Origin of the sequence: Candidatus Merdisoma sp. HCP28S3_D10 (assembly GCF_052065835.1) — a bacterium.
Classification (GTDB): Bacteria; Bacillota; Clostridia; order Lachnospirales; family Lachnospiraceae; genus Laedolimicola.
The window spans coordinates 1-115,343 of record NZ_JBQHTG010000001.1; the positions used below are offsets into that span (position 1 = coordinate 1).

Annotated in this window: 101 protein-coding genes and 1 pseudogene (1 of these 102 running past the window's edge); 11 read left to right on the forward strand and 91 right to left on the reverse strand. The window is 51.6% G+C overall.

Annotation, left to right across the window (positions count from 1 at the left end; all coding sequences use genetic code 11):
- Positions 1-349: 349 nt before the first annotated feature.
- The 32 genes from ACTNCH_RS00005 to ACTNCH_RS00160 form a co-directional block, all read right to left on the reverse strand.
- A complete protein-coding gene (locus tag ACTNCH_RS00005) occupies positions 350-625 on the reverse strand; it encodes an acylphosphatase (RefSeq protein WP_441016101.1) in 276 nt (91 codons plus the stop codon).
- 16 nt (positions 626-641) lie between these two features.
- A complete protein-coding gene (locus ACTNCH_RS00010) occupies positions 642-2,117 on the reverse strand; it encodes an ATP-binding protein (RefSeq protein WP_441016098.1) in 1,476 nt (491 codons plus the stop codon).
- 3 nt (positions 2,118-2,120) lie between these two features.
- The gene (locus ACTNCH_RS00015; RefSeq protein WP_441016095.1) at positions 2,121-2,798 is read right to left on the reverse strand and encodes a response regulator transcription factor; all 678 of its coding nucleotides are present in this window, start codon (positions 2,796-2,798) and stop codon (positions 2,121-2,123) included.
- Between the two features lie 117 nt (positions 2,799-2,915).
- Positions 2,916-6,095, reverse strand: coding sequence for an AAA family ATPase (locus ACTNCH_RS00020; RefSeq protein WP_441016092.1), 3,180 nt, complete (start codon positions 6,093-6,095; stop codon positions 2,916-2,918).
- A complete protein-coding gene (locus ACTNCH_RS00025; protein ID WP_441016087.1) occupies positions 6,082-7,239 on the reverse strand; it encodes an exonuclease SbcCD subunit D in 1,158 nt (385 codons plus the stop codon). The genes ACTNCH_RS00020 and ACTNCH_RS00025 overlap by 14 nt, the downstream gene beginning before the upstream one ends.
- Positions 7,240-7,467: 228 nt before the next feature.
- Positions 7,468-7,965: a Cys-tRNA(Pro) deacylase gene (gene ybaK, locus ACTNCH_RS00030; RefSeq protein WP_441016084.1), complete on the reverse strand. Its 498-nt coding sequence runs from the start codon at positions 7,963-7,965 to the stop codon at positions 7,468-7,470.
- 35 nt (positions 7,966-8,000) lie between these two features.
- A complete protein-coding gene (locus ACTNCH_RS00035) occupies positions 8,001-8,693 on the reverse strand; it encodes a YoaK family protein (RefSeq protein ID WP_441016081.1) in 693 nt (230 codons plus the stop codon).
- A gap of 23 nt (positions 8,694-8,716) precedes the next feature.
- Entirely contained in the window at positions 8,717-9,277 is a 561-nt protein-coding gene (locus ACTNCH_RS00040; protein WP_441016078.1) for a Fe-S-containing hydro-lyase, read from the reverse strand.
- A gap of 1 nt (position 9,278) precedes the next feature.
- Complete coding sequence (locus tag ACTNCH_RS00045; RefSeq protein WP_441016075.1) at positions 9,279-10,121, reverse strand: fumarate hydratase; 843 nt, start codon at positions 10,119-10,121, stop codon at positions 9,279-9,281.
- Positions 10,122-10,210: 89 nt separating this feature from the next.
- On the reverse strand, positions 10,211-11,374 hold the full coding sequence (locus ACTNCH_RS00050; RefSeq protein ID WP_441016072.1) for a permease: 1,164 nt from the start codon (positions 11,372-11,374) through the stop codon (positions 10,211-10,213).
- Positions 11,375-11,414: 40 nt separating this feature from the next.
- Entirely contained in the window at positions 11,415-13,019 is a 1,605-nt protein-coding gene (locus ACTNCH_RS00055; protein WP_441016069.1) for an FAD-dependent oxidoreductase, read from the reverse strand.
- Positions 13,020-13,033: 14 nt separating this feature from the next.
- Entirely contained in the window at positions 13,034-13,708 is a 675-nt protein-coding gene (locus ACTNCH_RS00060) for a 4Fe-4S dicluster domain-containing protein (RefSeq protein WP_158364891.1), read from the reverse strand.
- A 250-nt stretch (positions 13,709-13,958) separates the two neighbouring features.
- Positions 13,959-14,822, reverse strand: a complete 864-nt coding sequence (locus ACTNCH_RS00065) for an FAD/NAD(P)-binding protein (RefSeq protein WP_158364894.1) — start codon at positions 14,820-14,822, stop codon at positions 13,959-13,961.
- On the reverse strand, positions 14,815-15,867 hold the full coding sequence (locus tag ACTNCH_RS00070; protein ID WP_441016065.1) for a 4Fe-4S dicluster domain-containing protein: 1,053 nt from the start codon (positions 15,865-15,867) through the stop codon (positions 14,815-14,817). Before ACTNCH_RS00070 ends, ACTNCH_RS00065 begins: the two co-directional genes overlap by 8 nt.
- Before the next feature lie 2 nt (positions 15,868-15,869).
- A complete protein-coding gene (locus ACTNCH_RS00075) occupies positions 15,870-16,844 on the reverse strand; it encodes a 4Fe-4S dicluster domain-containing protein (protein ID WP_441016063.1) in 975 nt (324 codons plus the stop codon).
- On the reverse strand, positions 16,832-17,272 hold the full coding sequence (locus ACTNCH_RS00080; protein WP_186872041.1) for a hydrogenase iron-sulfur subunit: 441 nt from the start codon (positions 17,270-17,272) through the stop codon (positions 16,832-16,834). The genes ACTNCH_RS00075 and ACTNCH_RS00080 overlap by 13 nt, the downstream gene beginning before the upstream one ends.
- Entirely contained in the window at positions 17,263-19,248 is a 1,986-nt protein-coding gene (locus tag ACTNCH_RS00085) for a 4Fe-4S binding protein (RefSeq protein ID WP_441016060.1), read from the reverse strand. Before ACTNCH_RS00085 ends, ACTNCH_RS00080 begins: the two co-directional genes overlap by 10 nt.
- Before the next feature lie 17 nt (positions 19,249-19,265).
- Positions 19,266-19,658 (reverse strand): 4Fe-4S dicluster domain-containing protein, encoded by a 393-nt coding sequence (locus tag ACTNCH_RS00090; RefSeq protein WP_158364904.1) that lies wholly within the window; start codon positions 19,656-19,658, stop codon positions 19,266-19,268.
- Positions 19,645-20,469, reverse strand: coding sequence for a CoB--CoM heterodisulfide reductase iron-sulfur subunit B family protein (locus ACTNCH_RS00095; protein ID WP_441016058.1), 825 nt, complete (start codon positions 20,467-20,469; stop codon positions 19,645-19,647). The genes ACTNCH_RS00090 and ACTNCH_RS00095 overlap by 14 nt, the downstream gene beginning before the upstream one ends.
- Positions 20,470-20,774: 305 nt before the next feature.
- The gene (locus tag ACTNCH_RS00100) at positions 20,775-21,734 is read right to left on the reverse strand and encodes an L-lactate dehydrogenase (RefSeq protein ID WP_441016055.1); all 960 of its coding nucleotides are present in this window, start codon (positions 21,732-21,734) and stop codon (positions 20,775-20,777) included.
- Positions 21,735-22,050: 316 nt separating this feature from the next.
- The gene (locus ACTNCH_RS00105) at positions 22,051-22,665 is read right to left on the reverse strand and encodes a V-type ATP synthase subunit D (RefSeq protein WP_441016052.1); all 615 of its coding nucleotides are present in this window, start codon (positions 22,663-22,665) and stop codon (positions 22,051-22,053) included.
- Positions 22,666-22,699: 34 nt separating this feature from the next.
- Entirely contained in the window at positions 22,700-24,079 is a 1,380-nt protein-coding gene (locus tag ACTNCH_RS00110; RefSeq protein ID WP_178039856.1) for a V-type ATP synthase subunit B, read from the reverse strand.
- A 15-nt stretch (positions 24,080-24,094) separates the two neighbouring features.
- Positions 24,095-25,861, reverse strand: a complete 1,767-nt coding sequence (locus ACTNCH_RS00115; protein ID WP_441016048.1) for a V-type ATP synthase subunit A — start codon at positions 25,859-25,861, stop codon at positions 24,095-24,097.
- Positions 25,854-26,441, reverse strand: coding sequence for a V-type ATP synthase subunit E (locus ACTNCH_RS00120; RefSeq protein ID WP_441016045.1), 588 nt, complete (start codon positions 26,439-26,441; stop codon positions 25,854-25,856). The genes ACTNCH_RS00115 and ACTNCH_RS00120 overlap by 8 nt, the downstream gene beginning before the upstream one ends.
- Positions 26,442-26,467: 26 nt before the next feature.
- Positions 26,468-26,776: a V-type ATP synthase subunit F gene (locus tag ACTNCH_RS00125; protein WP_158364922.1), complete on the reverse strand. Its 309-nt coding sequence runs from the start codon at positions 26,774-26,776 to the stop codon at positions 26,468-26,470.
- A 27-nt stretch (positions 26,777-26,803) separates the two neighbouring features.
- Positions 26,804-27,238, reverse strand: coding sequence for an ATP synthase subunit C (locus ACTNCH_RS00130; RefSeq protein WP_441016042.1), 435 nt, complete (start codon positions 27,236-27,238; stop codon positions 26,804-26,806).
- Positions 27,239-27,307: 69 nt separating this feature from the next.
- Entirely contained in the window at positions 27,308-29,236 is a 1,929-nt protein-coding gene (locus ACTNCH_RS00135; protein WP_441016039.1) for a V-type ATP synthase subunit I, read from the reverse strand.
- Positions 29,237-29,259: 23 nt separating this feature from the next.
- Positions 29,260-30,312: a V-type ATPase subunit gene (locus tag ACTNCH_RS00140; RefSeq protein WP_441016036.1), complete on the reverse strand. Its 1,053-nt coding sequence runs from the start codon at positions 30,310-30,312 to the stop codon at positions 29,260-29,262.
- Positions 30,313-30,314: 2 nt separating this feature from the next.
- The gene (locus ACTNCH_RS00145) at positions 30,315-30,635 is read right to left on the reverse strand and encodes an ATPase (protein WP_158364930.1); all 321 of its coding nucleotides are present in this window, start codon (positions 30,633-30,635) and stop codon (positions 30,315-30,317) included.
- Between the two features lie 276 nt (positions 30,636-30,911).
- Positions 30,912-31,088 (reverse strand): 30S ribosomal protein S21, encoded by a 177-nt coding sequence (gene rpsU / locus ACTNCH_RS00150; protein WP_004054229.1) that lies wholly within the window; start codon positions 31,086-31,088, stop codon positions 30,912-30,914.
- A gap of 163 nt (positions 31,089-31,251) precedes the next feature.
- Positions 31,252-32,673 (reverse strand): rhamnulokinase, encoded by a 1,422-nt coding sequence (locus ACTNCH_RS00155; RefSeq protein ID WP_441016031.1) that lies wholly within the window; start codon positions 32,671-32,673, stop codon positions 31,252-31,254.
- 30 nt (positions 32,674-32,703) lie between these two features.
- Complete coding sequence (locus tag ACTNCH_RS00160; protein WP_441016028.1) at positions 32,704-33,468, reverse strand: DeoR/GlpR family DNA-binding transcription regulator; 765 nt, start codon at positions 33,466-33,468, stop codon at positions 32,704-32,706.
- A 132-nt stretch (positions 33,469-33,600) separates the two neighbouring features.
- On the opposite strand from ACTNCH_RS00160, the gene ACTNCH_RS00165 reads away from it, so the two are divergent.
- Positions 33,601-34,065, forward strand: coding sequence for a hypothetical protein (locus ACTNCH_RS00165; protein ID WP_441016025.1), 465 nt, complete (start codon positions 33,601-33,603; stop codon positions 34,063-34,065).
- Here the strand turns inward: ACTNCH_RS00165 and ACTNCH_RS00170 are convergent.
- From ACTNCH_RS00170 to nifJ, 3 genes are all read right to left on the reverse strand, one after another.
- Complete coding sequence (locus ACTNCH_RS00170) at positions 34,057-34,890, reverse strand: nitrilase-related carbon-nitrogen hydrolase (protein WP_441016023.1); 834 nt, start codon at positions 34,888-34,890, stop codon at positions 34,057-34,059. The two genes, ACTNCH_RS00165 and ACTNCH_RS00170, sit on opposite strands and share 9 nt — an antisense overlap.
- Complete coding sequence (locus ACTNCH_RS00175) at positions 34,887-36,236, reverse strand: purine-cytosine permease family protein (RefSeq protein ID WP_441016020.1); 1,350 nt, start codon at positions 36,234-36,236, stop codon at positions 34,887-34,889. Before ACTNCH_RS00175 ends, ACTNCH_RS00170 begins: the two co-directional genes overlap by 4 nt.
- Before the next feature lie 397 nt (positions 36,237-36,633).
- Positions 36,634-40,182 (reverse strand): pyruvate:ferredoxin (flavodoxin) oxidoreductase, encoded by a 3,549-nt coding sequence (gene nifJ, locus ACTNCH_RS00180; RefSeq protein ID WP_441016017.1) that lies wholly within the window; start codon positions 40,180-40,182, stop codon positions 36,634-36,636.
- 326 nt (positions 40,183-40,508) lie between these two features.
- On the opposite strand from nifJ, the gene ACTNCH_RS00185 reads away from it, so the two are divergent.
- Positions 40,509-40,730 carry a hypothetical protein gene (locus tag ACTNCH_RS00185; RefSeq protein ID WP_441016014.1) on the forward strand — a complete coding sequence of 74 codons (222 nt, stop codon included), beginning with the start codon at positions 40,509-40,511 and terminating at the stop codon, positions 40,728-40,730.
- Between the two features lie 78 nt (positions 40,731-40,808).
- On the opposite strand, the gene dnaJ is transcribed toward ACTNCH_RS00185, so the two are convergent.
- The 4 genes from dnaJ to hrcA all read right to left on the reverse strand — a co-directional run bounded on the left by dnaJ (position 40,809) and on the right by hrcA (position 45,717).
- The gene (gene dnaJ, locus ACTNCH_RS00190) at positions 40,809-41,975 is read right to left on the reverse strand and encodes a molecular chaperone DnaJ (RefSeq protein WP_441016011.1); all 1,167 of its coding nucleotides are present in this window, start codon (positions 41,973-41,975) and stop codon (positions 40,809-40,811) included.
- Between the two features lie 163 nt (positions 41,976-42,138).
- Positions 42,139-44,013, reverse strand: coding sequence for a molecular chaperone DnaK (dnaK, locus tag ACTNCH_RS00195; protein WP_441016008.1), 1,875 nt, complete (start codon positions 44,011-44,013; stop codon positions 42,139-42,141).
- A gap of 45 nt (positions 44,014-44,058) precedes the next feature.
- Positions 44,059-44,652: a nucleotide exchange factor GrpE gene (grpE, locus tag ACTNCH_RS00200; RefSeq protein WP_441016147.1), complete on the reverse strand. Its 594-nt coding sequence runs from the start codon at positions 44,650-44,652 to the stop codon at positions 44,059-44,061.
- A gap of 30 nt (positions 44,653-44,682) precedes the next feature.
- Positions 44,683-45,717, reverse strand: coding sequence for a heat-inducible transcriptional repressor HrcA (gene hrcA, locus ACTNCH_RS00205; RefSeq protein WP_441016005.1), 1,035 nt, complete (start codon positions 45,715-45,717; stop codon positions 44,683-44,685).
- A 358-nt stretch (positions 45,718-46,075) separates the two neighbouring features.
- Between hrcA and clpB the strand changes: the two genes are divergently transcribed.
- Positions 46,076-48,664, forward strand: a complete 2,589-nt coding sequence (gene clpB / locus ACTNCH_RS00210) for an ATP-dependent chaperone ClpB (RefSeq protein ID WP_441016002.1) — start codon at positions 46,076-46,078, stop codon at positions 48,662-48,664.
- Positions 48,665-48,721: 57 nt separating this feature from the next.
- Here clpB and ACTNCH_RS00215 read toward each other — a convergent pair whose 3' ends face one another.
- The 11 genes from ACTNCH_RS00215 to gpr all read right to left on the reverse strand — a co-directional run bounded on the left by ACTNCH_RS00215 (position 48,722) and on the right by gpr (position 62,111).
- Positions 48,722-49,252, reverse strand: a complete 531-nt coding sequence (locus ACTNCH_RS00215; RefSeq protein WP_441015999.1) for a phosphatase PAP2 family protein — start codon at positions 49,250-49,252, stop codon at positions 48,722-48,724.
- Between the two features lies 1 nt (position 49,253).
- Positions 49,254-49,484: a hypothetical protein gene (locus ACTNCH_RS00220; RefSeq protein ID WP_441015996.1), complete on the reverse strand. Its 231-nt coding sequence runs from the start codon at positions 49,482-49,484 to the stop codon at positions 49,254-49,256.
- A 22-nt stretch (positions 49,485-49,506) separates the two neighbouring features.
- Positions 49,507-51,411: a hypothetical protein gene (locus ACTNCH_RS00225; RefSeq protein WP_441015993.1), complete on the reverse strand. Its 1,905-nt coding sequence runs from the start codon at positions 51,409-51,411 to the stop codon at positions 49,507-49,509.
- Positions 51,412-51,429: 18 nt separating this feature from the next.
- Positions 51,430-53,223: a cobaltochelatase CobT-related protein gene (locus ACTNCH_RS00230; protein WP_441015990.1), complete on the reverse strand. Its 1,794-nt coding sequence runs from the start codon at positions 53,221-53,223 to the stop codon at positions 51,430-51,432.
- Between the two features lie 10 nt (positions 53,224-53,233).
- A complete protein-coding gene (locus tag ACTNCH_RS00235) occupies positions 53,234-54,148 on the reverse strand; it encodes an AAA family ATPase (protein WP_441015987.1) in 915 nt (304 codons plus the stop codon).
- A gap of 20 nt (positions 54,149-54,168) precedes the next feature.
- Positions 54,169-54,882: an HAD family hydrolase gene (locus ACTNCH_RS00240; RefSeq protein ID WP_441015984.1), complete on the reverse strand. Its 714-nt coding sequence runs from the start codon at positions 54,880-54,882 to the stop codon at positions 54,169-54,171.
- Between the two features lie 26 nt (positions 54,883-54,908).
- Entirely contained in the window at positions 54,909-56,798 is a 1,890-nt protein-coding gene (locus ACTNCH_RS00245; protein ID WP_441015981.1) for a hypothetical protein, read from the reverse strand.
- A complete protein-coding gene (gene hemW, locus ACTNCH_RS00250) occupies positions 56,785-57,912 on the reverse strand; it encodes a radical SAM family heme chaperone HemW (protein WP_441015978.1) in 1,128 nt (375 codons plus the stop codon). The genes ACTNCH_RS00245 and hemW overlap by 14 nt, the downstream gene beginning before the upstream one ends.
- A gap of 13 nt (positions 57,913-57,925) precedes the next feature.
- The gene (gene lepA / locus ACTNCH_RS00255) at positions 57,926-59,740 is read right to left on the reverse strand and encodes a translation elongation factor 4 (RefSeq protein ID WP_441015975.1); all 1,815 of its coding nucleotides are present in this window, start codon (positions 59,738-59,740) and stop codon (positions 57,926-57,928) included.
- 143 nt (positions 59,741-59,883) lie between these two features.
- The gene (locus tag ACTNCH_RS00260) at positions 59,884-61,191 is read right to left on the reverse strand and encodes a stage II sporulation protein P (protein ID WP_441015972.1); all 1,308 of its coding nucleotides are present in this window, start codon (positions 61,189-61,191) and stop codon (positions 59,884-59,886) included.
- A 65-nt stretch (positions 61,192-61,256) separates the two neighbouring features.
- Complete coding sequence (gene gpr, locus ACTNCH_RS00265) at positions 61,257-62,111, reverse strand: GPR endopeptidase (protein WP_441015969.1); 855 nt, start codon at positions 62,109-62,111, stop codon at positions 61,257-61,259.
- 218 nt (positions 62,112-62,329) lie between these two features.
- Between gpr and rpsT the strand changes: the two genes are divergently transcribed.
- Together rpsT and holA are read left to right on the forward strand one after the other, a co-directional pair.
- Positions 62,330-62,593 (forward strand): 30S ribosomal protein S20, encoded by a 264-nt coding sequence (rpsT, locus tag ACTNCH_RS00270; RefSeq protein ID WP_441015966.1) that lies wholly within the window; start codon positions 62,330-62,332, stop codon positions 62,591-62,593.
- 72 nt (positions 62,594-62,665) lie between these two features.
- Positions 62,666-63,646 (forward strand): DNA polymerase III subunit delta, encoded by a 981-nt coding sequence (gene holA / locus ACTNCH_RS00275; RefSeq protein WP_441015963.1) that lies wholly within the window; start codon positions 62,666-62,668, stop codon positions 63,644-63,646.
- On the opposite strand, the gene ACTNCH_RS00280 is transcribed toward holA, so the two are convergent.
- From ACTNCH_RS00280 to argC, 12 genes are all read right to left on the reverse strand, one after another.
- Positions 63,647-65,824 (reverse strand): DNA internalization-related competence protein ComEC/Rec2, encoded by a 2,178-nt coding sequence (locus tag ACTNCH_RS00280; protein ID WP_441015960.1) that lies wholly within the window; start codon positions 65,822-65,824, stop codon positions 63,647-63,649.
- Between the two features lie 3 nt (positions 65,825-65,827).
- On the reverse strand, positions 65,828-66,772 hold the full coding sequence (locus tag ACTNCH_RS00285; RefSeq protein ID WP_441015957.1) for a GerMN domain-containing protein: 945 nt from the start codon (positions 66,770-66,772) through the stop codon (positions 65,828-65,830).
- 15 nt (positions 66,773-66,787) lie between these two features.
- Entirely contained in the window at positions 66,788-68,128 is a 1,341-nt protein-coding gene (locus ACTNCH_RS00290; protein WP_441015954.1) for a sensor histidine kinase, read from the reverse strand.
- A 73-nt stretch (positions 68,129-68,201) separates the two neighbouring features.
- Positions 68,202-68,888, reverse strand: coding sequence for a response regulator transcription factor (locus tag ACTNCH_RS00295; protein ID WP_441015951.1), 687 nt, complete (start codon positions 68,886-68,888; stop codon positions 68,202-68,204).
- 34 nt (positions 68,889-68,922) lie between these two features.
- Entirely contained in the window at positions 68,923-69,498 is a 576-nt protein-coding gene (locus tag ACTNCH_RS00300) for a helix-hairpin-helix domain-containing protein (protein ID WP_441015948.1), read from the reverse strand.
- An 88-nt stretch (positions 69,499-69,586) separates the two neighbouring features.
- Positions 69,587-70,018, reverse strand: coding sequence for a DMT family transporter (locus ACTNCH_RS00305; protein ID WP_441015945.1), 432 nt, complete (start codon positions 70,016-70,018; stop codon positions 69,587-69,589).
- Positions 70,019-70,094: 76 nt separating this feature from the next.
- Positions 70,095-71,360 (reverse strand): sugar ABC transporter substrate-binding protein, encoded by a 1,266-nt coding sequence (locus ACTNCH_RS00310; protein WP_441015942.1) that lies wholly within the window; start codon positions 71,358-71,360, stop codon positions 70,095-70,097.
- A gap of 12 nt (positions 71,361-71,372) precedes the next feature.
- Entirely contained in the window at positions 71,373-72,575 is a 1,203-nt protein-coding gene (locus ACTNCH_RS00315) for an aspartate aminotransferase family protein (protein ID WP_441015939.1), read from the reverse strand.
- Positions 72,562-73,467, reverse strand: coding sequence for an acetylglutamate kinase (gene argB / locus ACTNCH_RS00320; RefSeq protein ID WP_441015936.1), 906 nt, complete (start codon positions 73,465-73,467; stop codon positions 72,562-72,564). Before argB ends, ACTNCH_RS00315 begins: the two co-directional genes overlap by 14 nt.
- A gap of 21 nt (positions 73,468-73,488) precedes the next feature.
- Positions 73,489-74,718, reverse strand: coding sequence for a bifunctional glutamate N-acetyltransferase/amino-acid acetyltransferase ArgJ (argJ, locus tag ACTNCH_RS00325; protein WP_441015933.1), 1,230 nt, complete (start codon positions 74,716-74,718; stop codon positions 73,489-73,491).
- A gap of 27 nt (positions 74,719-74,745) precedes the next feature.
- A complete protein-coding gene (locus ACTNCH_RS00330) occupies positions 74,746-75,192 on the reverse strand; it encodes a GNAT family N-acetyltransferase (protein ID WP_186873871.1) in 447 nt (148 codons plus the stop codon).
- Between the two features lie 17 nt (positions 75,193-75,209).
- The gene (gene argC, locus ACTNCH_RS00335) at positions 75,210-76,250 is read right to left on the reverse strand and encodes an N-acetyl-gamma-glutamyl-phosphate reductase (RefSeq protein WP_441015929.1); all 1,041 of its coding nucleotides are present in this window, start codon (positions 76,248-76,250) and stop codon (positions 75,210-75,212) included.
- 260 nt (positions 76,251-76,510) lie between these two features.
- Here argC and ACTNCH_RS00340 point away from each other — a divergent pair, with 260 nt between their 5' ends.
- Positions 76,511-77,743: an argininosuccinate synthase gene (locus ACTNCH_RS00340; RefSeq protein WP_441015926.1), complete on the forward strand. Its 1,233-nt coding sequence runs from the start codon at positions 76,511-76,513 to the stop codon at positions 77,741-77,743.
- A gap of 70 nt (positions 77,744-77,813) precedes the next feature.
- On the opposite strand, the gene ACTNCH_RS00345 is transcribed toward ACTNCH_RS00340, so the two are convergent.
- From ACTNCH_RS00345 to ACTNCH_RS00420, 16 genes and pseudogenes are all read right to left on the reverse strand, one after another.
- Positions 77,814-78,914, reverse strand: a complete 1,101-nt coding sequence (locus tag ACTNCH_RS00345; protein ID WP_441015923.1) for a Fic family protein — start codon at positions 78,912-78,914, stop codon at positions 77,814-77,816.
- Positions 78,915-79,022: 108 nt separating this feature from the next.
- Positions 79,023-79,559, reverse strand: coding sequence for a hypothetical protein (locus tag ACTNCH_RS00350; protein WP_441015920.1), 537 nt, complete (start codon positions 79,557-79,559; stop codon positions 79,023-79,025).
- 95 nt (positions 79,560-79,654) lie between these two features.
- Positions 79,655-82,297 (reverse strand): ABC transporter permease, encoded by a 2,643-nt coding sequence (locus tag ACTNCH_RS00355; protein WP_441015917.1) that lies wholly within the window; start codon positions 82,295-82,297, stop codon positions 79,655-79,657.
- On the reverse strand, positions 82,297-82,977 hold the full coding sequence (locus ACTNCH_RS00360; RefSeq protein WP_441015914.1) for an ABC transporter ATP-binding protein: 681 nt from the start codon (positions 82,975-82,977) through the stop codon (positions 82,297-82,299). The genes ACTNCH_RS00355 and ACTNCH_RS00360 overlap by 1 nt, the downstream gene beginning before the upstream one ends.
- Before the next feature lie 97 nt (positions 82,978-83,074).
- On the reverse strand, positions 83,075-84,094 hold the full coding sequence (locus ACTNCH_RS00365) for a sensor histidine kinase (protein WP_441015911.1): 1,020 nt from the start codon (positions 84,092-84,094) through the stop codon (positions 83,075-83,077).
- Between the two features lie 11 nt (positions 84,095-84,105).
- Positions 84,106-84,777 carry a response regulator transcription factor gene (locus ACTNCH_RS00370; protein WP_441015908.1) on the reverse strand — a complete coding sequence of 224 codons (672 nt, stop codon included), beginning with the start codon at positions 84,775-84,777 and terminating at the stop codon, positions 84,106-84,108.
- 17 nt (positions 84,778-84,794) lie between these two features.
- On the reverse strand, positions 84,795-85,304 hold the full coding sequence (locus ACTNCH_RS00375) for a Gx transporter family protein (RefSeq protein ID WP_441015905.1): 510 nt from the start codon (positions 85,302-85,304) through the stop codon (positions 84,795-84,797).
- 19 nt (positions 85,305-85,323) lie between these two features.
- Complete coding sequence (locus ACTNCH_RS00380; protein WP_441015902.1) at positions 85,324-85,707, reverse strand: NusG domain II-containing protein; 384 nt, start codon at positions 85,705-85,707, stop codon at positions 85,324-85,326.
- A gap of 134 nt (positions 85,708-85,841) precedes the next feature.
- Positions 85,842-86,630 carry an RnfABCDGE type electron transport complex subunit B gene (locus ACTNCH_RS00385; protein ID WP_441015900.1) on the reverse strand — a complete coding sequence of 263 codons (789 nt, stop codon included), beginning with the start codon at positions 86,628-86,630 and terminating at the stop codon, positions 85,842-85,844.
- 10 nt (positions 86,631-86,640) lie between these two features.
- Positions 86,641-87,222 carry an electron transport complex subunit RsxA gene (rsxA, locus tag ACTNCH_RS00390; RefSeq protein WP_441015897.1) on the reverse strand — a complete coding sequence of 194 codons (582 nt, stop codon included), beginning with the start codon at positions 87,220-87,222 and terminating at the stop codon, positions 86,641-86,643.
- On the reverse strand, positions 87,223-87,900 hold the full coding sequence (rsxE, locus tag ACTNCH_RS00395; RefSeq protein WP_441015894.1) for an electron transport complex subunit RsxE: 678 nt from the start codon (positions 87,898-87,900) through the stop codon (positions 87,223-87,225). It lies immediately after the preceding gene.
- 3 nt (positions 87,901-87,903) lie between these two features.
- Positions 87,904-88,515 (reverse strand): RnfABCDGE type electron transport complex subunit G, encoded by a 612-nt coding sequence (locus ACTNCH_RS00400; RefSeq protein WP_441038312.1) that lies wholly within the window; start codon positions 88,513-88,515, stop codon positions 87,904-87,906.
- Between the two features lie 6 nt (positions 88,516-88,521).
- A pseudogene (locus tag ACTNCH_RS00405) lies at positions 88,522-89,454 on the reverse strand (RnfABCDGE type electron transport complex subunit D); the annotation flags it as partial.
- A complete protein-coding gene (rsxC, locus tag ACTNCH_RS00410) occupies positions 89,451-90,815 on the reverse strand; it encodes an electron transport complex subunit RsxC (protein ID WP_441015891.1) in 1,365 nt (454 codons plus the stop codon). The pseudogene ACTNCH_RS00405 and the gene rsxC, both read right to left, overlap by 4 nt.
- A 309-nt stretch (positions 90,816-91,124) precedes the next feature.
- On the reverse strand, positions 91,125-92,993 hold the full coding sequence (locus ACTNCH_RS00415; RefSeq protein ID WP_441015888.1) for an ABC transporter ATP-binding protein: 1,869 nt from the start codon (positions 92,991-92,993) through the stop codon (positions 91,125-91,127).
- Positions 92,993-94,720, reverse strand: a complete 1,728-nt coding sequence (locus ACTNCH_RS00420; RefSeq protein WP_441015885.1) for an ABC transporter ATP-binding protein — start codon at positions 94,718-94,720, stop codon at positions 92,993-92,995. Before ACTNCH_RS00420 ends, ACTNCH_RS00415 begins: the two co-directional genes overlap by 1 nt.
- 251 nt (positions 94,721-94,971) lie before the next feature.
- Here ACTNCH_RS00420 and ACTNCH_RS00425 point away from each other — a divergent pair, with 251 nt between their 5' ends.
- The gene (locus ACTNCH_RS00425) at positions 94,972-96,795 is read left to right on the forward strand and encodes a Na/Pi cotransporter family protein (RefSeq protein WP_441015882.1); all 1,824 of its coding nucleotides are present in this window, start codon (positions 94,972-94,974) and stop codon (positions 96,793-96,795) included.
- Between the two features lie 65 nt (positions 96,796-96,860).
- Here ACTNCH_RS00425 and ACTNCH_RS00430 read toward each other — a convergent pair whose 3' ends face one another.
- The 3 genes from ACTNCH_RS00430 to ACTNCH_RS00440 all read right to left on the reverse strand — a co-directional run bounded on the left by ACTNCH_RS00430 (position 96,861) and on the right by ACTNCH_RS00440 (position 99,487).
- Positions 96,861-97,094: a hypothetical protein gene (locus ACTNCH_RS00430; protein WP_441015879.1), complete on the reverse strand. Its 234-nt coding sequence runs from the start codon at positions 97,092-97,094 to the stop codon at positions 96,861-96,863.
- Between the two features lie 111 nt (positions 97,095-97,205).
- A complete protein-coding gene (locus ACTNCH_RS00435; protein WP_441015876.1) occupies positions 97,206-98,045 on the reverse strand; it encodes a DegV family protein in 840 nt (279 codons plus the stop codon).
- Between the two features lie 158 nt (positions 98,046-98,203).
- Positions 98,204-99,487, reverse strand: coding sequence for a M18 family aminopeptidase (locus tag ACTNCH_RS00440; RefSeq protein WP_441015873.1), 1,284 nt, complete (start codon positions 99,485-99,487; stop codon positions 98,204-98,206).
- Positions 99,488-99,641: 154 nt separating this feature from the next.
- Between ACTNCH_RS00440 and ACTNCH_RS00445 the strand changes: the two genes are divergently transcribed.
- The gene (locus tag ACTNCH_RS00445; RefSeq protein ID WP_441015870.1) at positions 99,642-100,145 is read left to right on the forward strand and encodes a DUF5721 family protein; all 504 of its coding nucleotides are present in this window, start codon (positions 99,642-99,644) and stop codon (positions 100,143-100,145) included.
- 1 nt (position 100,146) lies between these two features.
- Here ACTNCH_RS00445 and ACTNCH_RS00450 read toward each other — a convergent pair whose 3' ends face one another.
- The 4 genes from ACTNCH_RS00450 to ACTNCH_RS00465 are packed head-to-tail and all read right to left on the reverse strand — an operon-like array spanning position 100,147 to position 103,982.
- Entirely contained in the window at positions 100,147-101,286 is a 1,140-nt protein-coding gene (locus ACTNCH_RS00450; protein WP_441015867.1) for a DHHW family protein, read from the reverse strand.
- A 15-nt stretch (positions 101,287-101,301) separates the two neighbouring features.
- Positions 101,302-102,693, reverse strand: coding sequence for an MBOAT family O-acyltransferase (locus ACTNCH_RS00455; RefSeq protein WP_441015864.1), 1,392 nt, complete (start codon positions 102,691-102,693; stop codon positions 101,302-101,304).
- 21 nt (positions 102,694-102,714) lie between these two features.
- On the reverse strand, positions 102,715-103,200 hold the full coding sequence (locus tag ACTNCH_RS00460) for a DUF4358 domain-containing protein (RefSeq protein WP_441015861.1): 486 nt from the start codon (positions 103,198-103,200) through the stop codon (positions 102,715-102,717).
- A complete protein-coding gene (locus ACTNCH_RS00465; protein WP_441015858.1) occupies positions 103,197-103,982 on the reverse strand; it encodes a GDSL-type esterase/lipase family protein in 786 nt (261 codons plus the stop codon). Before ACTNCH_RS00465 ends, ACTNCH_RS00460 begins: the two co-directional genes overlap by 4 nt.
- A 293-nt stretch (positions 103,983-104,275) precedes the next feature.
- On the opposite strand from ACTNCH_RS00465, the gene htpG reads away from it, so the two are divergent.
- A complete protein-coding gene (htpG, locus tag ACTNCH_RS00470) occupies positions 104,276-106,327 on the forward strand; it encodes a molecular chaperone HtpG (protein WP_441015856.1) in 2,052 nt (683 codons plus the stop codon).
- Between the two features lie 81 nt (positions 106,328-106,408).
- Here the strand turns inward: htpG and xylB are convergent, their stop codons facing one another.
- Entirely contained in the window at positions 106,409-107,896 is a 1,488-nt protein-coding gene (xylB, locus tag ACTNCH_RS00475) for a xylulokinase (RefSeq protein ID WP_441015854.1), read from the reverse strand.
- Positions 107,897-108,077: 181 nt separating this feature from the next.
- On the opposite strand from xylB, the gene ACTNCH_RS00480 reads away from it, so the two are divergent.
- On the forward strand, positions 108,078-109,778 hold the full coding sequence (locus ACTNCH_RS00480) for an ABC transporter ATP-binding protein (protein ID WP_441015852.1): 1,701 nt from the start codon (positions 108,078-108,080) through the stop codon (positions 109,776-109,778).
- Between the two features lie 4 nt (positions 109,779-109,782).
- Positions 109,783-111,513 carry an ABC transporter ATP-binding protein gene (locus ACTNCH_RS00485; protein WP_441015850.1) on the forward strand — a complete coding sequence of 577 codons (1,731 nt, stop codon included), beginning with the start codon at positions 109,783-109,785 and terminating at the stop codon, positions 111,511-111,513.
- 50 nt (positions 111,514-111,563) lie between these two features.
- Here the strand turns inward: ACTNCH_RS00485 and ACTNCH_RS00490 are convergent, their stop codons facing one another.
- The 5 genes from ACTNCH_RS00490 to cytX all read right to left on the reverse strand — a co-directional run.
- Positions 111,564-112,151 carry an HD domain-containing protein gene (locus tag ACTNCH_RS00490; RefSeq protein ID WP_158362958.1) on the reverse strand — a complete coding sequence of 196 codons (588 nt, stop codon included), beginning with the start codon at positions 112,149-112,151 and terminating at the stop codon, positions 111,564-111,566.
- Positions 112,152-112,164: 13 nt separating this feature from the next.
- On the reverse strand, positions 112,165-113,097 hold the full coding sequence (locus ACTNCH_RS00495) for an AEC family transporter (protein ID WP_441015848.1): 933 nt from the start codon (positions 113,095-113,097) through the stop codon (positions 112,165-112,167).
- A 72-nt stretch (positions 113,098-113,169) separates the two neighbouring features.
- Positions 113,170-113,877, reverse strand: coding sequence for a hypothetical protein (locus ACTNCH_RS00500; RefSeq protein ID WP_441015846.1), 708 nt, complete (start codon positions 113,875-113,877; stop codon positions 113,170-113,172).
- An 87-nt stretch (positions 113,878-113,964) separates the two neighbouring features.
- The gene (locus ACTNCH_RS00505; protein WP_441015844.1) at positions 113,965-114,456 is read right to left on the reverse strand and encodes an N-acetyltransferase family protein; all 492 of its coding nucleotides are present in this window, start codon (positions 114,454-114,456) and stop codon (positions 113,965-113,967) included.
- A 211-nt stretch (positions 114,457-114,667) separates the two neighbouring features.
- Positions 114,668-115,343: the 3' portion of a putative hydroxymethylpyrimidine transporter CytX gene (gene cytX / locus ACTNCH_RS00510; protein WP_441015841.1), read on the reverse strand. Its footprint extends 494 nt past the window's final position; 676 of the gene's 1,170 nt are visible here — the last part of the coding sequence; its start codon lies off the right edge, out of view — the gene reads right to left on this strand; it ends in the stop codon at positions 114,668-114,670.

Sequence of the window (115,343 nt, forward strand, 5' to 3'; positions counted from 1 at the left end):
CCCGTATTACTGTTAAAAGGTGTTCGTTCTTATTACTAAGAATCGAACTGTTCTTGAATTCATTCTCTTAGAATTTTCAAGGTTTACACTGTTCAGTTATCAAGGTTCGTTTTGATTTATCGTTGCCGCCTCACCGAAGCGACTTGATTATCTTATCACATTCATTCTCGTTTGTCAAGAACTTTTTTAACTTTTTTTGAAGAAGTTTTTCAAGTTCTTTGCTTCGCTTTGAAGTGAACCGCTGTCCCTCGCGACAGCTTCTATACTTTATCACGGGTGCAAGAGAATGTCAACACCTTTTTTCAAAATTTTTAAAACTTTTTCTTTTTTTTCTACAGTAGCTACAATTTTAGTAGCTAAACCGGGTGCTGAATTTCGTTTCTCCCACTTCCACCGGAAGCTCCTGATATTCTACGCCCTCAATCCGGATATAGGGCTGATTTTTCAGTGTGAGGATCAGCTGGGAAATCAAGGACTCCCGCCCCTGAACCTCCATCTCCACCCGTCCGTCGCTCAGGTTCCGTACCCAGCCGGTGAGCCCCAGGTTTCTGGCATAGTACGCCGCCTGATACCGGAAGCCCACGCCCTGGACACGGCCGGAAAAATAGATATGCTTTCTTACCATAATAAAATCCTTTCCCCTAGGCCTGCGCCCTGGCGTCCAGCTCAAACCAGAATTCCACGCCATTGTCATAATTGCGGACGCCGCATTCCCGGTGCAAGGAATCCATAATCGCCTTGACAATGGACAGACCAATGCCACTGCCGCCATATTCCCGGGTTCTGGCCTTATCCACCTTAAAAAATTTGATCCATACCTTGTCCAGATCCTCCTCCGGAATTGGCTGACCTGTATTAAAGACAGAAACTCTTACCAGCGAATCCTCCCTTTGAATCTTGACCTCAATGACCTTATCAAACTCACAATGATGGATCGCGTTGCTGATATAATTGGTTACGACTTCTTCTATCTTAAATTCATCTGCCCAGACATAGACCGGTTCCTCTTCCTTGAAAATCAGATGAATCTCCTTCTGCTCTATGAGAATTTTCGAGGAATTCAAAACATTCCGGATCAGAGCCACAATATCAAACCGCTCCATGGTAACCACGTCATTGCCAAACTCCAGCTGATTCAGGGACAGCAGATTTTTGACCATGGTATTCATCTTCTGTGCCTCGTCCATGATCACTTCACAGTAAAAGTCCCGACTCTCGGCATCGTCGTTGATACACTCCTTCAGCCCTTCCGCATACCCCTGAATCAGGGCAATGGGCGTCTTCAGCTCATGGGATACATTGGACAGGAATTCTTTGCGCATCTCGTCTATCTGGGTCTTCTGCTCGATATCCCGCTGCAGCTCATTGTTGGCCGTCTTCAGCTCGGAAATGGTTTTCTCCAGATTCTCGGACATTTCATTCATATGCGCTCCCAGCACGCCAATCTCGTTGTCGCTCCCGGAAGTAAACTTCGCGTTGAAATCCAGCTCCGTCATTCTGCGGGAAATATCCGTCAGCTCCAGAATCGGTTCGGAAATCCGCCTGGACAGCCACCAAATCAGGACTGAGCCAAAAACCATGGCCGTCAGCGCCACATAGATAAAAAACTGATTGGAGATCGCCGCGCTGTCCCGGATACTTTCGATCGCGGTCTGCATGATAAAGGGCTCGCCGGAATCCAGGGTTCCTACGATTTCCAGATAATCTGCCTGGGAAACACGGTCTCTGCTCTCCCGTATCGTATAATTTTCTTCTTTGTCTAGCACCGTAGAATTCTTCGTGTCAGCTTCAAAAATATAACCATACAGCTTCCGCTGCAGAATCTGGTAATCCCGGTTGGTCGCCAGCTTGGGCTCGCCGCTGTTATCCATGACAAAGATAGAGATATTGTCCGTATTGCAGATCAGCTCCATGCTTGTCTTAAACTGCTCATCGCCCACCAGACCGCCGCTGACCCCCTGGTTCAGGACCTCATAAGCGCTGACAATCGCTTTTTTCTTCTCCGACATATAGTAATCCTTCAGGAAAAAAGCGTTAATCAGACCAACGCACAGGAAGGCAACTGCCAGAACTGTGATAAAGATACCGGCCATCTGTCGTTTGATCGAATGCTTCATCGCTTATGCCACCTCGAATTTATACCCCATACCCCAGATGGTTTTGATCATGTCTCCTTTATCGCCCAGCTTGCTCCGAAGCTTCTTTACGTGGGTGTCGATGGTCCGGGCGTCCCCGAAATAATCGTAATTCCATACATTGTTCAGAATCTTCTCTCTGGAAAGGGCGATTCCCTGATTTTCCATAAAATAAGTTAAGAGCTCGAACTCCTTAAAGCTCAGATCCAGTTGTCTGCCGTCTACGGTCACAATATGGGCCGCCTTATCCAGAGAAATACCTCCGGCCTCCAGCACCTCCTCTGCTCCCCTGGCCGCTGTCCGGCGAAGAATCGCCTCCACACGGGCCACCAGAATCTTGGGACTGAAGGGCTTGGAAATATATTCGTCCACGCCCAGCTCAAAGCCCTGAAGTTCATCCCGCTCGTCAGATTTGGCTGTCAGCATAATAATCGGCACCTGGGAATAGGCCCGGATCTCCCGGCAGGTCTGCCAGCCGTCCATCTTCGGCATCATCACATCCAGAATCACCAGAGAAATGCCTTCTGTGCCAAAAAAGATATCCAGCGCCTCCGCTCCGTCTCCGGCCTCCAGCACTTCAAAATTCTGTTTTACCAGAAAGTCCCTTACCAGCTTTCGCATTCTGCTCTCATCGTCTACCACCAGAATCTTTATTTTATCCATTACAGCGTCCTCCTGCCCTGCTTCTTCCATAATAGAAATCTGCTTCCATTATCATTGATTTCTGCTTATTATAACAGAAAAATTTGATGGTTTTGTGAAAACAGGAGAAAAACTTTGTTACATACCACTCTCTATGGTTATCTGGCTTCCGTCCCTGAGTTTTTTCACTTTGATCTGCTGTGGAATACTTTCTTTCAGTTCTTCCCTGTGGCTGATAATCCCCACCAGCTTATTCGCTCCGGATAAATGAATCAGTACGCCCAACGCATCTTCCAGCGATTTTCGATCCAATGTTCCAAATCCTTCATCCACAAACAGCGCATCCATTTGAATACCGCCCAGATTGGAAGAAACCGTGTCCGACAGACCCAGAGCAAGGCTCAGGGAAGCCTTAAAGCTCTCACCTCCGGAAAGGTTGCCCACTGGTCTCCGATGCCCGGTATAGTTATCCAACACCTCCAGATCCAGAAAGCTGTTACTCTTCTTCCCGATAGAATCCCTCTGTCTGTACAGCTCATACTGTCCGCCGCTCATAGGAAACAGCCTCCGGTTCGCCGCCGCAATAATTCCATCAAAACCTGCTGCCTGCATATACTGCTCCAGGGTAATCTTGCCGTTGCCCGTAGTCCCTTTTACAAGTGCATACAGCTTTCTGGAAATCTGGTATTCCTTAGACGCTTTCTCAAAAGCGCTTCTCTGGGAAATGATACGGGTCTGTTTTTCAGAATTATTGACTATCCGATTTTCAAGTGTATTCACTGCCTCCTGACATTTCTTTACTGTCTGCTCCTGCAGGGTGCATACTTCCTTCAAGGCAGCCACATCGACCTTCTCCCTGCCTTGCGCATCTTTTTCTGCCTGGGAAAGCTGCTTTTCATTGAGCATCCATGCCTGCTTATAGCTCTGAATCCGAGTTTCCGTCCTCTGAAGATCCGCTTCTGTTGCCACGAACGCAAGGAATTCTTTCACGGTCTGGAACTTCTGCTTCTGCATCATATTGTCAAGCAGACTTTTTGCAGCTGTTTCCTCCTGTTTTTGTATCCCAAAGGCCTTTATGAGGCTCTCTAAAACAGCCTGCAGAGCAGTTACTTCTTCCTCCGTGCGCTGCTTTTCCTCCTGCCTTTGCTGAATCTCCTCTGCGATCTGTTGTGCCTCTTTGACTGCGTCTGTACAGACTTTCTCCGCTTCCTTCCAGGTGGCATAGCGCAGCTCGCTTAAGGATCCCAATAACGTCTTTGTCGCAAGCAGGCTGCTTTCTGTTTCACGCTTTTTGTCCGCCAGAATCTTTATCTCATCTGTCTGTTTTTCTACATTCTCCTGTATCTTCACAAGATCCTTTTCCACCTTTTCCAGTGCCGTACAGTCTGCCTGCAAAATAAGCAGCTGCTTCTGATTTATTTTTCTCTTTTCCAGGAGTGTCTCATTCGCAGTCTGCAGATGTTTCAACAATTCTTCAAGTGATTCCGCTTCCGATAGCTGTTCTGTCCCTGCCCGTTTCAGACATGATATGCTTTCCACCCTCAACTGCTTTTCCAGCTCTTCCAGTGCCGTTTTTTCTTTTTCTGCCTCTGTATTTGCCTGATTCTTCTGCTCCTGAAGCATAGACTCCTGTGTCTCAAATTTTTCAAATTCTTCTTCCGTAACAAACTGCTCCGGAAGCGCGGCCAGTTTCGGATGCTGCAACGAGCCACAGACCGGACACCTCTGTCCTTCTTTCAGGTCTTTCGCCAGAATTCCTGCCCGGCTATTTTCCAGTACCCGTTCTGCCTGCATACGTTTTTCCCTGGCAGCTTCATATTTTTCCCGGATCTCCAGAAATTTCTGCTGTTTCACGGCAAGCTTTTTCTCTCGTGCAGCTCTGTCCGGCATACGTTCCTCCAGGATCACTCGAATACTCTCTGCCCGTTCTGCAAGTTTTTCTTCCTTGTTTTTCTCCTCCTGCAGCTCTGTCGGTCTGGTCTTCAGTTCTTCCCTCGTTGTCTTTAGATTCTGTATTTCTGCTTCCAGATTTTTTTTCGAAGTTTCAAGAGCTGTTTCTTTTTCTTCCAATATCGTCTGGTCTTTTGCCAGCACTGCCATTTTTTCCTTTAACTGCTCTCTTTGCTGATACTTCTGCTTCTCTGCATTAATTTTATCGATCTCTTTCTGTAATTCTTTTGCCCTTTCCCTTTTTTCTTCTGCCTGTCCAAACTGTTCGGCTGCCGTCTTGGCCGTCTCCTTCGCCGTCCGAAGACTCTCTTCCTTGTTTTTGATCTCGGTTTCCGTAGAGCTTACGGTATCTGCTTTAGCCTTCCATGCAGCATACACCGGATACACTTCATGTGTAGCCGTCTTCTGTCTGCCTAACCGTTCTGTGATATCTCTGATCTCCTGCTCTCCGGAAATAAGGTTCTCTCTTTCTCTTTGAAATTTCAAAAATCGATCGATAAATTCATTATTAGTCCGGGCAGTTGCCAGGACTTCCTGTCTGGAACGAAGGTTTTCCTCCTCCATCTGAAGCCGATCTTTTTCCACAAGCAGTGTTTCTTTCTCTGACTGAATCAGACGCTCCAAAAATTCCAACAGCTCTTCCAGATTCCAGACGCTGCCTGATTCTCTGGCCTTATCCTGCAGTTCTGTCAGTTCACCTGACCACCTGTCATCCTCTGCCGCCGAAACATCCCCAAAATATTGAATGATGCTATCCTCTGTCTTCCGCTTGACTGCGTAACTGGCATCCATCCGGTCTTTCAGTTTGTATTCCATATTTTTATAACCATCCGTCATAAAAATGGTTCGGAGGATCTCGGTCCGCTGCTCTGTCTTTGCGTTCAACAGATCCTTAAATTCCCCCTGGGCGATCATGGCAATCTGCTTAAACTGCTTTTCGTCAATATGAAGCAGTTCTTTCACCGCAAGATTCACCTGGGTCAGGCCTTCAATGGGCGCTTTCCCTTCCTCGTATAATACCGCTTTTTCCTTCTCTGTAATGACACCCGTTCCCCTCTGTTTCTTTCTTTCATAGGAAGGCTGCCGCCAGATATGATACTTTTTTCCCTGATGGGAAAAATAAAAATCTACATAACTTTCCTCGGTATCTTTGGCATACTCACTTCTTAAATTCTTCGTATCCCGGTAGGAACCGCTGGTCGTGCCGTACAGGGCAAAGCAGATGGCATCAAAAATCGTTGTCTTACCGGCTCCTGTGTCCCCGGAAATCAGAAACAGCCCTTTTTCTTCAAATTGTGTAAAATCTATTTCCGGCATTGGCCCTGCATAGGGACCAAATGCGCTTAGGATCAGTTTACTCGGTTTCATAGATCACACCTGCCTCCCGTGCCGCCATTTTCATATAGTCCATCTCTTCTTCGCCGATCTCACACTGATACACAAGTCTGTAAAAATCGCTGATCAGCTCGGAAAAGGATTTATTTTCAACGATATGGGAAAGCTCCACCTGTTCCATCTCTCTGGTATGGGAATTATCATAATCGATCTTTACTGTATTCGGATAAATCTGCTGGAAGATTCCCATCACATCCCCTATGATTTCTTCATCGGTAAGAGTCGCATAGATAAAATCTCCTGTCGACTGTACATGTTTTTTATCCAACAATTCCCGGATTGGTCCTTTGATATGGCGCAGATCCCGAAGAGGGTTCAGCGGAATCAGTTCTGCCGATACCTGCCCCTTTTCTCCAAGCGTCATCAGAGGCACAGATTTTACATGATTTGCTTCGCTCAGAGAATATTTCAGAGGCGAGCCCGCATATCGGACCTCCTCTCTCCCCACTCTCTGCGGCAAATGGATATGTCCCAACGCCACATAGTCAAATGCGTCAAAACAGTCATAGCCGATCTTCTCCACCAGCCCTACGTTCTGTGTCCCGGCGCTCTCTGAGCCTGCCAGCGTCGGTTCTTCTGATTTTCCCGTCACAAACTGATGAGCCGCAATCACATTTCTCCGCTTCGGATCCACATCCGCCTGCTCCAGAATTCTGCGCACAGCAGCCTCATAAGAGTCTATCTTCTCATCCGGAAAATAATGCCGCACCTGGGATGCTTTCACAAACGGCAGCAGATACACATCCACTTCTCCCAGTTCATCTTTTATGACATATTTTTCCAGCTTTCCCTTATAAACGGAGCAGATATAAATCTGATTGGCGCGAAATAACTGGCTGCCATAATTCAGTCGATCATCCGAATCATGGTTTCCACTGATCAGGAATGTCTTCGCCCCCGTCTCTGATAAACAGTACAGAAAATAATCCAGCAGGTTGATGGCTGCCTCGCTGGGAATCGTTTTGTCATATACATCTCCAGCAATCAGCACCGCATCCACTGATTTTTCCCGAACTATACCAAGAATCTGATCCAATATATATTTCTGATCCTCGATCAGGTCAAATTCCCCCAGTGATTTGCCCAGGTGAAGATCGCCCAGATGCAAAAATTTCATATGCATTCTCCTTTCTCACTGTAAGGTTACGCTGTCACACTCCAGGTCACAACCCCTTATAAAGCAGGTTTCCCTTTTATAATTAACTGTAAAACACCGGAAAGCGGTTGTCAATCTATGTTACTGTCCAAATCATACACATATTCCGTAAATAAGCCAGTCTGAATAAAAATAAAGGACCTATGAAAACCGAAAGTTTTTCACACGTCCTTTTGTAGAATAAAAATTTTAATTTTGCTCTTCTATGATCACATCCGCAAAGCTTCCGTTCGCCGCCCGCATTAGATCCTCCGGGTTCACCTCCATCTGGGATCCCCGTCGTCCGCCGCTGACCATGATAGCCGGAAACTGTTTCGCGCTTTCGTCCAGAACCACCGGGAACTGCTTCTTCATACCGATACAGGTGCAGCCGCCCCGGACATATCCGGTCAGATCGGTTAGATCCTTTAGGGGCAGCATTTCGATGGATTTCTCATGGACAGCCCTGGCCGCCTTCTTCAGATCCAGTTCTGCCTCGATGGGAATCACGAATACATAGTGCTCCTTGCTCTTCGCCACCGTCACCAGAGTCTTGTATACAATCTCATGGGGCTGACCCAGCATATCCGCTACACTGACGCCGTCATGGAATTCTTCTCCATCGTAAGTATGTACCATATAGGAAATCTTCTTCTGCTCCAGAAGCCGCATGGCATTGGTCTTGATTTCCTTTTCTTTCTTTGCCATTTTTCCATCTCCTTCTTATGCCGCATTTTTGTCCGTTACGATATCTTCGGCTTATCGATAAACATCAGGCCGAAGCTGATGAGCAGCAGCACACAGGATACCCAGATAGCCCGGATTCCGATAGCCGCATGCATGGACATAACGCCGCCAAGTCCCGCGCCCAGGGCAAACAGAAAAATAATGCCGAAATAATAAAGCATCTGTTCTGCCTGGGAGGATTTGTGCTCCCGCACATAGCCGGAGAGCGCCGCAATACCGCTGCGGAGATTGCCGATACACATGGTGCTGGCGTAGGAATAGCCGTTGACCTTTCGGAAGGTCTGTACCTGCATGGCACAGGCAAAGGATACCAGAGCCGTCGCAACCATGTCAAGACTTGTGGGAATGAAGCCCACCACAAATAAAATGATGATTTCCAGAAGCAGGATTCCCTGCCGCCAGTGAAGCCGCTTTGCGTAGCGGAACCGGCCCTGAATCTGCTCGGCCACCCAGACACCTACCGCGAAGGCCAGGATCGGGAACAGATACCGCAGTCCCTCCATCCATTGGCCGCACATGAAATGCTGGCTCATCAGCACCACATTTCCGGTCTGGGCATTGGAAAATACTTCCTCTCTTGTAAAATAGGTATAAGCGTCCTGAAAGCCTCCGGACAGCGCCAGAAAGGCGCTGTTCACGAAGGCTTCGGACATTTGTTTTCCCTGTTCTGTTTCATGAATCAGAGACATCGTAGAAAAACCGTCCTTTCATTCTAGTTCTTTTTACTAGCCAGATAGGCTGCTTTTCCCTCATCATACAGATTTTTTCCCTCGCTGTCAATAATGACTACGAGCGGCATGTCTTCCACATAGAGCTTCCGAAGTGCTTCCGCACCCAGATCCTCATATGCGATCAACTCACATTTTTTGATACACTTCGCCAGAAGAGCCCCCGCTCCTCCGATCGCCCCAAAGTAAACACCGTGATACTTCTTCATGGCTTCCACCACTTCCGGAAGTCTGGCACCCTTTCCAATCATACCTCTCGCGCCCATGCTCATCATGGTCGGCGCGTAAGCGTCCATACGTCCGCTGGTAGTCGGTCCGGCGCTTCCGATGACCTGACCCGGCTTCGCCGGAGTCGGTCCCACATAATAAATTGTAGCGTCTTTGGGATCAAAGGGAAGCTTTTCTCCTCTTGCGAGAGCCTCGCACATCCGCTTATGACCCGCGTCTCTTGAGGTATAGATGGTTCCGGTCAGATACACGCTGTCGCCTGCGTGTAAGGTTTTTGCAAGTTCCTCCGTCAAAGGCAGCTGAATATGTCTTTCCATATTAGATCACCTCCGTCTTGTGGCGTGTTACATGACAGTTGATATTGACTGCACAGGGCATGCCTGCAATATGGGTCGGCATAGTCTCAATATTCAGAGCCAGAGCGGTGGTCTTTCCGCCAAAGCCCTGAGGTCCGATACCAAGCTCATTGATTTTCTCCAGCATCTCTTTTTCCAGATCTGCGTAATAGGGATCTGGATTGGGCTCCTCGGTATTGCGCATCAGGGCTTTCTTTGCCAGCAGCGCGCATTTATCAAAGGTTCCTCCGATACCTACGCCTACTACCATGGGCGGACAGGGATTCGGTCCTGCTGCCTCCACGGTCTCCAGAATAAAGCTCTTGATTCCCTCAATTCCCGCAGAGGGCTTGAACATCCGGATAGCGCTCATATTTTCGCTTCCGAAGCCCTTGGGGCCTACGGTTACTTTGATCTGCTCGCCCGGAACGATCTCCGTATACAGCATAGCCGGCGTATTGTCGCCTGTATTGCCGCGGCGCACCGGATCCTTTACAACGGATTTCCGGAGATATCCCTTGTCATAACCGCGGCGGACGCCCTCGTCTACCGCCTCTCTAAGATCGCCGTCTACGATATGTACGTCCTGACCGATCTCCAGGAATACACAGGCCATACCTGTATCCTGGCAGATGGGTACGTGCTCTTCTCCGGCAATTTCAAAGTTCTCGATAATTTTGTCCAATACCCCCTGGGCTGTCTCCCAGTCCTCACATGCTCTGCAGCGGTGGATAGCTCCCTTGATATCCTCCGGCAGTTCTTCGTTGGCCTTGATACACAGACGTTCTACTACATCTGTAATTTCTGAAGCCTTAATTTCACGCATGATACTTCACCTCCATATAGGTACTATAACACATCCTGATATATAACACAAATTGATAGGTTTTATGTATTGATAGCCTTATCCTATTCTTATAACAGCAGGCTGATAAACTGGCTGGCCAGAACCACCGCCACCAGGGCAATGGGATAGGTAGCCGCGTAAGCGCTGGCCACATCGTCGGTCTCGGTCACACGAATCAGGGTTCCCAGAGCCGGCGTACTGGTCATACCGCCGCAGATAGAGCCCAGGCAGTTAAACAGAGACAAATGCAGGACTTTTACCGCAAAGACGTAACCCAGCAGCATAGGCACCAGCGTCATCAGTGCTCCATACAGGAATAACAGGGCTCCCTGCTCCTTCAGGATCTCCACAAAACCTGCGCCTGCCTGGCTTCCCGCTCCCAGAAGGAACAGGGCAAGACCGAACTCCCGAAGACACTCCAGAACGTGCTTCTCCACCTGTACGCTCAGACGGCCGAAATGGCCGAAATGACCCAGAATCAATCCCGCGATCAGGGGGCCGCCGGAGGTTCCCAGGGCAAATACCGCGCCGCCCGGAAGAGGGATTTCAATTTTCGCCAGAATGATACCGAAGGCAATGGCCAGGGAGAAGGGGAAGAATCCCATACTGTCCGCATAGAATAAATCTTCCTTCTTGGTCTTATGGAACTCCTCCACGTCCACGCCTGCGGCAGCCTCGAACTTCGCCCGCTCTGCTTCCATATCGGTATGCAGAATTTTGGGAACCAGCTGGACAAAAAGCACCACGCCCACAACGCCGAAGGGATACGCAATTCCATAGCCTACAGAGGCTGCGTCAGATCCGGTCGCCTCCAGGGCTGCCGCCAGTCCCGGCGTACTGGTAAGCGCTCCGGTCATCATACCTACGCTGATATCCACCGGAATTCCAAATATCTTAATCACAGCCACACAGGTCATCGCGCCCGCGCCGATAACCAGAGCGCCCAGTAAAATATAGGACGTGGCGTTATTTTTAAAATTCCGGAAAAATTTCGGTCCGGCAATAAAGCCTACCGAAGTTACAAAACAAATCAACCCCAGCTCCCGCACCAGGGAGGGAATCTCTACTCCAAAGTGGCCGAAGACCAGGGCCACCAGCAAAATGCCGGCAGTCCCCAGCTCAAGGCCGCAGATTTTAATACTTCCTACCAGATAACCGATAACGGCAATCAGAAACACCATCATCAGCGTATTCGATAGTACGGACTCCTGAAACCATGTAATAATCCCCATAGCACAACCCCCAATTGCTGTCATATTCTGTCTGCTTCTCTTACTTCGGCATACCGAAGGTATAGTTGGGCAGCAGCATCGGAGAAACCTCGTTTGTATGCAGTCCCGCCTTTTCCAGCTCCTGTGCATAGCTCTTAAGATGATCAAGATTCATCGTTCCCAGCTCTACCTCTTTGCACTTGCGGGCTGCAGCCTTACCTGCGTTGCGGCCAAATACAATAATATCCAGAAGGGAATTGCCCATCAGACGGTTTCTTCCGTGGATACCGCCTACCGCCTCACCTGCTACCAGCAGATTCGGGATTACCTTGGTAAAGCCCTCGCCGCCGATCTCCAGACCGCCGTTCTGATAATGAAGGGTCGGATAGATCAGAATCGGCTGCTTTCTCATATCGATACCGTAGTTCAGGAACATACGAAGCATAGCCGGAATTCTCTTTTCGATGGTACCTTCGCCGTGAATCATCTCAATCATCGGGGTATCCAGCCAGATACCATAGCCGGTCGGCGTGGGAACGCCCTTGCCTCTGGCCGTACACTCCCGGATAATGGAGGCTGCGGACACATCGCGGGTCTCCAGCGGATGCATAAAGGCCTCGCCGTCCACATTGATCAGCATTGCGCCTACGGAACGAACCTTCTCTGTAACCAGCGCGCCGAAGATCTGCGCCGGGTAAGCCGCTCCGGTGGGGTGATACTGAATCGTATCCTGGTACAAAAGCGGCGCTCCCGCACGATAGCCCATCACCAGTCCGTCGGCGGTTGCTCCGTAATGATTGGAGGTTGGGAAGTTCTGATAATGCAGTCTTCCTGCTCCTCCGGTAGCAATGATAACGGTCTTGGCTCTCGCCACCTTGTACTCTCCGGTTTCCATATTCTGGAGGACGGCGCCTGCCACCTGTCCCTTATCATCCTTAATCAGCTCTACGGCTGCAGTGAAATCTACCACCGGAATCTGACGGTTCCATACCTCGTCGCGGAGAACACGCATAATCTCCGCTCCGGAATAATCCTTGCAGGCATGCATTCTCTTTCTGGAGGTTCCGCCGCCGTGTGTGGTAATCATCCGGCCGTCCTTGTCCTTATCAAACATAACACCCAGATCGTTGAGCCACTGGATGGCGTCCGGCGCTTCCATAACCAGACGGCGCAGCAGTTCCGGTCTGGCCGCAAAATGTCCACCGCCGAAGGCGTCCAGATAATGCTGCTGGGGAGAATCGTTTTCCTTATCCGCAGCCTGGATTCCGCCCTCTGCCATCATAGTGTTGGCGTCGCCGATCCGAAGCTTGGTCACCATCATAACATTGGCGCCTGCCTCATGTGCCTCGATCGCTGCGGAAGAACCGGCTCCGCCGCCGCCGATGATCAGAACGTCCACATCGTAATCCACGTTATTCAGATCAATCGGTACATTTAAAATCCGGCTGTTGGAATGGAGCAGGGTGCCAAGCTCATAGGGAGCCTTTTCTCCCTTATTGGGGCCGACCTTGATCTCCTGGAAGCCATCCTCCCGGTAATCCGGATGAAATTCCTTAAGAAGCGCGTCCTTTTCCTCTGCTGTCATTCTTCTGGGCTCCACGCCGATACGCTGTGCTCTTGTGGCCTCTACTTTTTTAATAGATTCCAACATTTCCGCTGTATACATAGTCCGCTCCCCTCCTATTTCTCAATCTCTCGGTTGTTGTACAGTTCCTTCATTTCCTCGATGGGCTTCTGCATAATCTGCTCAATCAGCTCGTCAAAGGCTCCATGATGGATATCCTCCACACGCTGCTCCAGGTGCTCTGCCTTGGGCGCAATGTACTTTCCGGTCAGTCTTCTGGCCAGCACGCCTACCATAGGGTGGGAAATGCCTGCCGGGCAGCGGGAGGTACAGATACCGCAGCCGATACAGTCGAAGGATTCCTCGGCGCATTTCTCAAAATCACCTCTCTGAGCATATGCGATGTACTGCATGACGTTCAGGGACTGGGGACAGCCCTTGGTGCAGGCATTGCAGCCGATACAGCTGTAGATTTCCGGATAGAGATCCATCATCACGCGCTGCTTTACACTGATTTTGTCCATATCGTAGTTCCGCTTATCTGCCGGAAAGAAGGGCAGTGTCGCGATATACATGCCCTCCTGTACCTGTGTCTGACAGGCCAGGCAGGTCTTCAGCTCATTGTTGCCCTTGATTCTGTAAATGGTTGCGCAGGCACCACAGAAGCCGTGGCGGCAGCCGCAGCCGCGTACCAGCTTATAGCCTGCGTATTCCATAGCCGTCATGATGGTAAGCTCAGCGGGTACGGAATACTTTTTTCCATAGAAATATACGTTTACCATTTCCTGCATGTTCTTTTTTCCTTTCTCTCTCTACTCCGCAGTGCCCAGGCTAAGCTGCGCACTGCATGAGTGTTGCTCCGCAGTGCTCAGGCTAAGCCGCGCACTGCATGAGTGTTGCTCCGCAGTGCTCAGGCTCGAAAAAGCTACGCTTTTCCTCGCTTGAGGGCTTCGCCCTATGCAGCTAGGAACCCTCCGTCTGTCTTACGTGCAAGCACGACGCCAGCCGGATGCTTCCTGTCTGCGCACTGCTCATTGCCTATCAATATTCCGGGGGTAATTCATCAATCTCGTCGCAGCGGAATACGGGACCGTCTTTGCAGACGTATTTGGCGCCGATGTTGCAGCGGCCGCATTTACCGATACCGCATTTCATACGAAGCTCCAGGGTGGTGTACACCTGTGTCTTGTTGAAGCCCAGCTCCATCAGGCCCGCCAGTACAAATTTAATCATGATGGGCGGTCCGCAGACCAGTACGGTCTTATTGGTGTCGAAGCCGATTTCTTTCAGATAGGAAGGAACGAAGCCCACATGGCCGTCCCAGCCCTCCTGCTCCCGGTCGATGGTCAGATATACATTGACGCCCGGCGTCTTCATCCAGACTTCCTGAATCTCCTTAAGCTGCACCAGATCGTCCGCGGAACGGGAACCGTAGAGAATATCTACCGTACCATAATTGTCCCGGTTATCCAGCACGTAGTTGATGACAGAGCGAAGGGGCGCAAGACCGATTCCTCCAGCGATAAACAGAAGATTCTGCTTCTTCAGCGCTGTCTCCACCGGAAAAGCATTTCCGTAGGGACCGCGCACGGTAATCTCGTCTCCCACATTCATTCCATGCAGGTAATCTGTCAGGGAGCCGCAGCGCTTAATGCTGAACTCCTGATATTCTTTGTTGGTGGGGGAAGATGTGATAGAGAACATCGCCTCGCCTACACCGGGAACCGATACCATGGCACACTGACCCGGCATATGCTCAAAAAGCTTCTTACCGTCTCTTCCCACTACCCGGAAGGTTTTAACGTCCGGAGTTTCCGTGCGGATATCCGTCACCACGCCAATCATAGGAATCAGCGCGTCTACTCTGATATCATTTGCATGTCCGCCGCAGGTACATTCACTCATTTCCCTCACCTCCCAGTTTCTTGATCACTTTCACAATATGTAAGGATGACGGGCACTTGCTGACGCAGCGGCCGCAGCCTACGCAGGAATACATGCCGTCATTGTTGGCCGGATAATAAACCAGCTTATGCATAAATCTCTGGCGGAAGCGCTGAAGCTGACTGGTACGCATATTGCCGTGGGCCATCATGGTAAAATCGGAATACATGCAGGAATCCCAGCACCGGTAATGCTGAATTCCGGCCTTACCTCCGTCAAAATCACGGATGTCGTAGCACTGGCAGGTGGGGCACACGAAGGTGCAGGTTCCGCAGGCCAGACAGGGCTTATACAGTTCCTCCCACAGCGGGGAATCAAAAAGCTCCATGGTATTTTCTGGTTTGAACCGGGACAAATCCAGGTGGGACAGAGGAAGCTTCTCGATGATGGCGCGAATCGCCGCCTGCTGCTCCTCTACCTTTTTCTCGCCCTCTGCCGCCGCTTCCGTAAAGGAATCTGCCAGGGCTTCTTTTACCTGTGCCGTAAGTGCTTCTCCTTTTTCTGTCAATGATTTCCAGTATAATACATCTCCTACAAACCAGGCTTCCACATCTGCTCCCGGCTCTGCGGCATCCACATCAAAGTTTTTGCAGAAGCAGGTTTCATCCGGTTCTTTGCAGGCCAGGGATACGATGGTGCCATGCTCTCTTCTGGCCGCGTAATAGGTGTCCACCGGATCCGTCAGGAATACCTGATCCAGAACCTTCACAGCCCTCACATCGCAGGCACGCATACCGAATACCACAAAGGGCTGATTCTGAAGCTCTGCCGGGTCGATGCTGACCTTTCCGCCCTCATAACGGCTCTTGTAGAGCACCTCGCTCTGGGGGAAGAAGCAGTCCTTACCGGACTTCACGGTCTTCAGCGTATCGATATCCACCACGGCCTCTTCGGTCCACAATCCGTAATTGGTCTGTCCGGCTTTCTGTACCGGGAGAAATAAGTCTTCCTTTGCACTGATGGCTCTGTAAAGCTCGTTCAGCTTATTCTTCGCTATCTGATACATGCTTAATGTCCCCCTCTCGTCTGTACAATGCCAGGCTCCACGTCATCAAAGGTGAAGTCCGTCAGCGGGCCTCTGGAATCCGTATCGGCTCCCGCCTGATACTCGCCGTAGAAGGTGTCAATGTCCTTGATAAACTTGCGGTTTAAAAGGTGAAGCGGAATGCCCTGGGGACAGACTCTGCTGCACTCGCCGCAGTCGGTACACCGTCCTGCCACATGGAAGGCACGGATAATATGGAACATCTGCTCCTCAAAGGTATCGGCATTCGCCTTCTGATTGCTGTCATACTGGCTGCTGTCAAAGACACATTTGCGGCAGCTGCAGGCCGGACACACATTGCGGCAGGCGTTGCAGCGGATACATTTGGAAAGCTGCTCCTGCCAGAAATGAAAACGCTCCTCCGGACTCATGGCCTCCAGCTTCTCCACTTCCTCGAAGCGGTTGCCCACCGGACCTGCCTCCTCGTCCTCTGCCGCGCCAATCAGCTCGTCGTATACCATGTGCTTCTTACCCTTACATACCTTGCAGCGCTCCAGAAGGGCGTCGGCAAAGGGCAGCTCCTTCTCGCCATAGATGGTCTCAAATTTCAGGGTATCGCCATCGACCGCTACGCGCTCAATACCTTTAATACCAGCCTCCCGGATTTTCTCCGGCTTTAAGGTACCCTTGCAGCCCACGCCGATGATGTAAGCCTTTTCCCGGTCAACCCGGTGCTCCTTGATCAGCTGATTGAAGCTGTAGGTGTCGCAGGGCTTTAAGAATACCAGCGTCCTGCCCTCCAGCTTGGAGGCCTCAATCATATATTTGCTTAAGTTTGCGCCGCAGAACGCGTCGTAAACAAAATCCTGTAATTCCTCTTCCTTATAGAAATAAGCCGGCTCCGGATCGTATCCCATATCGCCCTTTCTCCAGCCCAGAACCTGCGCTACGGTTCCGTCTGCCAGAAGCTCTTTCGCTCTCTCGATTAACCCTTGCATCGCAGATCCTCCAATCTTACATTTTCTCCCAGTTCATGAATTTTAGCTACAAATTCATTCATGGTGGTGGAGAACTTCACGCCCTCAGCCGCAGATACCCACTCTACGCGGGTACGTCCATTTTCCACGCCCAGGTAATCCAGCATGGAGAAAAGCAGTGTCATACGTCTTCTTGCGTAATAGTTTCCTGTGGTGTAATGACAGTCTCCCGGGTGGCAGCCGCAGAGAATCACGCCGTCCGCTCCCCTCTGGAAGGCTCTCAGGATAAACATGGGGTTCACACGGCAGGAGCAGGGCACGCGGATAATCTTTACATCCGCTGGGTAAGCAAGTCGGCTGCTTCCCGCCAGGTCTGCGCCTGCGTAGGAGCACCAGTTGCAGCAGAACGCTACAATCTTCGGTCTAAATTCTGTATTTTCTACCTGCATATCGCATCTACCTCCGCAAGAATTTGTCTGTTTGAGAAGCCCTGCAGATCCATAGCTCCGGACGGGCAGGCAACGGTACATGCTCCGCAGCCCTGACAGAGAGCGCTGTTCACAACGGCTACCCGTCTCGTCTCACGGATACCATGATCATTTACCAGCTGATCCTCGTAGGAAATCGCTCCGTAAGGACATACCTTTTCACAGGTGGAGCAGCCATTACAGAAGATCGGATCTGCCTTGGCTGTACAGGGGTTGGTAACCAGATGATCCTTCGCCAGAAGTCCTATCACCTTTACGGCAGCGGCTCCGGCCTGGGCTACGGTCTCCGGAATATCCTTGGGTCCCTGGCAGACACCGGACAGGAAGATTCCCGCTGTGGGGGACTCCACCGGACGCAGCTTGGCATGGGACTCAGTCAGGAAATTGTTGGTATCAATGCTGGCTGTCAGCATGGTGGCAATCTTTCTCACATCCGGATTCGGCTCAATGGCAGTAGCCAGGACAACCATATCCGTTTCCATCCGAATCTGCCTGTTGTCCAGCAGGTCAGAGGCCTGTACCAGCAGCTTATCGCCCTGGGGCGCTACCTTTCCTACCTGACCCTTGATGTAATGGACTCCATACTCCTCCACTGCCCGACGATAGAACTCGTCGAAGTTCTTGCCCGGAGTACGCACGTCGATGTAGAATACGGTCACATCTACGTCCGGATATTTGTCACGAATCAGCATGGCATGCTTCGCTGTATACATACAGCAAATCTTGGAGCAATAGCTCTTTCCTCTCTTGTCCGCGCAGCGGGAACCCACGCACTGGACAAATACGATGGACTTGGGAGCCTTGTGATCGGACATCCGCTCCAGGTGGCCCTTGGTGGGTCCTGCCGCGTTCATGATACGCTCCAGCTCCAGGGACGTGATGACGTCCGGGCTCTGGTTATACGCATATTCATCGTACTGATCCAGCTTAATGGTATCAAAGCCGGTCGCCACGACGATAGCGCCGTAATCCACGGTAATGATCTCATCCTTCTGCTCGTAATCAATCGCGCTCGCCTGACATACCTTGGCGCAGACGCCGCATTTTCCGGTCTTGAATTTCATACAGTTTTCACGATCAATCACCGGAACATTGGGAATCGCCTGGGCGAAGGGCGTATAGATCGCGCTTCGTGTATTCAGTCCCCGGTTGAATTCATTGGGAGCCTTCTTGGAAGGACACTTCTCCTGGCAGACGCCGCAGCCGGTACACTTGCTCATATCCACGCTTCTGGCTTTTTTCCGGATATCCACATGGAAATCACCTACGAAACCGCTGACCTTCTCTACCTCGCTATATGTATAAATCGTAATCTTCTCATGGGCCGCAGCCTCCACCATTTTCGGAGTCAGGATACAGGCGGAGCAGTCCAGAGTCGGGAAGGTCTTGTCAAGCTGGGACATACGGCCTCCGATACTGGGAGTCTTCTCTACGATATCTACCTCGTAGCCTGCCTCCGCGATATCCAGCGCGGTCTGGATACCTGCGATACCGCCGCCAATCACCAGGGCGCGCTTTACAACCTGGCTGGTGCCCGGCGTCAGAGGCGCGTTCAGCATAACCTTCGCGATGGCCGCCCGGGCCAGGATAATGGCCTTCTCGGTCGCTTCCTCCATATCTTTATGAATCCAGGAGCAATGCTCGCGGATATTGGCAATCTCTACCATGTAGGGATTGATACCGGCCCGCTTTGCCGCCTGGCGAAATGTATTCTCATGCATTCTGGGGGAACAGGAACAGACAACGATACCTGTCAGGTGTTTCTGCTCGATGGCCTCCCGGATTTTCAGCTGTCCTGCTTCAGAACACATATACTGGTAATCTTCCGCGTGAACGACGCCCGGCTCCTTCGCCGCTGCCGCTACCACCCGTCCGATATCTACCGTCGCAGCTATGTTCGTACCGCAATGACAGACAAATACTCCTATTCTCTGCACGTTTTTTCACCTCCTGATTATTTGCTGTATTTGCGGAACGCGCTGGCCAGCAGCTGCTGGGGCAGTTCCTCGTCCAGTAATTCGGGTATCTCGTTGGGGCTTAAATAATTGCCGCCCCGCTGTCTTACTACCATCTGCCGTACCGCCTCAATGAGCTTCGCAGGCTTTACATCTCTGGGACAGCGCTCTACGCAGGCAAAGCAGGAAAGACATTTCCAGATGGTGGTGGAATTTAAAAGGGGCTCTATGTCGCCATTCTCCACATAAGAAACAAACTGATGGGGACGGATATCCATCTCCTCATAAGCGGGACAGGTCGCGGAGCATTTTCCGCATTTCATACATTTCCGGGTGTTGACGCCGCTCATCTCCCGAAGTCTATCGGCCTTCGCCATATCAGCCTTCTGCATCTTCTGCTCCTCCTTCCGCATTTTTCTCAGGAATCAGGCCAAGAGCCTCTGCCAGAAGCTCCGTCAGATACGTAACCGGAAGCTTTTTCGCGCTTCCACTGGTTCTCAGGTTATAGAGACACAGAGGACAGGCGGTAATCAGTTCTTCCGCTCCGTGATCTGCCGCGGATTCCATGACCCGGTCTACCATCGTACCGGCCAGGGGCTTGTCCTTCAGGGACACATAACCGCCGCAGCACTCGTTCCGGTAGGGATACACCACCGGCTCAGCGCCCAGGGCCCGGATAAAGTCTTCGATAATGGTCGGATTCTCCGGATCGTCAAAGGCCATGATATCACTGGGGCGAAGCAGCATACAGCCATAATACGCGCCGATTTTCCGTCCGGTCAAGGGATGTGTCACCTTTTCCCGGATGGTATCAAAACCGATGTGGTCACGGAGAACCTCCAGATAATGAAGGACCTTTGTCTCTCCTTCATAGGGCTCTGCCAGGTTCAGATAATTGTTGGCTCTGGTACGGATATCTTCCACATTCTGCATATCGTCGTTGACACGCTTGATTACGTGATGACAGGCAGAACAGAGCGTTACCAGATCCTGTCCCTTCTCCTTTGCGTCGTTCAGGGCGCGGACTGCGGACAGCTTTGTGGCGATCTCATCGGACGCCAGCGGATAGACAGCTCCACAGCACTGCCATTCCTCGATTTCCCGTAAGGAAAAGCCCAGCGCTTCTGCTGACATTCTGGCGTATCGGTCCAGGTCCTGCGCCTTGTTCTTCAACGTGCAGCCCGGATAGTAGCTGTACACCATTTGACTACCTCCTTTTGTTTTTTCGTATGTTGGTGTGTAAGTTGTCTTTTTGACAATTTTCTATCAATCTTAGTTATTATACTACACTGTTAAACCATTAACAACCCCCCAATCCGGATTTTATGTTAGTTTTTGAAGTTTTTTTGGTGGATATGTTGCATTTTCATGTTAACTTCACATTTTTTCCTGTTAATTCCGACTTAAATCGTCGGATTTTTTGCAAAATCTCCCCATCCTCTTTGTTGCCGGAATGTTAAATAAAAAACAGAGTGGAAATTTCCACTCTGTTTTATCGGTTTGATTCTTTAGTCCTCTTTCATAACGTCATCGATGAAGTTTCTCAGAACCTCTGCAGAATGCTCTACCTGCTCCCGCTCCTTGTCTGTCAGGGTAATCTTGATTGCCTTGGCAATTCCGTCTGCGTTGACTACGCAGGGGATACTGATACAGGAGCCTTCCAGCTCTTCTCCGTACTCCTTACCCAGCACGTGTGCCACCGGAAGTACGGTATTCTGATTCTTGAGAATGGATTCCACAATCCGGAAGGTGGACATGGCGATTCCGTCGAAGGTCGCGCCCTTCAGGGAGATAACGTCCGCGCCGCCGGTCTTTGCCTTCAGTGCGATAGCCTCCTTTACTTCCTCCTTCTCCTTCGGATCCTCCGGCAGGAAATGGTCGATGGTCTCGCCCGCTACGTTGACACTGCTCCAGATCGGCACCTGGCTGTCTCCGTGCTCGCCCAGGATATAGCCCTGAATATCACGGATATCTACGTTCGCACGCTGGCTTAAGAGATAACGGAAACGCGCGGTGTCCAGAGAGGTTCCGGTTCCGATAACCCGCTCCGGGGACAGGCCTGTCTCCTTCTGAATCAGATAGGTGTTCACGTCTACCGGATTGGATACTACGATAATCAGCGGATTCTTTGCATACTTCATGATATTCTTCGCAATGCTTCTTGCCACTCCGGTATTTACCTTCGCAAGCTCCAGACGGGTCTGGCCCGGCTTCCGGGGAACACCCGCTGTAACAATGATAATCTTGGCGTCCGCGCACTCCTCATATCCGCCCTGACGAACGCGTACCTGGCTGTAGAAAGCGGTTCCGTGTGAGATATCCAGGGCTGCACCCTTCGCACGATCTTCGTTTACGTCTACCAGAACGATTTCTCCTACCTGTGCCCGCAGCATCAAGGTATAGCAGATAGTCTCGCCTACATTTCCAGCTCCAATTACTACGATCTTATTTGATGTTTCATTTGCCATACTGTTACCTCACTCTTTCTCGTCTCGTCCCAACGTTATTTTTTTCACAATATTGATATTTTTTTATCAACCGATTGCATTATATCACGTACAATCCGGTTATGCAAGAGGTAAATATCATTTTTGTACTTCTTTCTGTACAATTTTTTCGTAGAATTAACAAATCCTTAACGATAATTCCGGCCGAGTGCGCATCTTTATGAAAAGAATATGCATTTTTGCAAACAAAAACAGTGCCGACTTCCTTCTCACCGGAGAATTCTGTCAGCACTGCTCTTTTGTTAATTCATAGCTTATTTCTTTACAAATGCTTTCTTTACGAATGCATTCTTTTAATAACCTTCAGTCTCGTGAACTCCTCACGCTCCTTCTCCTCCAGGGCGTTGGAAATGTCTTTCGTCAGCGCCTCGTAGCGGGGAATGGTGATATTCTTCAAAGCGTTGGCACGCTTCTGGGCCTTCTTGATATTGGCCGCCAGCTGGTAGGCGGAATTCTCTACCGCGGACAGCTTGATGGTCAGATCCTTTACCTTTTCAAAAGAAACTCTGGCGATATCCAGAGATTCCTTCGTGCTGTAGAAGGCGTAGGCCGGCGCACGGGTAGCCCCGTCGTAGCGGACCAGCGGAATCTCGGTACCCATGATACTTCGGGTCTTGACCTCTACCGTATCCTCCACGGGTACGTTCCGGGCCACATCGGCTACGGCATTGATACCCAGCTCCATGTTGGCCTTCTGGAGAGCTGCATAGGCTGTGGTAAAGGTTGTGCGGATCTCGTCCTGGATATCCTTGGCCTGATCCACCAGTCCCATCAGCTCCCGGATCAGAATGTTCCGCTTCTTGTCCATCAGCTCATAGCCCTGCTTTGCCAGCTTCAGGGAGTTCTTCGCGCGTATGAGGTTGCCTTTTGTAGGAACTGCATTGTTATCCATACAGCTTCCTCCTTCTTAAAAAACTCGGTTTACATTATTCTGCCGGCTTATAATATTTATCAAGAATCTTGGTATCCACACGGTCCAGTTCCTCTCTCGGCAGCATGCCGAGAAGCTCCCAGCCGATGTTCAGCGTCTCTTCGATGGTACGGTTTTCCTCCGGACCCTGGCCTACAAAACGGGCCTCAAAGGCCTTACCGAACTGCAGGTACTTCTTATCAATCGGAGACAGCTCGTCCTCACCGATAACGGAAGCCAGCGCTCTCGCGTCTCCCACCTTCGCGTAGGAGGAGAACAGCTGGTTCGCCAGATCCTGATGATCCTCTCTGGTATAGCCCGCTCCGATACCGTCCTTCATCAGACGGGACAGGGAGGGCAGTACGCTGATAGGCGGATAAACTGCCTGTCCGTGAAGCTCACGATCCAGTACAATCTGACCCTCGGTAATATATCCGGTCAGGTCCGGAATGGGATGGGTGATATCGTCGTTGGGCATGGTCAGAATCGGGATCTGTGTCACGGAACCATTGACGCCCTCTACGATACCGGCACGCTCATAGATGGTGGCCAGCTCACTGTATAAGTATCCCGGATAACCCTTTCTGGAGGGAATCTCGCCCTTGGAGGAGGAAACCTCACGCATAGCCTCCGCAAAGGAGGTCATATCGGTCAGGATAACCAGGATATGCATATTGCACTCAAAGGCAAGATACTCGGCTGCGGTCAGAGCCACACGGGGTGTAATCAGACGCTCTACAACCGGGTCATTTGCCAGATTCATAAACATGGTAACGTGCTCGGAGGCTCCGCTCTCGTCGAAGGCACGGCGGAAGAAATCCGCTACGTCGTGCTTCACGCCCATGGCCGCAAATACGATACCGAACTGCTCGTCCGAATCGTCACCCAGGGAAGCCTGCTTTACCAGCTGTGCCGCCAGCTGATCATGGGGCAGACCGTTGCCGGAGAAAATCGGCAGCTTCTGTCCTCGAATCAGGGTGGTCAGACCGTCGATCGCGGAAAATCCGGTACGGATATAGTTACGCGGATACTCGCGGGTAACCGGGTTTAAAGGCTGTCCGTTTACATTCCGGTGAATGTCGGATACGATCTCGCCCAGGCCGTCGATGGGCTGTCCGATACCGTTGAAGGTACGGCCCAGGATCTCCGGGGAAAGGGCAATCTCCATGGGATGGCCGGTCAGCTTGGTGTGGGTATTGCGAAGGGACATATTATCGGTTCCGCCGAATACCTGGATCACCGCCTTATCCTTATAGCATTCGATGATACGGCCCAGCTCTTTTTTATTGCCATCCACCGTAATCTCTACGATCTCCTCGTAGGACGCGTTCTGGACGCCTTCCAGGGCAATCAGAGGGCCGTTTATTTCACTTAAGCCTAAATATTCAATTGACATTTTCTCTTCCTCCCCTTACGCGTTCTTTTCCAGTACGCGATCGTAGAACTCATCGATCGCTTTCTTATAATCGGCAAACAGCTCCAGATGATCGTTGGGCACATCGTATTTGATGGCAATGACCTTCTCGAAGATATTTTCACGCTTCAGCACGGACATAGGCATGCCCTGTGTAATCAGCGCCTTGGATCTGTCGTAGAGATAGAGTATGGTCTCCATCATTTTCATCTGCTTTTCCATCGGTACACAGGTATCATCCGGATGGAAGGCATTCTGCTGCAGAAATCCCAGACGGACAACTCTGGAAATCTCCAGAACCAGCTTCTGGTCATCCGGAAGCACGTCGCTTCCGATCAGCTTTACAATCTCCATCAGGCTGCTCTCCTGGTTCAAGATTACCATCAGACGGTTTCTGCAGTCCATGAAGTTCTTTGCCACATGATCCTTATACCAGGGCGCCAGATCGGACACATACTCACTGTAGCTACTGAGCCAGTGGATAGCCGGGAAATGACGGGCATAAGCCAGGGACTTATCCAGTCCCCAGAAGCAGCGGACAAAACGCTTGGTGTTCTGTGTAACCGGCTCGGAGAAGTCGCCGCCCTGCGGGGATACGGCTCCGATGATGGATACGCTTCCTTCTGTTCCATTTAAGTTCAGCATCATGCCGGCACGCTCATAGAACGCAGACAGACGGGATGCCAGGTATGCCGGGAAGCCTTCCTCCGCAGGCATTTCCTCCAGACGTCCGGACAGCTCACGCAGAGCCTCAGCCCAACGGGAAGTGGAGTCTGCCATGATCGCTACGTCGTAGCCCATGTCTCTGTAATACTCTGCCAGGGTAACACCTGTGTAAATACTAGCCTCACGGGCTGCCACCGGCATATTGGAGGTATTGGCGATCAGCGTGGTACGCTCCATCAGGGGGTTGCCTGTCTTCGGGTCAACCAGCTTGGAAAAATCCTCCAGTACCTGTGTCATCTCATTGCCACGCTCGCCGCAGCCGATATAGATGATGATATCCGCGTCGGACCATTTTGCGATCTGATGCTGCGTCATGGTCTTACCGGTTCCGAATCCGCCGGGAATCGCTGCGGTACCGCCCTTGGCGATTGGGAACAGGGTATCCAGGATACGCTGTCCGGTAACCAGCGGCTTGGAAGCCGGGTAACGCTTAGTGGTCGGTCTCGGCACACGGATAGGCCATTTCTGCATCATGGTCAGTTCCTTCTCGGTACCGTCGTCCAGCTGCAGAACCGCAATGGTATCGCAGATGGTATACTGGCCATCCGGCATTACCTTTGTCAGTACGCCGGAGAGATTCGGAGGAACCATAACCTTATGAACGATTGCCTTTGTCTCCGGTACCTCACAGATGATGGAGCCGCCGCTGACGCGGTCACCCGCCTTTACGATCATATGAGCGTCCCAGAGTTTCTCCTTATCCAGAGAATCTACGACGGTACCGCGGCTGATATACGCGCCGCCGATTTTCGCGATCTCACTTAAAGGACGTTCAATACCGTCGAAAATATTATGCAGGATTCCGGGAGCCAGGTATACGGAGATAGCGTCTCCGGTAGCCTCTACGATTTCACCCGGTTTGATTCCGGTGGTCTCCTCGAATACCTGAATGGTTGTTCTGTCTTTATCCAGACCGATGACCTCGCCTACCAGTTTTTCCTTGCCTACATAGACCATCTCGGCCATCTTAAAGCCGGTGTTGCCTTTGATGTATACAACAGGGCCGTTGATTCCATAGATAACGCCTGTTCTATTCATGGTGTGCTCCTCCTTTTAACTGGAAGCTTTCCTTCGCCCCTGCCAGCTTGCTCTCAAAGGAATTATCGATGAGGATATTCCGGCCCGGCAGTACGGCGCGTGTTCCGCCCATAAAGGAGTATTCGCTGACCGTCACCGGCGCTCCTACTTCTGACTCGATGCTGTATTTCTTCTGCGCATCGGACGGGTCAATATATAAAATCACTTCGTCTCCGCCTGCAAACTCCCTTGCCTCGCGCAGCTGTTTCACCAGCATCTGATGATATTCCCTGGTCTCCGCAAAGTTTGCCAGCAGATCCTTTACCTCTACAAAAAGCTTTTCCTTCAGTTCATCCTGCTTTTTGCTTAAGGTTCTCTTGATTTCAATCTGTTCCTCGGAGAACTGCTTGTTGTTTTCACGGACCAGACGGTCTGTCTCGGTCTTAATTTCAAGCTCCTCCTGACGACGCTTTTTCTCCTGATGCTCCTGAAAAATCTTTTCCATGGCATCTGTATACTCGCGGATCATGACGTCGCTTTTATGTCTCGCCTCTTCCATGGCGTAAGTCGTAAAATGCTGCAGTTTTTCTTCTGTCGTCATTGCGCTCACCTTCCTTCCTGTTCACTCTAAAGCTTGACTCCGATGGCTTCGTTCACATAGGAGGTAATGAAATTCTCTCCTCTTGTAGTGCCATGGCGGTCCGGAATTTCAATGAGAAGCGGAAGGCTGTGCCCCTGACGCGCTTCGTTGACAACCTCGGGAAATTCGCGGCCAAACTTCTCCGTCAGAATTACTACAGCCACATCCTTGTCAGCCATCACACGGTTCAGCTCTGCCCTCAGCTCCTCTTTTTCGTGGACAACGGCGCCCTCGACGCCTGCCAGGCGCATGCCTGTGCAGGTATCGATATTGTCGCTTATCAAATACATCTTCATATGGATTCCGCCTTTCGGGTCAGGGATTTACAGCTTACCAAGAATCATGAAGGAGATGATCAGACCATACAGAGCGATACCTTCGGCCATTGCTACGAAAATCATGGACTTACCGAAGATGCTCTGATCCTCGCTGATTGCGCCCAGCGCCGCGCTTGCGGAAGACGCTACGGCAATACCGGAACCGATACCGGAAAGGCTGGTAGCCAGCGCTGCTGCGATATATCCCAGACCTGTGGACATGCCTGCTGCGGTTTCTGCCGCGGTCTCTGCTGCGTGTACATCTCCGCCGTATGCCAGAACGGCTGCCAGAGCCAGAGTACCGAAGAAGAAGAAGCAGTTGCATCCAAGGCTTCTCTTATAACGACTGCGGGAGGGCTGTCCCAGGAAATATGCCCCGAACGGAACCATAATGCTTAATACAAGAGCTGTAACCAGTAATACTTTCACTAACATAGACATTTTAATTTCCTCCTTTTAATACCTTTTGTAATAATTTTATATAAATTTAAATTATTGCTTCTGTATCTCTTATTTCTCTTTCAGCTTATAGGGCTTAAACGCATGTCCGGTTCCCTTGTAGAAACGGCTGAACAGCTCGTAGTACTCCAGACGCAGAACCTGGATACCTACGATCAGGCCCTCCATGGCGCATACAAAGGTGTTGCCCAGTACGATAACCAGCCAGTTTCCGGTGGCTCCGTTTTCGAAGCCCGCCAGCATCAGCACAACCTCCATCATAGCCGCGTGGCTGACTGCGAACGCGCCGATACGGACAAAGGACAGGGTGTTGGAGAAGAAGCTTAAGAGCACCTCAAACATCTCGAAGAAGGTCAGCACCAGATACATGGCTATGCCGCCATCCAGCTCTGCTTTCTTCTTTTCCATCCAAGCGGTCAGCGGCTCCTTGAAGGCCATAGCCAGAAGCGGAAGTCCCAGAACCAGCACCATGATAACAGTAGCCGGAAGCGCGTGTCCGCTCATAAAGAGAATCAGGCTTGCTACTACGAAGCCGTAGAAGATAAAACCTGCCACACCGTTGGTATCGAACCAGGTGCCCTCGATATCATGATTCCGGACTGCCACGATAATATGCAGAATCATAGCCGTCAGAATCAGGAACATACCGAATACAATGGCTACCACAAAAACGGTGTTCATCTGTCCCACCACCGGAAGCGTCATCATGGCTTCCTTGGGCTTCAGCCAGCGTGCGGGAATCACATCCTCGAAACCGAAGAAGCTGCCGTACATAAAGCCGAAGAAAGTGGAGAAGATACCGGCGCTGCCGATAATCGCCGCCAGATCCATGCCTTTCTTCTTATAGAGGAAGAAGCCGCCCAGCAGCAGTACCAGGCCCTGTCCCACATCACCGAACATAGCACCGAAGATAAAGGCATAGGTGATGGCCACGAACATGGTCGGATCCATCTCATTGTAGGCCGGAAGGCCATACATCTTTACATACATCTCAAAGGGACGGAAAATCTTGTGGTTATGAAGCTTCGTAGGCGGTGTACTGAAGATGTTGTCATGGTCATCCTCTACCACCACGAAGGTCTGCTCATCTTCCTCGATTTCTTTCTGGAAGGCGTCGGCCTGATCTTCCGGCATCCATCCGCAGAGGATATAGAACACATTGTCCTTCTCCCGGGTCAGCGCCGCGAATTTCCGGATATCGAAGCTTGCGGAACGCTTTTTCAGGTAAGCGCTTGCCCCTGCCAGTTCGTCGATACGGTCTGCTACCACGGAAGAAATCTTATCATCCATGGCTGAAAGCTTCTTATCCAGCTCTGCCAGTTCCTTTTTCAGCTCCTCATACGCCTCGGTTGCGGTACCCTCGTACTCGTCCGGAATGAAGATGTGCTCAAAATGCATGGACGCATACACCGCGTCAATCTTATCTGCCAGAGAAGCCGGTACAAAATAAACTCCGTAAACATACTCCTCATCGCTGCGGCATTTATAGAAAATCGTATCCAGTGTATCGTATACGTAGCGGTCGAACTTATCGAAGTACTCCTTGGAAATCCGTCCGAACCGGTACTTTTCATAATGGAAATTCAGCAGGCTGTGGACATCAAACTCCAATCCCTGGAAAGGCTCAATGCTGTCCATGGAAGCCTTGCATTTTTCCCGCTTCGCGGTAAGCTCCGCCTTCTGATCCTTCAGATCGGTCAGGTTCTTTTCCGCGTCCCTTAAAATCTGCTCCGCCTTCTCTACTGTCATATCGGGGAATTCCCGATCTGTGTGCAGATCTGCCGGGAGATATTCTGACGCCTGACGCAAGATTTCCTCGTAAGGATTCTTGTCCGTGTAGGCTCTCAGATTCTGTACTGTCTTAAGCTCTGTCAGGGCGTGCTCCAGCTGGATCTCGTACTTGGAAAGATACCGACCGGCCATGCGCTCAATATCATTCCTCGGCCCTGTGATGCTTAAGAACTTCATCTTTACAATCACTTTGCTGCTACCTCCTCTTACTGTTAGCTTTTAGTCTTCGACCGTTCCACATATCTCATGGTTTCCGCGGCGGGAAGTCCGTAGCGGACGCCTTCCAGAACGGTAGTCAGCCTGTCCAGTTCCTGCTCCTTATCGTACAGGTAGCCGGTAATCACCGCCAGAGAATACGGATTGGCACGTTTTTCTTCCGTGTAAATCTTACGCAGGAATCTGTCATATACCGTCTCCAGCTCCTGGCTGTCCAGTTTTAGAAACCTTCTGCCGTAATAGGTCTTCTGGATTGCTTCTTCCAAAGCCCTGTTGTCTGCCGCCGATACCATAGCGCGGATATCGCTGTCATGAAGCTTGTAAGTCACCGGAATCAGAAGGGCGTAGGTGGAAGCCTCCGACATCTGATAGTATTTCTTTGCCCGGTAAATCCACATCATATTCAGCAGGTCAATCTGACTTCCCAGGCTTCTGGCCAGAAGTGCCTGGGTCTTCCCCTTGGTCAGCTTGCTGTTCTGTTTCCATATGGTGGAAAAATAATACAGATCCAGCGTCATTTCATAATCGAAGAGACCCATGTTTTCTGCATGATCCAGCTTCTCCAGCACCTTATAGTAATCCGTGCCCTTCAGCGCTTCCAGAATCTCCGGAACCGTCTCCGCCTCAGCCAGCCTGTCCAGCGGCACATCCGTGTAACGCTGTATCATCCCCCGAAGCTCTTTCTCCTCTGCGGTACGATCCCCATGGTTGAACACTCTTCGGAATGCCCGCTTGATAATCGCAATCTCAAATTTACAGAAATAAAGCTTCAAAATCTTTTTCTGATCCTTATCACAGAAACGATAGATCTTAGAGAAATCATAGTAAAGCGTACCGACCAGCAATTTCTCAATCTGCCCCCGGTGAAGCTCTGTCTCGTCATATCCCCTAAACAAGGCTCCATAGGCCGGAATCTTTTTCAAATAGGCCACCGCCTGCGGAACACTCTCCATAGCTGCCAGCTTCTCAAAATCAGAATGCGTCAGAAGCCTGCTGTCCATGGCCCGTATCTTTGTGGCAACGGCACTGTATTTCATCAGCTCGCCCATGCCTATTCTCCTATCATCTTATTGAAAATCGCAGTCGCCAGCTTCTCATGGTTCTGGTTGTACTCCGCCTCCATGTCTGCCAGCACCCGGTCCGTCTCCTGCTTCATTTTCAAAAGCTCGTTCTCCGCCGAAAGGTTCAGCTTCTCATTCAATGTCTTCAGCTTTTCCTGGGTCTGCGCGTCAATCTCCTTATCAAAGGCCTGTGTCTTCGCCTCATACTCAGCCGCGATCTGCTTCTTCTGCTCTGCAGCCTTCTTCTCCAGCGCTACCGCCGCGCTCTCGATCTCAGAAAGCCTGCCCAGCACTGCTTCCATCTGCTCCATGCAAATCCCTCCTGTCTCGTCATAGTCTTTGAATCACGATTATACTATACTCTTTTCTGGGGAAAAGCTATAGCAAAATCCACCTAAATTGTATCTATTTCCGTTGGCATTTTCTACAAATTTATGTATAAATTTCTATACTTTCGGCATTTTGACGCATTGGAAAACGCCTCTTTTTGACTGCTTTCGGATAATGATACATTTTACACACTTGTGTGTAATTTCCCCTGTTAGAGAAAAAATTCCCCGACTTACGTCGAGGAATTTCATGCACAATTAGTTGTATTTACGCTTTCTAGCCGCTTCAGATTTTTTCTTACGTCTTACGCTGGGCTTCTCGTAATGCTCTCTCTTACGAATTTCCTGCTGAATGCCTGCCTTTGCACAGTTTCTTTTAAAACGACGCAGAGCGCTATCTAAAGTCTCGTTCTCTTTTACGATTACATTTGACATAGTTTCACACCTAACCTCCCTCCAGTTGTGTATTGTGCATGAGACAACTGTCTGGGTATTTTACCTTTGATTTGCAAAGGTATCCTTGCACACATAAGATTATAGTGGCTAATCGGTGTTCTGTCAATACTTTTTTCACCGTAACCGGTAAATTAAAGCCAAATTAAGGCTCGTAAATCTTCACCTCAAAGGAATCCCGGATAATCTGACGTCCCGCCTGCACATCCTTGATTTCTCCCATGGCCACCAGCTGTACAATGCTGTTGCCCAGAACCGATCCTTCTACCGGTCCCGCCATAACGCGCTTGCCTGTTTTCTTCGCGGTCAGCTCGCAGAGAAGCTGATCCTGGATGCCGCCGCCCACCATGTTGATACAGGAAACGGTCTTTCCGGTGATCTCCTCCATATACTTGACAGACTTGCGGTACTCCTCGGTCAGGCCGTTGTAGATAGCCATGGCCATTTCGCCCAGTCCCTCCGGGGTTCCCTGTCCGGTCTCCTCACAGTAACCGACGATCTCCTTCATCATATTCAGCGGCGCTGTAAACCGCGGATCCTTCGGATTGATACTGAAGTCCTGACGCTTGGCTGCCCGCGCCTCACGGATAATATCCGGGAAGCCTACCTCTCCCTCGAACTCGCACCAGTTCCGGCGCAGATTCTGCATAATCCACAGACCATTGATATTCTTCAGGAACTGAATCTTGCCATCGATGCTGCCCTCGTTGGTGTAGTTATATTTATAGGAAGCTTCATTTAAAATCGGCTCATCCAGAACCATACCAAGCAGGGACCAGGTACCACAGCTTAAGAAGGCCGCGTCGTCGGACTCCAGAGGCGCGCCCGCTACTGCGGACGCCGTATCATGGCTGCCTACCGCAATGACCTTCACATCCTTAAGACCGGTCTCCTCCTCCACTTCCGGAAGCAGTCCGCCGATGATAGTGCCGGGCATTACGATGTCGCCAAACATTTCTTTGTTCAGCCCCAGCTTTTCAATCAAATCATAATCCCACTCCCGCTTTCTGGCATCCAGAAGCTGGGAAGTGCTTGCGAAGGTATACTCTGTATACATGATACCGGTCAGGAAATAACCAAACAGCTCCGGCATAAAGAGAATCCGCTTTGCGTTGTCCAGAATCACCGGACGCATCTTCTTCTCCGCATATAACTGGAAGATGGAATTGAAATACATAAACTCAATTCCGGTACGGTTGTAAAGCTCCTCCAACGGAATAATCTTCCCGATCTCGTCAATGACGCCGTCCGTACGGGAATCCCGGTAATTCACCGGGTTGCCGATGAGGTTTCCGTCCTTGTCAAAAAGGCCGTAGTCCACGCCCCAGGTATCAATCGCCAGAGACTGAATCGGCACCTTCTTAGCCGCCGCTTTTTTCAGGCCCTGCTTCAGTTCATGGTAGAGACCGAACAGATCCCAGTAAATATGTCCCCCTACACGTACCTCATGATTCGGAAAACGATGCAGCTCCTCCAGCGTGAGCTTTCCGTCCTCCAGCTTGCAGAGCACCATACGTCCGCTGGATGCTCCAAAATCAAAGGCCAGGTTATAAATTTTCTCTCCCATAAGTAATTCCTTCCCTTCTTTTTATGTGTTTTATCCCTGTGTGACCAGACGAACCCCCTGTTCCTCCAGAAACGCCAGCCATTCCCCTGACGGCTTCCGGTCGGTCACAATCACATCCCCTTTTTTCAGCATCATGGATTTCACAAAGGAAACCCGGTCAAACTTACTGCTGTCCACAGCCAGAATCGCCGTGTCAGCGCAGCCGTACATGGCAATCTTGATATCGCTGTCCAGCTCGTTGGAGTCTGTCATGCCCTCCTTCATATCGATTCCCTTGCAGGAAAAGATCGCTTTGTCCACATGATAGCCGTTCAGAACCTTCTGGGCCGCATTTCCCACCAGGGAAAGGGAGCTTTCATTTAAATTGCCTCCGGTGGAAATTACCTGGATGCCCTCGTGACCGGCCAGCTCAATCAGTACTTCCACGGAGTTGGTAATAACCGTAAGCTTCTTCATTTCCTTCAGTTCCTTGGCAATCATCAGGGAGGTGGACGACGCATCCAACATAATCCGATCGCCTTCCTCCACCAGGCCTGCCACCAGTCCGGCAATCACCTGTTTTTCGTCCCGGTTGGTTTTCTCCCGGATCCGCAGGGGCATATCCACATTTTTATTCTTATTCAGGACGGCTCCTCCGTAAGTTCTCTTTACGAAGCCCTCGCTTTCCAGCTTTTCCAGATCCCGGCGAATGGTCTCGTCTGTCACATCATAGTGTTTGCTCAATTCGGAAACGAGAACCCGCTGTTCCTTCTGAAGAATTGCAAGGATTTCATTTTTGCGTTCGATTGCAAGCATTTTTTCTCCTCCCTCTGTAAATTTTTTCCTGTTTTATTCTATTTTATCTCATTTGAATTTATTATACCATGTTTTTCTTGGTTTTTATAGTAGTTTTTCTTGGTTTTTAGTTGAAAATATTACAAACTCAACATGATAGTTTTAAAAAAACCGATGGCAGAAAATCTGCACATCGGTTTTTTATCTTCTTTAAAGTCTGCTGTAACCGAAGGTATTGACTATGGCATCTACCTTCTCCTGCTTCTGGCACAGGGGGCAGTCACGGAAGCTGTAGGTCTGATAATCCGGCATATCCTTCCGTGTAAAAATGGCGTTGACCGGAATGGAATGTGCCTTATCTACCGCGCTGAAAATCGCGTTGATGGCGCTGATTTTGCCGCCGTAATACTCGATACACTCGATACTCTGATTCAGGGTTTTTCCGGTGGTGGCTGTAGCCAGCAGCCTCGCTGCCGCCTGGGCTTCATTCTGGCGCGCCTTCAGTGTGGTCAGGTCAATGTAATAATTGATGTGGGAATGTTTTCACTATTTCCTGTTACGCAAAATGCGACCGGGCTTTTGACGACCCGATCGCATTATTATTTTTTCTTAGTATAATTTTGACAGGAGCTCATAGGTTTCCGGACGACGATCCCGTAAATACACTACTTCATTTTCACGATATCTCGCCACATCCTCCAAATCAAAGGTAGCTACCAGCAATGCCTCTTCATTTACCGGGGCCTCTGCCACAAGTTTTCCTCTCGGATTATAAATTTTGTTATTTCCGAACATTTCTCCGGTCTTATCCTCGCCTTCCAGTCCAACGCGGTTAAGTCCGCCTACAAAACAGCCATTTTCCAGGGATCTGGTAGCAAAATAGATATCCCACATATCCTTATCCCTGATGGGGAAAGCACTGGGACAGAGAATCAGTTCTGCGCCCTTTAACGTAAGGATTCTGGAAACCTCCGGAAAACCTCCATCGTAGCAAATCATAAATCCGACTTTTCCAAAGTCCATGTCGAACACCGGATACTCGCTTCCCGCACGGAACCAGAAGCGCTCTCCTGCCCAGAGATGTGTTTTATTGTAGGTTCCCATCAGGGAGCCGTCTTTACTGATTACAATCATTCCATTGTACAGAACTCCCGGCATGTCACTTTTCAACACAATAGGAGCCGCAATATACATTCCATATTCTTTTGCCTTGGCACTCAGAAGCTGGAAGGTTTCTCCTTCCGGTTCTTCAGCCATATCCAGATACTTTTCTCCTATCAGCTCCGGGCTATAGCCTGTGGAACACAACTCCGGGAAACAGATCAAATCTACTTTTTTCTCCGCTGCCTCTTTCACATAGTCCAGCATCTTCTCCAGATTCGCCTTTTTATTCATCAGCTCACAGTCCATCTGGACAAGTCCCACTGTTACATTTCTACTCATGCTTTTCCCTTTCCGATCTTGCCGATCAATACCACTACCACTACAGAAACAAACATTGCCACAAGCGCCGTCGGAACCACATTGGACAGCTTCACCATAAAGGGTACGCCGAAGCCAACCGGAGCCTCATTCATACAGAGACCAACCAGGCAGCCGGCAATTGCGCCAATTCCTGTATCAACCTTGAAATCCGGAATCTCGTTCATTTTCTCATAACTGTACTTATCCGCATTCTTCAGGATATAAAAGTCAGCCAGCATAGCGCCTGAAATCGGCGGAATCAATACGCAGAGCAGATTCAGGAAGGGAACCAGCCAGTCAATCATTCCCAGAGCTCCCAGAATGGTTGCGAAGATACCGCAGAGAGCTGTAACAATCCAACGGGGCAGCTTCAGAAGGCCATGAAACGTATTGGTCAGACCAAGAGTTGACTGATACAGGTTATTATCGTTGGTTGTCCATGTGGCAATGATAATGATAAGCGCCGCAACATAGCCAAAGCCAAGAATGTTAATCATAATGTCTGTAATATCATTGGTCTGAAACGCACAGGCAAAGATTGCGCCACAGATAACAACAACCGGATATCCCAACGTAAATCCCAGTGTCACACCAATGCTTGAATCCTTCACTGTTTTGGAATATCTGGTAAAGTCCTGTACAATCGATACACCTACGATGAAGCTGCCGACCATCAGCGAAACAGCCGTAGCGAAGGACATCTTGGTTGTCGGAGCAGCACTCAGAATCTCTCCTGCCGGAACCATTACAAAGGTCTTGACCACACCGAACAGAATCAGTGCAAACAGAAGAGGAACACCTATCTGGGAAAGCATTTTAATTCCTTTGTATCCGACAATCGCGGTAATCATCATCAGGATTCCGCCTACGATAATGCAGAACGTGGTATTTACTTCCACTCCTGCCGCTAATCTGAACACACTGGAAATGCTGCTTCCGAAAAAAGTACACTGATAACCAAACCATCCCATATTACACAGTGCAACAATAATTCCGAATACCATTGCGCCATATTTTCCAAAGGTGAAACGGGAAGAGACCGTAGAAGAAAGACCGCTCTTTATTCCGATAGCTCCGCAAAGCGCTCCAATAATAGTCAGAATCACACCACCAATTAATACAGCTGCCACCGTAGGCCAGAAGCCCAGACCCAGAGCAATCTGTCCGCCCAGTGTAAACGCCGTCAGGCAGAAACCAACGCCCAGCCACACAAACACCTGTGATTTCCACGTATTTTTCTTGTCATCAGGAACCGGACTAAATTCATAGTCGTTGAAAACTTCCGTGGATTCTGCTGTACCTAACACATTTTTGTCATTCGTCATTACTGTACCTCCTGTTATGTCTCATTTATTTCGAAATATATTCAAGATTTCGAAAAGAGCATTCAACTCTTGCCCCCTTAATATAGCACTGCAGTCTTTTCATGTCAATGCTCCCCACGCACCCAAAAGTTCTTGTTTTTTTGTGCACTATGCATATTGTTTGTTGTTTAGAAACGATAATCTATACATTTTGACAGAGCTTATTCATTTTATAAAATTCTTTAATCGTCATTTTCACAAAATAGGTTTCACCTATTCACAACCTCTCCCCTTCATTCCTGAGAGGTGGTGTTTTCTTTTGTGTCTGTAATAAAAAATCCGGCAGAAATACGGTTTCCCGTATCTCTGCCGGATTCTTATTTATCCCGTTATGCTTTTTGGCATGTCGACGAAAGGATTACTCCTCTGTCTTCTTCGGAGCGTACAGCTCGCCCAGGCTCTTCAGATACTCGTATCTTGCCTTAGCGTTCTCCTCAGCCTCAGCGAACAGCTTCTCTGCTCTCTCCGGGTTAGCACGCATCAGGGAGTTGTAACGAACCTCTCCGTTCAGGAACTCCTTGTAGTCGCCTGTCGGCTCCTTGCTGTCCAGAGTGAACGCGCTCTTGCCCTCAGCCGGAGCTGCCGGGTTGAAGCGGAAGCAGTGCCAGTAACCAGCCTTAACAGCCAGCTCTTCCTCTGTCTGAGCCTTGCTCATGCCCTTCTTGATACCATGGTTGATACACGGAGCGTAAGCGATGATCAGGGACGGTCCCGGATATGCCTCTGCCTCTGCGATTGCCTTTACACACTGGTTGTAATCAGCACCCATAGCGATAGAAGCAACATATACATAGCCGTAGCTCATAGCGATGGAAGCCATATCTTTCTTCTTAACATCCTTACCGCCTGCTGCGAACTGTGCGATAGCACCGGTCTGAGTAGACTTGGATGCCTGTCCGCCTGTATTGGAGTAAACCTCGGTATCGAATACCATGATGTTGATATCCTTGCCGCTTGCAAGTACATGGTCAACACCGCCGAAGCCGATATCGTATGCCCAGCCGTCACCACCGAAGATCCACTGAGACTTCTTAGCCAGGAAGTCCTTATCCTTCAGGATCTCCTGAGCTGCGTCACATCCGCATGCCTCCAGAGCAGCTACCAGCTTGTCTGTAGCAGTTCCGTTGGTTGCGCCTACGCCGTAGGTATCCAGCCACTCCTGAGCAGCAGCCTTCACGTCATCGTTTGCTGTCTCCATGAGAGCCTCAACCTTAGCCTTCAGTCCGCCTCTGACAGCGTTCTGAGCCAGGCTCATACCATAACCGAACTCAGCAGCATCCTCGAACAGAGAGTTGGACCATGCAGGACCCTGACCCTTCTGGTTTACGGTGTACGGTGTGGACGGTGAGGAGTTACCCCAGATAGAGGAGCATCCTGTTGCGTTTGCGATGTACATTCTGTCGCCGAACAGCTGTGTGATCAGCTTTGCGTACGGAGTCTCGCCGCAGCCTGCGCATGCGCCTGAGAACTCGAGCAGCGGAGTCTTGAACTGGCTTCCCTTTACAGTAGCCTCTTTAAACTTCGCGATAACATCTGTCTTCTCCGGCAGAGTAACTGCGTAATCAAAGTTCTTCTGCTCTGCAGCATTTGCCTCCATGTTCTCCATTGCAAGTGCCTTAGCACCCTTCTTGCCCGGGCAGACATTTACACAGGAACCGCAGCCTGTACAGTCAAGTGCGGATACTACCATAGAGAACTTGTAATCTGCCATACCGGTCATCGGAACCATCTTCATTCCTTCCGGAGCAGCAGCTGCCTCAGCCTCTGTCAGGGCTACCGGACGGATAACTGCATGCGGGCAGACATAGGAACAACGGTTACACTGGATACAGTTCTCCGCATTCCATACCGGGATATCTACTGCGATACCACGCTTCTCGTAAGCAGAGGAACCGCTCGGGGTTGTACCGTCTACGTAATCCTTGAATGCGGATACCGGAAGAGAGTTACCCTCCTGTGCGTTAACCTTTGCCTGAATATCATTTACAAAGTTTACAACGTCGCCACGGCCGTTCTCTGCATGTGTGAAGTCCAGTCCCTCGTCAGCTGCGTTCTTCCAGCTCTCCGGAACGGTAATCTCAACAACCTGCTTAGCGCCTGCGTCGATAGCGTCGTAGTTCATCTGAACGATGGCGTCACCCTTTCTGCCATAGGTAGCCTTTGCAGCAGCCTTCATCAGCTCGATAGCCTGCTCCTCCGGAATGATGTTCGCCAGCTTGAAGAATGCAGACTGCAGAACGGTGTTGATACGTCCGCCCAGTCCGATCTCCTTACCAATCTTGATACCGTCGATCACATAGAACTTGATGTTGTGGTTAGCGATGAAGCTCTTAACCTGTCCCGGCAGATGCTTCTCGATGCCTTCCATATCCCACGGGCAGTTCAGCAGGAAGGTACCGCCGTCTACCAGCTCCTGTACCATGTTGTACTTACGTACATAGGACGGGTTATGGCATGCTACGAAGTTTGCCTTGTGAATCAGGTAGGTAGACTTAATCGGGCTCTTACCGAAACGGAGGTGAGACATAGTAACACCGCCGGACTTCTTGGAGTCATAATCGAAGTAAGCCTGTGCGTACATATCTGTATTGTCGCCGATGATCTTGATGGAGTTCTTGTTAGCGCCTACGGTACCGTCTGCGCCCAGTCCCCAGAACTTGCAGTTGATGGTTCCTGCCGGAGTCGTTACCAGCGGAGCGCCTGTCTCAAGAGAAAGTCCGGTAACATCATCTACAATACCGATGGTGAACTTCTGCTTGCTATCATTCTTGTATACAGCAACAATCTGTGCCGGTGTGGTATCCTTGGATCCCAGTCCGTAACGGCCTGTGAATACCGGTGTATCGTTGAACTTGGTTCCCTTCAGAGCTGCTACTACATCCAGGTACAGCGGCTCGCCAAGAGCTCCCGGCTCCTTGGTTCTGTCAAGAACGGTAATCTTCTTTACGCTCTCCGGAATAGCTGCTACCAGTGCCTCTGCGCTGAACGGACGGTACAGACGTACCTTTACAACGCCGACCTTCTCGCCTGCTGCTACCAGATAGTCGATGGTCTCTTCGATGGTATCGCATACAGAACCCATAGCTACGATAACGTGCTCTGCGTCTGCTGCTCCGTAGTAGTTGAACAGCTTGTAGTCTGTTCCGATCTTCTCATTTACTTTATCCATGTACTCCTGCACGATAGCCGGCATAGCATCGTAGTAGGGGTTACATGCCTCTCTTGCCTGGAAGAAGATATCCGGGTTCTGTGCAGAACCTCTCTGGCAGGGATGGTTCGGGTTCAGGGCATTCTTTCTGAACGCGTCGATGGCATCCATGTCAACCATATCCTTCAGATCCTCGTAATCCCATGTCTCGATCTTCTGGATCTCATGAGATGTACGGAAACCGTCGAAGAAGTTGATGAACGGAATCTTACCCTTGATAGCTGCGCAGTGTGCAACCGGAGTCAGGTCCATAACTTCCTGTACGCTGGACTCGCAAAGCATTGCAACACCGGTCTGACGACAGGCATATACGTCGGAATGATCTCCGAAGATAGACAGTGCGTGGCTTGCAAGCGCACGTGCGGATACGTTGAATACGCCCGGAAGCTGCTCGCCTGCTACTTTATAAAGGTTCGGGATCATCAGAAGAAGTCCCTGGGATGCTGTGAAGGTAGTGGTCAGAGCACCTGCTGCCAGAGATCCGTGAACAGCGCCTGCTGCTCCAGCCTCAGACTGCATCTCGGTAACCTGTACGGTCTGTCCGAAGATGTTGGTTCTTCCCTGTGTAGCCCACTCGTCGGTAGCTTCTGCCATAACAGATGACGGTGTAATCGGATAGATAGCTGCAACATCAGAATATGCATAAGATACATGAGCTGCTGCATGGTTTCCATCCATGGTCTTCATTTTTCTAGCCATTGATATTTCCTCCTTATTTTTTCAGCCCTGGCAAGGCATTTTTGATATCTTCATACATAGTTGATTGTAACATATCGGCTCCGGATTGTCTATTTGAATGTTGTATTTTTTGATGTACATTTGCGGTTTCTGTGTATTTTTGTTGTACAATGTCACGGGACTTTTAAAAAGCTGTATGCCCTTTCTTCTGACTCTTTCTGTTTCTTTTATTTTTTCCAATATTTTCCTTGATTTGTATTGATTTGTATGTTATTGTGACAATAACACGCAGCATACAAAGTCTGAAATGAATGCTGTACATCATCAATGGAAGGAGGAATTCCGGAATGACAGAGGACTATTACTCCCTCATCTATGATAAGGCGCATTCCTACGGAATTGCAGAGGGGAAGGCGGAATGTATTCTGGAAACCCTGTCAGATTACGGACAGGTGCCCCTGCGCATCCGGGAGCAGATTCTTGGGCAGCAAAACGCCCTGCAACTGAACCGCTGGTTTTCCCTGGCCCGGCAGGTCCGGTCCGTAGACGCCTTTATCAACCGGATGTAAGTGAATTCAACTGTGCGTAAGCGCAAAAAATGGGGCCGCATTCTTTTGCAGCCCCGTTTTTGCGCAGCGGACCGTACCCTACTCGTCCAGTGCTTCCTTCATTTTATCGAAAAAGCCCTTTTTCCCTTTTCCCGGCTTCTCCGGATTTTTACCATTTACAATATCATCATAAGCGCGCAGCGCCTCTTTTGCATCCTTACTCAGATCCGTCGGCACCTGAACCACCAGCGTTACATAGTGGTCGCCGCGGGTGCTCTTATTCCGCAGGGACGGAACGCCCTTACCCTTCAGACGCACTCTGGTATCCGTCTGGGTACCGGCCTTCACATCGTATTCCACTTCGCCGTCCACGGTCTTGATCCGTACCGTTCCGCCCAGAGCCGCCGTTGCAAAGCTAATGGGGGCTGTGGAATAGATATTCATGTCCTGACGCTGGAAAATCGGGTGGCGCGCCACGATTACTTCTACCAGCAGATCGCCTCTGGGGCCGCCGTTGACGCCCGGTTCTCCCCTTCCTCTCAGGCGGATGCTCTGTCCGTTATCGATACCGGCCGGTATCGATACGGAAATCTTCTTCTTGCTGGCAATGTAACCGGTTCCGTAGCAGTCCGGGCACTTTTCCTTGATGATTTTTCCTGTTCCGTTACAATCCGGACAGGGACGTACATTCTGCACCATTCCGAACATGGACTGCTGGGTGTAAACCACCTGGCCCTTGCCGCCGCATTTCGGACAGGTAACCGGCGAGGTACCCGGCTTCGCTCCGGTTCCGTGACAGCTGGTACACTCATCCTTCAAGGTCAGCTCAATCTCCTTCTCACAGCCGAAAACTGCTTCCTCAAAGGTGACGCGCACCTGGGTGCGAAGGTTTGCCCCCTGCATAGGCCCGTTGTTGGCGCGTCTGCCGCGGCCGCCTCCAAAGAGATCACCAAAGATATCCCCGAAGATATCTCCCATATCCGCTCCGTTGAAATCAAAACCGCCGAAGCCGCCTGCACCGCCGCCTGCGCCTCCCTCAAAGGCCGCATGGCCAAACTGATCATACTGGCGTCTCTTATCCGGATCACTTAAAACTGCATAAGCCTCGGAAGCCTCTTTGAATTTCACTTCTGCTTCTTTGTCGCCGGGGTTCATATCCGGGTGGTATTTTTTCGCCAGCTGACGGTATGCTTTTTTAATGGTCGCGTCATCGGCGTTCTTATCTACGCCCAGAACCTCGTAGTAATCTCTTTTCTGCTCTGCCATCTCTTCTATCTTCCTTTTTCTGATTTTTCTGCGCAAAATCCAAGGAAAGCAGCCGGAATCTGCTGCCCTCCTTGGACATCTGTGTTTATCTGTTTATTTGGAAACAGGTCTGTTGTAAAATATAACGCACATCATTTTCCGTGTCAAGACCTGTTCTTACGGCTTAGACCTCTCTGTAATCGCCGTCTACCACGTCGTCAGAAGCACCTGCTCCGGCACCGGTACCTGCGCCCATATCCGGGCCTGCCTGGCCTGCCGCACCCTGTGCTGCCTGTGCCTGCTCATATACCTTTGCAAATACCTTCTGTGCCGCGTTCATCAGCTTTTCCTTGCCATTCTTCAGCTCATCTAAGTCTGCGTCAGAAATATCAGTCTGATCCTTGGTTCTCTCCAGAACTGCCTTCAGGGAAGTAAGCTCTGCCTCTACTGCGGACTTGTCGGCCGGATCAACCTGTGCGCCAACCTCTTCCAGTGCCTTCTCGGTCTGGAATACCATGGAGTCCGCGTCGTTTCTCGCGTCAATGGCTTCCTTACGCTTCTTATCCTGAGCCTCGAACTCAGCAGCTTCCTTCACTGCCTTGTCGATGTCGCTGTCAGACATATTGGAGCCTGCGGTAATGGTGATATGCTGCTCCTTGCCGGTACCCAGATCCTTTGCGGATACATTTACGATACCGTTTGCGTCGATATCGAAGGTAACCTCAATCTGCGGAACACCACGTCTTGCGGGCGGGATTCCATCCAGACGGAACTGGCCGAGAGACTTGTTGTCCTTCGCGAACTGACGCTCACCCTGTACTACGTTGATATCTACGGCTGTCTGGTTGTCAGCTGCGGTAGAGAAGATCTGGCTCTTCTTGGTCGGGATGGTTGTGTTACGCTCAATCAGACGGGTTGCGATACCGCCCATGGTCTCGATGGACAGAGACAGCGGAGTAACATCCAGAAGAAGGATATCGCCTGCGCCTGCGTCGCCTGCCAGCTTACCACCCTGAATGGAAGCACCGATAGCTACGCACTCATCCGGATTCAGAGATTTGCTGGGCTCATGGCCGGTCAGCTGTTTTACCTTATCCTGTACAGCCGGAATACGTGTGGAACCGCCTACCAGCAGTACCTTACCAAGCTCGGAAGCTGTAATGCCTGCATCCTTCAGCGCTGCCTGAACCGGTCCTGTGGTACGCTCTACCAGATCATGGGTCAGCTCGTCGAATTTTGCTCTTGTCAGGTTCATATCGAAATGCTTCGGTCCCTCAGCGGTTGCTGTGATGAACGGAAGGTTGATGTTGGTTGTGGTTGCGCTGGAAAGCTCCTTCTTCGCCTTCTCTGCGGCCTCTTTCAGTCTCTGCATAGCCATCTTGTCACCGGACAGGTCTACACCCTCGGTGCGCTTGAACTCTGCAAGCATGTAATCTACAATCTTCTTATCGAAGTCGTCGCCGCCCAAACGGTTGTCGCCTGCGGTAGCCAGAACCTCGATAACGCCGTCACCGATCTCGATGATAGATACATCAAAGGTACCGCCGCCCAGGTCGTATACCATGATCTTCTGCTCTTTCTCATTGTCCAGGCCGTATGCCAGCGCTGCTGCGGTCGGCTCATTGATGATACGCTTTACGTCCAGACCCGCAATCTTACCTGCGTCCTTGGTTGCCTGTCTCTGTGCGTCGTTGAAGTATGCCGGTACGGTAATAACTGCCTCGGTAACCTTCTCGCCCAGATAGTTCTCTGCGTCTGCTTTCAACTTCTGCAGAATCATAGCGGAAATCTCCTGCGGAGTATACTGCTTTCCGTCAATGTCTACCTTGTAGTTGGTACCCATCTCTCTCTTAATAGAGGAAATGGTTTTCTCGGAGTTGGTAACTGCCTGACGCTTTGCCGGCTCGCCTACCAGTCTCTCGCCTGTCTTTGTAAATGCTACTACAGACGGTGTGGTTCTTGCTCCCTCTGTATTTGCTACTACTACGGGCTTTCCGCCCTCCATAACTGCTACGCAGCTGTTTGTTGTTCCTAAGTCGATACCAATAATCTTGCTCATAATAGAGACCTCCTCAATTTATTCTGATTGTAAAATGTTAATTTCTTAGTTCGCTACTTTTACCATGCTGTGACGGATAACGGTATCCTTGTACATATAACCCTTCAAGAATTCCTCGGCTACTACATTTTCACCCAACTCCTCGTCCTCCACATGCATCACTGCGTTGTGGTAATTCGGGTCGAATTCCTCACCCACCGCTTCAATGGGTTCAACACCCAGATCCGTCAGTGTAGTCATCAGCTGGTTGTATATCTTATCCATACCTACGATGACCGGATTTTCCTTCTGATCCTCGGGTACAGATGCAAGACCGCGTTCAAAGTTGTCTACCACCGGAAGGATTTTCTCAATCACATCTCTGGCTCCCACTTCATACATATGGGACTTTTCCTTCTCGGTTCTCTTCCGGAAGTTATCGAATTCTGCCATCTGGCGCTTGACACGATCCTCCAGCTCTTCGATCTTCTCTTCCATCTTGTCTTTTTTCTTTTTCTTCTTCAGCATCTCGGACTCCTCTCCGGATTCTGTTTCTTCCGGTTTCTCACCGCCGGTGCTTTCTTGTTCTTCGGAAGCTTCTTCTGCTTTTACAGTTTCTTCTTCCTTCGCTTCCTCATTCTGAAGCTCTTCTTTCTTCATTTCCTGTTCCACGGGTGTCGGCCCCTTTCTTTATTCCTTATTCTTATTATAGATTTCATCCAGCTGCTCGGTCAGGGTCTTCAGCGTCTTCAATACGTTTTCGTAATCCATCCGCTTGGGACCGATGATTCCGATGGTTCCCTGCAGACCCTCGCCCAACTCATAGGTGGCTGTCACCACGCTGCAGTCCTTCATGGACTGAATCGGCGTCTCCTGCCCGATGTACACCTGAATGCCCTTGTGGTCTTCATTTTCCAGTGTCTGTGTCACCAGATCGGTCAACTGCTGTTTTTCCTCAAAGGCGTTTATCAGTTCACTGGCCTTTCCGTTATCGGATAGCTCCGGATACCGGAAGATGTTGGTCGCTCCGGAGGTATATATCTCAACCTCGTCCTCCGAGTGGATAACCTCTGCCACCGCGTCAATGACGCTTCCCACCAGCTCGCTGTAAATGCCCGCCTCCTCCTTCAGGTTCTGTATCATGGCCAGATTGATTTCTTCTATGGATAAGCCATTCAGTACACTGTTCAGCAGGATATTCAGCTTCAGCACCGTTTCCTGGTCAAGCTCCTCCGTCACGTCAATCACCTTGTTGCGGACGATGTTGCCTTCTATCATAATCACCGCCAGAATCTGAGTGGCTGTGACCTTGGAGAGCTGGATAAATTTCAGCTTGTTCCTGTGATAGGTGGGCGCCGATACCATGGTGGCATAATTGGTATTGGCAGCCAGGACCTTCACGACCTGCTTCAATACCTGCTCCATTTTGTCGGTCCGCTCTATCATCAGATCCTTGAGCTCCTGTACTTCGTGGTTTTTTTCTTCCATGATATGGTCTACGTATAAGCGGTAGCCCTTATCGGAAGGAATTCGTCCTGCCGAGGTATGGGGCTGTACGATGTAGCCCATCTCTTCCAGGTCTGACATTTCGTTCCGTATGGTGGCGGAACTTAGATTTATATCTGAGTATTTGGAAATGGTTCTGGAACCTACCGGCTCGCCGGTCTCCATGTAGTTCCGGATGATGGCTTGCAGTATCTTCTGTTTTCTTTCGTCCAGCTCCATTTCATTCACCTCTTTGTTTTTACCTATTAGCACTCGGCCCTCTTGAGTGCTAACATTAAGATAGCACTCCCCTTGGGGTTTGTCAAGCGGGTTTATAGTTTTTTTAGAAATCTTTTTTTGCAAGAATTTTTTTCTTCCTTTCTATATAAGTAGTCTGACACTTTATAGATTTTTTATAAATTATTTTCAAAAAAGTACTTGACCTTTTCTTCGGACGGTGCTATAAATGGGTACAGAAAAAGAAAAAGGCCCTGTATCAGATATCTGTATGTATATTTGATGCCGGGACTTTCTTTTTTATATAAAAAACTTAGAAAACAATTTCTTTACCTATTATAAAGAAAGGGGAGTCAGATTTATGAACATCAGCAAATTTACACAGAAATCCATTCAAGCTGTAAACGACCTGGAAAAGCTGGCTTACGAATACGGCAATCAGGAGATTGAACAGGAACATCTTCTGATGAGTCTGCTCCGGCAGGAGGACAGTCTGATCCTGAAGCTTGTCGCTAAGATGGGCATCGACCAGAACCTGTTTCTGAACGGTGTGGAACAGACCTTAAATAAGAGAGTCAAGGTCTCCGGCGGACAGCCCTACGTGGGACAGTATTTGAATAAGGTACTGATCAGCGCCGAAGATGTGGCTAAACAGATGGGTGACGAATACGTTTCCGTAGAGCACCTGTTTCTGGCCATGTTAAATGATCCCAGCCCTTCCATGAAGGAGCTGTTCCGGGAGTACGGCATTACCAAGGATCGTTTCCTGCAGGCGCTGTCCTCTGTGCGGGGCAACCAGCGGGTGACCAGCGATAATCCGGAAGCTACCTATGATACTTTAAGCAAATATGGTTCTGACCTGGTGGAAAAAGCCCGGGATCAGAAGCTGGATCCGGTCATCGGCCGTGACGCGGAGATCCGGAATGTGATCCGTATCCTGTCCCGTAAGACCAAGAATAACCCGGTGCTCATCGGTGAACCCGGCGTCGGCAAGACCGCCGTTGTAGAGGGTCTGGCACAGCGTATCGTGCGGGGCGACGTACCAGAGGGTCTGAAGGACAAAAAGGTATTTTCCCTGGATATGGGCGCTCTGGTAGCCGGAGCCAAGTACCGCGGCGAGTTTGAGGAACGTCTGAAGGCTGTTCTGGAGGAAGTACGGAAAAGCGAGGGCAAAATTATCCTCTTTATCGACGAGCTGCACCTGATTGTAGGCGCAGGTAAGACAGACGGAGCCATGGACGCCGGCAATATGCTCAAACCCATGCTGGCCAGAGGCGAGCTCCACTGTATCGGAGCTACCACCCTGGACGAGTATCGTCAGTACATTGAAAAGGATCCGGCCCTGGAGCGTCGTTTCCAGCCGGTTATGGTAGATGAGCCCACCGTAGAGGATACCATTTCCATTCTGCGTGGCTTAAAGGAGCGCTACGAGGTATTCCATGGTGTGAAGATTACCGACGCCGCCCTGGTGGCAGCCGCTACCCTCTCCAACCGTTATATCTCCGACCGTTTCCTGCCGGACAAGGCCATTGACCTGGTGGACGAGGCCTGTGCTCTGATTAAGACGGAGCTGGATTCCATGCCGACCGAGCTTGACGAGCTGCGACGTAAGATTATGCAGCTGGAGATTGAGGAGGCAGCTCTGAAAAAGGAGACCGACCACTTAAGCCAGGAACGCCTGGAGCACTTACAGAAAGAGCTTGCGGAGCTGCGTGATCAGTTCAACAGCCAGAAGGCCCAGTGGGACAATGAGAAAAATTCCGTAGAGCGTCTGCAGAAGCTCCGTGAGGAGATTGAGGATATCAATAAGCAGATTCAGACGGCGCAGCAGAATTATGACCTGAATAAGGCCGCCGAATTACAGTACGGCAGGCTGCCTGCCCTGCAAAAGGAGCTTTCTGAGGAAGAAGAAAAGATCAGCCAAAAGGATCTGTCACTGGTTCACGAATCCGTAACGGAGGACGAAATCTCCCGTATCGTTTCCCGCTGGACCGGTATTCCGGTAGCCAAGCTGACCGAGAGCGAGCGGAATAAGACCCTGCACCTGGACGACGAGTTGCATAAGCGTGTCATCGGCCAGGACGAGGCGGTCACGCTGGTATCCGAGGCGATTATCCGTTCTAAGGCCGGTATCAAGGATCCGACCAAGCCCATCGGTTCGTTCCTGTTCCTGGGACCCACCGGTGTAGGTAAGACGGAGCTTGCCAAGGCGCTGGCAGCCAGCCTGTTCGACGATGAGTCCAACATGGTGCGGATCGATATGAGTGAGTACATGGAGAAATATTCCGTGTCCCGTCTCATCGGAGCTCCTCCCGGATATGTAGGCTACGACGAAGGCGGTCAGCTGACCGAGGCTGTACGGAGAAAGCCCTATTCGGTTGTCCTGTTTGACGAGATTGAAAAAGCCCATCCGGACGTATTCAACGTACTCTTACAGGTACTGGACGACGGACGTATCACTGATTCCCAGGGAAGAACCGTGGACTTCAAGAACACGATTCTGATTATGACCTCCAATATCGGCTCCTCCTATCTGCTGGACGGTATTGACGAAAACGGCAATATCAAGCCGGAGGCCCAGAATCTGGTTATGAACGACCTGCGTGCTCATTTCCGTCCGGAGTTCCTGAACCGTCTGGACGAAACCATTCTCTTTAAACCGCTGACCAAGGGCAATATCACACGAATCATCGATCTGCTGCTTAGTGAGCTGAACGAACGTCTGGCTGACCGGGAGCTTTCTCTGGATCTGACCGACGCCGCAAAGGCATTCATTGCCGACCACGGCTTTGATCCGGTCTACGGCGCCCGTCCGCTGAAGCGTTATATGCAGAAGCACGTGGAAACATTAGCTGCCAAACTGATCTTAGGCGGCGAGATTTCTACAGGAGCAACCATTGTCATCGATGTGGAAGGCGATGCGCTCACCGCAAAAGTAAAAGAACCGTAAAAGAAAAGAGCTGAGGCATAGATTTGATATGTCTCAGCTCTTTTTATGTCCGTTTTCCTACCGGAACTTCAATCCCGTCAGCTTCCAGGCCACAAAGCCCGTAAGACAGCCCACAATTACACCGCCCAGCACGTCTGTCGGGAAATGTACGCCCAGATAAATCCGGGAAAACCCAATAACCGAAGCCACCAGTATCGCCGGAACGCCAATGCTGTGGGGCATGCCCAGGAACATAACCGAGGCCACTGCGAAGGCTGCGCCTGTATGTCCCGAAGGGAAGGAATAATCGGCCGGCTCCCGCACCAGAAGGATCAGATCCTCTAACAGATGATAGGGACGCACTCTCGCCACCCAGTTCTTCAGAAGCAGATTGACCGTCAGAAATTCCAGAATCATAGAGACAGTAGCCGCTTCCCCCACTCTTCGCCAGCGGGGCTCTAAAAGCAGAGCCAGGCAGGCCGCTATAGACAGAAAACCTGCGTTTTCCAGAGAGGTAATGCACCACATGATTCTGTTCTGCAGCGGTCCACGAATGCTGTTCTGCAAAAACATCATAAACCGGTATTCCCATTCAAAAAATTTTTCCATCTTAAATCTCCGTAAAGGTGTATCGCTGCAAAAGCCCGGAGGTATTCACATGATAAACGACAGTTCCATCTGCCAGGTCTTCCCGCTCAAAGGTAAAATCCCGGTCTTTTTCATGACGTTTTCTTACATATTCTTCCAGGTCTGCAATGGGCGTCTCCTCGATAAAGACGTCCCGCATCTGATTATTGGCACATTCATTGAAAATCTCGTGAACAACCTCGTACTCTTTCATTTCTGACAACCTCTCTTTCGCTTTAATACGGCGGCCTGATATTCGGAATGCAGTAAAACGCAAAAGAATACAGGGATAACAGCGCCGTAGCCGCCAGCACCAGCTGGAACCATTTTTTCTGTGAAACCTCCGGCTTCAGAGCCGCGGCATGGGCGGCAAAAATCAGCACCGGGACCATGTAACGACCCTGGGCCTGATAATCGATAAACCAGGCGTTGTAGACCAGAAGCCCGTAGGAGACAAACGCCGAGAAGAACAGAAGCCCAAGCTTCACCTTCCGCTCTCCGTGACCCTTTTCCCGGATCACGGCCCCACAGCAGCCGACGAGATAAATCACATACAGCCCGCCCATCAGCAGCACATACCAGTCGGGACTCGGAAACTGGAGGCTTCCATAGGTTCCCACGAAGGAACGGAAGGTCGTCTTGTGAAGTCCCATATGAAACAGCAGCTCGGAAAGGGTAACGCCCTTGCCATAGAGATTGAAGGCCGAGCTCTGCTCCGAAGGCGGGGACGCCGGATTCAGCTTCGGAATCGCAATCTGCTCCTGCAGCTCCACCAGAACCCGGTGACGATGGATTCCATAATGTAAAAGCTCCGGAATATACCGGATTCCCAGGAACATCAGAGCAAAGCCCGCTACCCACAGATAGCTGATAAACCGCTTTTTCCTTTCCTCCACAGGCGCTGTGAAAAGATCCACCAGCAGCATACAGAAGACGTAGATGGCAAACACATAGAAGTTCTGTTTGGCCATAAAAATATTGGAAAAGAGGAAGCCAAGAAGCAGAATTCTCCACCAGTCCGCCTTTTTCACTCCGCGGCTACAAAGCTTCTGCAGCATACTGTCCGGCCTTGCCACCTGGTACAGCACCAGCGCCCCGACTGCGTAATCCATAGCGTCGGAGGTACAATAGGTATAGAGATACCAGATCTGCGGCGTCAGGAACATGACGGCCAGCAGCCAGCGATTCTTCTTCAGATTGCAGAAAATCAGGTAAAAGAGGCCTGCCGCCATCAAGACGCTAAACAGACGGACCGCGTGCTCAAAGGTAAAGAGCCTTGCAATCTGTGCCGCCAGGATATAAAAGAGATTCAGCTCCGTAAGACGCGCGGTACCGAATACGGAATAGGCTGCCATTTCCAGTTCTCTGGCATCCGGAATCTTCCAATGGGTAATATAATACTGCACCGAATAGACAGCCTCCGATTCATCCGGATTCACCATATCCGATCCCACAAAAGCTCCGGTCAGGATCAGGGCCAGCGCTGCAAGCCCTGCCAGATAAAACAGCGTGTCCACGACCAGGAAAAATCGTTCTCCTCTCTTTTTCCAGATTTGCCGCATATAGAATTCTGCCGCAGCCCAGAGCGCCAGAAGCAGGGGAAGCAGATAAAAGATTCCCGTGTGGGCATAGCGCCCTGCGATCTCCCGGTAAAAGCTCCGGAAAGTCTCTGTGGTCAGAAGCTGGGAATCCTCTCCGGTAATATAAAGTCCCAGGGAGCCCGTATCCGTTTCGTACATCTCCACCTGTTCATTGGGGGTAAACGAAGCGAAAAGCCTTTCCCCCGACAGCTCTCCCGCATAAAATCCGTTGATAAAAAACGCGATGTCCTTAATCCGAATCTCATCGTCCAGGTTGTAATCGATGGGATCCAGCCGCTTCAGGGTCTTCCCGTCCCGCCACCGGATATCCCAGAAAAAGAACCGGGCCTCCCCCGTCTTCCTGTCCGCGTTTTTTACACTGTTCACGCCCAGATTTTCCGTCGGGGAAGCAAATATCTTACAGTGATGGCCCGCCGTGTAATCTTCTTTTTCAAAATCCACACGTAACTCCGTAAGCACCAGGGGCGGATGCAGAAGAAAGCCTGCCAGCACCAGAAGCAGCGCCAATGGCTTCCACCATTTTTTCAGCCACATTTTCATATAAAACTCCTCGCCTTTTTACTGTGCCGTATCGTCCAACTGCCGTTTCAGATAGATTCCTACCACACTGGAAAAATTCATAATATTACGGATATAAGCAAAATCCTTACCGAAAATCCGCCGTTCTGCCTGTAAATCCTGTTCCTCTCCGGCAAAGACGCCCAGCACGGAGATTCCCTCCGCCCGCACTTTTCTCACCTCGGAAGCTGTATCCCGCACTGCGTAATCTCCCGCATAGGGCATGGGATTCTTACTGTTCGGACGGTTCACGATAATATCATTGGGCCGTCCGTCGCTTAAGACAATCAGAACCTTATTCTCCTCCGGACGATCCCGCAGGCTTGCCGCTGCCGCCCGGATAGCCAGACCGTCCCGGTTATTGGAGGAGGCGTGGAATTCAAAAATCCGCTTGTTGGCCTCTTTGGGATCGTCGTAGTCCCGGTATCTCTGCATGACCGTGTAATCCCAGAAGGTACAAAAGCCCATGACCCGGTGGGGGATCTGCACATTACTCAGAGCCTCACTGATAATATAGCCCTGCAGGGCCACCAGGCTCTGGCGGCTTCTCTGGGAGCCGGAGGCGTCGATGAGCACATGCACCACAAACTCGGAGCTATCCTTTTTCAAAACCCGTTCAAAAAGCTTCTTATCCCGGCTCCGTCCAAGCTTCCAGAGACGGGAGGGCACGATATCGCCATACTCGCTGCGCACCGTTTCCCGCTCGCTCCGGGCCACCAGGGCACGGCGCAGGGTATCAGTCAACAGTTCGATATTTCTCCGGGCCACACGGGTGTGATGGCCGTATTCCCGGAGGTTTTCACTCTTTGCCCGTCTTGCGTACTCCGACTGGTAATTTCTCTTTACCATATTGGAAAGGATTCCATCGGTAAAATACAGGCTGCAGTCCGCATGGGCGCCGCGGCAGATGCTGCGGTTCAGTCTGGCCTGCTCGCCCTCGCTCAGATAGGATCTGCCATAGTTCAGCTCCATGTAGGAATACATCTTGGCTGCCGCCTCTGCGTCCACCAGCACGCGCTTCATGCGGCTTTCCCGCTTTTCCTCCTGCTCTGTAGGCACTTCCCCGGTCTGGGTTACCGCCTGATTCACCTGATTCAGTACCTGGGTCAGCTCCTCTTCCTTCGCTTCCTCCTCCAGATAATCCTTCCAGCTGAATTCCTTCAGCTCCTCCATGGTCACAGCCAGCACCTTCGCCAGATCTCCATGATTCTTTTCAAAATAAGGATCCACTAACCAGTTGTAAAGCTTATCGGTCACCCGGATAATCTCCATGGTATCATAGGTATCCTCAAGCTCTGCCAGAAGATCCAGCACCTGCCGCATCCGGGCCTGCTCATGGCTCACCGATCCCCGGACCGCCTGCTGCATCATACAGATCTTAATCTGTCCCAGATAATAGGAGGCCAGTCTGGTGAAATCGTATTCCAGCAGATCGGAAAAGGCCTTCTTCCGGATCTCCTGCACACCCTTACGCTCCGCGCTGATTTTTCTGTACACCGCGCTGTCCACCGCAAGCTGGGCCACATTCGTCAGCGCCTGCTCGTCCGCTCCGTAATACAGCTTCTTCACCAGATACAGGCCGAAGGCGTTCCGGTCAAAATACCGGGAAAAGGCACCCTGCTTCACCGCGTCATAGAGGGACACCCAGGGCGAACGGGCAAAGGAGACCGTATCCAGCTTGATATTCTCCCCATAGTTCCCGCTGACCGTCCAGTACAGATTCCGGATACGGTTCTCTATCTCATACTGATTTTCATCAAAATAATCCTCACTGAGGGTTTCCTGTTCCTTCATTCTGCCTCACTTAAAATAATTCGCTGCCGGTCCATTCCTCCGGAATCCGGGTCATAACGATATCGCCGACAATCTCCTTCTCAAAGATGTCGAAACTCTTATTGGTAATTCCCATGGTAACGGCCGCTCTGGGGGTAAGCCCGCAGCGCACTGTCTTCATGGCTCCGATCATACCGCGCAGATCCAGCGGCTTTGTGGATATCTCGCTGTTCTGGGCCTTGGTCTGCAGATCGAGGAAGAGTCCGGCAAAGGCCCGGATTCCTTCTTCCTTCGCGTCCGGGAAATTGGCCCGCAGAATCAGAAGCAGGGTTTCCTCGGTCAGAGCCGGCATATCAATCACCAGGAATCGGGATACCAGTGCCTCGTTCAGCTCCCTGGTTCCCGCGTAGCCGTAGTTCATGGTTCCGATAAAACGGGTGGCCGGATGGAGCTCGATCTTGTCGTAACCCGGCACGTCGATGAGACGGCGGTAATCCAGCGTCGCGTGAAGCACGGAAACCGCGTCATTTTTCGCCATGTTGATCTCATCAAAGACGCCGAAGCCGCCGTTCTCGGCGCACTGGCATACGGGTCCCTTGCGAAGCCGCACCTCGTTGTCCACAAAGGTATCCGTTCCGATCAGAGAGCTACTGTCTGTATTCACATTAAAAGAGATGTTGTAGGAGGGGCGGCCAAAAACCCAGGCCAGATTTTCCGCCAGGATATTCTTTCCCGTAGCCTTGGAACCGGAAAGCAGCACATTTTCCCCCTGCAGGAGGGCCGCTATGGCCATCTCCAGAATCTCTTTTCCATAAAACGGAACCGGCGGCTTCGCCACCCGGTTTTTTACCGACTCTTCGACCGGGTACTTCTCCCGGAATTTCTCCACCTCGCGGATCAGCAGCGGATTTACCTTCTGTTCTTCCAGATATTCTAATTCTTTCATCATTTCATCCTTATTTTTTATTATCCCAGTTCCTTAATATAGGGAACCAGCTCGTCAAAATGCCGGATCACTTTGTATTCCCCGGGCTGCAGCGACGGATTTTCCGGCAAAGGTCTTTCCTTGGCCCGGTACCACACCGGATGCATACCGGCTGCTCCCGGCCCTGCCACATCCTTTTTAAAAGTATCGCCTACAAAAACCAGTTCCTCCGGGCTGCAGCCTGCTTTTTCGATACAGAGCGCCATAAATTCCGGATGGGGCTTCTCATGGCCCGCCTCCTGGCTGGTTACAATGTGATCCACATAGGGTGCAAAGCCCAGACGCTCCAGCTTTTTGTACTGCATGGTAACCGTCATATCGGTACCGATCCCGATATGGACGCCCATGTCACGCAGGGCACGAACGGCCTCAATACTTCCCGGTTCTGCCTCTGAAGCCTCTAAAAGGCCTCCCCAATATAAGTGATACAACTTTTCCACATGGGGAAAAATCGGTTTTCCCCAATTTTCCATCATGTTCTGTAAACGGATCGTGCGGCTGTGAATGGTCGCATTGTCCGTTCCCAGCTTCTTCTTGGCTTCCTCATACAATCTCTTATATTCCGCCATAAATTCCTCCGGACCAATACCAAGCTCTTTCTTCGCATAGGCAGTCATCCGCGCCACACCTTCCGCATTTCCTCTTTCATAATCATAAAGCGTACCGTCAATATCAAATATCACTTCTTTTATCAATCTTAAGCTCCTCCTCTTGTATCTGCTCACATAGCCCAGAGCTGGGGAACGCCTGTGGCAAAGGAATAAAGCCCCAGCAGCGCTGTCGCGCAAATCACCAGCTGATACCATTTTTTCTCTGTAACCTTTCCTCCCAGGGAAAGACCATGGGCCATGAAAATCAGGACTGGCAGCATATAACGTCCCTGGGGTTGAAAATCCAGAATATAACCGTTATAAAAAACCAGAAGCAGGGAAATGAGCGCCGGTATGTGAAGCAACAGTCCCTGCCGCTTTTCCGTCCGGCTTCCATTCCTTCGGACGCCGTACCCTGTCACCAGATATAATACCACATAAAGGGCACCCATGACCAGATAATATCGACCGGGCGTCTGAATTTTCATGCCTCCATAGACTCCGGTAAAGGAACGGAACAGGCTGCCGAATAATCCATAGTTCATCAGGAAGTCCCAAAAAGAGATTCCCTGGGCGTGCATCTGGAAATACCATTCCCAACCAGCCTGATCCAGGGCCGGATTCAGACTGTCTACCGCGCGTTCCACCATGATTTCCCGCATGATTTCACTTTTCTGAAGGCCATAATGCAGGAAATCAAAGCCCAGCCGCACCGCCAGGAACGCGCCGGATACCGATACCAGAAGCAGGTATTTCCGGGACAGCTCCCTTCGCTGCTCCCGCTCTGCCTCCAGCAAGGGTACCAGAAGCATCAGGAAGGCGTAAATCAGAATCACGTCATAATTTGCCTTAGCAGTCATCACATGGGCAAACAGAAGCCCCAGAAGCAGACAGCGTCCTGTATTTTTCCGGCTCCGGCCAGGCGCAAACAGCCGGTGCAGCATACTTTCCGGAAACGTAAGCTGGTACAACACCAGCACCGACACCAGATAATCCAGGGCGTCGGAGGTTCCATAGGAATAGAGGTACCAGACCTGGGGCGTCAGAAAGACAGCCGCCGTCAGCCATCTGCAGGAACGAAGCTTTGAAAGCGCAAAAGCAAACAAAAGAAATCCCAGGCACAGGCCAAAGAAGCGCTCCCGGTTCGGCACCGAAACCAACCGGGCCAGCTTGCCCGCATAGAGATAATAGGGGGTCTTCTCCGTAAGTCTGGTAGTTCCGTAGGTACCGATGGTAGGCGCCACCGCCTCATCGCGCACGTCCGGCGGCAGCGTATGCTCTTCATAAAACCGTACCGCGTCCCGGGTCTCCCACTCATCCGGATTCAGCTTGTGATCCCCGTAAAAGGAGGTCAACGTCATCAGCGTCAGGGCGCCGACTGCCACCAGAAGCAGGCAGACGTCCGCAGCGTCCAGCCATCGTTTCTCCGGATCTGACTTTCCAAGCCTTCCATAGCCTGCAACCAGACCATAAACCACCGCGCCGAATATACCCAGAAATAAAATTCCCAACCGGGCACTCTGTCTGGCCGCAGCCGCGTACCGCTGACAAAAGGCTTCCCGGGGAAGCAGCTGGGAATCCGCGCCTGTAATCCGAAGCTCCAGCACTCCGTCGCTGTTTTCCACAGCCTCGGCCTGGTCATTCAGTGTAAAATAAGACAGGATTTCCTCTCCGTTCAGTACGAAACCCTTCCTGCCGTTGTAGCTGACCTCTATACTCTGAATCCGGACGTGCTCATCATATTCTGCATCGATGGGATCGATACGCCTAAGATAGCTTCCCTTCCTGTAAATCGGATCCAGAAAGTATACCCGGCTCTTATCCTTCCGTCCATAGGTGGTCCGGAGTCCGGAAAAGGGAATCGTAGTATCGCTCCGCGAGGTCAGTATTTTCAAATCATCTGCCTTTGTATAATCCCTGTCCGCAAAATTCACCTGTACCTTTGTCAGTACCAGCGGCGGCATAAGCAAAAACAGCGCCAGAAGCGCCAGAAGCACAGTCAGCGCCCTATGGTTTTTCATCCAGCAAAAACTCCGATAACACATAATTACTGATGTCGATCCCCCTGTCTGTCAGACGGAGACGGTTTTCAGACTGCCAAAGCAGTCCCTCCTCCGTCAAGGTCTTTATCTTTTTTCCGTAAATACTACGGATCGTATCGTTCAGAACGATACCTTTCATTTTCCGCAGCCCCAGAAACATGGTTTCCTCCAGCGCGTCCTTTGCGCTTAAGGGCTCTATGCTTTCATAGGAAAAATGTCCTTTCAGATATTCCTGTAAATCCGTACTGTTTTTATAGCGCACTTCTTTCAGAAGAGAGGCAGCGCCGATCCCGAAGCCCTTATAATCTGTCCGCTCCCAGTAGGACAGGTTGTGGCGGCATTCGTAACCGGGCTTTGCGTAATTGGAAATCTCATAGCGTTCATAGCCCTTTTCCCGCAGAAACGCCCTGGTATCCTCGTACATCAGCCGATCCAGATCCTCTCCCGGAAGCTCAGCCTCACAGGAGCCGCCCTCCCGATACTTCTCATAAAAAGGGGTGCCCTCCTCAATGATCAGGCTGTAGGCAGAGATATGCTCCGGATTCAGATCCGTCACCTTTTCCAGGGTGGTCTTCCAGCCCTCCCGGGTCTGCCCGGGCAGGGCGGACATGAGATCCACATTGACATTGGAAAAGCCCAGCTCCCGTACTCCTTCATAATTTTCCCGAAACTCTTCCCAGGTATGAATCCGTCCCAGCGCGCGAAGCTCCCGGTTGTCCGCCGACTGAAGCCCGATGCTTAAGCGGTTGATTCCCGCCCTTTTATAGGCTTCCAGTTTTTTCCTGTCCAGGGTTCCCGGATTGCATTCCACTGTTATCTCCGCGTCAGAACGCAAAAGGAGCTGCCGGGAAATCTCATCGAGAATCCCTGCCAGTTCATCTCCTGCCAAAAGAGAGGGAGTGCCGCCTCCGAAAAAGACGGTCGCGCCCTCATAGCTTCCGTCCAGCTCCCCGGCTGATCGGATCTCTTCCTTAAGCGCCCGCACATAGGCGCCTCTGGTTTCCGCGTCCGCCGGCGCGGACAGGAAATCACAGTAAGCACATTTGCGCACACAGAAGGGAATATGGATATAGATTCCAAGCTTTTTTTTCATGTTCATTTCCCGTTTATTTATCGTCCAGCTTAAGCACGCTCATGAAGGCCTTCTGGGGAATCTCCACGTTGCCCACCTGGCGCATCCGCTTCTTTCCTTCCTTCTGCTTTTCCAAAAGCTTCTTCTTCCGGCTGATATCGCCGCCGTAGCACTTGGCCAGAACGTCCTTACGCATAGCCCGGACAGTCTCGCGGGCGATCACCTTGCCGCCGATAGCTGCCTGGATCGGAATCTCAAACAAATGTCTCGGGATCTCGTCCTTCAGCTTCTCGCACATCTTCCGTCCACGCTCGTAGGCGGTACTGCTGTGTACGATAAAGGACAGGGCGTCCACCTCTTCCTTATTGATCAGGATATCCAGCTTCACCAGATCCGCCGTCTCGTAGCCCTTCATCTCGTAGTCAAAGGATGCGTAGCCCCTGGAACGGGATTTGAGCGCGTCGAAGAAATCATAAATAATCTCATTCAGCGGAAGCTCGTATTTTAAGAGAGCACGGGTCTCCTCCATGTATTCCATACCCAGGTATACGCCCCGGCGTTCCTGGCATAGCTCCATGATGGAGCCGATAAACTCTGTGGTTACCATGATTTCCGCGCTGACGAAGGGCTCCTCCATGTGCTCAATCTCCGCCGGATCCGGCAGGTTGGAGGGATTGGTCAGATCCAGTACCTCCCCGTTGGTCTTGTAGACCTTATAGATAACGCCCGGAGCCGTCGTCACCAGATCCAAGTTGTATTCCCGCTCCAGACGCTCCTGGATAATCTCCAGGTGTAACAGTCCCAGGAAGCCGCAGCGGAAGCCAAAGCCTAAGGCAATCGAGGTCTCCGGCTCAAACTGCAGAGAAGCGTCATTGAGCTGCAGCTTCTCCAGAGCGTCCCGAAGATCCGGATACTTGGCCCCGTCTGCCGGATACAGGCCGCAGTATACCATAGGCAATACCTTCTTATAGCCGGGCAGGGGAGCGTCACAGGGCTTGTCCCGGTCTGTAATGGTATCGCCCACCCGGGTATCCCGGACGTTCTTAATGCTGGCCGTGATGTAGCCTACCATACCGGCGGACAGCTCGTCGCAGGGAATAAACTGGCCTGCGCCAAAATATCCCACCTCTACGACCTCCTCCTCGGCTCCGGTAGCCATCATGCGGATCATCGTTCCCTTCTTCACCGTACCTTCTTTGATCCGGCAGAAAATGATAACGCCCTTATAGGAGTCATAGACAGAGTCAAAAATCAGAGCCTTCAGGGGCGCCTCCGGATCTCCGGTGGGAGCTGGAATTTTCTGTACGATGGCCTCCAGCACCTGATCCACATTCAGACCGGTCTTGGCGGATATCTGGGGTGCGTCCTGGGCTTCGAGGCCGATCACGTCCTCGATCTCGTCAATGACACGCTGCGGCTCCGCGCTGGGCAGATCGATTTTATTGATCACCGGAATCACGTCCAGATCATGATCCAGCGCCAGATATACATTGGCCAGCGTCTGGGCCTCGATACCCTGGGCCGCATCTACCACCAGAATCGCGCCGTCGCAGGCCGCCAGGCTCCGGGACACTTCATAATTGAAGTCCACGTGGCCCGGCGTATCGATCAGGTTAAAAATGTACTCCTCGCCGTTCTGGGCTTTATATACCGTACGGACAGTCTGGGCCTTGATGGTGATACCCCGCTCCCGCTCCAGGTCCATATTGTCCAACACCTGGGACTGCATCTCCCGGCTGGTCAGAAGGCCGGTCTGCTCAATAATCCGGTCCGCCAGGGTGGATTTACCGTGGTCGATATGCGCAATGATACAGAAATTGCGGATCTTGCTCTGGTCAAATGACGTCATATAATAATTCCTCCGTTTATTCAGATTAAACCTCAAAAAGCGGGTGCGTCTATCTCGCCCGCTCGTGCTTTTCTCTTTTGTTCCATCAAATGTTACCACATTTTCCATCTATATGACAACCAGAACTTCTTTCTTTTCACAATTTAATCCCCCAGTACCCGGTGCAGCACGTCTGCCAGGGGCTCCATGGCGTTTTTCATTTCCTCCAGGGTATTGGTCTGGGCCCCGGCTTCCACAAGCAGGGACTTGGGTCTTAAGTGCAGGTTATAACGTAAGCCCTTCAGGTAGATCTTCCGGCTGACCCCGGGATAGTAGGCTTCACAGGCCAGCTTCAGCTGCAGGGACAGAGCCAGATTTTCCCCTATATAGGGATTATAGAGATAGGAAATGGGACCGTTCCGCCTGCTGTAGCTCAGTCCGTTGAAAAACATAAACTGGGCTGTGGGCTTTCCATTTACCTCTGTCACCAGCCGCGTCCCGTCTGCTACGCCGTCCCGGTGGAGATCCAGCAGCACCTCGATACTGGGATATTCTTCCAGAATATGCTTTACGTCCTCCGCAGCCAGGGTATACGCCCGGTTCCGGTCCAGCTCTCCGTCTCTATAATCATAGACATTCGTATTATGTATAACATTGTAGCCGTAACGATCCCGAAGAAGCTCCGTAAGCCGCTCCCCCACACCCACAATCGTCGTGGAGGCGTCCCCCTCCACCGAATCCACAAAGCCTTCCTGGGAATGGGTATGGTAAATGAGAATCTGGGGCGCGCTGTTATCCTGCCTGAGGGTCATGTCCATGGACAATAGCCGTTCCCCGTCCAGCAGATCACCGCTGATATCGGTATTATTTTCTATGATATAGAAGTTATTTTTCAGGAAATCAAAATCCGCCAGCTCCTCGTCGCTGTATTCCCGACCTGTGGGCATGCTTTCCGCTCCTTCTGTTTCTTCTGGAGTTCCTTCCGCATCCTCCTCCAGGGGCATCCGGTTTTCCTCCTCTGTCTGCTCTGCCAATGGAAAGGCCTCCCCTGTCTGCTGATCAATCTCATTTTCGTCCCGGACTCCGCCCTTAATCAGGATCTCATAGGCAGCCGTACTCTCTATCTCCGTGGCGTAGGGCTGCTGCCCGGCCAGACAGGCGTAAAGGGGATAGACGCCCACCGCCCGCCGAAGCAGCCATTCGCCCGGACTTTCTGCTTCCCTCTTCCCATCTCCTGCTGCATAAACCAGCCCCGGATAGAGGGTCTCCACAGACGCCCGCCGGATATCGGTCTCCGTCTCCAGAAGCAGAGATTTCCAGAGAAAGGAGAGCTTCTTCAGGGGTCTTAGCCGGATGCTGCTGCCCAGAATATAGAAGCCCATGACGCCCATCAGGATCCAGACGCCTATATTCCCCATGAGCCGGAAATTCTTTTTTCGTTTCCATTTTCGTTTCCATGCAATTTGCGCCACACCTGAACTTCCTCCCCGATCCTTCGCTTCTTTCCTTATCTTATTCCCGGGGCTGTCCGGGTATGTCAGGAGAGAGCCAGATTCAGCGCCTCGGAAATGGTGTAGCTCAGCCGCCGCACCATCTCGTCCACATTTTTCGGCGTCACAAACATTCCGTTCAGTCCCGGCGGTACGGCGTCCCGATCCCCGGTGGCGTCATAGACGATGGTAGCCGCGTCCACCACTGTAGGTACGCCGATCGCCAGCACCGGAACCCCCACGGTCTCCTTCGACAGGCTGTTCCGATGGTTTCCCACGCCGGACCCCGGCTGGATCCCCGCGTCCGAAAGCTGAATGGTCCGGTTCAGCCGCCGGCTGCTGCGGGCTGCCAGCGCATCAATAACTACTAACTGATCCGGCTTTGTCTCCGCCACGATTCCCCGGACCACCTCCAGGGTCTCCATGCCCGTCTGGGCCATCACCCCCGGTACAATCGCGCTGATCCGATGTACCCGGTCTCTGCCAAAGGCAGCTTTTCCGTATTCCCGTACCACATGGCGGGTGATCCGAAGCTGGCTGACTGCCTCCGGTCCCAGGGCGTCCGGGGTCACCTCCCGGTTTCCTAAGCCTACCACCAGTATGGACTTCTCTTCCCTGACGTCCAGAAGCTTTTGAAGATACCCGGCCAACTTCCCAGACACCTCCCGGTGATAATCCTCGTCCGGATCGGAAAGCCGGGGAGCCTCCAGGGTAATATAGGTGCCCACCGGCTTTCCCATGGCCTTCGCCCCATTTTCTGTCTGAATCCGGACCACCGTCACCCGGATATCCCGCTGCTCGTCGTAGACCTCCTCCAGGGCCACGCCCCGCACCTCTACGTCCTCCTCAAACCGTTCCCTGGCCTCCAGCGCCAGATCGGTCCGCACCTGAAACTCTGCCATACTCTGCCTCCTGTCTCTGTTTTGCCCTTTCTTATCCGGCATTCTAAATTTCTCTTATATTTTTTTTATTTTTCGCTATTTTTTCAAAAATATGTATTGACAGAACTCTATTCCTGTCCTAAAATATATGAGTATGTTTTGTAAAGACGTCCGTGTCCGGCTTTTACGGAACATGTAAAAATAAGCTTATTTTAAAACATGGTTTGGAGGTGTACGGATTGGCTAACATTAAATCTGCAAAGAAAAGAATTCAGGTTGCCGAGACAAGAACAGCTAGAAATAAGGCTATCAAGTCTGAGGTTAAGACCGCTATCAAGAAAGTAGACGCTGCAGTTGCTGCAAAGGACGCTGAGGCTGCAAAGGCTAGCTTAAAGGCTGCTATCGCTACCATCAGCAAGGCTACTTCCAAGGGAGTTTACCACAAGAACACAACTTCCCGCAAGATTTCCCGTCTGACCAAGGCTGTAAACAGCATCGCTTAATTGAGATAGACGAAACAAAAAGAGACCCATTCCGTCATTTGGGTCTCTTTTTTTCTTTATGAGGTATTCTTTATGAAAATGCTGGCTGAAGATATCAAAAACGGAAATTTCAAGACTGCCTACCTGCTCTGCGGCGAGGAGGCCTACCTGCGCAACCAGTATAAAAACCGGCTGATTCAGGCCCTCTGTGATCCCACAGACACCATGAATTTCTCCCGCTTTGAGGGAAAAAATATCCTCCCGGCAGAGATCATCAGTCTGGCGGACACCCTGCCTTTTTTTGCGGAACGGCGGCTGATTCTCATCGAGGACAGCGGCTTTTTCAAGAACAAATGCGACGAGCTGGCGGACTATCTGCCCTCCATGCCCGATACCACCTGCATCCTGTTCGTGGAAACCGAGGTTGACAAACGGAACCGCCTCTATAAGGCCGTCCAGAAGCAGGGACGAATCACCGAGTTCCAGACCCAGGACGAGCGCACCCTGATGAAATGGATTCTGGGCATTCTCAAAAAGGAAGACCGAAAGATCACCGAGGCCACCCTGCAACTTTTTCTGGATCGCACCGGCACCGATATGGAAAACATCGCCATGGAGCTGGACAAACTGCTCTCCTACACAGCAGGACGCGACGTGATTACTTCCCAGGATGTAAATGACATCTGTACCGTACAGACCACCGGACAGGTTTTCGAGATGATCCGCGCCCTGGCTGAAAAGAATCAGAAGAAGGCACTGGATCTCTACTATGATCTGCTGGCTCTGAAGGAGCCGCCCATGCGGATTCTCTTTCTCATCGCCCGCCAGTTCAACCAGCTTCTCCTGGTCAAAAGTCTGGCTGCCAGAGGCTACGACAGAGCTGCCATCGCCTCCCGGGCAAAAATCGCCCCCTTTGTGGCCGGGCGCTGTATGACCCAGGCCAAGAGCTTCTCCACTGAGCAGTTAAAAAAGGCGGTACAGGACTGCGTGGAAGCCGAGGAGGCCGTAAAAACAGGACAAATCAGCGATACGCTGAGCGTAGAGCTGCTGATTCTGAAATACAGCAGAGCCTAATCAGAGGAAGCTTCGAATCCAAAGCTTCTTTCCGTCACTTTTTATCCGGATAGCCCCGCACCGGTCGGTTCGCCATACCTTACTGCCTATGGCCTCCAGCCGCTCCAGGGTCCCCCGATGGGGATGCCCGTAGGAATTATCCCTTCCGCAGGAAATCAGGGTAATCTTAGGCCGGACCTTCTGAAGCCACGCCTCACTTCCAGAGGTGGCGGATCCGTGATGGCCGGCCTTTAGAATGGTAAAGGATCCTATATCCTGCTCTTTCTCCAGAATCATTTGTTCCCCCTCTTCCCCCAGATCGCCGGTCAGGATCGCCGAAAAGCTTCCCTCTCGCAGCGCCAGCGTCACGGAAGCCTCGTTGACGTCCGTACCGCTCTCTGCCTCCGACGGGTGAAGACAGGTCAGCACCGCTGCCGTATCCGAAAGAACGGCTCCCTGTCCGATTCTCCGCACCGATACCTTCCGCTTCCGGGCCATTTCCGCCAGCCGCTGCCCCTTTTCCTCCTCGAGAGATCGTCCCGACAAAAGCAGCGTTTTTATCTGAATCTCCCCCGGATCTCCCGTCCTTTCCAACAGCTCCTTTATCCCCGAGATATGATCCTCGTCTGTGTGTGTAATCACCACATAATCCAGTTTTCCCACCCCCTCTGCTTTCAGAAAGGGCGCTATCCGGTAGGCTCCCACCTTCGATACACTGGTACTTCCACCGTCGATCAGCAGCGTCGTCCCTGCCCCGGTCCGCAGAAAAATTCCATCTCCCTGCCCCACATCCAACATCACCAGAGTAAGTTCTCCCTGTATCCGAAGGGTCAACAGAAGCACCAGCGCCGCCAGCACCACCCCGCTTCCTGCCTGCCGAAGCCGCCGGGGCTTCTCTCCTTCCGCTTTTTTCCGGTACTGCCAGAACAGAAAGCCGGTCAGTCCCAGGTAATAGAGCGCCATCTGCCAGAACCCGGGTTGTCCACAGAGATATACCGCGCCCGGAAGCTTCAGGGACACCATCCCCAGTCTCTCATAAAGCTCCAGAACCTGTACGCAGACAAAGGCCGGAAGCCACGTCAGAGCCGGGAACACGAAGCTTACCGCCAACGTCAGGATCCCGGTGAGCATGACGACCGTCATCAACGGAATCACCACCAGATTCAGCAGAATCCCGTACACCGGAAGCTCACTGTAAAAATATTCCAGAATCGGAAGCGTCATAAGCTGGATAGACAGGCTGAGCAACAAGGGCTCCGTCATTTTGGCCAGAAGCTTTGCTTCCGGTAAGAAAAGCGCCTTCAAAACCGGGAACAGCAGACCCACGCCCAGCACCGCCCCGAAGGAAAGAAGAAAGGAAGCGCTTCTCACATACAGCGGCTGACCGAGAAGCAATCCTATGGCTCCAAGGGCCAGGGCTGTGAGCATATCGTAGCTTTTGCCCAGCATGGTTCCCACCATGAGCAGGGCAAACATCAACACGGCCCGTCCCGTGGATACGCCCATTCCCGTCAGTCCTCCGTAGAACAGCACCAGGAGCAGGGACGCTGTTCCGGACAGATAGAGATCCGCGCCTGTTTTCCGCAAAATCCGGTAGAGGCTCATGCCAAAGAGGGAGACATGCAGGCCGGAGATGGCCAGCAGATGGGAGATACCGCTTTTCTGGTACAGACTTTTGGTTTCCGCCTCCAGATCCTCCTTATTTCCCAGCAGCATAGCCTCTACCACTCCACTTTTTTCATCCGGAAAGCACTGACGGACGCGGTGGCTTAGAGCCTCCTGTATTTCATAGAGCAGCTGGGGCAGCGGCCGCACCCCGGATTGGATTACCTCTGCTTTCTTTGCGTAGCATAACGCTATGATTCCCTTTGTCTGATAATAGAGCCTGGCGTCAAACTGTCCCGGATTGGTGGGACGCTCCGGCTCCTGTATTTTAAAATTGTCGTCGATTCGTAGGATATTGCCGATAGAAAGATGTGTTTCGGCTTCGAAGGATACCCGGATGATCCCGGTATCCGAAAAATTGGTGTGTGTGAGCCAGACGGCTGTCCCGCCCGGTTCTATCCGGCTGACTGTGCCGGTGAGAACCGAGAGATCTTCTGCCCCTTCCGGCGGATCCTTCATCCACAGCTCTGCCGGAAGGCACAAAAGTATCAGGGCCAGAAACAGTGCCGCCAGGCACAAGGGCCGTTTGATCAATTTTTATTTTTCCTCTTCTATGATGTCCAGATTCCGTTCATAGATGGTATCCAGCCGCATACTCTCCCTATAGACCAGATCCGTCTCTCCATTTACCAGAATCTGTACCTTACTGATTCCCGACACCTCTGTCAGGGAATCTACGATGGAATAGATGGTAACTGCCTCTGTCACATTGTATCCCTGCTCCAGGAAGCCCTCGTTTAAGTTTACATAACAAGTTCCGTCCTTGGTTGAGATACTTAAGATCTTAGTACCGGCAGGCAGGGTCGGATAATCCGTATCCGCAGACACCGGTCCCCGGATCAGGCTCTCCACCACCAGCTTTTCCACAGAGATATTGCTGCTTCCGGTCACATTGACCTTTTCCCTCACCAGCTTATCTCCGGCTTTGTTGGCAAAATACAGTGTCAGCGTTGTAACCTTTTCCTCGTTGATGGCCTCTCCGGTATTCTCCACGAAGCTGTCCGCGTTCATCTGTCCCACCAGGTTATCCCCGGAATCCATCAGCGGATTGTCGCCAATCAGGAAAGACACATACTCCACATCCGGAATCTGGCACAGCGTCCGCACCAGGGCGGACCGGCAGAGAATCTCCCGAATGGGATTCATCTCCTGATAACCCGGATCAAAATGCAGGCTCAGCTGTCCCTGGTCCAAATCATAGGAGGTCACAAAAACATTATCCGTCAATACTGCCTCCAGATCACTGTCCTTCGGAGCCTCCTTCAGCTTTTCAAGCAGTTCTTCGATCAGCGCTTCCGTATCCTTTGCCTTTGGCTGATAGCTCACGGTACTCACGGACGTCTCGTCCTGGTTCAGATAATAAATCTGATAACCGGAGGTATTGGCCTTTGCTTCCTTTTTCTGCTTTCCGCAGCCTCCCAGGATCGCCAGAAGGGTCAGAAGTCCCAGAAGCAGCAGTAAAGCTCTCTTTTTTCTTTTCATCTCGCACTCCCGTTCTCAGGCTATATAATTCAGCGGAATCCGTACCGAAAAGGTAGTTCCGGTTCCCAGCTCGCTGGATACCTTGATGGCTCCCTTGTGTACCAGCACCGCGCTCTTGGCGATTGCCAGGCCAAGGCCGGTTCCGTCGATCTCGCTGGAATGGGATTTGTCCACCCGGTAAAACCGCTCAAAGATATAATCCAGGGATTCCTCCGGAATTCCCTGGCCAGAGTCTATCACCTTCACGTAGAAGAACTTGTGATCCGCGTCCAGAGATACATGAACCCAACCATTTTCTTTGTTATACTTGATGGCGTTCTCCACCAGGTTGGTGAAGGCCAGGGTCAGGCGGCCCTCGTCCACCTCTGCCGTTACCGGCCGGAAGCTTTCCAGTACCACCTCGATGTTCTTTTTCGCTGCAATGGGCCGGAGTCGCTTCAGAATCAGCTCCAGCAGATCGTTGATATCCACCGGCTCAATATTCAGGCTGGCTGCCTTTTTATCCATCTTCACCAGAGACAGCAGATCTGTAATAATCTTATTTTCCCGCTCGATCTCCTCGGCAATATCGCCCATAAACTCTTTATAAAGTTCATTGGGCACCTCTTCCTGGGTCAGCAGGGAATCTGCCAGCACCTTCATGGAGGTCAGCGGAGTCTTCAATTCATGGGATACGTTGGATACGAATTCCTGACGGGACTCGTCCAGCACCCGCATTTGAGTCACGATTTTATTGAACTCCTCGGAAATCTGCGCCGTCTCCGCATAGGTCCGCACCTTCAGATCCTCGTTGGAATGGCCGCTAGAAATCTCACGAAGTCCTGCAATGATCCGCTGAATGGGCCGTACCAGAAGTCGGGACAAAAGGATCGCAAGCACCGTCACCAGGATGCCGTATACCAGCGTAAAGATCCAGGCGTTGCCTGTCAGGGCATCCAGACTGTCCCAGATACTGTCGGTGGATACGCTGACCAGCAGTACCCCCTCAACCTTCGGGGAATCCCCGGAACGGATCGGAATCGTCATCTCGATAAACCGCTTTTCTGACAGCTGGTTGATGGTTTCTCCCCGGAAGCAGCGCATAACTTCTCCGGACACCACGTACTTATTTTCAATCAGACCATAGGTATCACGAATCACACGGAAATCCTGATCGATGATAATGATCCGTCCGTCATAGAGGCTGGCCAGCTGGGTCAGCTCCCCGTCGATGAGATCAATGGAGGGATCCTCCATATAGCTGCTGGTCAGAAGCTGGTTGGATAAAATCTTACACTGGTTCTGGACTTCCGTGCTCCGGGCAGAGATGGCCCGATCCTGATAGCTCTTCAGGATACTGGCCGACATGAGAATCATCGGAAGCCAGCCTACCGCCAGAAGCGCCAGCAGAAGCCGGAATTTGAAGCTTTTAAAATATGTAACGATTACTTTATGCCTGGAAGTAATAACCTACACCCCACTTCGTATGAACGTATTTGGGCTCGCTGGGATTGCTCTCGATCTTCTCCCGGAGCCGCCGGATATGTACATCCACGGTCCGCACATCTCCCGGATACTCGTAGCCCCAGACCGTATTCAACAGATTTTCCCGGCTGTATACCTTGCCCGGGTTCAGCGCCATCAGCTCCAGCAGGTCGAATTCCTTGGCGGTCAGATTGATCTCCCGGCCGCTGATAAAGAGACGGCGGCCCTCCAGATCCAGCTTCAGATCCGCAGCCTCCACCACCTTGCCCTTTTTCTCCTTTTCGGTACCGCCCACCCTGCGCATAATCGCCTTCATGCGGGCCTTGATCTCCAGAATGTTGAAGGGCTTTGTGATATAATCGTCCGCGCCGTACTCCAGGCCTAAGATCTTGTCCATATCATCGCCCTTTGCAGTCAGCATGATAATCGGCATATTGGAAAATTCCCGGATCTGCTGGCAGACCTGAAAGCCGTCCAGCTTCGGAAGCATTACATCCAGAAGCACGATATCGTACTCTCCGGCTCTGGCATATTCCAGCGCTTCCTCTCCGTCATAGGCGCAGTCCACCTCCATGTCGTCCTGCTCCAGACTGAACCGGAGTCCCTTTACAATTAATTTTTCATCGTCGACCACTAATACTTTTTTTCCCATGCTTCCCGCCTCGTTATCTTTCTATTGCTCTTTCTTACACTGTTATCTGATCTCTGATTTTATGAAAAACGCCTTCCTTGATTCCCGGAATCTTCATCAGATCCTCCGGCTTTCCAAAGCCGCCCTTTGTCTCCCGGTAGCGGATAATCTCCTTCGCCTTGGAGGCTCCGATTCCCGAAAGGGTCATAAGCTCCTCTTCTGTGGCCCGGTTTAAGTTCACCAGTCCCGCCGCTCCCGTTTTCCCAGCCTCGGTAAGCACTTCCGCCTCTTCCAGAGACGGCACCTCGATCTTCTGTCCGTCAGAAAGTGTCTCCGCCAGGTTCAGGTAGGTGTCCGCCGCTTCCTCTGTCATGCCTCCGGCTGCCTCTATGGCGTCGGTGATCCGGCTGCCCTCCGAAAGCTCATAGACGCCCGGACAATTCACGCTCCCGCAGACATACACCCAGACTGAGCGCTTGGTATCTTTACTTTTTTCTGTTTGTTCTATTTGTTCTGTTCCGGCCTCTGCCGGAAGCTCCTCTGTCCCGCTGTTGTAGAAGACTGCCTCCGTTTTCCCACAACCTGTGAGTAGCAGCAGTAACAGAACGATAATCCCATGCCGATATCTCATATTTCCCGCCTTTCCTGAAACGCGGGACCCCTCCGATACCAGACTATCTCCATTTTAGCCGAGATCCAGGCAGAATACAAGTCATTTTTTACTCCCAACGGAAAATGACGACGCCCACAATGGCCACTGCCATTCCCAGCATTTTCCGCCAGGAAAAATCCGCCCGTTCCACGCCAAAAATGCCCAAAAGCTCTATCAGATAAGCCACCAGAAGCTGGGAGATAACAATCAGCATGACCGCCTTTGCAGGCCCCAGGCTGTCCATACTCCGGATCACCGTAAAGGTAATAAAGGCCCCAATGACACCGCCCAGTAGCATATACCGGGGCGTGACCTCGAATACCGTCAGCATATTTTTCCGGTCGGTCAGCGCCCAGGCCAAAAAACAGGTAACCAGCGCGGTCAGCTGCACCCAGGCAGCCGATATCCACATACTGCTGACCTTTGTCACCTCCGTATTGAACACTCCCTGGATACTCATCAGCGCCCCGGACAGCAGGGCAATAAAAAATCCAATCATGGTAAGACTTCCCTCCATTTTTGTAATCGGATTTAGTCTTACCCTGATTGGATCAGCTTATACATGCTTTTTCGCTCTATTCTGTGGCCTGAAGCTGGCACATGATTTTCCGGGTTACGGCTTCCACCTCCGTATCCACGTCGTTGCCCTTCCAGATATTCGCGAAGGCGATTTCCATTTCAATCCAGTAATTGCTTAAATCTGTAAGTTTCGGAACCTCTACGGAATTCTCGTACTGGTCAAGCAGAACAGAGATCTCCGGGTTCTCGTACTGGACGCCCAGACGCACCGGCATTTTGTTGGACAGGGCGTACAACTCCTCAGCCTTATCATAAGTCAGGAAACGGGCAAATTTCTTCGCCGTATCCCGCTCCCGGGAGTAGGCGTTGACCACCACTGAGTTGGTAACGGACAGTCCCTTGGTGGGCAGCTCGGCCGTCAGGTTCGGTACCTGGGCGATCCCGTAGAAATCCCCCTGGTCTGCCGCGTCCAATCTGGCTATGGCATCGGTCTTGGCTATGGTATAGACGGTCTTGCCGTCGATGAACTCCTGCAGCACACGATCTGTGGTGACCTCGTCCGCGTCAATGGCAAAGAAGGCGTTCAGGCTCTGGTAATAGGCCAGGCAGTCCTTCACCTCCTCCGCGTCCAGCTCCACCTGGGCCGGATCGTCTCCGGTCTCGCCGCCCAGATTCACATAGTTGGAGATGAAGAAGAAGTTGGAGAAAATATCCGCCACGTTCCATTTAAAGATATTTTCTACCTTTTCCGTGGCCTCGCTGGCCTCGTAATTGTCCGCGTAATCCAGAATCTCATCGATGGAGGACGGCGCGCTGTCCACGTAATTCTTATTGTACAGAAGACAGCAGGTTTCAAAATAAAAGGGATAGGCCATCAGCTTTCCGCCGCAGGTGGCCGCGTCGATGGCCTTCGCCGGGAAATCCTTTGAAAGCTCCCGCTCCGTGAAGCTGTCATTTTCCACCGTCAGACCCGCCAGGCGCGCCTTCTCCAGCAGCTCGCTGGAGGTGATAAAGAGATCCGGGCCGCCCAGATCCGAGATACTGGCTGTATTGATATGCTCGATATAATCCACCGCCGTCACCAGCTTCAGGGTTACGTTCACGCCGTACTGCTCCTGAAAGTCCGCCGCGGCCCCTACCAGATAGCTGTTCAGCTTCTCATCGGTGTACCACAGGGTCAGGTCCTTCTGCTCCGCTTCCTGCCCGGCGTCTTCCGCCTCCTTCTGCTTCTGATGATAAGAAAATGCCACCTGGCCCATCTGCGCGAATATCAGCAGCACCACCAGGATCGCAATCGCTCTGCGGTAAATCGTATGTCTCATGTGTGTAAAATCCTAACCTTTCGTCAAAGCCCTCTCAAGCTTCTCAACCATTTCATCTACATGGTCTTCTGTGATGACAAGAGGCGGAACCAGACGCAGCACGTCGCTTCCGGCCGTAATCACAAGGAGACCCTCATCCATAGATTTTAACACAACTTCTCCCACAGGTCTACCCTGAATCACAAGTCCCTGCATCAGACCTTTTCCTCTGCGGGCCGCAATGCAGTCATACTGCTCCACCAGGGCGTCCAGCTTTTTCTCAAGATAAGCGCCGACCTTCTGAGCATGCTCTACGATGTTGTCCTGCTCAAAGATATCCAGCACCTTTGACACAGCCGCGCAGACAAAGGGATTGCCGCCGTAGGTGGTGCCGTGATCTCCAGGTACCAGGGAGCTGGAAGCTGCTTTTTCATTCAGCACAAAGGCCCCCACCGGAACGCCACAGCCCAACGCCTTGGCGCAGGTCATGATATCGGGCTGCACGCCGTACTCCTGCCAGGCAAACAGATGTCCGCTGCGTCCCATGCCGCACTGGATCTCGTCCAGAATCAGCAGCGCGTCATGCTCCTCGCAGAGGGCCTTCACGCCCTTTAAGAATTCCTCTGTGGCCGGATAGATACCGCCCTCTCCCTGGATCGTCTCCAGAATCACCGCGCAGGTGCGGTCATTAAACTTAGCCTTTACGCTCTCCAGATCGTTGTAATCCGCAAAGCGAATCCCGCCGATCAGCGGACGGAAGGGAATCTGGTATTTTTCATTTCCGGTGACGGAAAGGGCTCCCATGCTCCGTCCATGGAAGGAATGGTTCATGGCAATGATCTCGTGATCGTTTCTGCCGTCCTTAAGCCATGCATATTTGCGTGCCGCCTTCAGGGCTCCCTCGATGGCCTCGGTGCCGCTGTTGGTGAAAAATACGCGGCTCATGCCGCTCATGCGCACCAGCTTCTCTGCCGCCTCTGCCGCCGGCTCATTGTAATAGAGATTGGAGGTATGCAAAAGCTTATCCACCTGGGCCTTCAGGGCTTCGTCATAGCCGGGGTAATGATAGCCCAGGGCCTGTACGGCGATCCCTGCGGCAAAATCCAGGTACTGCTTTCCCTCTGTGTCATAGAGATACACGCCCTCTCCGTGATCCAGCACAATCTGATAGCGGTTATAGGTATGGAGCACGCTCTCCTCTGCTTCTTTGATAATCGCCTCTTTATTTTCCTTCATAATACTGTTCCTCTCCCTCGCCCAGAATGGCGGTTCCGATTCCTTTGTTGGTAAAGATTTCCAAAAGCAGGCAGTGGGCCATGCGGCCGTCCAGGATATGCACCCGGGATACCCCGTTTTCAACCGCGTCAATGCAGTTCTGGAGCTTCGGAAGCATTCCGCCGCCGATATTGCCGTTTGCCATCAGCTGCCGGGCCTCTTTTACATGAAGCTCGGAAATCAGGGTCTTCGGATCCTCAGGATCCCTGCGGACGCCCTCGATATCAGTCAGAAAGGCCAGCTTCTCCGCATGGACCGCCCGGGCAATGGCGCAGGCCGCGTCGTCCGCGTTGATGTTATAGGTATTGAAATCCTTATCCAGGCCCACCGGGCACACGATGGGCAGGAAATCCTTCTCCAGCAGATCGTAAAGAAGCTGGGGATCTACCTCCGTTATCTCACCTACAAAGCCGATGTCCTCGCCCTTGGAGTATTTCTTCTCCACCTTCAGAAGGCCGCCGTCCTTGCCGCTGATGCTCACTGCCTTGACGCCAAGCTCCTCCACCAGCTGCACCAGACTTTTTCCAACTTTTCCCAGTACCATTTCCGCGATTTCCATGGTTTCCTGATCCGTAACCCGCAGGCCGTTGATGAATTTGGGTTCCATGCCGACCTTGCCCACCCAGCGGCTGATCTCCTTGCCGCCGCCGTGTACGATGATGGGCTTAAAGCCTACCAGCTTCAGCAGGGTCACGTCCTGAATGACGCTCCGCTTCAGGTTCTCGTCTACCATGGCGCTTCCGCCGTATTTCACTACGATAATCTTCCGGTTAAACCGCTGGATATAGGGAAGGGCCTCAATGAGGACCTTGGCTTTCTCCAGGTAGGTGTTCATCTCTTCTTCTCTGCTCATAATCTTCTACTCCTCTGTATCTTAAGAACGGTAATCCGCGTTGATCTTCACATAATCATAGGTCAGATCGCAGCCCCACGCGGTGGCTGTGGCGTCGCCCATCTTCACGTCCGCAATGGCGGTAACCTCCGGCTCGGAGAGGATCTTCGTGGCCTCCTCCTCGCTGTAATTCACTGCCACACCATTTTCAATAATCCGAAGCTTTCCGGCCGCGCTCTCGAAAAACAGATCCACCTTCTCCGGATCAAACTGCGCCCCGGAATATCCCATGGCACACAGGATACGGCCCCAGTTGGCGTCATGACCGTAGATGGCCGCCTTAACCAGACTGGAGGTAACTACGGACTTGCTTAAGATCACGGCCTGCTCCTTACTCTCGGCTCCTACGATTTTTACCTCGAACAGTGCCGTCGCGCCCTCGCCGTCACCGGCCATCTTTTTCGCAAGCCAAGTGTTGACTGTATTCAGTGCCTTTGCAAATGCTTTGTAATCCTCGTTTTCTTCCGTAATCTCCGGGTTCTCTGCCATGCCGTTGGCCAGCACCAGCAGGGTGTCGTTGGTGGAAGTGTCCCCGTCCACGGAAATCATGTTGAAGGTATCTTTTACGTCTGCGCTCACGCATTTCTGCAGCATTTCTTTGGAAATGTTCGCGTCGGTGGTCACGAAGGCCAGCATGGTACACATATTCGGGTGAATCATGCCGGAGCCCTTGCACATACCGCCTACGGTTACCGTCTTACCGCCCAGCTCCACCTGTACCGCAATTTCTTTATTCATAGTATCCGTGGTCATAATGGCTTTGGAGGCTGCGGTTCCATGCTCCGGGCTGCTTCCCTTTGCTTCTTTTAAAAGGCTGATTCCCTTTTTCAGCCGATCCATGGGCAGCTGCATGCCGATAACGCCGGTGGAAGCCACCAGAACGGCGTTTTCCGGAACGCCCAGAACCTTTGCCGCTTCCTCCGCGGTCTCCTTACAGTAGCCCATGCCCTCCTCTCCGGTGCAGGCGTTGGCAATACCGGAGTTTACGATGACTGCCTGGGCATAGGGAGACTCCTTTACAATCTTCTGATCCCATTTCACCGGGGCCGCCTTGACCAGGTTGGTGGTGAAGGTGCCCGCCGCATGGCAGGGTTTTTCGCTGTATACCAGAGCCATATCATTGCGTCCCTGGTATTTGATGGCTGCCGCCGCTGCCGCTGCCTCAAAGCCCTTTGCCGCTGTGACGCCGCCTTTGATTTCTGTGATTTTCATAATACTCCTCCCCTTCCGTTATGAAGTCTATTCATTAAACGCTTCTATGTTTTCTTTATTCAAAACAAAATCATAATAATTCAGATCGAGACGCTGCGTCCAGCCGATACGGTTCCAGAAGGCGTTGCCGATATCGTTCTGGGTAAAGGCAATCAGGGATACCTTGCTGATCTGTTCTTCTTTTAAGGCGTTCATGGCAAAGACTACCATAGCCTTGCCAATCCCCTTCATCCGGTAATCCCGGTGGACGCAGACATGGTAGAGACAGCCCCGGCGCCCGTCGTGGCCGCAGAGAATACTGCCTACCACCTTTCCGTCCTCGATGGCCACCACACTGGTGGTGGGATTCCGTTTTAAAAACCGCTCCACGCCCACTCTGGAATCATCAATGCTCCGGATCGCAAAGCCCTTAATGGTCATCCAGAGGGCGTAGACGCCGTCATAATCGTCAATGGTCATTGTTCGGATCGTCATATTTTTGTACCTCGCCGTTATGGGAACATGGGAACGAGCTCCAGGCCCTCGCTCTCTTTTTGTCCGAACATCAGGTTCATATTCTGAACCGCCTGTCCTGCCGCGCCCTTCACCAGATTGTCCATGGCTCCCATCATAATTACACGCTTTGTTCTCGGATCAATCTTGAAGTTCACGTCCACATAGTTGCTGCCCTCCGCCCATTTGGTCTGGGGGCATACGTCCCGCTCCAGCACACGGACAAATTTCTCGCCTGCGTAATATTTGTCATAGGCTGCTTTTGCTTCCTCATAGGAAATGTCCTTTTTCAGGGACGCATAGGCTGTAATCAGAATTCCCCGGTTCATGGGAACCAGATGGGGCGTAAAATTCAGCAGCACCGGTTCTCCCGCCGCATAGGAAAGCTGCTCCTCAATCTCCGGCGTATGGCGGTGATTTGCCACGCCGTAGGCCTTGATATTCTCATTGACCTCGCAATACAGATTGTCCACCTTGGCGCTCCTGCCCGCGCCGGAAGTTCCGGACTTGGCGTCGATGATAATGGTGTTCGGATCGATCAGCCCTTCCTTTAAAAGCGGATAGATGGAAAGGGTGCTGCAGGTGGGGTAGCAGCCCGGATTGGCCACCAGCCGCGCCTTCTTTACCGCTTCCCGGTTGATCTCACAGAGTCCGTAGACGGCCTCCGGGATAAACTGGGGCGTCGGGTGCTGGATCTTGTACCATGCTTCATAAGTCGCCACGTCTTTAATCCGGAAATCCGCGCTTAAGTCTATGATTTTTACCTTGGAAAGAATCTCCTCATTTACCAGAGAGGCGCACAGGCCCTGGGGCGTCGCTGTAAAAATCACGTCTACCTGGTCTGCCAGCGCTTCCATATTATCATCCATGCATTTGTCGTCTACAATCTGAAACATATTCTGATAGACTTCCGCGTACTTCTTATCTATGTAGCTTCGGGAGCCGTACCATTTAATCTCTACATTCTTATGTCCCATGAGAATGCGGACCAGCTCGCCGCCTGCGTATCCGGTTGCTCCGATAATTCCTGCTCTAATCATACTCTTGCCCTCTCTTTTTTTCTAATACAATTTTTAACATTTTAATCCTGTTGCGTTCTTATTGCAAGTGTTTTTCTCATTGTATGCATTTTTATACACTCGTTTCTGCATATACTATCATTTTTATGCATAATAATCAAGTATTTTTTATTTTTATTCACAAAAATGCATTTTCCCTCTTGCATATTCCATATAAATGATGTATATTAGGTGTCAGTGAACGCAGAATTGCATTAAAAACACTGAGGAGGATAATTAATATGAAAGACAAAGTTGTACTTGCCTATTCCGGCGGACTGGATACCACAGCCATTATTCCGTGGCTGAAGGAGCATTTTGATTACGACGTAGTCTGCTGCTGTATCGACTGCGGCCAGGGAAATGAGCTGGACGGACTGGACGAGCGTGCGAAGCTGTCCGGCGCTTCCAAGCTGTATATTGAAGATCTGGTAGATGATTTCGCGGAAAATTATATCATGCCCTGTGTAAAGGCTGACGCTGTATATGAGAACAAATACCTGCTGGGTACTTCCATGGCCCGCCCGGCTATCGCCAAGAAGCTGGTAGAGATTGCCCGGAAGGAAAACGCTGTCGCTATCTGCCACGGCGCTACCGGAAAGGGAAATGACCAGATCCGTTTCGAGCTTGGTATCAAGGCTCTGGCTCCGGATCTGAAGATCATTGCTCCCTGGCGTATGACCGATATCTGGACTATGCAGTCCCGTGAAGATGAGATCGCCTACTGTGAGAAGCATGGCATTCACCTTCCCTTCGCGACCGATTCCAGCTACAGCCGTGACCGGAACCTGTGGCATATCAGCCATGAGGGACTGGAGCTTGAGGATCCGGCCAATGAGCCGAACTACGAGCATCTGCTGGTTCTGGGCACTACCCCGGAGAAGGCTCCGGATGAGCCGGAATATGTGACCATGACCTTTGAGAAGGGCGTTCCCACCTCTGTAAACGGCAAGCAGATGAAGGTAGCCGACGTTATCCGTACCCTGAACGCCCTGGGCGGAAAGCATGGTATCGGTATCGTTGACATCGTGGAGAACCGTGTGGTTGGCATGAAGTCCCGCGGTGTATATGAGACCCCGGGCGGAACCATTCTGATGGAAGCTCACCGTCAGCTGGAGGAGCTGGTTCTGGACCGCGCCACCATGGAGACTAAGAAGGATATGGCCAACAAGTTCTCCCAGATCGTTTACGAAGGAAAATGGTTTACGCCTCTGCGTGAGGCCATTCAGGCATTCATGGAGGTTACTCAGGAATATGTCACCGGCGAAGTGAAGTTCAAACTCTACAAGGGCAACATCCTCAAGGCCGGCACCACATCTCCCTACTCCCTGTACAATGAGTCCCTGGCTTCCTTCACCACCGGCGACATGTACGATCACCACGACGCAGACGGATTCATCACACTCTTTGGCCTGCCGCTGAAGGTACGTGCCATGAAGCTGGCTGAGGTGGAGAAGAATAAGAACAATAACTAAGTTTCAGAAGGATAACAGAAGAAAAGGGCTCCCGCGTCGGTGACGCGGAGGCCCTTTCTCCTCCTGCCAGCTATTTAAGCGCACTTCTTAATACTTTTTCGTTTTTTCTGGTAAATTCACTCAATTTATAAGATCTGATTCTTTCATTTACTAAAACAGGTACTACGAATCCATTCTTAGCCAAAACAGTCAGTCGGTTTATTACTGTTTTATTTGTTACACCTATTTCTTTACTTACCTCTATTGGTGTAAATTCTGCTTTATGCCTTTCCATTAAAAGTAATAATAATTCTTTTTCTCTTCCCTTTAAAAAAGAAAGACTTCCTTCAATATCATCCTTATTGGAATTTTCCTGTAATTCACATACCTTACTTGAATAAAGTAAAACCATCCTCAGGAAATAATGAATCCAAATTTCCGGATGCGGCGGATTATCCCTTCCGGAATAATACAATGCAGGCAATCCCATCTGTATAGACTCATAATACTCATCGATGTCATATGCAAAATACTCTTCCAGCGAGCCAATTCCATTAAACCCATAACCGTTTCGATCCAATATATAACCTGATAATAACCGTGCCGTTCTGCCATTCCCATCTTCGAAAGGATGGATCGTCACAATCTGATAATGAACAACCGCAGCCACAATAAGTGGATGATCCTCTGTTGTGTTTACATACTCCACTAATTCATCCAGTAGTCCCGGAATATCACAATATTCAGGCGGAATATAATCTGGATTTCCACTTTTAGAATCGTAGACTGCAAACAGAACGCCGGGAGGCATTGGCCCTCTAAGACCTATCTTTTCTTTTGAAGCCCCTTTTTCCACAAGTTTTTGCACATCTAAGATAAGCTTTTTTGAAAACTTTTCCTTTTTTTGCAGCTTCTCTTCTAATAAATTTAACGCAAGAAAATAATTGCGCACTTCCTGCTCTGGTTTTAAATAATGCTTTCTTTCATCACTTTCTATTACTTCATCAACCTGTTTTTCTGTTAAAGGATTTCCCTCAATTTTATTAGATGCATAGGAACTTTTCTTTTTTGAATTTTTACGAAGCTTATTTGCCACTGTTTTAGATAATTTTACAGAGGAAACATGGTATCGATTCTTTTCTATTTCCGAAATATATTTTAATATTTCATTTGTTAATGTAACCTGAATCATAATAATCTACTTCCTTTCCACTAATATTATATCCGGAAGCACTTATTTTTTCCATTATTTTTTCACTATTTTTACACTAATTTTCACTATTTTTACAGTATTCCCATCTCATTCCCTTTTCCACGTCCATACCTCACTACTGCCACATAGCTTCCAGACGTCTGCGCCCAGGTTATCGGTTACTTCTGTGAAAATAGCCTTTGCCTGTTCTTCTGTTTCCGCCGGATAGACCAGAAGGGCGTTCGTTTCGGATCTTGGAAAGCCTGCAAGAAAATAGTCCAAATCTATCTCTGTGATCACAAAGCCGGTGGGATTCTGATTGATCAAATAGGTGTCGTCATCTTCAAAAGAGCCGCCCAGATTCGCTATCGTTTCTCCGTCAATGAGGATATTGCCGGTCATATTATCCTGATTTTTTCGGAATTTCGGAAAACGGTACTGATATTTCCAGATCTGCGTTTCCACCTCTACAGGCATACTACCCTCCGGCTGTTTTCCTGTAAACAGCCAGCCGGTTTCTGTCGATTCCTTTTCTGTTTTTTTCGGGTAATAATAACTTTTTACCGCATATTCCGCAGCTGCAATAACACCGAGAAGTACAGCAGCTCCGATCAGAACTCGGAATTTTACCACTTTTCCACCCATCGCCGTTTTCCTCCTTCCTTTCCTTCTTTTATGACACAGAAATTTTTCTGATTTGTCCAACTTTTTTAAATTTATATTCTTTTTTCAGAATTTTTCTATAAGCTCTCCTGACGGATCCGATCTATCAGGTTTTCCTTCCCCATTCTGCTGCGGGCATACAGCATTGAGGAAAATACCACCAGGAACACGCTGACAATCACAATCACGATACTGGAAACCGGAATCACAAAGCTAGTATCCATGCTTCCCGCAGCGACCCGGTAAATGGCCCAGGTCACCAGCACTGACACGGGCAGTCCATAAAGGAGCGCCCGGACGCCGTACAATAGACACTCATAGCTCAGCATCCGATTCATTTCCCCGGGCGTCATTCCCACAGAGGACAGCACCGCGAATTCCCTTCGCCGCAGCAAAAAGGCGGTGGAAATCGTGTTAAAGACATTGGCTGCCGCAATCAGGGAAATCAGAATAATAAAACCATAGGCGAAAATGTCCACGGTCAGCAGCACATTTCTCCTGCTCTGAACCTCCCGGGTCACGTCATTCACATAATAGTACTCTCCCGGGTTCGCAGAGCTCTGCTCCAACAGCTTCTCTGCCGCCTCCGCCACCTCCTGATGCTTCCCGCTCTTCAGATAAATACAGTTCCGAGGCAGGCAGTCCCCCGCTCTGTCCCCAAGCAGCGACCAAAGCTGGCTTTCCGACACAATGATACCGGGAGAAGTCTGCCCTGCCATACAATTCATGGGACTCTGTTCCACTGAAACCGCCAGGTATCCCTTTCCCATAATCTTGTCGGCTTCCTGCTCCACATACGTGTCAGACGCCTTTTTTGCCTCGTTTAAGGCTTTGTAATCTGTAAATGTCAGGGAAATAGGTTCTCCCTCCTTCAGAACCTCTGCCTTTTCATAACGCCCCGTCCCGCCGTTATAGCCGGTTATTTCATTTATAACGACCAACGGCACCATTCCTTCCTTTGTCTCCGGAACCGGTATTCCCTCCGCCAGAAGCCAGGTTTCATAATCCGTATCTGACAGTACCAGAACTCTGCTCTGGAGATGAAGATATCCCTCCCCGTCTGTCTCCGCTTCCGGACACAACGCCCGGAATTCTTCCGGAAGCTGCTCCGGCTTCGCCAGGATCTCCGGATAGCATTCCCGGACACACAGGGCGCTTTCCACGCCGTCAAGCTTCTCTATCCGCTGCTGAAGCTCCGAATCCCGAACGCCGTATACGGACAAGTCATACGCAGGAATATCATTCACACCTAAAGCACTTTTCTTTATATAGTAGGAAAAAGAGCTGGCTGACACAAATAAGACGATACTGATAGACAGCGACAGCACCGTGGTCCGGTATTTCCGCCGTTCCCTGGCAAAATGCCGTCCCGCAAGCAAGGCAGGAAAGCCAAACAGTCTTTTGCCGGAACGCCCTTTCCTTCGCCAGCCTTCCTGCTCCCGCCCGGGCAGCCGGATATCCCGGGACAACCGGATAGCCTCCATAGGGGAAAGCTTCGCCGCCCGTCCCGCCGGAAGCCAGGCGGAAATCAATACGGTAATGAGAGCCACAGCTGCCGCAAGCACAATCGCAGGCCAGGACACGTGGAGTCCCATGGCTATCTTACCGGAATACAGATACCGGAAGGAGCCGGAGGTCACCCGCAAAGTCACGCCGATCCCTCCAATGCCTGCCAGAATTCCCAGGGGAATTCCGATACCGCTTAACAGCAGCGCTTCCCGGAACACCATGCCCCGAAGCTGCCGGGGCGTAGCCCCTATGGAAGCCAGGAGTCCAAACTGCTTTGTCCGGTCACTGACGGAAATGGCAAAGGAATTGTATACCAGGGAGATACCTCCCGTCATAATCAGAAGAATCAATATCGCAGACATTCCGTACAGGAATTGCAGATACGCCTGATTGGTAGAAATCCCCTGCATACGCAGAAGCTGGCTGTTGTAGATAACCCCGTAATCTCCCAGATAACGGCTGGCAAATTCATAGACATCTCTGCCCTTTCGAAGCCGGAAAAAGCTGTTGTACAGGCTGTCCGGCGCCGGATCCGTATCTTTTCCGGTAAAGCACAGGAATGCGGCGCTGCTGTAGTCCGCTTCTTCCCCATAGCCGACCACCGTATAGGTACGGGTCTCCCGCTTCTCCCAGGTTTCTGCCAGTTCACCTCGTTCTTCGTACCGGTATACAGGCGGGTTGATCTCACTGAGCCGCTCGCCCTCCAGAAACCGGTCTCCCAGCTCCAGCGTAATGGTATCACCGATTTCCCAGGCTTTCTCGCCCAGCGTCTCCATCGTACTCTTTAGAGAGGACGGCAGCAGAATCTCCCCCGCATGCTTTGGCAGCCGCCCCTCCTCCACCGTAACCGGTACCATTTCCGTAAAGGCTTCGTCCACTCCCACCACATGATAATAGGGTCTGGCGTCTGTATCATCTGTCCCCTTCAGATGGGAAGCCGCGTAGCCCAGATCCTGCCAGGTCACCTGGGCTTCTACCTGGCTTAAACTCTCCAGCTCCTCTACCTTGTCCGCCGGAATCTGAATCGCCTCTCCATGCCAGTTTTCCTCCTCTGCAATGATATTGGCAATCAGGTACTGGCGCAGGCTGGAAATAAAGGTTGTCACAGCTGTCAGCATAGCTGCAGCCAGCACAATTCCCACAATCGTAACTGCCGTCCGGGTCCGGTTGGCCTTCAGTGTCTTCCCGGTCAGTCTGGTCCATACGTTCATCAGCGGATCACCTCATCTCTGATAATCCTTCCATCTTCGATGGAGATTACGCGATCGGCCTGCAGGGCCAGATTTTCATCATGGGTAATCATAACCAGGGTCTGTCCGTACTTTTTATTGGAAAGCTTCAGAAGCTCCATAACCTCCTGGCTGTTCCTGGAATCCAGATTGCCGGTGGGCTCATCAGCCAGAATGATAGCCGGAGCGTTCATCAGGGCTCTCCCGATGGAAACCCTCTGCTGCTGTCCCCCGGAAAGCTGATTGGGAAGACAGTGCTTCCGATCCTCCAGGCCCAGCAGGGCCAGAAGCTCACCTACCCGCTCCTGCCCTGCTTTTCTGCCGTCCATTTCTATGGGCAGCGTGATATTTTCCACCACGTCCAGTACCGGAATCAGGTTGTAAAACTGGTAGATAAGCCCTACCTCTCTTCTTCGGAAAATGGCAAGCTGCTCCTCCTTCTGGCTGTAGATATCCGTGCCGTCCAGCCAGACCTTGCCCGAGGTAGGCCGGTCCACGCCTCCAAGGACATGGAGCAGGGTAGATTTTCCGGATCCGGAGGGGCCGATAATCGCCACAAATTCTCCCCGCTGGATATAAAGGGATACGTCATCCAGCGCCCGCACCTCATTTTCACCGGAACCGTATACTTTGGTCAGATGTTCTGCTTTTAAAACTTCCATCGTCTTTCCTCCTCTCTTATACGGTTCAGTATATCGTCCTTCCATGACAGGGCCGTGACTTTCCGGTGACAGATCTGTCACTCTGGCCTGCGGCATTTTATACGACGCTCTTATAAAAACGAAGGATAAATCTGGCGCCTCCCTCCTTGCGGTTCTCCGCCTTTATGGAACCGTTCTGCCGCCGGATAATCATGCGGGCCAGGGCCAGCCCGATACCGATTCCCGAACCAAAGGAACCCTTTCCTTTATAAAAACGCTCAAAAAGATGTGGTAAATCCTCCGGATCAATCCCCGGTCCATTATCCTCCAGAATCAGTTCCGTATAGAGACTGTTTTCAGAGGCCAGAAGCCATAGCCTGCCGCCCGGCCCCGCATGCTCCATACAGTTTTTTACAATATTGCTGACTGCTTCACAGCTCCAGGCAAAGTCCCCGGTAAACGCCGCCCCTTCCTGGATTTTACAGGTCACCTGCTGTTCCCGCAGCTCCATGGGAATGGCAAAGGGCTTCAGAGCCGCCTCCATAAGAGCGGACACCTGCACCTGTTCCTGCCGGAACACGGCAGTTCCCGCGTCGATCCGGGAGATCTTCAGCAGCGCCTCCACCAGCCAGCGAATCCGCTCCTGAAGCTGTCCGGCCTCATAGAGAAGCTTTCTTTTCTCCCCGGGGTCCGTCTCCTGTCCCAGGCGGGCCAGCACCAGATTCAGGGAGGTAAGGGGCGTGCGGAGCTGATGGGAGATGTCTGCCAGTGAATCGCTCAGATAGCGCTTCTCTGCCTGAAGCCTGTCCGTCTGGCCACTCAGGACTGCCAGAAGCTTGGACAGCTCGTTAGACAAAACCGCCAGCTCTCCTTCCCTGTAGCGTTCAAATTCCAGATTCCGTTCTCCATGGAGCATCCGGTCCGTATCTTCCGCCAGCTGCCGAAGTCTCCGGTAGCGGCGAAGCGTAAAGGTAAGCCAGAGCCCAAGCAGAAGGAGACAGCCTCCCACCGGGACGAAAAGGCTCCAGGCAATACCGGTCCGTTCCATAAGAAAAAAGCCTGCCGCTGCAGATATGGCAGCGACGCAGGCTGATAGAATGACAACTCTTTTCAATTCCTTATCCCGCAGATACTCCATGGCTTCTCCTCCTATTCTCCCAGCCGGTAGCCCAGTCCCCGGACGGTACGTATGATGGCGGGATTCTGGGGATCCGCTTCTATCTTTTCCCGCAGCCGTTTGATATAAACCGTCAGGGTGTTGTCATTGACAAACTCTCCGGCCGCGTCCCAGATTTCCTCCAGAAGCTGTCCTCTTGTCAACACCATTCCCCTGTGATTCAGAAAATATAACAGCAGACGGTATTCCAGCGCGGAAAGGCAGCAGTCCGCGCCTCTCCTGGTTACCGTTCCCTTCACCGTATCCACTTGAAGCTCTCCCAGTTCTACCAGGGCCTGGGTCCTGCCGCAGCGGCGCAGTACGCTTCGGATCCGGGAAATCAGCTCTCTTGGACGGAAGGGCTTACTGATATAATCCTCAGCGCCCAGATCCAGTCCCGTCACCACGCTGAATTCATCTCCGGAGGCCGTCAGGAAAATCACCGGCGTGTCCGATACGGCCTTTACCGCAGAGCACACGGAAAATCCGTTGCCATTTTCCAGGGACACGTCCAGAAGCAGCAGGTCAAAGCTTTCCCGCTCCATCGCCTCCATTGCCTCCTTCTGGCCTTTTTCTGCCCGCACCGAGAAGCCCTCCGCCTTCAGTACTGCGCTTAAATTTTCAATAATAGCCGCATCGTCTTCCACCAGCAGAATCCGTGTCATGACAAACCTCCCCGGAATCATTTTACTTTTACAATCTTTTCCAATCGTTTCAGCACCAGCTGGGCGCACAGGCCCGTAAAGGCTCCCGCCACACAGCCGACTGTCATCAGAAAGGGCAGGTAAAACAGCATTCCCTTCCCGGCGATAAGCACGGCCACCAGCATCTGCCCCACGTTATGAAGGACGGCGCCCAGAACGCTGGCCAGCCAGATGGCGCGGCCGCTTACCAGATGGCACAGAAACAGCATTCCTGCCAGGCAGAGCAGGCTTCCGGCCAAACTATAGAGAAAGGTCATCATACTGCCGCCGAACAGAGAGCCGAGGAAAATACGGACCAGTACCACCAGCAGCACCTCGCCGGGCCGGTAGCGGTAGACCGCATACACCGTTACAATATTGGCCAGCCCCAGCTTCGCCCCCGGAATCGGCACCAGCACGGGAAGCTGCAGCTCCACCACATAGAGAATCAGGGCTGACGCAGTCAGAAGCGCCAGCTCTGTGAGTTTTCCGGTTGTCATTTTCATCATACTTTTTATCCTTTTGCCGTTAGTTTGCCACCGCGTCCAGCCCGGAAGCTGCCTCCGTATCCGCGTACCGGATGCTCAGATGATTGGGCAGACATACGATGGGCGCAGAGCTTAGCCAGTCCATACGGACACAGATCTGATCGGGACAATCCGCGGCTTTCACACGGATTCTGTGATCCCGGATCTCGATTTCATTGGTTCTGCCCTCGTAGGTAACGGTAAAGATCTGATCCTCTGCCTGCTCCAAATCCAGTGTATCCAGAATCTCCCCGTCCTGCAGAATTTCCACCCGGCGTCCGTGGCTGCGGGTCAGGTTCCAAATGCTTCCGCCGATACCAGCCAGAAGAATCAGGGCGCAGATGACAGCCACCATCCCGGTTGCTTTTTTCTTCTTTTCCGTCATAAAAGAAACTTCCACCTTTTCCTTTTACAGTTAGTTTCATCTTATCACAGAGTTTCTCCCCTGCCTAGACTTAATCTCCTATAGAGCGAAAAAAGGGCTGGCGCACCCCTGCGTCAGCCCCCTTCCTGTATGTTCTACTTCATTTCAATCGCCTTCACCGGACACTTCTCCGCGCATTTGCCGCAGCCCACACACTTGCTGTAGTCCACATGGGCCAGGTTACCGTCTACGGTAATGGCCTCATGCTCGCACTGCTTCGCACAGATACCGCAGCCCAGACAGCCTGCGGTGCAGGCCTTCTTTACTGCCGGTCCCCGGTCGCGGCTTGCGCAGCGCACCGCTATCTTCTTATCCGCCGGTACCAGCTCAATGAGCCCCTTGGGACAGGCCTTCGCGCATTTTCCACAGCCGGCGCACTTGCTTTCATCTACGATGGCTACGCCGTTTTCCACATGGATAGCGTCAAACTTGCAGGCTTCCACACAGGATCCGAAGCCCAGACAGCCGTAATCGCATTCCCAGACAGAAATTCCTGACAGGACAGCCGCCCGGCAGTCGTGGATTCCCACATAGTTGCACCGTACAGAGGTTTTGTCACAGGTTCCCGCGCAGTGCACGTAAGCAACCTTACGCTCTGCAGCCTCTGCCTGCACACCCATGATATCGCCGATTTTCTTCACTGCTTCCGCATTACAGACCGGACAGGCGTTGACCGGAGCCTTGCCCTCCACGATGGCTGCCGCTACCGCGTCGCAGCCCGCGTAACCGCAGGCGCCGCAGTTGTTGCCCGGAAGGCTTTCTCTTACAAGACCTACGCGCTCGTCGGTCTCCACTGCGAACTTCTTACTGACTGCCACCAGAGCTACGCCGATCAGAAGTCCGATTACGCCTACTACCAATGTCGCTATAATAACTTCCTGCATATTCTCCTCCTTATGACAGCGCCAGACCGCCGAAGCCCATGAACGCAATCGCCATCAGCGCCGCGCAAATCAGCACGATGGGCGCGCCCTTTACGGCAGCGGGCAGAGCCTCCTCGTCGATACGGCTCCGGATACCTGCCAGCAGGACGATGGCAATGGTATAACCCACTGCCGTACCGAAGCCTGCCAGTACGCTCTCTACAAAATTGTACTCATTCTGCACATTGGTCAGGGCTACGCCCAGAACCGCGCAGTTGGTGGTAATCAGCGGCAGGTAGATTCCCAGCGCCTTGTAAAGGGGCGGGGAGGTTTTCTTCGTAAACATCTCCACCATCTGTACCAGAGCCGCGATAACCAGAATAAAGACGATGGTTTTCAGATAATCCAGATTCAGCGGCGTCAGTACAAAGGTGTACAGAAGATTCGCTACCGCGGAGGCTACCGTAATGACAAAGATAACCGCCGCGCCCAGACTGAAGGACGTTTTAATATATCTGGATACGCCCAGGAAGGAACAGATTCCCAGGAACTGGCTTAATACCACGTTGTTGACCAGCGCCGTTGTAATGATAATCAGAATTAATGATTTCATTTAATTCTGCGCCTCCTTTCCTTCTTCCTTTGCGTGCGCGCAGGTGGCGCAGCATCCGTCGCAGCCCTGCACCATGGCGTTCGCCCGGTTCTTAACCTTCAGAGCGTTCAGGATAATAACCAGAACCGCCAGAACCAGAAACGCGCCGGGCGCTTTGATAAAGATAGCTACGGGCTTATAGGCAGCGGGCATTACCTGGGCGCCGAATACGGTGCCGGCTCCCAGAAGCTCCCGGATAAAACCGATGGCAAACAGGGAAACGGTAAAGCCAAGACCCATGCCCAGTCCGTCCATGGCGGACAGAAGAGGCGGATTCTTGGAGGCGTACGCCTCCGCGCGGCCCAGGATAATACAGTTTACTACAATCAGGGGAATGTAGATTCCCAGAGCATCGTAGATGGTCGGCACATAGGCCTCCATCAGAAGCTCCACCACCGTAACCAGCGAGGCTACGATGACAATGTATGCCGGCAGGCGGACGTCATCGGGAATCACCTTCCGCAGTGCGGAAATGACCAGATTGGACATCACCAGTACCACCAGCGTGGACACACCCATTCCGAATCCATTGATAGCCGAGGTGGTAACTGCCAGTGTAGGGCACATGCCAAGCATCAGAACCAGAGTGGGATTTTCTTTTACTACACCGTTATAGATGCGTTCTGTACAAGGTTTCATCGCTTAATTCCCTCCCTGCTGTATCTCATTTTCAAAGAAGTCTACCGCCGCGTTCACTGCGTTCACTACAGCACTGGAGGAAATGGTTGCTCCGGATACGCCGTTAATCTCGCCGGGCGCAGCTGCTCCTCCGGCTTTAAACAGGGTAAACCTGTCGGTCTTCACACCGTTAAACTGCCCTTTGAAGGCGTCCTCTGTCACCAGAGAGCCCAGACCGGCAGTCTCGTTCATAACCGTAAAGGAAATTCCGGTTACGGTTCCGTCCGTAGACAAGCCCACAGACATGGTGATCTCACCGTCCATACCGTCCTTACTGGTGGCGCTGATCACGTAGCCGGCCACTTTACCGGATCCGTCTTTTCCTACAATCGCTTCATTGATATAGGCCTTACCAAAATCCGTTCCGTATACTTCCCCGTTCAGGGCCGTTACCTTTTCCGTAATCGCCTCGTCATAGGTAAAGTCCTGTGCCTCCGGGCATACCTCCCGGTAGGACGCAGCCTTTGCCGCCAGCTTCTGCTCCGCAATCCGACTCTCCGTCAGCTTGTATACACCGCTTAAGGCCACGCCCGCAATCAGGGTAATGGCGCACAGGGCGATGGCTGCGGTCGGCAGCTTTCTGCCGCCTTCCTTTCTCTTCCGGTAGCCAAAGGGAACCGGAATGGAAATCTCGTCAATCAGCGGAACAAACATATTGGAAATGATGATGGCATAGCTGACGGAATCCGCAGAGCTTCCATATACACGGAACACTGCCGCCAGAATACCAAGCAGCACGCCATAAATCAGCTGTCCGCCAGAGGCCAGCGGGCTGGTAACCGGATCGGTTGCCATAAAGAAGGCTCCCATCACAATACCGCCGCCTGCCAGCTGCAGAAGCAGATAAGGCACATCCAGGCCATGTCCGCCGAACAGAGCCAGGAACGCGGTAAAGGACGCCAGCACAGACACCGGGATCTCCCAGGTGATGCCGCCTACCAGAAGAAGGTAGATACCGCCAATCAGAAGGCCTGCGGCAGAGCAGCCGATGACGCCGTTATTCAGACCCAGAAAGGTCTGCAGCAGATCCACCGCGTTGCCTGCCGCCGCGTCTGCCAGCGGGGTAGCGCTGCTGACGCCGTCTACCGTATAGGTGGACATGACGCTTGCAAAGGAAATCAGCAGAAAACAGCGTCCGGACAGAGCCGGGTTCATAAAGTTATGTCCAAGTCCACCGAAGCAGCACTTGGTAAAAAGAATCGCAAATACGCTTCCCAAAACCGGAATATAAAGGGGCACGCCGTTAGGCAGACAGAGCGCCAGAAGAAGTCCTGTGACAATGGCGCTGCAGTCCTTCACGGTGTTGGGCCGTTTCGCTGCCTTGTCAAATAAAAATTCTGTCAGGACCGCTGCCAGAATGGCAACCAGAATGGTCACCAGCGCGGAACTTCCAAAATGATAGACGCCCATGGCTGTAGCCGGTAAAAGCGCCAGAATCACGTCGCCCATGACCCGGCTGGTGGTCAGACGGCTCCGTGCATGGGGGCTGGAGGATACATTCATCAGTTTACTCATTTCTTTGCACCTCCCTGCTGGGCCTGCGCGGCTCTCTTCCTGTTCATAATCTCAGCCTTCGTCTCCTTGAAGGTCTGCATCAGAGGCTGCTTGGCCGGGCAGACAAAGGTACAGGATCCGCAGGCGATACACTCCAGGCCGTACAGCTTCTTTTCATAACGGACGTAGCGCTTTCTCTTGGCCGCATCCATCATTTCCTGGGGGGACAGTCCCAGAGGACAGACTCTGGCACAGCGTCCGCAGCGCAGACATGACGTCGCCTGCCGCTCTGCCAGTGCCACCGGATCCTCGCCCAGCACGGTCAGCGCATTGTTGTTCTTGCAGATGGGAACCTCCAGATCTGCCAGCGCCATTCCCATCATGGGGCCGCCGCTTAAGTATTTCTGCGCTTCTTTTCCTTCCTGTATGCCGCCTGCGGCCTCCAGGACCTCTGCCATGTTGGTTCCGATTTTTACAATCAGGTTGCAGGGCTCCTTCACCACGTCGCCGGATACCGTAAAGCCACGCTCCATCAGCGGTGTGGACTTGCATACAGCCTGGTAAATGGCATAAATGGTCGCCACGTTATCCACCACGCAGCCTGCGTCGGCCGGGAGCATACCCAGCTTCAGATCGATCCCTGCGATCACCTGGATAATGGAACGCTCGCCGCCCTGGGGGTACTTGCATTTCGCAGCATGAACCTTCAGCCTGTCATCGCCTGCGCAGGCCTTTTTCAGCGCCGCGATGGCTTCCGGTTTATTTTCCTCAATCAGAAAGACACCCTCTGCCGCCGGGAACAGCTGAAGCAGAATTCTCATGCCCTCTGCCAGCTCCATGCTTTTTGTGCGCATCAGCTGGTCGTCACAGGTGATGTAGGGCTCGCACTCCGCGCCGTTGGCGATGACATAACGAATCTCGTCCGCGTTCTTCGGAGCAAGCTTTACGTGAACCGGGAAACCGGCTCCTCCCATTCCTACAATTCCTGCTTTTTTGATACTTTCGAGAATTTCTTCTTTACCGAGCGTCTTGTAATCGCGCTCAGCGCCGATGCCCTCTGCAGGTGTATACTGTCCGTCGTTCTCGATCACGACAGACATCACCTTGGCACCGGATGCTGTTCTTCTGTTCTCAACAGCTTTTACCGTACCGGAGCAGGAGCTGACAATATTAGCTGATACGAAGCCGTCCGCTTCGCCGATCAGCTGTCCCGCCAGCACCGTATCGCCCTTTTTCACCAGCGGCTTCGCCGGCTTGCCAATATGCTGGCTCATGGGAAATACCAGCTCGCCCTGGGGAAGATATGTACGGTAAGACGCATCCTTGGCGTACCGTTTTCCATCGTCGGGATGCACGCCGCCTTTAAATGTCTTCTTGAACATAAGCTTTTTCCTTCCTTCATGCTTTTGTAGCATTGTCTCATATTCACTTTATCACACTTATTATTGGGATACAACTTTAGATAAAAAATAGACAATCTTCGAACAATTTCGAGAATTTTTTGACAATATTGTTAAATTTATGTCGATAGACTCGTATTTACGATCACTTTATTCTATCGCAGAATCGAGCTGTATTCCAGTATTTTTTTCAATACAATCCAGATTTTCCGAACAAAAACAGGATTTTCGTCCTCCATGTACTCCAGATTTCGGAAATCCTGTTTGTATACCATTTATCTTTCTTCCAGTTTATTCCAGCTCAAATTGACCGGTATATAACTGATAGTACCGTCCTTTTTCCGCAAGCAGCGCCTCATGGTCGCCTCGTTCAATGATTTCGCCCTTTTCCAGCACCATAATGGCCCTGGCATTGCGGACCGTGGACAGCCGGTGGGCGATGACGAATACGGTTCGGCCCTCCATAATGGCGTCCATGCCCTTTTCAATCAGCCGCTCCGTTCTCGTGTCAATGGAGCTGGTAGCCTCGTCGAGAATCAGGACCGGAGGCTTCGCGATAGCCGCCCGGGCAATGGCGATAAGCTGCCGCTGGCCCTGGGACAGATTGCTGCCGTCGCTGTAGAGCATGGTATCGTAGCCGTCGGGCAGACGGCGGATAAAGGAATCCGCGTTGGCAATCCGGGCCGCCTCCCGGACCTCTTCGTCTGTGGCGTCCAATTTTCCGTAGCGGATATTGTCGGCGATGGTCCCGGTGAACAGATGGGTCTCCTGAATCACCATGGCCAGGGAATGACGCAGATCGTCTTTCCGAATCCGACGGATGTTGATGCCGTCGTAGGTGATCGTTCCGGACTCTATCTCATAGAACCGGTTCACCAGGTTGATGATCGTCGTCTTTCCTGCTCCCGTACTGCCCACAAAGGCGATTTTCTGGCCGGGCTTCGCGTACAGGGAGATTCCGTTTAAAATGTGCTTTTCCGGCACATAGCCGAAGACCACGTTGTCAAATTTCACCTCACCCTTCAGTTTCCGAAGCTCCGGTTTTCCGCCCGAAACTACCGCCGGAAGCTTCCAGGCAAACTGTCCGGTGCGCTCTTCCGTTTCTTTTAATCTTCCATTTTCTTCCACTACATTGCAGAGGGTCACGTCGCCCTCGTCTGTCTCGGGCTTTGCCTCCATCAGGTCGAAGATCCGCTCCGCTCCGGCCAGGGCAGTCAGAATCTGGTTGATCTGGGCCGTAAACTGGTTCATGGGTAATGCGCTCTGGCGCACAAACACCAGATAGGAGGACAGGCTTCCGATATCCAGCAGGCCGTTCAGGGTGAAAATGCCGCCCACACAGGCCGACACCGCGTAATTCAGATAGGAAAGGCTGACCACCGTGGGCACCTGCATGCCCGTGTAGGTCAGGGCATCCGTGGATTCCCTGCGGAACTTCTCATTGAGACCGCAGAAGATATCAAAATTGATTTTCTCATGGTTGAAGATTTTCTCCACCTTCTGGCCCGCCATCATTTCCTCCGCGAAGCCGCCTATCCTGCCAAGCTCCGCCTGCTGCCGCTGGTAATATTTCCGGCTCCGCTTGCTGTTGATCCGGATAAAGACGCCCATGGCAATCAGGAACACCAGGACAATCAGGGACAGTCTTACGCTTAAGACCATCATCATCACAAGGGTTCCCGTAAGGGTCAGAAAGCTCTGGATCGCCATGGCAAAGCTATTGTTCATAGCCTCCTGCACCGTATCCACGTCATTGGTAAAACGGCTCATCAGTTCTCCATGGGTGTGGGCGTCGAAATAGCCGAGGGGCAGGGTCTGCACATGGGCAAAAAGGTCGCTTCGAATCTCCTGTACCACGGTCTGGGCCGACTTGATCATGAGCTGGTTATAAGCCAGGGTCGCAAGGGCGCCCACAAGATACATCAGGCCCATGGCCGCCACCGCGCCTGCCAGCCCCTTCATATCGCCGGGCATGATAAAACGATTAATCACCGGCTTTAAGAGATAGGTCCCCAGGACGCTGGCCCCGGTGCTGACGCACACCAGAAAGCCCACCAGCAAAAACATCCATTTGTGGAGGCCCATATAATGAAGCAGATGCTTCAGGGTATTCTTCGTATTCTTGGGCCGCTTATAGCCCACATAACTGTACTTCGCCATTAAAGCTCCACTCCTTCCTTCTGGGATTCGTAAATCTGCTGATAGATCTCGCTGCGGGCCAGAAGCTCCTCGTGGGTACCGATGTCGCTGACCCGGCCATCGTCCAGAATGATAATCTGATCCGCGTGCCGGACAGAGGAAATTCGCTGACCGATGATGATTTTCGTCATATCGGGCAGGGACTGTGCCAGCCGTTCCCGGATCTTCGCCTCCGTAGCCGTATCCACAGCACTGGTGGAATCGTCGAGAATCAGAATCTTTGGCTTTTTTAAGAGCGCCCGGGCAATACAGATCCGCTGTTTCTGACCGCCGGACACGTTGACGCCGCCCTGCCCCATGTCGGTCTCATATCCATCGGGCAGCCGCTCCAGCACCTCGTCCACGCAGGCAATCCGGCAGGCCTCTCTGATCTCCTCCATGGAAGCGTCCTCCTTTCCCCAACGCAGGTTATTAAGAAGGCTTCCGGAAAACAGGATGTTTTTCTGCAGTACCACAGCGATAGCGTCCCGCAGGTGTGCCATGGGATACTCCCGCACCGGAATCCCGTCCACCTTCACTACGCCCTCCGTCGCGTCATAGAGTCTCGGAATCAGCTGTACCAGCGTGGACTTGGCGGCGCCGGTCTGGCCGATGATACCTACCGTCTGGCCCGCTTCTATATGGAAGGAAATATCAGAAAGCACATACTCCTTCGCTTCCTTTTTATATTTGAACCACACATGAGCGAACTCTACGCTGCCGTGCTTCACTTCGATATCCCGCGCGTTCTCATCGGTTAGATCCACCTTCTCGTCGATCACCTCAAGGATTCGCGCGCCGGAAGCCATGGAACGGGTCAGCAGAAGAAATACGTTGGAAATCATCATCAGAGAATTCAGGATTTGCAGTACATAGCTCAAAAACCCGGTCAGCTCTCCCACTTTCATCTGACCGCTCTGAATCAGCCGTCCGCCAAACAGCAGAATCCCCAAAATCGTTCCATACATGACAAACTGCATGGCCGGCATGTTAAGAGCAGCTAACCGGAAGGCCGTCTCCGATTCCTCCCGCAGCTTCCGGTTGCCCTCCTCAAACTTGGCAATCTCATAATCTCCCCGGACACAGGCCTTGACAATCCGCACTGCCGTAAGGTTTTCCTGAATAATCCGATTTACTGTATCGATCGCTTTCTGCATGTTCGAATACAGCGGGCGCACCTTCATGGTGATGACAAACAATGCCGCTGCCAGAACCGGAAGCGCCACAAAAAATACCAGCGCCAGCCTGTGATTAATGGAAAAGGCCACACCGGTAGCTGCCACCAGCATCAGCGGTCCTCTACAGAAGGGCCGCATGCCCATGGATACTGCGTTCTGGATATTGGTCACATCACTGGTAAGCCTGGTAACCAGGGAAGCAGAACGGAAATGATCGATATTTGAAAAAGAATAGCTTTGCAGCTTCTCATATTCCGCCTTCCGAAGCTCCGCGCCCAGCCCCTGACCGGCCAGCGCAGCGAAGCGGGCGCTTCCCACACCCAGCACCAGGGCTATCAGAGCAAAGAGCACCATCTGCAGTCCCTTCCCATAGATATAGCTGCGGTCGCCGCCCGCCACGCCCACATCGATGAGCTCCGCCATAATGAGCGGTACCATCAGTTCACAGAGCCCCTCTGCTACAATACAGACCATGGCCATTCCCGCGTATTTTTTATATTGTTTCATATAGGAAAACAAGCGTATCAGCATCTTAGATCTACCTCCAAAGCTTCTAACATAAAAGCCCTCCAGGGCCGTTATGGGATTTATGGTATGCTGAAATTCGGGGTTTGTCAAGAATCCGCCTTTGCTTTCTTCGACAGATCGCCCGTAACCTCCCCCTGTTTTTGTAAATTTTACATTGAATTTTCATAAAATTACAGTAAAGGGATTGTAAAACAGGCGTAAATTATCATATAATAAAAGTGTTCGTGTAAAAAACACATAGGAGAAAAAATCATATGAATGGAATAACAATTATCCTGACCCTGTTGAGCGGAGTGGCTCTATTCCTTTTCGGTATGTCCATGATGGGAGACGGACTGAAAAGAGTGGCAGGAAATAAGCTGGAGCTGGTGCTTTACAAACTCACCAGTACACCCTTAAAAGGAATTCTTCTGGGAACTGCCGTAACGGCTATCATCCAGTCCTCTTCCGCTACCACCGTTATGGTAGTCGGTTTCGTAAACTCCGGTATGATGAAGGTTGCCCAGGCAATCGGTATCATCATGGGAGCCAATATCGGTACCAGTGTAACAGGCTGGATTCTCTGTCTGTCCTACATCGACGGCTCCAGTGGCATTGCGCAGCTTCTGTCCACAGCTACCATTTCCGCGGTTGTGGCTATCATCGGTATCATCTTCAAGATGTTTATCAAGAAGACTACTTATAAAAATGTAGGAGATATCATGCTGGGCTTTTCCATTCTGATGGTGGGAATGCAGACCATGAGCGGCGCAGTTTCTCCCCTGAAGGAAAACGCCCGCTTCATCAACCTGTTGACTACCTTTGAGAATCCTTTCATGGGTATTCTGGTGGGTATTGCCTTTACGGCAGTCCTGCAGAGTGCTTCTGCTTCCGTCGGTATCCTGCAGGCTCTGTCCATGACCGGCAGCATCAGCTTTGCGGCAGCTCTCCCGATCACCATGGGTATCGGCGTCGGCGCGGCATGTCCGGTACTTCTCTCTTCCATCGGAACCAATAAGAACGGTAAGCGTACCGCTCTCATTTACCTTCTGAACGACCTGTTCGGTATGGTATTCTGGTCCATCGTATTCTACACGGTCAATGCTTTCGTGCATTTCCCGTTCATGGATATGACCATGCGGCCTGTGACCATCGCGCTTATGAACTCCGTATTCCGTATGGCGACGATTCTGGTGCTGGTACCCTTTATCCACACCATCGAGAAATTCGTGTTCTGGCTCATTAAGGATGATCCCGAGGATCTGGAAGATCAGGCAGACTTCGATCTTCTGGAGGAACGTTTCCTGGCTTACCCGGCCCTGGCTATCACCCAGAGCCATACGGCTATGAACGGCATGGCAAAGAAAGCCCGGAAGAACCTGAACCGCTCCTTCGCCCTGCTGAAGGATTTCTCCCAGGAGAAATACAACAAGATTCAGGAAAAAGAGAATCTCATCGACAAATACGAGGACAAGCTGGGAACCTACCTGATGCAGCTGACCGGCCAGCCTATGAATAGTAGCCAGACCCAGCAGGTTTCCGAATTTCTGCATACCTTAAGCGATTTCGAGCGTCTGGGAGACCATGCGGTCAATATTTCCAAGGTTGCTATGGAGCTGGCAGAAAAGAAGATCAACTTCTCCGAGTCCGCCCAGTATGAAATCAGCGTATTGAGCGCTTCTATCCGGGAAATCACAGACCTGACGGTAGACGCCTTCTGTACCGACTCTCTGGAGATGGCAAAAAAGGTAGAGCCCCTGCGCGAGCTCATCGGCATGCTCTGTAACGAGCTGAAGAACCGTCACATTACCCGTCTTCGGGAGGGCAAATGTGAATTCCAGCAGGGCTTCGCATTCAACGACCTGCTGACCAACCTGGAGCGTATCGCAGCGCACTGCTCCAACGTGGCTGTAGCCATGATTGAGACCAACAGCTCTGAGTTCGACACCCACGAATACATCAAGAGCGTCCGTCATATGCGGGACGAGGCTTATCAAGAGTGTTTCAACGCCTACGCTGAGAAATACAATATTGCAGCCCCGGAAAAGCTCGAAAAGAAAGAATCCAAAGTAAAAAAAGAGGAAAAGACCTCCAAATAACGGAGGTCTGACGCAATACAAAGGGCCGTGTATCGTAGCAGATACACGGCCCCTTCTCGTTTCTTTTACTGCTGTAAGGTGCTTACATATTCATCGATGGCTGTGGTGGTAATCGCCACATCGGAGGTGTCCGGTCTGTTGGCGCTGTCATAGATGGAATAACCCAGCCAGCATACCAGAGCCAGCGCAACCAGGCCTGCGCAAAGCTTTACAAGAAACTTTTCCCGCTTTTCCTTCGCTATCATCTGCTTCCGGTTGGCTTTCTGCTCTTTGTAACGATCTACTTTTTCCTGACTCATAATCTCGATTTCCTCTCTCGCTTTTTCACGAAATCCGGCCGGACTTCGTTCTGCTATTTTTTATTATAGCATAACTTTGTGAAAAAGCTATGAAAAAATTATTCTTTTTCCTTACGCCACCACAATAATGCCGCCGTCGCTGGCATAGAGGCTGCTGACTCCGGCTGTATCCAGAATCAGGAAATCCTTCACAGAAATCCGTTTTGCAATCTCTTCTTTCACAAACTGCGCCCGCTCGGGACAATTGCAGTGGGAAATCGCCACAATCTTCTCTGCCGGATTCTTTATCTCCTCTGCCACGTAATAGGCCATACGCTTCAGCGCCCGGTTCACGCCCCTGGCCTGATCCTTCTGGCAGATGGTTCCCTGAGGGGTAGCTCCCATAACCGGCTTGATATTCAGGGCATTTGCCACAAAAGCCTTCAGATTGCTCAGGCGGCCGTTCTTCCGGAGCGTCTCCAAAGATTCCAGTACAAAATACGTATTCTGCTCCGCAATGTACGCGTCCACGGTGGCAATCACGTCCTCAAAGCTCATGCCGACCTTTTCACAGGCTTCAATCTTCAGAGCAATCAGTGTCTCTCCGACGGAGGCAGAACGGGAATTAAAGATATGGATTTTCTTTTCCCCGTATTCCTCCTCATACAGCTTCTTGCCCAGCTCTGCGCTGTTATAGGATCCGCTCAGCTCTGCGGAAAGCGTCACCGCGTATACGTGATCCGCGTCACAGGTGTAGGCTTCCATGTACCGGTGCGGAGACGGACAGGAGGACTTGGGACAATTGGGGCTGGCAGCCACTCTTTTCAGAAAGTCTGCCTGATCAAAGGTCTCATCGTCCACAATCAGATGTCCGTCAATATCCAGGGTCAGCGGCACACGTTCAAAGTGCCCGTCCTTCTTATAGCTTTCCGGCAGCTCCCCGCAGCTGTCCATGACAATCTTATAACTCATAACGTTCCCATTCCTCCACTGTCTCTATTTTCGACCGCTCAACATCTTCACGGTTTCCATACAAAATCTCATGATCTTTAAATCATTTTATGTAGTTTTAAATACTACATTACATATTAGCACAACGCTATGAGCTTTTCAATACTTTTTCTTACAAACTACGAGATACTGTAAAATCCCTGGATAAGCTGTCTTAAACTCTCCTGATCCGCGGTTCCCATCAGCTCCCGACCGGAATGCATGGCCAGCAGCGGAACGCCGATATCCACGGTCCGGATAGGCAAAACAGAGGAAGCGATGGAGCCCAGAGTACTGCCGCCTGCGATGTCGGAGCGGTTTACGAATTTCTGATAGGAAATTCCCCTGCTCTCGCAGATCTGCTGCACGATAGCCACTGCCTCGCTGTCAGTAGCATAGGACTGCGTGCAGGCTTCCTTGATGCAGACGCCCTTTCCCAGCACATTCTGATTGGTGGGATCATGCTTGTCCGTATGATTGGGATGGATTCCGTGGGCCACATCTACGGAAAGCAGCATGCTGTCTCCATAGGTCTCCAGGAACTCTGCCCGGTTTTCCGTAAGGGATAAAAGAATTTTCTCCAGTACTGTGGACAGGAGGGTCGATCCCGCTCCCTGCTTGGTGCGGCTTCCAATCTCCTCATGGTCGAAATAAGCAGCTACATTGATTCCACGCTCCCTGCCTCCTTCTATCATGGCTGTGGTAATGGCCTGGACACTGGTCAGGTTATCCAGACGGGGCGAAGAGATAAATTCCTCCGCAAGACCCAGATAATCTCCGGTGTCGGTGTTGTAAAGACCCAGCTCGTACTCCAGGATATCCTCTCTGTCTACCTGAAGCTGCTCTGCCAGTCGGGTCAGAAACTCCTCAGAATCCTCCAGACCAAAGACCGGAAGCATATCCGTCTGCCGGTTCAGCTCCACGCCCTTGTTGACCTCCCGGTTCATGTGGATCGCCAGGTTTGGAATCGTAAGAAACGGCTTTTTAAAATCCACCAGGCACATCCGGGGGTGGAAGACGTCGTCGCTTCGCAGCGCCACCCGTCCGGAAGCCGAGAGCGGTCTGTCCAGCCAGGTATTTAAAATAGCGCCTCCATAGATCTCCACGTTAAGCTGCCGATAGCCTGCCTTCTTTACCTCCGACGCAGGCTTGATCCGCAGCCCCGGAAAGTCCGTATGGGCCGCCGCAATGCGGAATCCGTCGCCGTTCCGGTAATCCTTTCCTATGGTAAATGCCAGCAGACTGGAGCCGTGATGGGGCAGATAATATCTGCCTCCCTTTTCCAGTTTCCAGTTTTCTCCCAGTTCTACCTTCTGAAACCCTGCCTTCTGAAGCTGTCGTTCCACACTGGCCGTCACATGAAAGGGTGACGTCCCCTCTTCCGTCAGCTGCAACAGCTTTTCCGCATCATCTATCTGATTCATTCCCCTAAGTCCTCCTTTGTATTTACACGGATTTATCTCTCCTGTTATTTTTAAGTATACCCGATCTTTCCCCGGCTGTGAACCACATTTTTATTGAAGAACCCGCCTTTTCTGTGTATACTGGAATCAGACTAAAATTTACGGGAGGTTTTCTATGATTTCTTTTCAGATGGAGGACGTAAAGGCTTTCATGAACCGGCTTTTACTTTCCCGGACCTTCGATGCGTTCCATGTGGTGGAGGGCAGTATCATCACCTACAGCACCTTCCATTTCGACGGACATCTGCATCCGGACTATTATACAAAAGAAGAACAGGAAGCCCTGGGGCTTTCTGCGCGCCGTTTCGCGCGCTGGCAGGAATTAAAACCCTTCTGCCTGGAGCTTATCAAGGGGAAACGGACGCCTCTTGGCTTTCGCTTTACCTTCCAGCTCTCACCGGAAAATACGGAAAAATTATTAAACCAGACCGCTTCCCCCTTTTCTGTGGGAGATGTAAACGGTCTGGCCTTAAATATCCGCTATGAGGACGGTAACATCATCTGTACTACCGCCCTGTCTTTAAATCTCTTTACCATGGATAAATCTCTGGAGCACGCCTGGGATCAGATGGTCCAGCGCTTCTTCCTCACGCAGGATCTGGCCTTTCACCTGCTGTAGCCTATTCCAGTACATAGTGCAGCACATCGTCCTCCAGAAAGGTATTCAGGTTGTACAGAAACAGTACATCCGTAAAACCATACTGCTTCATCAGCTTCTCTGCACTGTCATAATAATATCTGGGATCCACCAGCACGATTTCTTCAAAGTCACCAGTCAGGAAGGGAACGAAGCAGTTGGCGTAGGAATCCTTTATAAGAAGCAGCTTCTGTCCGGTAGAAGCCATGGTCCGGATCTCCGTCAGCGGATGATTGCCGTTTAAAAACATTCCATACTTGTCCCTGGTTTTCAGCTTCTCTGCCGCGTACAGAGAGGCTGATTTTGTCTGCTCCTGCACGTAGGTGACCACCAGTTCCTCTTTCTGATCCGGCCAGTACACTTCTATGGTATCATCCGGTACCCGGTATCCGCTCCGGGCGGCCAGGGTTCCCTGAAAGCTGTCCGACACCGGGTACAGCTTCTTTTCCTCTCCGTTTTCTGCGCCCGGAAGTCCCATCTGTCCGGCTGCGCTCTGGTATGCGTACCGCGCCCCCAGGGTCGTCCAGTGATGATCCGTCCGGTAATAGAGGGATTCCTCCCGGTGCTCCCGCAGCATTTCGTACAGCGGGATTTCTATCACCGGATTTTCCTTTTTCTCAAGATAGCTTCGGATATTCTCCAGCTGTTCCGCCTGATCCGCCACCGGTGCGTACGCCGGAAGCTTCTCCCTCTGTACCGACGCCGCATCCGGCACCAGCATCAGATAGCATTTCACGCCCGTCTGTTTCCGGCAAAAAGCGCCTATGGCGTCCAGATTTTCCCAGACATTTTCCGAAAGCTTCAACGGTTCCTCCAGAAGCTGTCCCTCGCCCAGATAGACATCCCCGGATTTATTTTTCCCGAGCAGACGATCCGCTGCTGTCTGCAGCCCGATCCACTCTCTGCGGAAAATAAACTGATCCGTCTGATATTTTTCAAAGTTCCCCATAAAACGGCCGTCTGCCAGATCCGCCCAGCTAAAGACCGGCTTCTGCTGCAGCATCCGGTTCTCTGTATCGGAAAATGCCGTATCCTTATGAAAATAATTGGCTGCGGTAAACCCGGCCAGCAATACTGCAAAGCCCAGTCCCAGCAATTGATTCATACGTCTTCTGTCTCTCATACGCAAATCCATCCTTTAAAATCGGAAATACAGAAACGGATTGTAGGTATCCCGGATAAGATAGGCCACCGCCAGTAAAAACAGCGCCAAATATCCGGCCAGGATCAGTCCGTCCCACCACTCATTTTTCTCCAGCTTTCTTAAGAGCCCAAAGGGAAGCGGCGTAGAAAAAAGCACCGCCAGAAGGAAGAGAACGAGACCGGTCGTCAGATAATAAAGTCCCGCCGTATCCACCGCGCCTACCGCGCCCTGTCCGAACATCACCGCCAGATACTGTCCTGCCGCGGACAGATTCGGACGGAAGAAAAATACCCAGCCAACCATGACCAGGAACAGGGTATAGAGATGTCCCAGAAGTGGCAATTTTTCTATCTTTCCTTTTAATACATATTTTTCAAAAATCAGCAAAATTCCGTAATACAGGCCCCAGACCACAAAATTCCAGCTTGCTCCGTGCCAGAGTCCCGTACAGAACCAGACCACCAGCAGGTTGAAGATATGCCGCCCGGTGGTTACCCGGTTACCGCCCAGCGGAATATAGACGTATTCCCGGAACCAGGAGCTCAGGGAAATATGCCATCGCCGCCAGAAATCCGTAATGCTTTTAGCGCAATAAGGATAATTGAAATTGGGCCGGAAATCGAAGCCCAGCATTTTCCCGAGGCCAATGGCCATATCCGAATAACCGCTGAAATCAAAATAAATCTGAAGGGTATAGGCAAGAACTCCCAGCCAGGCTGAAAGCACGGACAGGGAGGATAATCCTGTGAGCTCCTGATACATCATGCCCAGGTTGTTGGCCAGGAGCACCTTCTTAGAAAGCCCCGCCACAAAATACCGGACGCCGATTCCAAACTTATTCCAGGACATGTTCCGCTGCTGAAGCTGGGCGTCCACGTCCGCGTACTGAACGATGGGGCCCGCCACCAGCTGGGGAAACATGGAGATGTAGAGGCCGAAGGAAATCAGGTTGGTCTGCCGTCTGGCCTTTCCCCGATACACATCCGCCAGATAGGAAATAGACTGGAAGGTGTAAAAGGACAGACCAATCGGCAGGCTAAAGCTCAGATCCGGAAGCTGCAGGGCGAACCAGTGATACAGATTCTCCGCCAGGAATCCGTAGTATTTGAAAAATCCCAGAATCAGAAGATTCACCAGAATCCCCAGGGTCAGGCTTCCCCTTCCCTGTTTTCCCTTCTCCCGCTGCCTGGCAATGTCCAGACCCATCACATAATTCCATAGGATGCTGTAGACCATCAGGCCGATATAGACCGGCTCTCCCCAGGCATAGAAAATGAGGCTCGCAGCCAGCAACACCAGATTCCGGAGTCTTACAGGCGCCAGATAATACACCGCCAGCACCGGCGGCAGAAACGCAAATAAAAATACAATACTGCTGAAAACCATAGTATGCTCCTAAATTCTCGTCTAGTCTGTCCGAAACAAATCCTTCCGGTAGGCCTTTTTAATCCCGGCAGCCTGATCGGATACGGCGAACAGCACATAGACGCCATCGCTTCGAAGAACGCTCTGATTCAGAAGCTGCACCTGTTCCGGACCATAGCCCTCAAAGTTTTTTATCTGGGTGGCCTTCCGCTCTCGGGCAGCCTCCAGCACCTGTTCCGCCTGGCTTTCCGAGCTGCATTCCACCAGCAGAAGCTCCTCTACGGACATATTGTCCTGGGCTGTATACAGGATCCAGTGAACTAGTTCCCCGCCGTTCAGTCCGTAGAACCGCCGCAGCAGCTGCGCGTTTTCCTGATTTAACCCCGATACCTCCGCGGCAGCTTCCACATCTGCCTGCAGCTTCCCGAAATCCACCTGTCTGGCGGTTCCCTTTACCGCCAGAGAGCCGCCCCAAATCAGGAGCACCAGCAGCAATAGCTTTGCCAGCTGTAATATCCTGTCTCTCATAAGCCTGCCGCCTCCTCCATATGCGCGAGCCAGAGCGGATAGGGCGCACTTTTCAGATGCACCGCATCCTTCTGATACCAGTCCTCATGTCCGACCAGCAGCTGACTGTTGTCGATGTAGGTCAGCTTCCATTTTATACACATCTGTTTCAATGCCTGATTAAAGGTATCCACATCTGCCAGCGCCTGCTTTTTTTCTACCGCCTCCGGCAGCACGGGCAGAATGCCGTTGATGTAGATGGGCAGATCCGGATCCGCCTCCCGGATTTCCTGCAGCCGTTCTTCGTAACGCCGGATAAAAAGCCCGCTGTCTCCCCGACAGTATTCCAGATCGTTTAAACCGATAGACAGGAACAAAACCTTCGGCGTCAAATCCAGAGCCTTTCGGATCTCTTTCCCCGCGGTATCCGTCCGAAGCCCCCGCAGTGCCACAATGGAATCCGCGTCGAGAATCTGGTAATCCAGAAAGCCGGTCGCCACCGAATCCCCTACCAGAACCGCGCCCTCAAAGCGCTCCACCACCGAGCCTTTGTCTGCCGTTCCCGCTTCGGTCTCCTGTTCCGCCGTTTCCTTTGCCGCCAGCTTCGCCTCTATTGCTTTTACATTTTCCTTTTCCTGCGCCTCAATCCAGGACACCGCAGGGTACTCTTCCGTTTTCTTCCCGCTCCCTGTCTGTCCGCTGTATATCAAAATACCGCCTGCCGCCATTACCAGCAGCAGCGTATAAATTCCCCTTATCCTTTGCCGGTGCATTCTTCTTTTCCGTCTCTTTCTTCCTGCCATCTGCCGCATCGTCTCCGTCTGTTTTCTATATAAAATGTTACCTGTTTAAAATTTTATTTATGTATCACAGATATTTTTTTCTTTCTATAGATAGACGGATAACGACGTCATTTAGTTTCATCTTTTTTATTATAACATACCCACCTTCTCTCTGTTTATAGATTTTTAAGAAAGTTTATAAATTTTTGTTAGCACTCACATTGTAAGAGTGCTAATTTTCTATTGACTTTTCAAATCCGCGGCGGTACAATATCTATCAGTATGAAACATCATTATAAAAGGAGTGAATTGCAATGGCAAATACACATGGAAGCCTTTCCATTAACAGTGAAAATATTTTCCCGATTATCAAAAAGTGGCTCTATTCCGACCACGATATCTTTTTCCGCGAGCTGATTTCCAACGGCTGCGACGCTATCACGAAGCTCAAAAAGCTTTCCTTGATTGGCGAATACACCTATCCGGAGGGACATAAGGACAGCGTCCGCGTGGTGGTTAACCCGGAGGAGAAAACACTGAAATTCATCGATACCGGACTGGGCATGACGGCAGACGAGGTCGAAGAATACATCAACCAGATCGCCTTTTCCGGCGCGGCTGATTTCCTGGAGAAATACAAGGACAAGGCCAACGACGATCAGATCATCGGTCATTTCGGACTGGGCTTTTACTCTGCCTTCATGGTAGCGGACGAGGTTCATATCGATACCCTTTCCTATCAGGAGGGCGCAAAGCCGGTTCACTGGGAATGTGACGGCGGCACCGAGTACGATATGTCCGAAGGAACCCGCACAGAGATCGGTACAGAGATTACCCTGTTCCTCAATGAGGACTGCCTGGAGTTCGCCAATGAATACCGCGCCCGGGAGGTTATCAGTAAGTACTGCTCCTTCATGCCTGTAGAGATTTTCCTGGAGAAGGCAAATGCGGAACAGGAATACGAAACCATCGACGAGTCCGAGTTACGCGAAGACGACGTGGTGGTAGAGCATATCCATGAGGACGCCAAGACGGAGGAGATCGAAAAAGAGGACGGCACCAAGGAGACCAAAGAGGTATCCCCGGCCCGGGATCGGGTCAAGATCAACAAGCGTCCCGTTTCCTTAAGCGATATCCACCCGCTGTGGACCAAGCACCCCAATGAGTGCTCTGACGAGGAATACAAGGCCTTTTACCGCAAGGTGTTCCAGGATTATAAGGAGCCTCTGTTCTGGATTCACCTGAACATGGATTATCCCTTTAACCTGAAGGGTATCCTGTACTTCCCGAAGATCAATACGGAGTATGATTCCATCGAGGGAACCATCAAGCTGTACAACAACCAGGTATTTATCGCAGATAATATCAAGGAAGTCATTCCGGAATTCCTGATGCTCTTAAAGGGCGTCATCGACTGCCCGGATCTGCCGCTGAACGTATCCCGAAGCGCCCTGCAGAACGACGGCTTTGTAAAGAAGATTTCCGATTACATCTCCAAGAAGGTAGCAGACAAGCTCACCGGTATGTGCAAGACCGATCGGGAAACCTACGAGAAATACTGGGACGACATCAGCCCGTTTATCAAATTCGGCTGCCTGAAGGATGAGAAATTCTGTGACAAGATGAGCGATTATATCCTGTTCAAGGATCTGGACGGCAGGTATCAGACTCTGAAGGATCTGGTTCCGGAGGAGGAAGCCGCTGATGTGGACGTGGTGGAAAACCCGGACGACAAGCAGGCGGATACTGAGGAGAAGGAGCCGGAAAAGACGACCATCTTCTATGTAACCGACGAGGTACAGCAGAGCCAGTATATCAATCTCTTCCGCGAGGAAGGCAAGAACGCCGTCATCCTGAAGCACAACATCGACGCTCCCTTCATTTCCCATCTGGAAATGAAGAATGACAAGATCAAGTTCCAGCGGATCGACGCGGACCTGACCGAAGACTTTGTAGAGGCTACAGACGAGGCAGAGCTGAAGGAGTCCACCGATTCCCTGACTGAAATCTTCCGAAAGGCTCTCGGCAATGACAAGCTGGACGTGAAGGTAGAGAAGATGAAGAATGAGAATATCTCCTCCATGATTACCCTCTCCGAGGAAAGCCGCAGAATGCAGGATATGATGAAGATGTACAGCATGAACGGCATGGATCTGGGTATGTTCGGCGGTGGAGAAACTCTGGTCCTGAACGCCAACAACAAGCTGGTTCAGTACATTCTGGAGCACAAGGACGGCGAACATGTGAATCTGTTCTGCGAGCAGCTTTACGATCTGGCTATGATCAGCCACCAGCCGCTGGCGCCGGAGAAGATGACCAAGTTCATCAGCAGAAGTAATGAGATTATGATGCTGCTGGCAAAATAAAGTAACCATCGGAATTTCCTGTTCCATAAAGAAGAGCCTCCCGCGGGAGACTCTTCTTTTCATTCTATATTTTCCTTTTATTTACAGTTTCGCAAATTTCTCATACAGCGGAACCAGGCAGTGATATGCCTCATCAAAGACCGGCTTCAGCTCCTCGTAAACTTTCTGGTTTTCTTTCTTCGGTTCTACGTGCTTCTCGAATTTCAGGAAACGCTTGATCTCATCGAAGCTGTCGAAGACGCCCACGCCGACGCCTGCGATAACTGCCGCGCCGATGGAAGTGGCCGCTTCCACGCAGTCCGGCATATCAAATTTCACGTTCAGCACATCTGCCAGGATCTGGGTTACCACCTCGCCCTTGGCTCCGCCTCCGGTCAGGTTCATCTGCTCAATCTTCACCTGCTTCCGATAGGCCTTCAGAATCAGCTCCATGTTCATGGCGATTCCCTCAATCACCGCGCGCACATAATCCTTCTTTTCATGCTCCGGCTTGATTCCCAGAAATGCCGCGCTGGTGTCCGGATTCCAACGGGGGCTCCGCTCACCCAGCATATAAGGCAGGAAAATCAGATTCTGCGCGCCCGCCGGGGATTTCTCGATGAGCTTGTTCATCTCGTCGTAGGGCATATCGTCGCAGAGAGCCCGCCGTATATACGCATAGGAGCTGCCTGCCGCCTGCATGGTTCCGCAGGGCATGTATTTGCCCGGGATTACATGGGCAAAGCAGAATACAGTCTTATCCGGGTCAATAAAGGGCTCTGTGGTGGTTCCGCCGATCCATGCGGAGGTTCCGTAGGTCAGGTAAAACTCTCCGTCCTTAATGCAGGCTGCGCCCACTGCGGACACCGGGCCATCGCCGCCGCCACAGACCACCGGAGTACCTGCGGGAAGCCCGATTTCACCGGCTACCCTGTCCTGAATATAGCCTGCCACATCAATGGAACGCTTTAAGGTCGGCAGCTTCTCCTTGTCAATGCCTGCCGCATTTAAAATCTCATCTGACCACTCCAGCTTCCGAAGATCCAGCGCCTGGGTGCCGGACGCGTCGGAATAATCGGTCACAAACTCACCTGTCGCTCTCTGGATAATATAATCCTTGGCCTGCAGCATTTTATAGGTCTTCTCATAGACCTCCGGCTCATTGGCTTTCAGCCACATGAGCTTCTCAATGCTATAGCTGGCCGCTACCCGGTGTCCGGTAATCTGATAAATCCGGTCGGCGCCGATGGCGTCCTCCAGCTGCTTCGCCTCTTTGACCGCGCGCATATCCGCCCAGATCATAGAATCCCTGAGGGGTCTTCCGTTCTTATCTACCGGCAGACAGCCCTGCATCTGGGCACTGAAGGACATAGCCGCTACCCGGCTTGCGTCCTCCCCGTCCAATACGGCCTTTGTGGCCTCGCAGACTGCGTCCCACCAGTTTTCCGGATCCTGCTCCGCGTAATTACCGTGAAAGAAATGCACATCATAGGATGCGGTGTAGCTTCGAACCTGCCGTCCCTCTGTGGTAAAGAGCGTCGCCTTATCCCCCGAGGTTCCCAAATCATGTGCAATCAGAAACTGTTCCATTTTATCTTCTCCTCCTTGTAGTTATAATATTTCCCAATACTTTCTTGCCGGTTTCTATTATACTCCCGGGAAGGGGAATCTGTAAACCTCCTGCAACGACCGTTCTGTTTTTATTGACAACTTTTCGTCACTGTACTATGCTTTTTTTAGTATGTTTTTCACAAAAGAAAGGGTTTCTTTTATGGCAAATAACAAGTTCCGCTCCGACCGTGTGCTGTCCTATTTTCAGGCAGAATGGAAGGTTCTGCTGGCTGTCACAGTGTCGGGACTCATCTATAATCTGGGCCTGCTGGCCGGTCCCTGGTTCGAGGGGAAAATGGCGGCCTGCCTCATCGACATTTTAAATGGGAAGAAGTTCTTTTCGGATATGCTGACCCTAGTGCTGGCCTATGTGCTCGCCATCGGCGTAGTGCAGAGTTCTCGCTATATCAAGCGCTTCTACGTGCGCCGTTTCGCCAACAACGTAAACCGGCGGATGAAGCATACCCTCTACGGCAGCCTGGTGCAGAAAAGCCGCCGGGCCCTGTCTGAAGAGGGGGCCGGAACTATGATGACCAAGGCCATTCTGGACGTGGACGACTGCGCCGAGGGCATACGGAAGTTCACCACGGAACTCTTTGATACGGGCGTGGCCCTGCTGGCTTACGCTGGCATGCTGCTCTTCTACGACTGGCGGCTGGCCCTAATCAGTATGATTTTCCCGCCGGTCTCCTATGTGATTGCGGAGAAAATGAAGGTCATCGTGCAGCGGACCGGCGCGGCCTATAAGGAGCAGTCCGGGGCTTTAAGCGCCGCCACCCTCGATCGCGCTGCCAACGCGGTCACCTATCGGGTCTTCGGCTGCGAGCCGGAACGTATGGCCGCTTACGAGGAAAATCTTTCCGCCTACGAGCGCTCCGCCGTCCGGGCCAATATCTGGAGCGCCTCCCTGCCGCCCATTTACCGGATTATCTCCATGGCAGCATTGGTCTTCATCCTGTATTTCGGCGGGCGCAATGTGCTGGGCCAGGGCTGGACGGCCTGGGATATCGCGGCCTTCACTACCTTTATCTCCTGCTTTACCAGGCTTGCGGTGAAGTCCTCCAGCGCGGCCAAGCTCTTCAACGCGGTGCATAAGGCGCAGGTGTCCTGGAAGCGCATAAGGCCCCTGATGTACGCGCCGGAGACGCCCGACACACCGGAGACAGGCGTGCCTGCAGTCCTTACGGTACAGGGGCTTGGCTTCGCCTACCCGGGAAATGAAACGCTGTTTTCCGATGTCTCATTTGCCGCAAGGCCCGGTCAGATCATCGGCGTCACCGGCCCGGTGGCCTGCGGAAAATCCTCCCTCGGCAAAGCCTTTCTCTGCGAATATCCCTACCGGGGCAGCATCCGCCTGGGAAATAAAGAGCTTGCGGAAATGGACGAACGCACCCGGCTTGGGGAAATCGGATATCTGGGGCACGACCCGGAGCTTTTTAACGATACCATCGAACATAATATCCTGATGGGAGAGGAAGGCGACGCCTGGGAATACCTGCGTCTGGTCTGCCTGGATGAGGAAATCCGCAAGATGCCGGATGGCATAGAGACTCTTGTGGGAAATGGCGGCGTAAGACTCTCCGGCGGCCAGGCACAGCGGCTGGCGCTTGCACGGACGCTCTGCCATAAGAAGCCCGTTCTTATTCTGGACGACCCGTTTTCCGCGCTGGATCGGAATACAGAGCGGCAGATTTTCGAAAATCTGAGAGCTTACACGACAGACGCGGTGGTGATTCTGATTTCCCATCGACTGTATCTGTTTTCAGAGCTGGAACAGGTTATCTGGCTGAATGAAGGGCGCGCGGTTGTGAAAACTCACAAAGAACCACCCATAAAAAATAAGCAAGGACAGGAGGTATAACATCATGCGGCACGCAAAGAAACATAACGAAACACCCTCTGTCCGCCAGATCATTCTCTCCACCCTGGCGCAGCACCGGTTCCTTGTCTCCGGCATCCTGCTCTCGGTCTGCGGGGCCATCCTGACTGCTCTGGTGCCGCCGCTGGTGCTGGGACATATCATCGATACGCTGACCCTTAGAACCATGCCCTCCCTGCTTCTGATTCTGCTCTATTTCGCCATGCTGGCCCTGACCGGGATCCTGGAATCTGTCCGTGAGGGTCTGCTGACGGTCTGCGGACAGCAGATTACCCACGCCCTTCGAAGCCGTCTGATGGCTAAATTCGTGCGGCTTTCCGTGGAAGAGCTAAACCTTCAGGAGCCGGGTGCTGTGGTGTCCCGCTTCGTAGGCGATGTGGACACGGTGGAAAATCTCTTCACCTCCGGCATCATCAGCATCTTCGCGGACACCTGCAAGATCTTAAGTATTCTGACGGTTATCTGGTTCCGGAACAAGGGCCTGGCGCTGATTTTCCTGCTCCTGCTGCCCCTGCTGTTCGCCTTTACCCGCCATGTGCAAAAAAATATGCTGACCGCCCAGATCGAGAACCGCAAGGCCGTCAGCCGCGCCTCCGCCCACGTGCCGGAGACCCTGCACAATATCCGCACTATCCACGTGCTCGGCAAGGAGCGCTACATGGAGCAGCAATATGACTGCTACATCGGCGACAGCTACCGGGCCATGGAGCGGACCAATTTCTACGACGCCATCTACTCCCCGGTCATCCTGATTCTAAACGCCATCGTGGCAGCGCTGGTCATGCTTTTATCCGCTTCGGGCAATCCCCGGGTGCTGACACTCTTTGGTATGTCCGCCGGTACCGCTGTGGCCGTCATGAACTATATTTCCCAGATCTTCTCTCCGGTGGAGAGTCTGGGAATGGAGATTCAGACTATTCAGTCGGCGGTGGCGGGTCTTCACCGGATTCAGGAGTTTTTCGGGCTGCCGGATAAAGAGCCGGTCGAGGCAAATGCTTCCGTTTCTGCAGCTTCTGCGAAGCCTGAAACGACAAATTCCCACGCTGACATACAGGCTTTCCCGGACGCGCCCTTCGTCGAATTTCGCGACGTCACCTTCTCCTACGACGGGAACAAGCCCATCCTGAGCCACCTGAACCTGACTGTGGAGACCGGCGACCAGCTGACGCTTCTCGGCCGCACCGGAGCCGGAAAAAGTACCCTGTTCAAGCTGCTTCTGGGACTCTATCAGCCGGATTCCGGGCAGGTCCGGATCCACGGCGTTCCGGCTGCCTCTATCCCGGAGGCCGCCCGCCGAAAGCTTTTTGGCTACGTGGAACAGTCCTTCCATATGGTTCCCGGAACGGTCCGGGATCAGATTACCCTGTTTGATCCGGCTATCTCAGACGAAGCCGTTCAGAAGGCCGCATGCCTCACCGGCCTTGCCGACGCCATTTCGCATCTGGCGCAGGGCTACGACACCCCCTGCACACCGGAGCTCTTCTCCCAGGGCCAGTGGCAGCTTCTCTCCATCGCCCGGGCGGCGGTCTCGGATCCGGAGCTTCTGCTCCTGGACGAAATCACCGCCAATCTGGACGCGGAAACTGAGCAGCATGTGCTTCACGCCCTGCGCCGCGTCTCCGAGAACCGCACCGTGCTTTCCATCTCGCACCGAACCTCGGCAGAGTTTGGCAGAACCTTTACTCTTCACGGTAACGCAGATATTCCGGAAGCTTAAGGGTTCACAGCCTGCACTCGTTTTTTCATACACTTTTACTCTTCTATCTTCTATTCTTTCAGATTGCCCTTCCGGATATGCTCCTTCAGGATCTGATCCGTCACCTGATAGAGCTTCTCCGAGCCCTGTCTGGTCTTTTGCTGTCTGCCATAGACCTGCTTTGCCGACACGCCGTGTTCTCTCCAGTCTCCGCCTCCATTGCTGTTGTTCAGCAGCAATGGCTGCAGGTTGTCCATGGCGTGGGCAAACTTGGATTCCGGCGTCTGGAATTCTTCAAATTCATCAAACAACTGCGTCAATTTCTGCTTCTGATCCTCCGGAAGCAGAGAGAAGATCCGCTCCTTGGCTGCGTCCTCCCTGGCCTTCTGGGTTTTCAGTCCCTCTGTATCGTAGGCATAGGTATCTCCCGCGTCAATTTCTACAATATCATGAATCAGGCACATGAGCATGACCCGGCCGATGTCCACCGGTTCATTGGCATATTCCTGCAGAAGGTATGCCATAATCGCCATATGCCAGGCATGCTCCGCGTCATTTTCATTTCTTCCGTGTCCGGACAGATGGGTCTGCCGGAAGATATTTTTTTCTTTGTCGATTTCTAAGGCGAAATCGAGCTGTTGTTTTAAGCGCTCGTCCATGAGTTTTTCTCCTTTATTTCTGTATATTCTGTAAAAACCAGCAGACTGCCGGAAGCGTCACCAGCGAACACAGGGTCGTCACAAAAACGCCGCCCATGGCGTAATCTCCCTCTGTGCCCGACGACTTCGCCATCATGACAAGGGCCGACATGGAGGGCATACCGGTAATCAGAGCCATGGTAAGCCTGATTTCCCCGGAGACCGAAAGTAGCCCCAGCAGCAGATAAAAGGCCACCGGAACCAGACACATTTTTACCAGTACAATGCCGTAAAGCTCCCAATTTTTCAGATAACAGCGGATGTCAATGCAGGCGAAAAGCCCGCCCAGATAAATCATAGCCAGCGGAGTGGCTGTCGCGCCGGTCTTCTGAAACGCTGTATTCATGACATCGGGCAGGGACAGTCCCAGAAGTATCATAAGCACCGCCAGAGCAACCGCCACGGTAACCGGATTTACCATTTTTTTCAGTTGAAACGTACCTTTTCCATCGGATGAAGTAAGTTGCGCTCCCACGGTCCAGAGCACCAGTGCGTCAATCATCATATAGATCGAGATATAGACCATTCCATTTTCCGGGAAAATGCTGGTCACAATCGGAATTCCCATAAAACCGACATTTCCAAACATGCACATGGCACGATAGACCTTTGCCCTATCTCCCTGCAGTCCCAAAAGCTTCTCTGTTCCCAGAGCAACAATGAAAATCAGCACATAGAAAATCACGGTACTATAGACAACCGGCAGAGATTCCATCAGAATTTCCCTAGTCACGCCGTTTACGATATTGATAAAAATCATCATCGGCAATGCCAGCTTCAGCACAAACGCGGCCAGCACGCCCAGCTTATCATGATTCCATACTTTTGTTCTGACCAGAAGGACACCCAGGAGCACGTAAATCACCATCTGCTCCATCTGGCTCATCAGTATTCCAAATGTATTCATAAAAACCCCCTGCGTTATAACACTAAGATTCATTATAACACAGAAGGTTCTCTTTGCGTAGGTATGTATCTTTTATTTTGCGTCTATCTTCTCAATCCGATAGGCCTGACCTATCTGGGCCGGGTAGGTCTCCCGGATATAACCGCTAAACCAGATCTCCACGGTGTCGCCGGTCTGTACCTCGTCCATCAAATTATCTGCGGAAACCACATAGTCGCCTGCGGACATTTTCTGAAAGCCGTCGGCCACAGCGATGTAGGTCACCAGAAGATTTCCCTCGTTTACTTCCTTTACCTCGGCCGTGAAATGCAGTACCTCTGCCGGGATCGACGTATCCGCAGAATCCACATTCCGGAAAATATGGGGTTCGTCGTCCCAGTACACAAGCAGGGTGTCGTCCGCGCCGAACTGGTAGCCATACCCTTTTCCGAAATTGGCTTCATCGTCTTTGGCAGGCAGCTGAGTGCTTTCCACCGAAGTGGTAATCTTTCCGTCCATATTACCGCAGCCGACCATGCTGCTTAAGAACCCAGTATCCTGGTAAATGACGCCGTTCACCCGGACACAGGGCGCATAACCCACCGGGCGAGATTCCGTGAGTTCGGGCAGTGTGACCGCGTCACCGGAACCATCGGTGCTCTCCTCTTCAGACGCTGCGTCGGCGGTCTGTACCTGGGGCTCGGCTCCGACGGTGTCCTGAGTCTGCGCGCTTCTGGCGCAGGCTGTCAAAAATGTGGCTGCTGCGGCCGCGAGCAATAACATACGGTGTAATTTTTTCATAGAATAATCCTCCTTTTCTTCCCTTTACTTATATAAACGCTTCTTTTTCAGGTTTACTACAGAAAAGCAGAATTTTATCCCACAGGTTTACAGTTCATGATAGTAGGGACAGATATCCTCATAGTGACCGTCCTTCATGCGGAATCCCTTCGGGATGATGCCCAGCTGTACGAAGCCCAGACGCTCGTAGAGGTGGCGGGCATGGATATTGGAAGCCACCACGGCATTGAACTGCATAACACGAAAGCCATGAGCCTTACCCTGTATGAGACAATCGGATACCAGCTTTTCGCCGATATGGAGACCTCTGTAATCCCGGCTAACTGCGTAGCTGGCATTACAGATGTGGCCGCAGCGACCGATATTATTTGGATGCAAAATATAGAGACCACAGATCTTTCCGGTATCGACATCCTCAGCTACGGCATTGTAGGTCTGAACCGCAAAAAAATCTTTTCCTGTCTCCAGTGTTAAAAATTCCTCCTGCGGGAAGGCTACGCCATCCTCCACCACTTCGTTCCAAATGCGGATCATGGACAGGAGATCGGCTTCGGTATATGCTCTGATTTTCATGTTCATATTAAAAACTCCTCCTAAGCAAATATCATTACTGAATTTCCTTGTAGACGTCTACCCACTCAACCATTCCGCCACCTCTTCCGGTTCCGGAATGGTAAGCTTGTTTTATTTTACCACGCTGACAGGCAAATAAAAAGCGGAATCGGAGATTCCTTTCTCCGATCCCGTTTTTATCAGGTGTTACCCATCTTTCCATTCTTTTATGTAAGGCCTACTTCTTCTCTCCCGCCAGCTTCTCTGCAGCTACGTAGAGCACAATGGTAACCACCATATCCGGCAGGGTATTACCTACGACCATGTCCACATTCATCAGCCACCGGTAAATGATAAAGCCCAGAAGCCACACCACCAGCGTCTTCCACTCAAAGGCTCTTTTGCTCTCTGCCTTTTTCAGAATAAAGAAATCCGCAATCTGAATGGCAATCATCGGCGCAAAAACAGATCCGATGAAATACAGGAAGTCCGTGATATCGTCCATGGGGAACAGGATGGCTCCTGCGATACCGATCACAGTCACCACAACCGCTACCCATTTTCCATGGATCTTCTCTCCCAGGGACTCGCTGGAAATACCTGCGGAGTACGCGTCCAGGAAGGTGGTGGTCACAGTGGAGAATACAATGATCAGAAGGCCTGCGATCCCCAATCCGGCCTTTACCATAATCTGCGCGATATCCGACTCTCCGGTAAAAATCGCGGCTCCCATACCAATCACATACATCCAGCAGCTTACCAGGCCGTAAACGACTGCGCTGACCGCTGTCGCCTGCACCGGTTTTTCCGCCTCTCTGGTATAATCGCTAATCAGGGGCAGCCAGGACAGCGGCATGGCTACGGAAAGCTCTACGGCTGCGCCAAAAGTCATGCCTTCTCCTCCTGTGACGGCC

Excerpts from the sequence above, each read along its gene's own strand:
- ACTNCH_RS00370 (WP_441015908.1), bottom strand. The coding sequence starts at position 84,777 with ATGACACGGATTCTGCTGGTGGAAGACGATGCGGCTATTATTGAAAAT.
- ybaK (WP_441016084.1), bottom strand. The coding sequence starts at position 7,965 with ATGGCAAAGAAAGAAAAGGAAATCAAGACCAATGCCATGCGGCTTCTG.
- hemW (WP_441015978.1), bottom strand. The coding sequence starts at position 57,912 with ATGAAAAAAAAGCTTGGAATCTATATCCATATTCCCTTCTGTGTGCGC.
- ACTNCH_RS00360 (WP_441015914.1), bottom strand. The coding sequence starts at position 82,977 with ATGGAAGTTTTAAAAGCAGAACATCTGACCAAAGTATACGGTTCCGGT.
- dnaK (WP_441016008.1), bottom strand. The coding sequence starts at position 44,013 with ATGAGCAAGATTATTGGTATCGACTTAGGAACAACAAACAGCTGCGTA.
- ACTNCH_RS00220 (WP_441015996.1), bottom strand. The coding sequence starts at position 49,484 with ATGAAAGAGTACGAGGTTGTTCACGAGATTTTCAATGAATGTGCCAAT.
- ACTNCH_RS00340 (WP_441015926.1), top strand. The coding sequence starts at position 76,511 with ATGAAAGACAAAGTTGTACTTGCCTATTCCGGCGGACTGGATACCACA.
- ACTNCH_RS00330 (WP_186873871.1), bottom strand. The coding sequence starts at position 75,192 with ATGACGATCCGAACAATGACCATTGACGATTATGACGGCGTCTACGCC.
- ACTNCH_RS00215 (WP_441015999.1), bottom strand. The coding sequence starts at position 49,252 with ATGGAAAAATTTTTTGAATGGGAATACCGGTTTATGATGTTTTTGCAG.
- ACTNCH_RS00345 (WP_441015923.1), bottom strand. The coding sequence starts at position 78,914 with ATGATTCAGGTTACATTAACAAATGAAATATTAAAATATATTTCGGAA.
- ACTNCH_RS00040 (WP_441016078.1), bottom strand. The coding sequence starts at position 9,277 with ATGGAAAGACATATTCAGCTGCCTTTGACGGAGGAACTTGCAAAAACC.
- grpE (WP_441016147.1), bottom strand. The coding sequence starts at position 44,652 with ATGAAGAAAGAAGAGCTTCAGAATGAGGAAGCGAAGGAAGAAGAAACT.
- xylB (WP_441015854.1), bottom strand. The coding sequence starts at position 107,896 with ATGGAACAGTTTCTGATTGCACATGATTTGGGAACCTCGGGGGATAAG.
- ACTNCH_RS00125 (WP_158364922.1), bottom strand. The coding sequence starts at position 26,776 with ATGAAGATGTATTTGATAAGCGACAATATCGATACCTGCACAGGCATG.
- ACTNCH_RS00175 (WP_441016020.1), bottom strand. The coding sequence starts at position 36,236 with ATGACGAATGACAAAAATGTGTTAGGTACAGCAGAATCCACGGAAGTT.
- holA (WP_441015963.1), top strand. The coding sequence starts at position 62,666 with ATGAAAATGCTGGCTGAAGATATCAAAAACGGAAATTTCAAGACTGCC.
- ACTNCH_RS00485 (WP_441015850.1), top strand. The coding sequence starts at position 109,783 with ATGCGGCACGCAAAGAAACATAACGAAACACCCTCTGTCCGCCAGATC.
- ACTNCH_RS00425 (WP_441015882.1), top strand. The coding sequence starts at position 94,972 with ATGAATGGAATAACAATTATCCTGACCCTGTTGAGCGGAGTGGCTCTA.
- ACTNCH_RS00090 (WP_158364904.1), bottom strand. The coding sequence starts at position 19,658 with ATGCAGAAGGCTGATATGGCGAAGGCCGATAGACTTCGGGAGATGAGC.
- ACTNCH_RS00430 (WP_441015879.1), bottom strand. The coding sequence starts at position 97,094 with ATGAGTCAGGAAAAAGTAGATCGTTACAAAGAGCAGAAAGCCAACCGG.
- clpB (WP_441016002.1), top strand. The coding sequence starts at position 46,076 with ATGAACATCAGCAAATTTACACAGAAATCCATTCAAGCTGTAAACGAC.
- ACTNCH_RS00500 (WP_441015846.1), bottom strand. The coding sequence starts at position 113,877 with ATGAAAAAATTACACCGTATGTTATTGCTCGCGGCCGCAGCAGCCACA.
- ACTNCH_RS00005 (WP_441016101.1), bottom strand. The coding sequence starts at position 625 with ATGGTAAGAAAGCATATCTATTTTTCCGGCCGTGTCCAGGGCGTGGGC.
- ACTNCH_RS00420 (WP_441015885.1), bottom strand. The coding sequence starts at position 94,720 with ATGCTGATACGCTTGTTTTCCTATATGAAACAATATAAAAAATACGCG.
- ACTNCH_RS00080 (WP_186872041.1), bottom strand. The coding sequence starts at position 17,272 with ATGCAGGTAGAAAATACAGAATTTAGACCGAAGATTGTAGCGTTCTGC.
- argJ (WP_441015933.1), bottom strand. The coding sequence starts at position 74,718 with ATGAAAATCACAGAAATCAAAGGCGGCGTCACAGCGGCAAAGGGCTTT.
- hrcA (WP_441016005.1), bottom strand. The coding sequence starts at position 45,717 with ATGGAGCTGGACGAAAGAAAACAGAAGATACTGCAAGCCATCATCCGG.
- ACTNCH_RS00145 (WP_158364930.1), bottom strand. The coding sequence starts at position 30,635 with ATGGAGCAGATGGAAGCAGTGCTGGGCAGGCTTTCTGAGATCGAGAGC.
- ACTNCH_RS00385 (WP_441015900.1), bottom strand. The coding sequence starts at position 86,630 with ATGCAGGAAGTTATTATAGCGACATTGGTAGTAGGCGTAATCGGACTT.
- ACTNCH_RS00170 (WP_441016023.1), bottom strand. The coding sequence starts at position 34,890 with ATGAGTAGAAATGTAACAGTGGGACTTGTCCAGATGGACTGTGAGCTG.
- gpr (WP_441015969.1), bottom strand. The coding sequence starts at position 62,111 with ATGGCAGAGTTTCAGGTGCGGACCGATCTGGCGCTGGAGGCCAGGGAA.
- ACTNCH_RS00245 (WP_441015981.1), bottom strand. The coding sequence starts at position 56,798 with ATGAAAAACCATAGGGCGCTGACTGTGCTTCTGGCGCTTCTGGCGCTG.
- ACTNCH_RS00415 (WP_441015888.1), bottom strand. The coding sequence starts at position 92,993 with ATGGCGAAGTACAGTTATGTGGGCTATAAGCGGCCCAAGAATACGAAG.
- ACTNCH_RS00105 (WP_441016052.1), bottom strand. The coding sequence starts at position 22,665 with ATGGATAACAATGCAGTTCCTACAAAAGGCAACCTCATACGCGCGAAG.
- ACTNCH_RS00165 (WP_441016025.1), top strand. The coding sequence starts at position 33,601 with ATGATAGTTTTAAAAAAACCGATGGCAGAAAATCTGCACATCGGTTTT.
- argC (WP_441015929.1), bottom strand. The coding sequence starts at position 76,250 with ATGATTAGAGCAGGAATTATCGGAGCAACCGGATACGCAGGCGGCGAG.
- ACTNCH_RS00050 (WP_441016072.1), bottom strand. The coding sequence starts at position 11,374 with ATGGGGATTATTACATGGTTTCAGGAGTCCGTACTATCGAATACGCTG.
- ACTNCH_RS00300 (WP_441015948.1), bottom strand. The coding sequence starts at position 69,498 with ATGAGATATCGGCATGGGATTATCGTTCTGTTACTGCTGCTACTCACA.
- lepA (WP_441015975.1), bottom strand. The coding sequence starts at position 59,740 with ATGACGTCATTTGACCAGAGCAAGATCCGCAATTTCTGTATCATTGCG.
- ACTNCH_RS00010 (WP_441016098.1), bottom strand. The coding sequence starts at position 2,117 with ATGAAGCATTCGATCAAACGACAGATGGCCGGTATCTTTATCACAGTT.
- htpG (WP_441015856.1), top strand. The coding sequence starts at position 104,276 with ATGGCAAATACACATGGAAGCCTTTCCATTAACAGTGAAAATATTTTC.
- ACTNCH_RS00490 (WP_158362958.1), bottom strand. The coding sequence starts at position 112,151 with ATGGACGAGCGCTTAAAACAACAGCTCGATTTCGCCTTAGAAATCGAC.
- rpsU (WP_004054229.1), bottom strand. The coding sequence starts at position 31,088 with ATGTCAAATGTAATCGTAAAAGAGAACGAGACTTTAGATAGCGCTCTG.
- ACTNCH_RS00350 (WP_441015920.1), bottom strand. The coding sequence starts at position 79,559 with ATGGGTGGAAAAGTGGTAAAATTCCGAGTTCTGATCGGAGCTGCTGTA.
- rsxC (WP_441015891.1), bottom strand. The coding sequence starts at position 90,815 with ATGTTCAAGAAGACATTTAAAGGCGGCGTGCATCCCGACGATGGAAAA.
- ACTNCH_RS00285 (WP_441015957.1), bottom strand. The coding sequence starts at position 66,772 with ATGAAAAGAAAAAAGAGAGCTTTACTGCTGCTTCTGGGACTTCTGACC.
- ACTNCH_RS00045 (WP_441016075.1), bottom strand. The coding sequence starts at position 10,121 with ATGCGTGAAATTAAGGCTTCAGAAATTACAGATGTAGTAGAACGTCTG.
- nifJ (WP_441016017.1), bottom strand. The coding sequence starts at position 40,182 with ATGGCTAGAAAAATGAAGACCATGGATGGAAACCATGCAGCAGCTCAT.
- ACTNCH_RS00140 (WP_441016036.1), bottom strand. The coding sequence starts at position 30,312 with ATGGGCGAGCTGATGAAATACAGTGCCGTTGCCACAAAGATACGGGCC.
- ACTNCH_RS00130 (WP_441016042.1), bottom strand. The coding sequence starts at position 27,238 with ATGTCTATGTTAGTGAAAGTATTACTGGTTACAGCTCTTGTATTAAGC.
- ACTNCH_RS00025 (WP_441016087.1), bottom strand. The coding sequence starts at position 7,239 with ATGAAATTTTTGCATCTGGGCGATCTTCACCTGGGCAAATCACTGGGG.
- ACTNCH_RS00020 (WP_441016092.1), bottom strand. The coding sequence starts at position 6,095 with ATGAAACCGAGTAAACTGATCCTAAGCGCATTTGGTCCCTATGCAGGG.
- ACTNCH_RS00235 (WP_441015987.1), bottom strand. The coding sequence starts at position 54,148 with ATGAAAGAATTAGAATATCTGGAAGAACAGAAGGTAAATCCGCTGCTG.
- ACTNCH_RS00100 (WP_441016055.1), bottom strand. The coding sequence starts at position 21,734 with ATGGCAAATGAAACATCAAATAAGATCGTAGTAATTGGAGCTGGAAAT.
- ACTNCH_RS00120 (WP_441016045.1), bottom strand. The coding sequence starts at position 26,441 with ATGACGACAGAAGAAAAACTGCAGCATTTTACGACTTACGCCATGGAA.
- ACTNCH_RS00455 (WP_441015864.1), bottom strand. The coding sequence starts at position 102,693 with ATGGTTTTCAGCAGTATTGTATTTTTATTTGCGTTTCTGCCGCCGGTG.
- ACTNCH_RS00015 (WP_441016095.1), bottom strand. The coding sequence starts at position 2,798 with ATGGATAAAATAAAGATTCTGGTGGTAGACGATGAGAGCAGAATGCGA.
- ACTNCH_RS00155 (WP_441016031.1), bottom strand. The coding sequence starts at position 32,673 with ATGGGAGAGAAAATTTATAACCTGGCCTTTGATTTTGGAGCATCCAGC.
- ACTNCH_RS00495 (WP_441015848.1), bottom strand. The coding sequence starts at position 113,097 with ATGAATACATTTGGAATACTGATGAGCCAGATGGAGCAGATGGTGATT.
- ACTNCH_RS00465 (WP_441015858.1), bottom strand. The coding sequence starts at position 103,982 with ATGGCAGGAAGAAAGAGACGGAAAAGAAGAATGCACCGGCAAAGGATA.
- ACTNCH_RS00375 (WP_441015905.1), bottom strand. The coding sequence starts at position 85,304 with ATGATGAAAATGACAACCGGAAAACTCACAGAGCTGGCGCTTCTGACT.
- ACTNCH_RS00380 (WP_441015902.1), bottom strand. The coding sequence starts at position 85,707 with ATGACGGAAAAGAAGAAAAAAGCAACCGGGATGGTGGCTGTCATCTGC.
- ACTNCH_RS00480 (WP_441015852.1), top strand. The coding sequence starts at position 108,078 with ATGGCAAATAACAAGTTCCGCTCCGACCGTGTGCTGTCCTATTTTCAG.
- ACTNCH_RS00185 (WP_441016014.1), top strand. The coding sequence starts at position 40,509 with ATGACAGAGGACTATTACTCCCTCATCTATGATAAGGCGCATTCCTAC.
- ACTNCH_RS00065 (WP_158364894.1), bottom strand. The coding sequence starts at position 14,822 with ATGAGTGAATGTACCTGCGGCGGACATGCAAATGATATCAGAGTAGAC.
- ACTNCH_RS00315 (WP_441015939.1), bottom strand. The coding sequence starts at position 72,575 with ATGAAGGAAAATAAAGAGGCGATTATCAAAGAAGCAGAGGAGAGCGTG.
- argB (WP_441015936.1), bottom strand. The coding sequence starts at position 73,467 with ATGAGCAGAGAAGAAGAGATGAACACCTACCTGGAGAAAGCCAAGGTC.
- ACTNCH_RS00070 (WP_441016065.1), bottom strand. The coding sequence starts at position 15,867 with ATGTATCAGATAGCGAAGAATAAGCTGAACGAGCTTTACAGAGCCATC.
- ACTNCH_RS00055 (WP_441016069.1), bottom strand. The coding sequence starts at position 13,019 with ATGTATACAGCGGAAATGTTGGAATCTATTAAAAAAGTAGAGGCCACA.
- ACTNCH_RS00295 (WP_441015951.1), bottom strand. The coding sequence starts at position 68,888 with ATGGGAAAAAAAGTATTAGTGGTCGACGATGAAAAATTAATTGTAAAG.
- ACTNCH_RS00060 (WP_158364891.1), bottom strand. The coding sequence starts at position 13,708 with ATGCAGGAAATGGTAAACGTATATTTCTATGGAAAAAAGTATTCCGTA.
- ACTNCH_RS00365 (WP_441015911.1), bottom strand. The coding sequence starts at position 84,094 with ATGGAGTATCTGCGGGATAAGGAATTGAAAAGAGTTGTCATTCTATCA.
- ACTNCH_RS00310 (WP_441015942.1), bottom strand. The coding sequence starts at position 71,360 with ATGAGACATACGATTTACCGCAGAGCGATTGCGATCCTGGTGGTGCTG.
- ACTNCH_RS00505 (WP_441015844.1), bottom strand. The coding sequence starts at position 114,456 with ATGAACATGAAAATCAGAGCATATACCGAAGCCGATCTCCTGTCCATG.
- ACTNCH_RS00355 (WP_441015917.1), bottom strand. The coding sequence starts at position 82,297 with ATGAACGTATGGACCAGACTGACCGGGAAGACACTGAAGGCCAACCGG.
- ACTNCH_RS00110 (WP_178039856.1), bottom strand. The coding sequence starts at position 24,079 with ATGTCAATTGAATATTTAGGCTTAAGTGAAATAAACGGCCCTCTGATT.
- ACTNCH_RS00035 (WP_441016081.1), bottom strand. The coding sequence starts at position 8,693 with ATGTCTCTGATTCATGAAACAGAACAGGGAAAACAAATGTCCGAAGCC.
- ACTNCH_RS00305 (WP_441015945.1), bottom strand. The coding sequence starts at position 70,018 with ATGATTGGATTTTTTATTGCCCTGCTGTCCGGGGCGCTGATGAGTATC.
- ACTNCH_RS00450 (WP_441015867.1), bottom strand. The coding sequence starts at position 101,286 with ATGAGAGACAGAAGACGTATGAATCAATTGCTGGGACTGGGCTTTGCA.
- ACTNCH_RS00225 (WP_441015993.1), bottom strand. The coding sequence starts at position 51,411 with ATGAAAATGTGGCTGAAAAAATGGTGGAAGCCATTGGCGCTGCTTCTG.
- ACTNCH_RS00445 (WP_441015870.1), top strand. The coding sequence starts at position 99,642 with ATGATTTCTTTTCAGATGGAGGACGTAAAGGCTTTCATGAACCGGCTT.
- ACTNCH_RS00075 (WP_441016063.1), bottom strand. The coding sequence starts at position 16,844 with ATGCAAGGGTTAATCGAGAGAGCGAAAGAGCTTCTGGCAGACGGAACC.
- ACTNCH_RS00230 (WP_441015990.1), bottom strand. The coding sequence starts at position 53,223 with ATGAAGGAACAGGAAACCCTCAGTGAGGATTATTTTGATGAAAATCAG.
- ACTNCH_RS00095 (WP_441016058.1), bottom strand. The coding sequence starts at position 20,469 with ATGGTGTACAGCTACTATCCGGGCTGCACGTTGAAGAACAAGGCGCAG.
- ACTNCH_RS00115 (WP_441016048.1), bottom strand. The coding sequence starts at position 25,861 with ATGAATAGAACAGGCGTTATCTATGGAATCAACGGCCCTGTTGTATAC.
- rsxE (WP_441015894.1), bottom strand. The coding sequence starts at position 87,900 with ATGAAACCTTGTACAGAACGCATCTATAACGGTGTAGTAAAAGAAAAT.
- ACTNCH_RS00290 (WP_441015954.1), bottom strand. The coding sequence starts at position 68,128 with ATGATTCTCATGTCGGCCAGTATCCTGAAGAGCTATCAGGATCGGGCC.
- ACTNCH_RS00435 (WP_441015876.1), bottom strand. The coding sequence starts at position 98,045 with ATGAGTTATAAGATTGTCATGGACAGCTGCGGGGAGCTGCCGGAAAGC.
- dnaJ (WP_441016011.1), bottom strand. The coding sequence starts at position 41,975 with ATGGCAGAGCAGAAAAGAGATTACTACGAGGTTCTGGGCGTAGATAAG.
- rsxA (WP_441015897.1), bottom strand. The coding sequence starts at position 87,222 with ATGAAATCATTAATTCTGATTATCATTACAACGGCGCTGGTCAACAAC.
- ACTNCH_RS00440 (WP_441015873.1), bottom strand. The coding sequence starts at position 99,487 with ATGAATCAGATAGATGATGCGGAAAAGCTGTTGCAGCTGACGGAAGAG.
- ACTNCH_RS00160 (WP_441016028.1), bottom strand. The coding sequence starts at position 33,468 with ATGCTTGCAATCGAACGCAAAAATGAAATCCTTGCAATTCTTCAGAAG.
- ACTNCH_RS00460 (WP_441015861.1), bottom strand. The coding sequence starts at position 103,200 with ATGAGAGACAGGATATTACAGCTGGCAAAGCTATTGCTGCTGGTGCTC.